The organism is Tessaracoccus sp. OH4464_COT-324, from assembly GCF_003932855.1.
Classification (GTDB): Bacteria; Actinomycetota; Actinomycetes; order Propionibacteriales; family Propionibacteriaceae; genus Arachnia.
This window is the reverse complement of sequence record NZ_RQYZ01000001.1, coordinates 229,675-344,562: the sequence shown is the minus strand read 5'-3', so window position 1 is coordinate 344,562 and position 114,888 is coordinate 229,675. Positions and strand designations below refer to the sequence as shown.

Below are 114,888 nucleotides of genomic sequence, written 5' to 3'. Positions count from 1 at the left end.
CGGCCGTGCGCTTCGCGCCCGGCAACGGTACACGCAGTCGGGTACCGTGACAGCGTCGGCATTCCCAGCGCACCGGGCGGTGGCCGCAAAAGGTGCACTCCGGCTCATCTCGCCTAAAGCTGCGCAGTCGGCCGTCGCATTTGGGGCAGGTGGCGTATTCGTAGCATCGGGTGCAGGCCAGGGAGGCCGCGTCTCCTCGCATCGGCACCTGCACCAGCACAGGCCCCAGCGGCAGCACTCGTTCGAGGAAACGAAACGCGACGGAGGGTAGCCGAAGTTTGGCGGCAGTCGGGTCGCGTTCCCTGTCGTGCTCGCTGACGGTGCGCACTGGGGCGGCTAGGCGGCGCAGCTGTGTGGGCGGCAGCCGCATCTCGTGTAACCAGCCGCGTTGCACCAGGTCCTGCGCGGCCACGCTTCGGGCGTGGCTGGCCAGCAGGACGGCTGCGTTGTCCTGGGATGCGCGAAGCACCGCCACGGTTCGGGCATGCCAATAGGGGGCGCGCTGCTCCACATAGTGGTCGCTGCCCTCATCGAGCACTGCGATGAGCCCGACCTCGGCCAGTGGGGCGAAGACCGCGGAGCGGGTTCCGACGACGATGCGCGCCTGTCCCCGGGCCATGGCCAGGAAGTTGCGGTAGCGCGACGATCTCCCCTGCTCGGCTGCGTATTCGGCCACGGCATCCGCGCCGAACGCAGCCTGGAACCGGGGCAGCACCCGCTCCAGCTCACGATAAGTGGGCACCAGGACCACCACAGAGCGGCCGCTGGCCAGCGTGGCGGATGCCGCGTCGACAACGCCGGCGGCCATGTCCAGCGGTGTGTGGGCGGGGGCAGCCTGCCAAGCCGCGCGAGGGCTGGCCCCTCGCTGCAGCGCGGCGAGGTAGGTTGGTCCGTCCGGATAGTTGATCAGAGTACTGGGTTCGGGCAGTGAGGGCTGTGGCCACTGCCGCTGCGCGGCTTCTTCGACGGCGGCCGCCCTGGGCGGGATGGCCAGCCGGGCGACATCCCACCACACGCCCGCGTAGTGATCTGCCACGCGTCGGATCAGGCGCTGCACGGTCGACGTTAGGACCCGCTCCGGGGAGACGACGTGGCGCACCGTGTCGAGTTCACCGGGGAAGTCCGTGTGATCTTTGAGTTCCAGCACCAGGCCGTCAAGCAGCTGCCCGGCGAAGCGCACCTGCACTCGACAGCCAACCGCTATTTTATCGACTAGCTCGTCGGGCACCAGGTAGTCAAAGTGCCGGTCGAGGTGCGCGAGGGGCGTGTCGACGACGACTTCCGCCACCAGCCTCCCGGGCACCTCGACCAGCGGAGAGGTCACTTGTCCTTACCCCTCGACGGCGGCCAGAAGCTGATCGACCCTGTTCGTGGCCTCCCACGTTGCTGCGGGTATCTCTCGGCCGAAGTGACCGTAGCAGGTCACCTCCGAGTAGATCGGACGCAACAGGTTGAGCTGTTCGACGATCGCCGCGGGACGCAGGTCGAACACGGTCAGTACCGCACGCTCGATCTGTCCCTCCGGCACTTTGGCGGTTCCGAAGGTGTCGATGTAGAAGCCGACGGGCTCCGCCTTGCCGATCGCGTAGGCCAGCTGGGCCTCCACTCGGTCCGCGAGCCCCGACGCGACCACATTCTTCGCCACCCAGCGAAGCGCATAGGCCGCGGAACGGTCGACCTTCGACGGGTCTTTTCCGGAGAATGCGCCCCCACCGTGGCGAGCCATACCGCCGTAGGTGTCGACGATGATCTTCCGGCCAGTGACGCCGGCGTCGCCCATGGGACCACCGATGACGAACCTGCCGGTCGGGTTCACCAGGATCCGGGGGTGCTCGTCGTCGAACCCGTAGCGTTCCAACACCGGACGGATCACCAACTGCTCAACGTCCGGGCGAATCTGCCTTTCGAGATCGGCTTGCGGATCGTGCTGCGTGGACAACACCACGGTGTCCACCCCAACCGGCTTGCCCAGGTCGTCGTATCTAACAGTCACCTGGGTCTTTCCGTCAGGTCGCAGGTAGTCGAGTTCGCCCGACTTGCGGACGCGCGCGAGCTGCTCGGACAACCGGTGGGCTAGGTCGATGGGCAGCGGCATAAGGGAGGGCGTCTCATTGCAGGCGAAACCGAACATGAGGCCCTGATCCCCCGCGCCCTGCCGGGCGAATCGATCATGATCGCCTTCGCGAGCCTCACATGCCAAATCGACGCCTTGAGCGATGTCAGGCGATTGGGCGTCGATGGCCAGCGTCACGCCACAGGAGCCGCCGTCGAATCCCACATCCGAGGATTGATAGCCGATGGTTTGGATCCGATCGCGGACGATGTCGGCGATGTTGGCGTAGCTGCTGGTGGTTACTTCTCCGGCCACCACAACCAGCCCGGTGGTGACCATGGTCTCGACCGCCACGCGAGCAGCGGGATCATCGGCGATGATCGCGTCTAGAATCGAGTCGGAGATCGCGTCCGCAATTTTATCGGGATGTCCCTCGGTGACCGATTCGGAGGTGAAAAGACGGTTCATTCGAGCTCCTTCTGCGGCGACAAGCCGCGGTGAGTTTTGCCGGTGGCAACAAGCCACCCAACCCGGCAGTCCCGGGATGATTTGGTCGTCAGGAGTCGGTTCCGAGGTCAATCTCGCCGAACGGGTCAACGAAATCGAAGCTCACGTCCTCGGCGGTGGACTGCGCCTGCTCGGCCTCGGGGTCGAACTCGGTGTAACGCAGCTTGTTGTCGTTCACTTCGCGCAGGGCGATGCTGAGGGGCTTGTCCTCGGGGGTGGCCGCCACCATCGGGCCAACGTTTTCCAGCAGCCCCTCGCCGAGTTGCGAGTAGTAGGCGTTGATCTGTCGTGCGCGCTTGGCAGCGAACAGCACCAGACGGTACTTGGAGTCGACATGCTCCAGGAGCTCGTCGACGGGCGGGTTGGTGATGCCTTCAGCGATGTTCAAGGGAAGCCTTTACTTAAGTGGTGAATCACAATCCCATCAAGCTTACCAAAGCTTGCACTGTTTCTTCGAGCACAGCGTTCACGACGATGTGGTCGGCCTCGTGCTGACACTCCAGTTCGTCTCGGGCAGTTTGCAGCCGCCGCTCGCGCGTGGCCTCGTCCTCCGTTGCGCGTCCCACTAGGCGGCTGACCAGCTCTTCCCAGCTCGGCGGGGCGAGGAAGACCAGCTGTGCCTCCGGCATATGCCGCTTCACCTGCCTGGCGCCCTGCAAGTCGATCTCCAGGATGACCGGGCGGCCTTGAGCGAGGGCCTCATCGACCGGGCCGCGGGGCGTACCGTAGCGATGCTGACCGTGCACCTCCGCCCACTCCAGGAGCGCGTCCTCGGCAACCAGCCGATCAAACTCCTCGTCGCTGACGAAGTAGTACGACTTTCCATGTTCCTCGCCTGCGCGAGGAGGACGCGTCGTCGCGGAAACCGAGTGGAGGGGCCGATCGGACAAAGCTCGAAGCCGAGCGCAGACGGTGCCCTTACCGACCGCGCTCGGCCCAGAGATTATCCAGAGCTTGGCTGGCGACATGCCCTACACCCTATGCGAAGAACTTGGCCAGCCGCTCGATCTGGTGGCGACCAAGGCCGCGCACGCGGCGGTTCGGCGCGATCTCTGCCGCCTCAAGAATCTCGGCCGCGCGGGTGACCCCAACGCGCGGAACTGCACGAAGAAGATCGACCACCTTGATCCGCGACAAAGTGTCGTCATCGCCGGCCTTTTCCAGCGCTGCCATGAAAGTGATTTGCTGATTCTTAATCTGTTCCTTTAGCTCGGCGCGGATGCGTCGAGCCTCGGTGGCAGAAGCGCGTGCGGCAGCAAGCTGCTCGCTGCTCAGCTTAGGAATCGCCATGGGATGCTCCTTATACGATGGAGTGTGAAGTGCTCGCTGGAACCCCAGCAAGCCTCGACTATAAACTAGTTTAACGCTAACGTCTAGCCCCGCTAGCGCGAACGCAGCTCGTCGAACCTCGCCTGGAGCTGCTGCCTGCCGCCCCCGATGATCTGTCGACTGACCGTAGGAAGTACCTGCTTGAGTGCGCAGCCAAAAATGTTACCAAGCTCGTCAAGCCGCCCGCCTTGCGCTCCAATTCCTGGCGCGAGAATTGATCCATTGAATTGGCTCGGGTCACAGCCCAGGTCTGCCCTAGTAGCCCCAAGCACCGCCCCGATAAGAAACTCATGGTCGCAATTGAGCCGAGAGATCTCGTCCAACACAAACTGAGCCGTCGCTTTTTCGCTGGTTCTGGCCGTTTGGATCGGTTCTCCTTCTGGATTCGATGTACGGGCCAAGACATAGACGCCACGCCCGTGAGCGAGGGCAAGATCGAAAGCCGGCTGCAACGCACCAATACCCAAGTAGGGGTTAACGGTGATCGCGTCCGCGCTGAGCGGCGCCTCTGGGCTGAGAAAGGCCTCGGCGTACCCCATCATCGACGAACCGATGTCACCGCGCTTCACGTCCAGGATGCTGAGCGCCCCACACTGGCGAATGTCTGCCAATACGCGCTCCAACACCGTCATACCCGCCGCCCCAAGCGGCTCGAAGAAGGCCGACTGCGGTTTGAACGCCGCCACCTGCTGGCCCAACACCTCGACGATACCGCGCGCCACCCGCTCCAGGCCGGCCACGTCACGGGAGACTCCCCAAGCTTCCAGCACGCTGGGCATCGGATCTATCCCGACGCACAGGTTGCCACGTTCAGCAGCGGCAGTAGCCAACCTCTCTCGGTAGTTCATCGCTTGCTCCAATCGTGGATGCCGCGCACGAGCGCGGGTCCTTCGTAGATGAAACCGGTGTAGAGCTGGAGCAGTCTGGCCCCGGCGTCGAACATTCGGTGGGCGTCGCGGGGAGTCATTATTCCCCCGACCCCGATTACCGGAAGTTCAACCTGGCCGACCACCCGCTCGACGAAATCCAGCGCCCGATAGGTGAGCGGGTGTCCGCTGAGTCCGCCGGCCTCGCTCGCCAACCACATATCCTCGGGCTGCAGGCCCTCGCGGCTCAACGTCGTGTTGGTCGCGATGATGCCGCTGACCGGCAGGTCCCGGATCACGGCGAGCGTCTCGCTTAGCTGATCCGCAGTCAGATCGGGAGCCAGCTTTACGAAGAGGGGAAGGCTGTCGTGCCCTCTCGCGGCTTCGGTCAAGGGAAGCAACAGATTGCTCACCTCGCGGGCAGCCTGGAGGCTCCGCAGCCCGGGAGTGTTGGGGCTGGAGATGTTCACCGCGACATAGTCCGCGTACGGCGCCACATGGTTGAGCGAAGTCAGGTAGTCGCTGGTGGCGTCGGCAAGATCGACCCGTTTCGTCTTTCCGATGGACACTCCGATCGGGATTCCTGCGGCCAGGTTGCCGCGGCGGACGCCGGCATCACGCAGCCGCTCGGCCAGACGGGCAGCACCCGCGTTGTTGAAGCCCATCCGGTTGATGATCGCCTTCGAGGCAGGCGCCCTGAAGATCCGCGGTTTCGGGTTTCCCGGCTGGGACAGCGCGGTAACCGTGCCCAGTTCAGCGAAGCCAAAGCCGAAATGCGCCCAAGCGAGCGCTGCAATGCCGTCCTTGTCGAGGCCTGCAGCGAGACCCACCCGGTTCGGGAAATCGATTCCCGCGATGGTCACCGGATCACAGACTGTGGCTCTCGCCGGCTTCTGCATCCGGCCGAGTACATCAATCATCCGCTCATGAATCACCTCCGGGTCGATGCGGAACAACCCGGAACGCACAGCACGGTAGCCGGTGCGCAGCGCTGCGGTGCCGATCCTCACGACCGCCGCCAATCCTGCAACGAACGCACCCCGATCTCACCCAGTTGTTCAGCTTCGATGCCCTGCGCCGCAGCGGCCAATCCGGGCACGGTCGTGATGACCGGTACGTCGGCCATCACCGCGGCTGTTCTGATCTGGTAGCCGTCCTCACGGGTGCTCTCCCCCGCCTCGCCGCCGTTGGGCGTGTTGAAGATGAGGTCAATCTGGCCGGAGGTGATGAGCTCGACGATGTTGGGGTCAGTGGCATCCGCCGACCGCTCCGAGAGCTTCGCCACCTCCTGAACCTGGACGCCATTTCGGCGAAGGACTGAGGCGGTGCCGCGGGTTGCGAGCAATTTGAATCCCAGATCGACGAAACGACGCAGCGGCCAGATGGCGTGCCGCTTGTCCCGGTCAGCGATGGAGACGAATAGGGTTCCACCGCTAGGCAGCGCGCCGCCTCCCGCCGCTTGACTCTTCGCGTAAGCGGTGCCGAAGTTGTCCGACAGCCCCATCACCTCACCCGTCGAGCGCATCTCTGGACCCAGCAGGGTGTCGACGAAAGCACCGCTCGAAGTGCGGAACCGGTTGAATGGCATGACCGCTTCCTTCACCGCAACCGGCGCGCCCTCCTCGGGTGTAGTGCCGTCTCCTGCCGGGCGCAACCAGCCGTCGGCGCGGAGCTGCGCGATGGATTTACCCATCATGATCAGCGCAGCGGCCTTGGCCAGCGACGTGTTCGTCGCCTTCGACACGAAAGGCACGGTCCGGGACGCGCGCGGGTTGGCCTCCAGCACGTAGAGGGTGTCGGAGTGCAGCGCGAACTGAATGTTGATCAGACCGCGCACGCCCACACCTTCCGCGATCGCAAAGGTCGCGGAGCGGATCTGGTTGAGCACGGCGTCACCGAGCGTGATCGGCGGCAAGGCGCACGCGGAATCGCCCGAGTGAATGCCCGCCTCCTCGATGTGTTCCATGATGCCGCCGATGTACAGCTCCCGGCCGTCGAACAGCGCGTCCACATCGATTTCGACAGCATCGCCCAGGAAGCGGTCCACCAGCACCGGTTGATCGTCCGAGACGCGGGCGGCCTCGGCAATGTAGGTGTCGAGGGCGGCGTCGCTGTAGACGATCTTCATGCCACGACCGCCGAGCACGTAGCTGGGGCGCACGAGAACGGGATAACCGATCTCCCCGGCGATGGCCTTGGCCTCCTCGGCCGAGTGCGCCATGCCATGCTTCGGCGCGGTCAAACCGGCCCGGGCGAGGACACGCCCGAACGCGCCGCGTTCTTCCGCCAGGTCGATGGCTTCGGGGCTGGTGCCGACGATGGGCACCCCGGCATCCTTCAGCGTCTGCGCGAGCTTCAGCGGGGTCTGGCCGCCCAGCTGGCAGATCACCCCGGCAACCGGACCCGCCTGGGCCTCCGCGTGGTAGACCTCGAGCACGTCTTCGGCAGTGAGCGGCTCGAAGTAGAGCCGATCCGCGGTGTCATAGTCGGTGGACACGGTCTCCGGGTTGCAGTTCACCATCACCGTCTCGAAACCGGCCTCGCGCAGCGCCATGGTGGCGTGCACGCAGGAGTAATCAAACTCGATGCCTTGGCCGATGCGGTTCGGGCCGGAGCCGAGGATCAGGACGGCGGGTTTGGTGCGCTCGGGCACCTCCGTCTCCTCGTCGTAGCTGGAATACAGGTACGGCGTCAGGGCGGCGAACTCCGCAGCACACGTATCCACCGCCTTGTACACCGGGCGAATGCCGAGCGCGGTGCGCACCCCACGCACCACGTCGGTGTTCAGGTCGCGTAGTCCGGCGATCTGCGCGTCGGATAGCCCAAATCGTTTGGCTTTGCGCAGCAACTGGGGTGTGAGTTCGCTAAGGCGCACCTCGTCCGCCACCGCGATGATCAGCTTCAACTGGTCCAGGAACCAGGGATCGATCCGGGTGGCCTCGAACACCTGCTCGACGGTGGCGCCGGCTCGCAGCGCATTGAGTACCTTGCGCAGGCGGCCGTCGTGCGGTCGCCGGATCTCCATCAGCAGGTGGGCCGGGTCTCCAGGAGGGGTGACGAAGTCGAAGGCGGCTGACGGGTCCTCCAGCGAGCGCATGGCCTTGCCCAGGGCCTCGGCGAAGTTCCGCCCGATGCTCATCACCTCGCCGACGGACTTCATGTGCGTGGTGAGGGTGGGATCTGCGGCCGGGAACTTCTCGAACGCGAAGCGCGGCATCTTGACGATCACGTAGTCGATCGTCGGTTCGAGCACTGCTGGTGTCACCCCGGTGATGTCGTTGGGGATTTCGTCGAGGGTGTAGCCCACCGCCACCTTTGCCGCCACCTTGGCGATGGGGAAACCGGTGGCTTTGGAGGCCAGCGCCGAGCTGCGCGACACCCGTGGGTTCATCTCGATGACGATCATCCGGCCGTTGGTGGGATGCACGGCAAACTGAATATTGCAGCCCCCCGTCTCGACGCCCACCTCGCGGATGATGGCCAGCCCAATGTCGCAAATGCGCTGGTACTCCTCCTGCGTCAACGTCATCGCGGGCGCCACAGTGATCGAGTCACCGGTGTGCACGCCCATGGGATCCAGGTTCTCGATGGAGCAGATGACGATGGCGTTGTCCGCCTTGTCCCGCATCACCTCCAGCTCGATCTCCTTCCAACCGAGGATCGATTCCTCGATCAACACCTCGGTGGTGGGGCTGGCGGCTAGCCCCGCTCCGGCAATCGAGCGCAACTCCGCCTCGTCGTGGGCAAACCCGGAGCCCACTCCGCCCATGGTGAAGCTTGGACGGACCACAAGTGGGTAGCCGAGCTGATCCGCGGCCGCGAGGACCTCAGCCATCGAATGGCAAATCGTCGAGCGCGCCACCTCCGGCGCTCCGCCGGCGATGTAGTCCATGCCGACGACGATCTCTTTGAACTTCTCGCGGTCTTCCCCGCGCTGGATCGCTTCGACGGAGGCGCCGATGAGTTCCACCCCGTAGCGCGCCAATACCCCGGACTCGTGGAGCTTGACGGCGATGTTCAGGGCTGTCTGCCCGCCCAGCGTCGCGAGGAGGGCGTCGGGCCGTTCCTTCGCGATGACCTTTTCCACGAACTCCGGCGTGATGGGCTCCACGTAGGTGGCGTCCGCGAAGTCGGGGTCGGTCATGATCGTCGCGGGGTTGGAGTTGACGAGGATGACGCGGTAGCCCTCCTCCTTGAGCACCCGGCAGGCCTGCGTTCCGGAGTAGTCGAACTCACAAGCCTGTCCGATGACGATGGGGCCGGAGCCGATCACCAGGATCGAGGAGATATCGGTACGGCGAGTCATCAGACGTCCTTTCGCATCGTGGCGAGGAATCGGGCGAACACCCGCCGCGAATCCAACGGATCGGCCGAGGCGGCAGGGTCGAACTGAACGGCCAGGGCGACGAGCCGGCCATCGCGGGTCAGTTCCAGGCCCTCCACCACAGAGTCGTGGGTCGCGACGTGGCTCACGCTGACCAGGCCGTACTCGGTCTGTGCGGGTTCGAAGCTGCGCACGGCGTAGCCATGGTTGTGCGTGGCCTGGCCACTGACGCCGCTGGCCAACTCAACCACCGGCTGGGCTATTGCCTGGTGCCCAAAGGGCAGCTCGTATGTTTCCAAGCCGAGTGCGAGCGCCAGCAGCTGCATACCCCGGCCCACCGCGAGCACCGGGAGCTTGGCCGCGAGGACATCCCGCAACGCGCCAATTCGCGAGTCGGACGCCCGCTGGCCCGGGCCGTCGGAGATGAACACCCCGTCTGGTCGGGATGCGCTGATGTCCGCGAAACTGGCGCTTGCAGGCAGGACATGCACTTCGATGCCGAAGGCGGTGAGCTCGTCCACGCTCTGGCCCTTATCGCCCAGGTCTAGGGCAACCATCGTCGCGACCCGCGGCCCTCCGCTCGCCATGACGAAGCCTGCGGCGCCCTCCGTTACTGCGTTTAGCGGCTGATCGCGCAACCTGCTCAGCAGCGCGGCTGCGTCGCTCTGGGTGGAGATGCCCACGCGAACTGCGCCGTGTGTCCGTACGTGCCGGGTGAGTGCGCGGGTGTCGACTCCGGATATGCCCACGATTCCCTGGGCGCGCAGCGCATCGTCCAGGCTTCGGGTGGCCTGCCAGTGGGATGGTCTGGGGGCTGGGTCTCGCACAATAAATCCGGACACCGAAATGTGCCCGGATTCTTCACTATCGCACCAACCAGTGTTGCCGATGTGGGGTACGGTCATCATGACCACTTCTCCCCGATGGCGCGGGTCCGTGAGCGTTCGTTGATATCCCGTAATGCTAGTATCGAATACCAGCTGACCGAAAGTCTCACCCGTCGCCCCGAAGCTCTCGCCGTGGAAACAGCGGCCGTCTTCGAGCACGAGGATCGCCTCACTCATGCGTGTGCCCTCCGTCAGTTAGCGGTTTTGCTCCTGGCCGCCTGCCCGAGCAGCCCATTGAGGAATGCTGGCGACTCGTTGGTCGACAGCCACGTGGCGAGTTCGATGGCCTGTGCGATGGCTACCGCATCAGGCGTCTCGCTGTGGTCAATTTCGTACATGGCAATGCGCGCCAAGTTTCGATCGACGCGCGGCATGCGGGCAACCGTCCAGTTGCCCGCCGCGCAGTCGTTGATCCGCCGATCTATCTGCTGCAGGTGCTGGGCCACGCCCTGCACGAGTTCGATCGTGAACGGTCGGATGGGTGTTTCCGCCAAGGCACGCTGCTCATCCAGGACCTTGATGATGCTCAAACCGCGCATGTCGGCCTGAAAGAGCAGGTCCAGAGCCGCCTTGCGTGCCTTGGTTTGGGTTGAAAACTTTGGGTCAACGTCCACGATCAGACGCGACCAAGGTAGGAGCCGTCGCGGGTGTCTACCTTCACTCGTTCGCCCGTCGTGATGAAGAGCGGCACCTGGATCTCCTTGCCGGTTTCCAACGTGGCGGGCTTGGTTCCGCCGGTGGAGCGGTCCCCTTGCAGGCCAGGCTCGGTGTAGGTGATCTCAAGCTCCACGGACGCGGGGAGTTCGATAAACAGCGGAGTTCCCTCGTGCAATGCGACGATAGCCACCTGGTTCTCCAGCATGTAGTCCTTGGCTTCACCGACGACGTCGGCAGGAACGTAGATCTGGTCATACGTGTCGTTGTCCATGAACACGTAGTCGTTGCCGTCCAGGTACAGGTACTGCATCTCGCGGCGATCGACGGTGGCTGATTCGACCTTCGTGTCGGCCGGGAAGGTTTTGTCGATGATCTTGCCGGAGAGCACGTGCTTGAGCTTGGAGCGCACCACGGTGTTGCCCTTGCCAGGCTTGTGGTGCTGGAACCACTGCACCTGCCAAAGCTGACCGTCGAGGTTGAGAACCATGCCGTTCTTGAGATCGTTGGTGGAAACCACTGGTTGCCTTTCGTCGTCAGGGCCGAGAGTCGGCCTTGAAGCAGTTTAGACCGTCTCGCGTCTGTTGCCCTAACGCTGCAGAGCCGACGATCGAGGTTTGATTCGCCTGACTAGGCTGGCGAAGACAAGAGCAGATCCCCATGCGAAGGAGAGGGACAATCGAGATGGCTGATCAGGACAAGATCGCGAATAAGGCCGAGGAAATCATCGGGCAGGCGAAGGAAGGCATCGGCAAAACCACAGGAAACGAGCAACTCGAGGCAGAAGGCAAGCTGGACCAAGCGAAAGCTGCCGTCAAGCAGGGTGTTGAGGACATCAAAGACAAAGTCGCTGAGACTTTCAACAAGCTCACCGACGGAAAGTAAGCGAAAACGGCAAGCCAGAGGGGGCGCACCCCGGAGTGTCAGGTGCGCCCCCTCTGGACTCACTTAACCAGGATCACGTAGAGCGTGCGCGGGCCGTGCACGCCCTCCACCCGGCTAAGCTCGATGTCGCTGGTGGCCGAACCACCAGAGATCCAGGTGATCGGCTGATGCGCACGAATCGCTTCGCCCAGCCTGGAGATGCCCTCGGGCACATCACTCACCACCTGATCCGCCCGAACCACACAGATGTGGCGGTCAGGCAGCAGGGACAGCGCACGGCGTCCCTGGCCGGCGCCATGGTCCAGCGCGATCGTTCCCGAGTCGGCCATCGCCACTGCGGAAGTGGTTACCACGGTGTCGATCGCGTTCAACTCGAAGTGTGTGAGCTGGGGTTCGTCGTAGTGGATGGGCAGGCCCGTCCGCTCGACGGCTGCCACCCACTCCTTATCGAGGCCAGCGGGCAGAACCACGGCATGGCTGCCCAACCGCTTCAGGCCATCGACGATGGCTTCAGCAACCTCAGTCGGCCCAACCGTAACGACGGTGGCTTTGTAGTCCTCGACCTTTTCGATGAGGTCCGCCAGCACATCCACGGTCGCCAGCGGCTGGACGTATCGCCACTCAATGGGCACGTCCTGCTCTGGCGCGGACTTCGGCACGTCGCTCAGGGCCGAGCGAATCCGCCCGAGGATCTCCTCCTTCGCACTCACTGATCTCCCCTTTCCTTCTTCCACCAGTCGCGGAACGTTTGCTTTGGCGGCGGCTCGACGTCACGGGAACCGGTCCACTTGTTCACCAGCGGCAGAGGCATCTTGCCGATCCACCGCTTCCCGAAGACACGGCCAGCGAGCTTGGAGCCGTTTTGCACGAAGCCCAGGTGCGAGCCTTTCTTCATCACCCAGTTCGCGCCCTTCATGAGTCCCTGCTCGATGCGCGGACGCTGGCTGGTCTTGTACTCGACCACGCGCCTGCGCTGGTCCAGCAGGATGTCTGTGAAGGGGATTTTCACCGGGCAAACCTCGACACATGCCCCACACAGCGTCGACGCGAAAGGCAATGCTTGGTCGTTCTTGCTTTCGATGCCTCTGAGCTGCGGGTTCAGGATCGCGCCGATCGGGCCCGGGTAGGGCGAACCGTAGGCGTGACCGCCCGCACGTTCGTACACCGGGCAGATGTTCAGGCAAGCTGAACACCGGATGCAGCGCAGCGCAGCCCGGCCCAACGGATCGGAGAGCACATCGGTGCGGCCGTTGTCGAGGAGCACGACGTGCAGGTCCTGGGGGCCGTCCCCGGGGCGGACGCCGGTCCACATGGAGGTGTAGGGGTTCATTCGCTCGCCCGTGGACGAGCGCGGAAGGAGCTTGAGGAACACCTCAAGATCTTGCAGGGTCGGAACGATCTTCTCGATGCCGACGACGCTGACAAGCGTCTCGGGCAGCGTGAGGCACATGCGGCCGTTGCCCTCAGACTCGACGATGACGAGGGTGCCCGTCTCGGCGACGATGAAGTTGCCACCGGAAACGGCCATCTTCGCCCGCAGGAACTTCTCCCGCAGATGGGCCCGCGCGGCTGCGGTCAGTTCGGGCGGATCGTCGGAGATGCCCTCCGGCGCGGCCTTTCCGTACCTGCCCATCTCCCGGGCGAAGATATCGCGCACCTCTGAGCGGTTGCGGTGAATGGCTGGCACCAGGATGTGCGACGGCAGGTCGTGTCCCAGCTGAACGATCAGTTCCGCGAGATCGGTTTCCCAGGCCGCGATGCCCTGGCGTTCCAGGTGCTCGTTGAGATCGATCTCCTGGGTGACCATCGATTTGATCTTGACGACCTCCTCGACGCCCTTTTCTTTCGCGATCGCGGTGACGATCTCGTTGGCCTCTGCGGCGTCGCGCGCCCAGTGCACCTTGATGCCGGCGGCGGTCATGGCCTGCTCGGCCTGAAGCAGGTAGTGATCCAGGTGACGGCCAACCCGGTTCTTGATCTGCTCACCCGCGGTGCGGAGCTCTTCCCAGTTAGGCACCTCGGAGGCCCGGATCACGCGCTTCGCACGGATGGTGCTGGTGGCGTGCCGCAGGTTCTTGCGCTGGGTCTCGTTCTTCAGCTCCTCCTTGACCGCCTTGGGAAATGGCGGGATGCCCAGCCAAGCCCCTTCAGGCGGCGCGGGAGTGAGTCGTTCGACAGTCATCGCGGGTCCTCCTTCGTGCTTGCGAGAATCTCCACAAGGTGGATGGTCTGGACGTTGGACTTGTTCCGGTGCAGGATGCCCTGCACATTCATCAGGCAGGCGTGGTCGCCTCCGGTCAGGTACTCCGCCCCACTGTCGATCGCGCAGTTGGCCTTGTCTTCGGCCATCGCCACGGACATGTCGGAGTTCTTGATGGAGAAGGTTCCACCAAACCCGCAGCACTGATCCGCGTTGGGCAGCTCAAGCAGTTCCAGACCCTCGACCGCGCGCAGCAGCTGGTAAGGGCGATCGCCCAGCTTCGTGATGCGCTTACCGTGGCAGGACGGATGGTACGTGACTTTGTGCGGGAAGTAGGCTCCCACGTCAACGACTCCCAGGACATCGACGAGGAACTCCGCGATGTCGTAGGTGCGGCTCGCCGCGTTCGCGGCCTCGTCGGCAAGCACTGAGTCGCCCATCTTGCGGGCGATCATCTCATGCTGGTGCCGCACCGAGCCAACACAGGAGCCCGAGGGGGCGACCACGTAGTCATAGTTCTCGAACGACTTGACGTAGTTCTTGATCGTTGGGACGGTCTCTTTGTAGTAGCCGGTGTTTGCCATGATCTGGCCGCAGCAGGTCTGCCGCTTGGGGAAAACCACCTTGCAGCCGAGACGCTCCAGCAGTTTGACTGTCGCGATGGGCACGGAAGGTTTCATGGTGTCGGCGATACAGGTAGCGAAGAGCGCAACCTGCACGCCCACTCCGGGCTGTGCAACGCTAGTCACGGTTCTTCCTTTCAGATCAGCCAGCTGAGGGCTGGGGTGGACATCAGGCCGGTAATCACGCACATCAGCAGGAGCAGAACGATGCTCCACTTGAAGACCTTCCGCAGGATCACGGATTCGGCGCCGGCGAGGCCGATGGAGGTCGCGGCGATCGTGAGGGACTGCGGCGAGATCATCTTGCCGACGACGCCGCCAGAGGCGTTGGAGCCGACGAGCAGCTCACGCATGGCCTGGACGCCGAGGTGGCTGCCCTCACCAATCTGGGTGCCGACGGTGGATTGCAGGCCGGAGAACAGGATGTTGGCCGAGGTGTCCGATCCTGTCACGTAGGTGCCGATCCAGCCGAGGATCGGAGACAGCGCGGCGTAGAATGCGCCGGCGCCCGCGATGAACAGGCCGAGAGCGAGCGTCTGGCCCGAATCGCCCATGACATAGGCGAGAGCCACGACGAAGCCAATCGTGAGGGCCGAGAAACGCATCTTCATCACGTTCTTGCCGAGCACGGTGAAGATCTCGCTGATGCTCATCCGGTACACGATGCCGGTGGCCAGCGCCACAAAGGCCAGCAGAATGCCCGGCGACGACGCCCACAGCAGGGTGTATGCCTGGTGCGCAGCCTTCTTCCCGTCATAGGTCATCAGACCATCGAGCAAGGGCCAGGCCCAGCTCACGTCCAGGCTCTTCAGGAAGCTCTTGATCGCCGGGATGGCGGCGATTCCGAACACCACGATGACCATGATGTACGGCACGAGGGCCATGAAGATCCGGCTGCCGGTCAGCTCCGGGGCGTCGCCGTCGGAGGCCTTCTTCGGCACCCACTTCTGCTCTACCTCGGGGGCAAGCAGGACGCTGATCCTCGGAGCCACTTCCGCGCTTCCGGAGGGCTTCCAGAAGCGGAGGAACACCAGGGTTATCGCGACGCTGACCACGGCAGCGAACATCTCGGTGAGGTTGAACAGCGGCGTGGAGCTGACCACCCACTTGGTTGCGCCGAAGGACAATCCGATCACCAGGCCGATCGGCCAACACTGCTTGAGGCCCTTGCGCCCATCCATCACGAGCAGGATGAGGAAGGGAACGACGAGGCTCAGCATGGCCGTAATCCGGCCGGTAATTGGGGAGATGGCCATCACGTCCAGCTGCGCGACGTCGGCAGCGACGACGACAGGCAGGCCGACCGCGCCGAAGGCGACGGGAACGGTGTTGGCCAGCAGCGCAACCATCGCCGCCCTGACCGGGGAGAAGCCGACCGCGATCAGCATCGCCGCGGTGATGGCCACGGGGGCGCCGTAGCCGGCCAGCGCTTCCAGCAGGCCGCCGAAGCAGAAGGCGATGATCAGGCCGACGACGCGCGGGTCGTCGGAGATCAGGAAGAAGGTCCGGCGAAGATCTTCGAACCGGCCCGATGCGACGGTCACCTCGTACATCCAGATCGCCGTCAACAGGATCCAGACGATCGGGAAGAGACCGTAGAGGAAGCCTTGGGCGCTGGCGGACAGGGAGGTGATGACGGGCATCTTGAAGGCGAAGATCGCCACCAGAAGCGCCACGCCCCACGAGAAGATGGCGGCGTTGTGGGCCTTCCAGCGAAGCACGCCGAGCGTCACGAGCATCGCGACAATCGGCAACACCGCCACCAGGGCGGACAGCCACTGAGACCCCAGTGGATTTACGTCAGGCGTAAATTGCTCTAATATGATCATGAGAACTCCATCGTTCCAATTGGTACTACCAATTGTAGACAGTCTATCCTGCCTCAGCGCAACTTGGGGCGGTTATCGCGCAAAAAGTGTGTTCGCGGCGTTCCTGATGTGTGCTTCCACCAAGTCGGCAGCCCTTTGGCCGTCGCGGCTCTTAATCGCGTCAAGTATCCCCCGGTGCTCCACACACAGCCTTTCACGCAGCTCTCCCCAGCCACGCAGTTCGAGGGACGCGAAGAGAATAGGATTGCGCAACGCCGACCGGATGGCCGCGGTCAGGTCTCCCAGGAGCGGGTTGCCCGCCACGCGGGCGATCTCCTTGTGGAAGCTGGTGTCCAGGTCGTTGAACATCGTCAGCTCCTGAGTTGCATCCATCGAATCGACGATGTGCGTCAGCCGCTCCAGGTCCTCGTCGGAGCAGGTCTCGGCCGCTAGCTTGCAGGTGGCCCGCTCCAGCGCGATCCGAGTTTCGGACAGATCCTCCCTGGACTGTGACGCGGTGGCCACGTGCAGCCGAAACAGCTTGCCGAGCGCCCTGGACTGCATCGCGATGACCCTGGTGCCCCGTCCAGGACCGGGTTGGGATTCCAAAATCCCGTAGGCCTGCAGAACTCGGATGGCCTCCCGGACAGCGCCGCGGCTCACCCCGAGTTCTCCCGCCAGTTCGCGTTCACTCGGGAGTTTGTCGCCCACCCGCAAATCCCCGGAGAGAATAGCCTCCTGGATGTGCGTCAAGGCAAGCAGATATCCCCTAGGCTCCTCGTCCGAGCTCGTCATAGCAAGCCTCCATCAAACACTCCGGGGGATCGACGATCATCACTGGCTCTGCCAACTCCCCCAACCCGACCAAACGCAGCTTGGCTCCGCGTGCCTTCTTATCCAAACTCATTATCCGACGCAGATCAACAAAAGAACCATCGTATTGAGCGGGCAAGCCGATACCGGCCAGCAGCTCGGTATGCAGGGTGACCACGTCGTCGTCCAGGCCCAGCGCGGCGCGCGAAACCCGACCTATCCAGGCCATGCCCACGGAGATGGCCTCACCGTGGCGCCACGTGAACCCCGAGTGCGCCTCGATGGCGTGGCCAAGGGTGTGCCCGTAGTTAAGCGCCTCTCGACCGACTCGGTTGCCGATCGAAGTGGCTTCCCGAAAGTCTCCAGCGACCACATCAGCCTTCACCCGCACCGCCCTGCCGACCAGTTCGGCGAAAGTGCTGCTGCCCGGATCCAGCCGATCCGGGCGCGTGACCAGGTCAAGAATCCTCGGGTCGGCGATGAAGCCGCACTTCACCACCTCAGCCATACCCGAGCGGATCTCCGCATCACTCAGCGTTGCGAGCACAGCAAAATCGCAGATCACCGCAGCTGGCTCGTAGAAGGCCCCAACCAGGTTCTTGCCCGCAGGCAGGTTGATCCCGGTCTTGCCGCCCACCGCCGCGTCCACCATCGCCAGCACGGTCGTTGGCACCGCGACGTAGGCGACCCCCCTGAGCCACGTCGCCGCAACGAATCCCGCCAGATCCGTCGTCGTGCCGCCGCCCACGCCCACGATGCAGTCGTCGCGGGTAAAACCGTGTTCAGCAAGCGCGCCCCAGCAGGCAGCCAGCACCTCGGACGTCTTGGCCGCTTCTCCGCTCGGCACCGGAATGAGCACCGGATCCGTCAGCTCGGCGCTCACCCAGTCCGCCAGGATCGGCAGCTCTCCCGGATAGACCACAGCCACACGCCCGAAGGGCGCGACCACGTCGGCGAGACGCCTGATGGCCTCATGCCCCAGGTGAACTTCGTACGGCAACGCTGCGCTCACATCCGCTCCTTCGCGAGTTGATCAGCCACCTCACTCGAACCGCGCCCGTCTGTCTCGACGACCTGGGTGGCCACCGAAGCGTACAGTGGGTCACGTTCGCGCAGCAGCTTCACCAGCGTGCCCCGGACGTTGCCCAGCATCAGGGGGCGCGCCCTGTTCATGCCGATGCGTCGGGCAGCCTGTCCCACGCTCACCTTCAACCAGATGACGTCGTGGCCGGTGAGCGCTTCTCGGATTCTTGGGTTCTGGACCGCCCCGCCGCCGAGCGAAAGCACCTCCGCGCTCATCAACAATTCCAGCGTGGCCTCCTCCTCAGCCGCGCGAAAGTAGGCCTCTCCTTCGTCCGCGAAGATCTCGCGTATCGGCTTGCCCAGAACCTCTTCGATCCGCTGGTCAACGTCCGTGAACGTCTTGCCCAGCTTCCGCGCCAGCCGCTTACCGACGGTTGTCTTGCCCGCTCCAGGGGCGCCGATGAGCACGATCGTCATGCGAGCCCCAGCCCGCGCGCCGATAGATCAGCGAGATACGCCTCCGCGTTGCGTCTCGTCTCCGCAACCGAATCACCGCCGAACTTTTCCAGCGCGCACTCAGCGAGCACCAAGGCCATCATCGCCTCAGCCACGACGCCCGCGGCGGGCACCGCGCAAACGTCGGAACGCTGGTGGTGTGCCTTGGCCACTTCGCCGGTTGTGATGTCGACGGTAGCCAGCGCCCTCGGGACCGTAGCGATGGGCTTCATCGCAGCCCGCACGCGCAACACCTCGCCGGTGGACATTCCGCCCTCGGTTCCCCCCGAGCGGCCACTGGCACGACGCAGACCCGGCAGGATCTCGTCGTGTGCCCGGGACCCGCGTGAACGAGCCAGCTCGAAGCCATCGCCCATCTCGACGCCCTTAATCGCCTGAATGCCCATCAGCGCGCCGGCCAACCGTGAGTCCAGACGGCGGTCACCCTGGATGTGTGACCCAAGGCCCGGCGGCACATTGTAAGCAAGCACCTCGACGACACCACCGAGGGTATCGCCGGACTTGTGGCAATCCGCGACCTCCGCCTGCATGAGCAGGGAGGCCTCAGCGTCAAAGCAGCGCACCGGGTCGGCGTCGATAGCCGCCAGGTCGGCGTACTCCGGTAGCCCGCCCGAAACCTTGACCGGGCCAAGCTCCACGACGTGGCTCAGGATCTGGACGCCGAGGGCCTGTTCGAGGAAGGCTTGCGCCACGGTACCAAGCGCCACACGCGCCGCTGTTTCCCTCGCTGAGGCCCGTTCCAGGATGGGACGGGCCTCAGCGAAATCATACTTCTGCATACCGACGAGGTCGGCGTGCCCCGGCCGGGGGCGGGTCAGCGCAGCATTACGCGCGGAGGCGTCCACCTCGTCGGCAGATATCTCCCCCGGAGCCATGACCTGCTGCCATTTGGACCACTCGCTGTTGCCGATCTCGATGGCTATCGGAGAGCCCAGAGTCTCGCCATGCCGGAAACCACCGAGCAGGCGCAGGTCGTCCGCCTCGAACTTCATCCGGGCCCCCCGCCCCACGCCCAGTCGACGCCGGGCCAGGTTGCGCGCGATCTCGCACTCGCCGACGCGCACGTGGGCGGGGATGCCCTCCAAAGTCGCGATCAGGGACTGGCCGTGTGACTCTCCAGCGGTCAGGTATCGAAGCATGGCGGTAATTCTCTCAGACCTGCAACCGCCGTCGCAGTTCCCGCTCGGCTGCTGAACGGCAGAACTCAAAGGTCACGTCAAGGCCGGTCATCAGACGGAACTGGTCAACGGCCTGGCCCGCGAGCAAATCCAGCCCGTTCAGCGCTGGTATCGCCCGGGCAGAGGCTGCAGCCCCGAGAGGGGTGGGCCACGGGTCGTAGACCACGTCGAAGACGCGCTCGGCTGATTCCGCCCATGCTTCGGCACACTCGACGGTGGCGGCGGCTGGGATGGTGCTGACCAGCAACTCGACGCTGGGTAGGCGCTCGTCCAGCGCCACCACCTGATGGGCGATGCCCAAGACGTCAGCGAGTGCGATCAGGTCTGCGGCCCGGCTCGGGTTGCGCACCGCGACCGTCACCTCGTCGACGCCCAGGCGCGACGCAGCGAGCAGCACCGATCTTGCGGTCGCCCCGGCACCGACAATGGTGAGAGTCCGCACGCGACCGGATCCCTTCGCCCGCCAGGCACGGATGAAGCCGGTCACATCTGTGTTCGCCAGGCTAGGCGACTCCCCGAGGATCAGGGTGTTGGCCGCTCCCAGCAGGAGCACGTCTTCGTTTCCCTGCCCGTAGCCGACGATGGCCTCCTTGTGCGGCGCGGTCACGCTGAGCCCGGCCCAAGTGGAGTCACGTAGTCTCGCGGTGACGAAACCTTCAAGTTCCTCGGGACGGAGCGTGACGGCCGAGTAGAGCCAGTCGAGGCCGTGCAGCCGGTAGCCCGCGGAGTGGATGGCGGGCGACAGCGAATGCTCGGCCGGGTAGCCGATGACCGCAACTCGCGTTCGGCCTAGCATCGTCCTGGGTTTGCGCTGCAGAACGCTTGGAACTGAAGGACGTTTTTGTCGTGTTCCTCCCGAGTGGGGGCGAACTTCGTCTCACCGGTATCGAGGTCCACCGTCACGAAGAAGAGGTCCTCGGTCTCCGGTGGGCTGAGGGCCGCTCGGATCGCGGATTCGCCGGGGTTCGAGATCGGACCGGGAGGAAGGCCCTCGGTGTAGTAGGTGTTGTAGGGCGATTCGACATTTCGGTCCTCCCGCGTGGTCGTCACCTTCCCCTTCTTGCCCACCACGTAGTGCACCGTGGAGTCCATCTCTAGTTTCATGCCTTTTTCGAGCCGGTTGTAGATCACGGCTGCGACGAGCGGCTGATACTCGGGGATGTGTACCTCGGCTTCGATGATGGAGGCGACGGTCAGGACCTCCAACGGTGTGCGCCCGATCTCCGCCGCACGCTTTTCCAAGCCCACACGCGAGACCACGGTCTTGAACTGGTTCACCTGGCTTTTCATCACATTGAACGGATTGACGGGCTCTTCGACGTCGTAGCTGGCTGGGAACAGGAATCCCTCCAAAGAGTTGTTGGCCCAATCGGGCAGACCGAGTTCCCCGCGTGCATTGACCGCAGCGGTGACGGCGTCCTCCGAGACCCCGAGCTTGTTGCGAATGCGGTCGTGCTGTTGCGTCACCGTCCAGCCTTCGGGGAAGACCACCTTGAGACGTTCGATGTTTTTCGGGTCGAGCAACATCTCGAACGCGGTCTTGGCCGGCAGTTCCTTGCGCAGCTTGAAACGGCCGAAGTGCAGTTCGTTGGAGCGCCCGGAGCGGGAGGCGACCGAGCGGAACTTGCGCACCGATTTGACCACGCCCGCCTCGTAGAGGATGTCACCGATCTGCGTGATCCCCGCGCCTCGCGGGATGACCACCTCCACGTCGTCCTTCCCCTCCCCCACGTAGTCATCGTCCGGGGTAGTGAGCTGCACATAGGTGTCGCGTACCCAGTCGAACGTGTACCAGCCACCGCCGAGCAGTACCGCGAAGGCGATGACCACCGCGATCGCTCCCTTTGCTCGGTAGCTCACGTAGGACCAGTTGATGGTTCTCTCTTCGTCCATCGCTATCTCCTCACAGCCTCGCCGACGATGGTGCCGGTGCGTTCCTCGCCGTCTAGTGCGCTACGCAGAATCTCGACTGCCGCCGCCTGGTCGATGATGCCGCGCTGAGCCTTGGTGTTCTTTCCCGCCCCGCCCAGACTACGCGACGCCGCCGCCGTGCTCATCCGCTCATCGACGAGCCGAATCGGGATGTCGGGCAGCTTGATTTGCAGGGCACGGGCCTTCCCGACAACGAACTTGGCCGCCGGGCCGTGCTCACCCCGCAGGTTGATGGGCAGGCCGACGTAGATCACCTCCGGACGGTGTTCCTCGATCAGCGCAAGCAACTCGCGGAACTCGTCCTCGCCAGCGGCTACCGTGGCCACGGGGTAGGCGAAGCTGGTGTGGGCCGCGGATGCGGCCACGCCGATTCTAGCCTTGCCCCAGTCGATTGCGAGGCGCGCGCGGTCAGGCATTCGCTACCGCTTGCCGTAGCGTGGCGAGCGCCTCGGTGGCCTTGGCCACATCAGACCCGCCGCCTTGGGCAAGATCATCCTTTCCGCCGCCCTTTCCACCCAGCGTGGCACACACATCCCGAATCAGCACGCCAGCTTTCAAGCCCAGTGCGCGCGCCTCGTCGCTGGTGGCCACGATCGCGGCAGGCTTATCGGTTCCGCCGACGAGGGCGACGACCACGGCGCCCGTCAGGCGGGCCCGCAGATCGGTCGCCAGGGTGCGCAGGTCGCCCCCGGACACCCCCGGAACCTCGGCCGCGAGCAGCTGCACATCGCCCACCGTTTCCACCCGCTCCAGCAGCTTGTCGGCCCCCGCCAACAGCTGGGCAGCCTGCAGCTGCGCGATCTGCTTCTCCGCGGACTTGAGCTGCGTGATGAGCTTACTCACCCGCTCGGACAGCTGGTCGGGCGAGACTCGCAGCGTGTCGGTCAACTCGCGCACGAGCGCCCGCTCGGCGGCGAACTGTCTGAAGGCTTCGGTCGATACGAGTGCCTCGACTCGGCGGACACCCGAGCCGATGGACTGCTCGCTGAGCAGATTCAGCACGCCGATCTGGGCGGTGGTGGCGACGTGCGTTCCCCCGCACAGCTCTCGTGACCAGGGCCCGGCCAGCTCCACCATCCGCACGACCGGCGGGTATTTCTCGCCGAACATGGCCATCGCGCCGAGCGCCTTGGCATCTTCGAGCCGCATTTCCTGAGCGGTCACTTCGAAGTTGTCGAGGATGGCCCGGTTGGCACGTTCCTCCACCTCGCGGCGCAGTGCGTCGCTCATTCCCGTGGCCGCCGAATAATCGAATCGCAGATAGCCCGGCTTGTTGTACGAGCCGGCCTGGGTGGCGCTGGACCCCACAAGTTCCCGGAGCGCGGCGTGCACGATGTGCGTCGCGGTGTGCGCCTGGCAGGCGGCGTGCCTGAGCGCCGCGTCAACGGTGGCTTCCACCTGCACGCCGCCCGACACCTCGCCGGATACGGCTACCCGGTGAACGACGAGCCCGGGGACGGGCCGCTGCACGTCGAGTACCTCAAGCGAGAACCCATCGCCCAGGATCAGGCCATGGTCAGCGTCCTGGCCACCAGCCTCGGCGTAGAATGGCGTCTCCTCCAGCACAATTTCGACGGTGCTACCGTCGAGCGCGCGGTCGACGATCTGCCCGTCGGCAATGATGCCGCGCACCTTCGTGGCGAGCCCAAGTTCCGTGTACCCGGTGAACGGGGTCTCCCCCGCCTCCCGTAGCTTCCGGTAGGCCTCCGGGTTGGACTGCCCTCCCTTCTTGGCCTTGGCATCGGCGCGAGCGCGATCCTTCTGCTCGCGCATCAGCGAGTCAAACGCCTTTCGATCGACCGCCAGGCCTTGCTCAGCCGCCATCTCAAGGGTGAGGTCGATCGGGAAGCCGTAGGTGTCATGCAACTTGAACGCGGCGTCCCCGGGCAGGGTCACGCTGGCTTCCCGCTTGGCTGCCTTAACCGCCCCCTCGAACATCACGGTGCCCGCTTGCAGCGTACGGCGGAACGTCTCTTCCTCGGCAGCGGCGGCGGTCGAGACGCGGCCCCACTGATCGGTGATTTCCGGGTAGGAGTTCTCCATACAGGCCTTGGAAACCGGCAGGAGCTCGCCGAGCACCGGGTCGTGCACGCCCAGCAGGCGCATCGCACGAATCACGCGGCGCAACAAGCGACGAAGAACGTAGCCGCGTGCCTCGTTGCCGGGGGCCACACCGTCGGTCATCAGCATGAGGGCACTACGCACGTGATCCGCGACGACGCGCAACCTGATGTCGTCTTGCTGATCGGCGCCGTAGCGCTTGCCACTCATCTCCGACGCTTTGAGGATCACCGGGTAGACCTGGTCGGTTTCGAACAGGTTCGCGACTTCCTGCTTCAAGTATGCGATTCGCTCAAGGCCCGCGCCGGTGTCGATGTTCTTGCTGGGCAGGGGGCGCAACACGTCGAAGTCGTCCTTGGCCCGCACCGCAGAGAGTTCCTCCTGCTGGAAAACGAGGTTCCAGATCTCCAGGAAACGGTCTTCATCGGCCTCCGGGCCGCCGTCAGGGCCGAAAGCGGGACCTCGATCCACATAGATCTCGGAGCACGGTCCTCCCGGCCCTGGGACGCCCATGTGCCAGTAGTTGTCTTTCAGCCCCCGCTCCTGAATGTGCTCGCGTGGCACCCCGACCTGCTGCCAGAAGTTGATGGTCTCCTGATCGCCGTGCAGGGCGGTGACCCAGATCTTGTCTCCGTCGAAGCCGAGGCCACCGTCGGCCTCGCTTCCGGTGACAAGTTCCCAGGCGAACTTGATGGCTTCCTCCTTGAAGTAGTCGGCGAACGCGAAGTTGCCAAGCATCTGGAAGAAAGTGCCATGTCGGGTGGTCTTACCCACTTCGTCGATGTCCAGGGTGCGCACACACTTTTGGACGGACACCGCGCGCTGGAAGGGCGCCGGCTCGTCGCCCATGAAATATGGCTTGAACGGCACCATGCCCGCGTTTACGAAGAGGAGCGTCGGATCGTTGTATAGCAGGGAGGCGCTGGGTACAACGGCGTGCTCACGTCGAGCGAAATGCTCGATAAAACGGCGCAGGATGTCGTCAGTTTTCATTCTCGTTCTCCGGGGTAATCAGTTCGTTACGAAGCTCGGCTTCACGTTCAGCCATGGCGGTGCGAAATGTGGCGCTGAACCGGCCCAGATCGACCATTGCGGTGTCGAGGCGTCGCTCCAGCTGACGCTGCAACCATTCGGGAACGTGCTCCTTGTAGAGTTTGTGGCCCTTGACGAGGACGTATACGGTACTCGCTACACCTGCCAGGAACCAGAAAGGGCCCTTCACCGCTTGCCTCCGATCGCCTTGCGTACTCCATAGGTGAATGCCGCGGTCTTGATGAGGGGCTTCTGGAACACCGCACCCACGAGGTGCGAGAACTGGGCGGCATCAGCAGAGACATCCGCCGCCCGCGAGGCGACGAGACCCGCATCCCTACGCACGTCAGACACGTTTCTGAGTTCCTCATTGGCATCGTCGACCAGCTGGTCCAGCTTGTCGAGGATGGGCAGCGCACGTTCGTTCAGCTCCCCAAGGGTCCGCTCGGCCTGGGCCAGCGTGCGCCGCAGCCGCAGCAGCGGCGGCGCCGCCAACGCCACCAGAACGCACAGCGCAACGGCCGCGAGAATCGCGGCCAGCTCAACAACGCCCATCTGACCCTCCTGACAACTTTTCCGGCGTAACTCTATCCGAGAGCACCGAACGGATCGAGCGGAGACGCTGCGCGATCGTCGCTTCCGCCCCGTTGGCGGTCGGCTCGTAATAGTGTGTGCCGACGAGGTCGTCGGGCAGGTACTGCTGAGCGACGATGTTGTGCGGGTAGTCGTGTGCGTACTTGTAGCCCTGCCCGTGTCCCGCCTCGCGACTCGCCCGGGCCGAGCCGTCGCGCAGGTGCAACGGCACGCTACTGCCCCTCCCGGCCGCCACATCTTCGAGAGCTCGGCCAATCGCCACGTAGGCCGCGTTAGATTTTGGCGCGGTTGCTGCCACGACGGTGGCGTGCGCCAGCGTGATCCGGGCCTCCGGCATCCCGATGAGTTGCACGGCCTGTGCCGCAGCTACGCAGGTGGGCAGCACGTTCGTAGCCGCGAGTCCAACATCCTCCGAAGCAGAGATCACAAGACGGCGGGCGATGAAGCGCGGGTCCTCCCCCGCCTCAAGCATCCGCGCCAGGTAGTGCAGGGCCGCGTCCACGTCTGAGCCGCGCACCGATTTGATGAAGGCTGAGATCACGTCGTAGTGCTGGTCGCCGTCGCGGTCGTAGCGCAGGGTGGCCCGATCAACTGCGCTGGCCAGTATCGGCAGCGTGATTTCCTTCTCCTGCAAGGCTTCCGCGCTGGCTGCCGCCTCCTCCAGGTAGGTGAGCGCACGTCGCGCGTCTCCCCCGGCCATGCGGACCAGCTCGTTCCTAACTTCGTCGGGAAGCAGGATCGACCCGCCCAGCCCACGCTCGTCGCGGACCGCCCGCTCAACCAGCTGCGCGATGTCGGCATCCTCCAGAGGCTTCAGCCTAAGCAGCAGCGAACGGGAGAGCAGCGGGGAGATCACCGAGAACGACGGGTTCTCGGTGGTGGCAGCGATCAAGGTGACGATGCGGTTCTCGACGGCGGGCAGCAGCGCGTCCTGCTGAGTCTTGGAGAAGCGGTGCACCTCGTCGATGAACAACACCGTGGGCCGCCCGTGCTGCAGAGCCCGCCGGGCGGCTTCGAGCTCGGCGCGAATTTCCTTGACCCCGGCGTTCACCGCGGAAACCTCGACGAAACGCGCACCAGACCCGCGAGACACGATGCTGGCCAGCGTGGTCTTGCCGACCCCCGGCGGCCCCCAGAGGAAAACGCTCATCGGCTGGCCTTCGACCAGGCGCCGCAGCGGCGAGCCGGGGGCAAGCAAATGTTGCTGGCCTACGATCTCGTCCAGGCTGCGCGGGCGCATCCGAACGGCCAGCGGTGCCCCCTCGTCGCGCGCGTCGCCCAGGGAACCCACCGGCCGTTCGTCAATCGGGTTGCCGAACAAATCTGTGGACACGCCCCCAACTCTACGCAAACGGGTGGAACGTTCCCCTGTTCCTTGTCCCCAGCGGGCGCCGTGCGTCATCACCGGGGTGGTTCTGTTGGCTCGGTTCTCGACTCCTTGCGCGGGCGCGCCCGGGCGCGGAAGCGCAAGCACGCTGTGGCCAAGGGCTTGAAGCGCATGAAAACGGCTGGGCCCCCACACGTGGCGGGGACCCAGCCGAAGCGTTTGCCCTACGAGCAGCGGCTGTTCAGCGGCAGGAAGTCCCAGTGCCACGCCTCGACGGCGTACTGCTTCATGCCGAACCGGCTCGCGTTGCCGCGCAGCCACTTGTATTGGGCGTTGCCCCACTGCGTCGCCCGCGTGGCACAGGTGGCGTTCCTATTCTTCGCGGTGATGCCGGAGAAGTCGATGGCGTAGCCGCCCTGATGCGCGGAGGTTCCCGGTCGTGCGACCATCCGCGGATCAGGATTGTTGTTCCACAGCGCCGTCTGGTGCGCGTTCGAGCGGAACGTAGACCCGGCGCGCATCGTGACGCCGGAGCGCTTGGCGGCGGCAAACAGGTCACGGACGGGGCCCGAAACCCGGGCGTTCACAATGGCTTCCCGGTTTGCGCCCTTAATGTAGTACCTGCTGCCCGGGGTGCTCTCCGCGCCGGTGCTGGCAAAGCCAGGGATGGCACACAGCCGAACCTTCATCCCCTTGCCTTGGTAGAAGCCCTGATGAACGCCGAGGTCGCGCGTGCCCGCGGCACACGCCACTCTGTCAGACGCAGCGCTCAGCGGGTGGATGACCTGCGAGGAGCCTCCCCCGGAGGGCGGCGTGCAGGTGCGGGTCAACCCCATCTTCGCGAACGTGGCTGGCCCGGCATAGCCGTCGGCCGTGAGGCCGTTGCGCGCCTGATACGCCTTGATCGCGTCCCGGGTCGCCGGACCCGCAGCGCCGTCCTGCGTCACGCCCACCTTCGCCTGGATCTGCCGCATCACCGACTGGAGCCGAGCGTCCGTAGCCGGGCCGACGACGCCGTCGGCCGCCAGGCACTGGTCCGCCTGGAACTGCTTCACCGCAGCGGTGGTTTTGGGGCCGCTAACGCCGTCGGCGTCTGAGTACTTGAGGTAGGACATGGCCGCCAGGTTCCACTGCACGCGCTGCGTGCTGAGCGGTGCGGCCGAGGCTGCGGATGGCGCCACCAAGCCGCCGGTCACGCCGAGCAGCAGAGCAACGAGCAGCAGCTTGATGCTGCGGAGCCGGGTGCCGGTTCGGTTGTTGTTGGACATCGTTGTTCCTTCCCCCTGGGGTGAGCTTCACCCCTGGAATGCTCGCCCCCCGGCGAGCACATGCGGCCAGGCTAACAGGCGGAAGGGCCACTTGAAAACAACCAAACCGCAGGTAAATGCCACTTTGGACGTGAGGCGATGGCCTGACACAACAGAACTGGGCCCTCGCGTACGCGAAGACCCAGCCCCTAAATCAGACGACTAGCAGCGGTTGCTCAGCGGCAAGTAGTCCCAGTGCCACGCTTCGGCGGCGTACTGCTTGATGCTGAACCGGTGCGCGTTGCTGCGCAGCCACCGATACTGCGGATTCTTGGGGTCCTGTGCCCTGTTAGCGCAGGACGCTCCCGGCCTCTTCCCCTTGATTCCGAAGATGTCGATGGCGAGGCCTGCCTGGTGGGCGGAGTACCCGGGGCGAGCCACCAGCCTGGAATCAGGATTGGCCGCCCACAACGCGGACTGGTGGGCGTGACTCCTGAAGCTGGAGTTGGCCCGCAGCAGGTGGCCCTCCCTGCGCGCCGCGTCGAACATCGACAGCACGGGCCCGGACACCCGCGAGTTCACGATCACCTCGCGGTTCGCGTTCTTGATGTAGTAAGGGCTGCCCGGAGTGCTCTCGGAGCTCGTGCTGCGGAAACCAGGAATCGCGCACAGCCGCACCCTGATTTTCTTTCCCCTCGAGTAGCCGTCGTGCACGCCGAGGTCTCGGGTATTCGGCGCGCACGCCACCCCCGACGACGGGCTGAGCACGGGCTGGACGACCCCGGACGACCCGCCACCGGGCGGAGGCGCCGGCGGGGCCGAACACGTTCGTGGGATGCCCATCTTCGCGAACGTTGCCGGGCCGGCATACCCGTCAGCGGTGAGGCCGTTCTGGGCTTGGAAACGCTTGATCGCCTCCTTGGTCGCCGGTCCGGCCAGACCGTCTTGGGCCACCCCGACCTTGGCCTGGACCTGTCGCATCACCGACTTGAGCTTGGCCTCGGTGTTGGGGCCGACGACCCCGTCAGCCGCGAGGCACTGGTCCGCTTGGAAACGCCGGACGGCGTCCTTCGTCTGCGGGCCGTTCGCGCCGTCGATCTGCTCGTAGCGGAGATAGGACATCGCGGCGAGATTCCACTGCGCCGCCTTGGTGCTGATTGCCGCTTGGGCCGTCGGTCCGACGAGCCCCGAAGCGAGTCCGAGCAGCACAGCGACCAGCATGAGCTGGACCTTGCGCCACCTCGGCAGAACCGAAACATTGGTGGACATGGCTATTCCTTCCTCCAGGGCGTCGGTCGCACCCTGGAGCGCCCCGAAGGTGGAGCGCTTGTCCTGATGCTAACCCAGGAGGGGGTCACCCGATCAGCGCTAGATCCTGCGATACACCTGATCAAACGGCAATCGGTAGCGTTCCCCCCACAATCCACGGCCAGGTTTGCGCATGCCACAAGACACGATCAGCGACACCTCGGCACCGCGCGGAAGCCGCAAGATTCGCTTCACTCGACGCTCGTCGAAACCCTCCAGCGGGCAGGTATCTATACCTTCCTCGGCCATCGCCAGCAGGAAGGTCTGAGCCGCGAGTGCGCAACTCTTGTGCACGACGACCCTCATGTCCGCCTCGGAGACGCGGGTGAGCATCGGCCTGCGCAGACTCGCCAACACCGCGACGGCCTTCCGGACCAGGCCCAGCAGTCCCCACGCGCGGGCATAGATGAAAGGCATCAAGCGACCGTAGTAGATCTCCCGATGCCGGGTATGTCTGGCCACCTTTTCGGCGGGCGAGTTTCGCCTGATGTTTCCCCGCTCGAAGTCGAGCACTTGCGCCGCATGCACCCGATACAAGTCCTGTCGAGTGACGAATACCACGAGTTGATTGGCCGTTGTGGCCCCGCGCTGCCCGAGGCAGGCCTCAGCAAGACGGGCCACCAAATGAGGATCCACGACATGGATGAACTCGTACAACTGCATGTTGGAACTGCTGGGCGCCAGCTGCGCCAATCGTAGGCACTGCTCTACTCTGCCCGGGTCGACTGGCACCTCATCATAATGGCGGATGGATCGTCGGAAGCTCAACGCATCTTTCAGGGCCATGCGGTCTCCTCTCGATATGGCCACCACAATAGTGGTGCCGGCGGGAACGAAGTTGAGGGGCCGCACTCAGTGCAGCCCCTCAACGAAAGCGGTACTCAGCGCTCCTTCGGCTCCGGTTTGAAATCGACGCCAGCTTCCTTGCGCTGGGCGGCGGTGATGGGGGCTGGCGCGGCGGTCAGCGGGTCGAAGCCGCCTCCCGACTTCGGGAAGGCGATGACGTCGCGGATCGACTCCGCGCCGCTCAGCAGGCTCACAATTCGGTCCCAGCCGAATGCGATGCCGCCGTGCGGGGGCGCTCCGTATTGGAAGGCCTCCAGCAGGAAGCCGAACTTCTCCTGCGCTTCTTCCTGCCCGATGCCCATCACGCGGAACACGCGCTCCTGGATGTCCCTGCGGTGGATGCGGATGGAGCCGCCGCCGATTTCGTTGCCGTTGCACACGATGTCGTAGGCGTAGGCGAGGGCGGCACCGGGATCGGTGTCGAACGTGTCCAGACATTCCGGTTTCGGCGAGGTGAACGCGTGGTGCACCGCGGTCCACTGGCCGTCGCCCAGCGCGACGTCGCCCTCCGCCGCGGCTTCGGCGGTGGGCTTGAACAGCGGCGCGTCCACCACCCAGACGAAGCTCCACGCGTTGCTGTCGATGAGCCCAGTGCGCACGGCGATCTCGTTGCGGGCGGCGCCCAGGAGGGCCTGCGAGGCCGCGCGGGCGCCGGCGGCGAAGAAGATGCAGTCCCCGGGCTGCGCGCCGGTGGCCTCCATCAGGCCCGCCAGTTCCTTCTCAGAAAGGTTCTTCGCCACGGGGCCACCCAGCTCGCCCTCGTTGCTGACGGTGATGTAGGCCAAGCCCTTCGCTCCGCGCTGTCGGGCCCATTCCTGCCAGGCATCGAAGGTGCGTCTAGGCTGGCTTCCTCCGCCCGGCATCACGATGCTTCCCACGTAGGGGGCCTGGAACACTCGGAAGTTGGTATCGGCGAAGTACTGCGTGAGCTCGGTGATCTCCAGGTCGAACCGCAGATCCGGCTTGTCCGAGCCGTAGCGGTCCATGGCTTCGAGGTAGGTGATCCGACGGAAGGGAGTGCTCAGCTCCACACCGATCAGCGCCCAGATCTCGGCCAGGATCTGCTCGGCCAGCGCCATCACGTCTTCCTGATCCACGAAGCTCATTTCGATGTCGAGCTGGGTGAACTCGGGCTGGCGGTCAGCGCGGAAATCCTCATCCCGGTAGCAGCGCGCGATCTGGTAGTAGCGTTCCATCCCAGCCACCATGAGCAGCTGCTTGAACAGCTGCGGAGACTGCGGCAGCGCGTACCAGGAGCCGGGGGCGAGCCTGGCGGGCACCAGGAAGTCGCGCGCGCCCTCGGGGGTGGACCGGGTCAGCGTGGGGGTCTCTATCTCGACGAAGTCGTGCTTCTCCAGGACTCGACGGGCCGCTTGGTTCACCTTGGAGCGCAACCGGATGTTGGCGCCCGGCTTTGGCCGCCGCAGATCCAGGTACCGGTACTTGAGGCGGGCCTCTTCTCCGACGGACACCCGCTCGTCGATCTGGAACGGTAGCGGCGCCGACGGGTTCAGCACCTCCAGTTCCTCGATCGCCACCTCGATCTCACCGGTGGCCAGGTCGGGGTTTTCGTTACCTTCCGGCCGCTGCTCGACGCGACCACGCACCTTGATGCAGTACTCGTTTCGGAGGTCGTGTGCGCCGGTTGCCTCCAGCAGTTCGTCGCGCACCACCACCTGGGCTCGGCCCGAGGCGTCGCGCAGATCAACGAAAGCGACCCCGCCGTGGTCTCGACGCTTGGCCACCCAGCCAGCGAGAACGACTTCCTGGCCGACGTGCTCCATACGGAGCGTTCCGGCGTCATGCGTGCGGATCACGTGATATTCCTTTCGATACCGGCTGCATAGACGGTGCAGCACGGACGCAAATTGTATCCACGGAGCCGCGCCGTGGCCACATCGCGGCGGGAGCCGCTCTCCCCCCTAGGGACGGCGGCGCGCTGGAACTGTCCAAGCTAGAGCCACGGCATCCCGACCGGTGTTTCCAGAACTGCTTCAGCCCCGGCGCTGATTGGCCGCCCCCGAAGTCGAGGAATCGTGCCGAGACCGGGCCTGCCTCGTCGCGGCCTGACCGGTCTGGTCCCGCCCGTGGCGGCCGCGAGCCACCCGCTGGTCACTCGCGGCCGCCACGGGCTTCAACCCTTGATGCAGAGCAGGGTCTGCAACCGAGCTACCACCTCGACGAGGTTCGCTTGAGCCTTGATGACGTCGTCGATGTCTTTGTAGGCTCCGGGAATCTCATCAACGACGCCCGCATCCTTCCGGCACTCGATGCCTGCGGTCTGGGCGGCAAGGTCGTCGGCGGTGAACCGACGCTTCGCCTCACCTCTGGACATCCTCCGGCCTGCCCCATGGGATGCGGATTGGTACGACGCCTCGTTGCCCAGCCCTCGCACGATGTATGAGCCGGTGCCCATCGAGCCTGGGATCACCCCCATGTCACCCTTCCCGGCCCGGATGGCGCCCTTCCGGGTGACGATGAGCTCCAGGTTGTCGTAGGTCTCCACAGCCACGTAGTTGTGGTGGCAGCGGATGGGCTCGTCGAAGGTGATGCCGGGGATCCGGTGGGCCAGCTCGTCGCAGATGCTGGCGAGCATGACGTCCCGGTTGAGCAGCGCGTACGACTGCGCCCACCACAGGTCGTGCAGGTAGGCCTCCATCTGCGGGGTGTAGCTGAGGAACACGGCCAGGTCACGATCGACCAGCCCCTGGTTGTGGCTCAGCGACTGAGCCACAACCATGTGTTCCATCGCCAACCTGTTGCCGATCCCCCGCGACCCGGAGTGCAGCGTCACCCACACCCGAGAGTCATCGCCGGAGCACAGCTCGATGAAGTGGTTGCCGCCGCCAAGGGTCCCGACCTGCGCGATGGCCTTCCCATCCAGGCTCCCGAAGCGCCGCGAGATGTCGTGCACCTTGAGGTCGTCGAAGGCCTTCGACATCTCCTTGAACCGGCGCCCGAGTGCTTGGTGCAGGTCGATGGTCCGCGAGTGGGTGCGGTGCTGCCCGTTGCCGACGGGGACGCCGCGTTCGAGTCCGTGTCTGAGCCCCGCCAGGTCGTCGGGCAGTTGGTCGGGGGTGAGGCTGGTCCGCACGGCGGTCATGCCGCAGCCGATGTCGACGCCGACGGCTGCCGGGGCCACCGCCTGGTGCATCGCGATGACCGAGCCGACGGTCGCCCCCTTGCCGTAGTGGACGTCCGGCATAACCCTGAGCCCGTGGGTCCAGGGAAGGTGGGCGACGTTGCGCAGCTGCCGAATCGCGGGCTCTTCGATGCCCGCCTCTTCGGCCCACATGAGGGTGTTGTCGGTGCCGCTCAGAGGCACCGGGAAAGTATGCATGGGTCTACTCCTGATTCTCGTGAATGGATTACAGGGGTGCCCGAACACCTCTCGCCGTAGGGCGGGTGAGTTGTGGGGATGACGAGAGGGCGGGGACCCCGGGATTCAGCGGTTCGCCGAATCGAGGCGGCGGATGGCAGCGCGCAGGAACGACTGCTGTGCCACACGCTGGCTCTGCATCCGTTCCATCATCCGACCTCTCGTTGGCCCGGTTCTCCGGGCTGGTGCCGTCCGGGCACCGCCGACCATGATTGCAGACCAGCGCTCGTCCTGGCAACCGCGCCATATCCGTCCCACAGCTCCTCTGCCCCGGGTGGGAGCCCGAGGTGGGATGCTCGGCTGGCAAAGGGATCACCCGATAGGCTGTCGGCCGGAGGTGAGTCGGATGTGTGCAGCTGAGACGGCCTTGGCCCCTGGGACTGTGGTGGTGGTCCGCGACGAGGAGTGGTTGGTCACCCAGGTCGAGGCCATCAGCAGCGGGGCATGCATCGAGGCGTTGGGGCTGTCCGACCTGGTTCGTGGCCAGGAGGCGACCTTCCACACGACCCTTGACGACGTGGTCCCGCTCGACCCGCGGAAGGCCCGCATCACCCCCGACGGCTCCCCCAGGTACCGCCGCGCCCGGTTGTGGGTGGAGGCGACGCTCATGAAGACGAGCGTCCCGATCAGCGACCCACGGCTCGCCGTCGTCGGCGAGATGCTAGCGACGCCACTCAGCTACCAGCACCGGGCGGTCGCGAAGGCCCTCGATCCGAATCTGTTGCGGCCCCGCATCCTGCTCGCCGACGCCGTGGGGCTCGGCAAGACCCTGGAGATCGGGCTGATCCTGGCGGAGTTGATCCGACGAGGCCGCGGCGAGCGCATCCTCATCGTCACCCCTCGTCACGTGCTGGAGCAGATGCAGCACGAGATGTGGACCCGCTTCGCCATCCCGCTCGTCCGCCTCGATTCGCAGGGTGTGGAGCGGGTGAAGCAGAAGCTGCCCGCCAACCGCAACCCGTTCACGTTCTTCAAGCGGGTCATCATCTCCATCGACACTCTCAAGCAGGAGCGCTTCGTCCATGATCTGCGCCGCCACCAGTGGGACGCGGTCGTCGTCGACGAGTCCCATAACGTCACAAACTCGGCGACGGAGAACAACCGGCTGACCCGGATCCTCTCCCCGAACACCGACGCGCTGATCCTGGCCTCACGCTGGCCGGAGGGCCGCTACCTGACGATGGATCTGCACACCGTCGCGGAACGGAACGACGCCAGGCGGAGTGGCGAGGTCGAGCGGGCGCTGACCTGCGTAGCGGCTGAGCCGTTGACCCCAGAAGTCGACTGAGTTACACCTGCTCGTTAGCTGATGTCGACCTGTGCGAGGTGGCGCCCAATGGGAACCTGACGAAGGAGTCCTGGGTGGTGCCGGTGGAGCGTGTCGATCATCTGGCGAAGAAGGATTTCGTGACCGACACCGACCCGGTGACGGGGCAGCGTCGCCGTCGTCGCTATTCACGGGGTCAGTTCGTGTTCCGGTCGTCGGAGCGGCAGCGGTCGGCGTCGTACTACACGCCGGAGGTGCTGACGCGGTTCACGGTGTCTGAGGCGTTGGCGGAGCTGCTCGACGACGACGCCACGGCCGATGAAGTGCTGCGGTTGAGCATCCGTGAAACTTTCACGTCACGAAGGATACAAACGCGCGCGAACCACGTTTTAACCGCTTGATTGGCTCAGTTCAGGAGAGATCGCTACTGGCCGACCTGCTCCGAGATGAAAAGGCTTCTGTAGTGGGGCCAACCTTCTCCGCTTTTGTGTGGATAGTAGCGCCATCCGATACCTGACCAGAATTCGTCAGCGTCTTCCGAAAACGCGATTAGCGGGGTCCCTTGGTAGTGCTCAAGCAGGTGTTGCGCAAATGCCGCTCCGCACCCGTGACGCCGAGCGTCTTGGCGAATCTCGAAGAGCCAGATCTCCTTAGTTGCAACTGGCGTGTCGATCCCGTCATAGCTGTCAGAGAGCGAACAATCAGTGATTTCAGCGCGTCCGATCTCGTTCCCGTCTGCGAGGAACTGCAGGTATTCTTTGCCTCCGAGGTCATCGTCTCCGACTCGTCCAGCTCGATCGTGCCACCAACGGTCGTCGAACCCTTCCACGAGCTCATATGGTGTCCGGTAGTCCTCCTCTTGCGGCAGGACTCTTAATTCGAAACGACTCATCCTTCAATGGTACGAGCCGCACTCGCAGCAAGGCGCGAAGCAGATACCGCTTGTTCGCTTCCGTCGCGGAAGGTGAAGGACTGTAGAGGCATAGCGATTCCGATGCGATCCGACAGCGTCAGTTCACGGCGACGAGCCCGCCCCAGTCCATGGGGCCCGCTTCGGGATGCTGGTTGCGCACGGCGATCTGCGCGAACCTCAGCGCCGACACAGGGTCGTGACCGTTGGCGAGGTGCGTCAGCAGCAACGCGCCGACACTCGCGGAGGCCTCGCTTCCGATGGGGCCCGTACCTGCGATGACGCACTTGGCTCCCCCGATAAGGGCTCCGACGGCCAAGCTGAAGGGATCGCGGGCGTCCTCAGGACGCGCTACCCCCGTCCAGCAACCGTTGAGCACCACGAGCTCGGGTAGATCAGATGCTGCGAGGGCATCGAAGTCGAGGCCCGTAATGCCTACCTTGGTCTCGGGCGACGTAGCGTGCCCAGCCACGTACAGCAAACCTGATTGGCCGCCCGTTCGGCGTGCCCAATGCTCCAAGGCGTCGCGCTCGAGGTTAGATCCGCGCAGGTTGTCGTCGATGTCCACCATCACGGTGCATGATTTTGGGAAGCGGAGCCGAAGGATCTGGTGAGTCCGAAGGCTCGGGGTCAGGGCGAGCGGGCCAAGATCCACGAGGTGGTGACCTTCAATGGGCAGAGCGGGCCAAGGGATGCACCACAGTCGCGGGTCGGGCGAGATGACGAGCGGGCCAGCGCCCAGATTCTTCGGGAGAAGAGTGTGGGCCAGTTCACGCCAGGTACGGCGGCTCACCCCTCGGGTCAGAGGACGAGTGCGGTTCAGCAGCGCGCATACTCGCGATGGGGCCTCAACGGAATCGGTTGACCACCCGTGCTCGGTAGAGGCGACGGCGCGGATCACTGTCCAGGAGTCGCCATGGCCGATGAGCTTGACCGAGAGGAATCGCTCACCTGGTCGCGGGGTTGGCAGCTTGGTCAGGAAGGGTCGGTCTTCCAGTGGCGCATCGTCGAGCATGTGGCTACTTAGTTCCACAAGCCTCGCAGACAGCTCCTCCGGCCGGAAAGATGTCGGCGAGGTGATGGTTCGGGGGAGTCGACGACCTCCCACAGCTTCCTCAATCAAGTCGGCTCGCCCCAGTTCAAGCACGGTGGCGGCGTCCGCATGGCGCCCGTGACCGTCCAACAGTCGGGCGGCTACAGCGTAGACAGCTTCCCTCGCCTTTCTCAAGCGCCAGCGATCCTCGGAAGCGGTCAAGGAGCTTCGCTGGAGTTCGGCGGCGACGACGGCGGCACGCGTCGCCTCGATCGCTAAGGGAACGTCAGCGTCGGTGCATAGCAGTGCCAAGGTGTGGCAAGCTCCAAGGGCACGGGTGATGTCCCTGCGTCCGGAGCTGGCCGCGATATTGATGACCTGCGCAAGATTCGCACGTGCAATACCTTCGGCGTGGGTATCGTCACGCCGAAACAGGACCACCGAGCGCGCCACGAGCATCCGCCAGCGGAGAGCTTCCAGGCTGTTGCCGTCGGTCAGCAGCGGATCAGCTTGGCGCAGAATATCCTCTAGCCGGACGGGATTGGCGCGTTCGATCTCGACCTCCGCCAGTTCGAGGAGCACCTGGGCTGTCCGGTAGGGGTCATCATGCACCTCAGCCAGCAATCTGGTGCCCAGCGCGGTAGCCTCGTCGAGATCGCCCGCCTCACGCAAGCAAGTCACCTGTCGGACAAGGGCGTAGCGGCGGTTGCTGGGGCTGGTTGCCTCGAACAGCTGTGCAGCTTCAGCATATGCCCGGGCGGCTTGCTCTAGATGACCGATGACGAGATCGAGTCCCGCGGTTCGGAGGGCAATGAGACCTGCGATGTGCGGAGACGGCACAGAGCCTGCGGCGGCACGGGCGTCCGAGATAGCCGTGCGCGCCTCCTCGTATCGCCCGCTGAGCCGCAAGAGGGTCGATCGCTGAAGGTGGGTCTGGCAGGCGGCCGTTCGCATCGCCGGATCGTCTGCGGCTGCATCGGTGATCGACAGGGACGATGCGATGCAGGCGAGCCCGTCGTCGTAAGCGCCGGCCACTTCGTGCAAGGCCGCCAACTCGCGCCACAGCCGGGCTCTGAACAGCGGCTCGATGTCCCATCGACTCAACAGAGCAGTCACCCAGGAGCGTGCCGCATCGAAGTTCCCGGACAGTCGTAGTTGCATGCCGAGGTGGAACAGTTGTTCGGCTGGCGTGCGGCCCGTGACGTCGAACTCCTGCGCCGCCTCCGCCAGCAGGGCCCGCATGCGCAGCAGCGTCGCCTCACGTTGCCGGCAGCGGCCCTCCGCCCGGCGGTATAGGGTGGGCAGCGTCCCAGGGGCGGGCGGGGAGGCGACGAGGTCCTCGAGCCAGGCAGGAACCTCCCCCGTGCGCTGGTCGGTAAGGACAGCACGTGGGTGCTGAGACCAGCCCAGAAGGTTGCGTAGCACTTCCACACCACCATGATGCTCTGGCAGACTTGCTACGTGCCAACACAGCCGAATGACTTGATCATCCTGTCCTACGGGGCCGATGTCGCTGAGCACGAGCGCAAGGCCCTTGAGGCCAGCCTGAGCGGCTGGGACTGGTCGTTGAGGCGGGGGTTCGCAGAGCAGTCCCGCTCAGGAACCGCTGTCATCATCCTTGCCTGCTTGACGTTGGTTGGCACCGGGTTCTTCCAACGCTTCGGGGAGATGGCGGCCGATCGCGTGATCGCTATCGTCGGGGCGGTGCGGCGGTGGATGAGGGATCGAGCCGGGAGTCACCCTGTTTCCGGGTCGTTTAGAGGGAAGCCCCCTGAGGTGGTTGACATTGTCGACCGGGAGTCCGGGCTTACGATCCGCCTGACCGGGGCCGAGCCCGGCCTGGCCTTCGACATGCTCCGCGCTCTCCTCAAGCACCGGGACGAGGCCTTCGACATGCCGTTGATGTGGGGTGACGGAGAGTGGAGTCAAGAGGAGGACCGTGACTGAGATTCCGGCTCTCGGGTGTTGTTTGTTCCTGCGGACAAAGGAATAGCGTCGTCGGGGCGGTGTCCTCTCAACTCAACGCTTATCGCCTCAAGCTGTAAGGTGACGACCTCGCTGAGCACCCCCTGACGTCACCTGCACGAGGTTCATCACAAGGTCCTCAACGGCGACACGGCTTGGGGAGCGTTCATTCATATCGCCGCGCGCCACCCCGGCTGGAGTGCCGATCTGCTTCCCCGTCTGATTAAGGCCTGTCGTACCGTTCAGAGCATCTTTGCTATCTTCGGCGGGCACCCGGCACGAGGACGCGCAGCTTGTTTTGCGACGCTCCCCAGCGTGCGAGCCCTTTGCGGAGCAAGCCTCCAAGCTGCGGCGATGGCGTTCCGGCAATCCATCGACTGTGATGTGGAGGATCTCAGCCTCGCTGAGAATGGCGTGACGCTTGGTGATGTCCGGGATGTCTGGAAGGACACGTTCGTTGTAGCCTGATAGAAACAGCCCCAGGATGGCTGCTTTGCTGGCGCTGCCGCGCGATGGTCACCTCGAGGCGTCGGCCACCCTGACGCGGGCCGCGCCCCTGACCCGAGTCAGCGTCGAGCTGCCTCACGAGGATCGGTCGGTCCTGAGCGACGTGGAATCGGCGCAGAGAGTGCTGACCTCAGTCGTTCTTGTGTTGCGCGATACTCCTCAAGTTAGTTACTGCCCTCGTGGCTCTAGGCCAGGAAGCCCCAACCTCCGAGATCCTCGCTCTGTGTAGCGGCTCACTACCCGCCCCCCATCGCTTTCCAGGGGCACAGAGCTGCCGACCTGGCACAATCCCTTCTGTTCGGCGACAACGAACGAATCCTCCTGGCCTAGCCTGCAAACCGCCCTGCCGCGTGGCGGCCCCTAACCCGTCACCGGTTAAACCATACGATCGCGAGACACGCCCTAGTCGACGATCACCCCAGGCGTGAGATCCTCCTCCGCAGGCTGCCAGCTATCTGCATCGGCGACGATCTGCTCACCCGAGCGGATGTCTTTCACGGAATCCGCCCCGAACCACACGTATGGGATGCCCCGGCGCTGCGCGAATTTGATCTGTTTGCCGAATTTGTCCGCCCTGGGTGCCACCTCGCAGGCAATGCCCCGGGCGCGCAACCGGCTGGCCACACGGATCGATTCGGCCCGCGTGACCTCGCTGTCCACAGCAACCAGCACCGCCGAAGGAACGTCGCGGGTGGCCCGCAGTTTGCCCTTGGTGACCAGGGGGGCCAGGATGCGTGTGACGCCGAAGCTATATCCGACGCCGGGGAAACTCGTCTTGCCATCCGAGGCGAGCGAATCGTAGCGTCCCCCCGAGGCGACCGAGCCCAGTTTCTCCGCCCCGTCGAGGAAAGTCTCGTAGACCGTGCCCGTGTAGTAGTCCAGGCCGCGGGCGATCTTCAGGTCAGCCACGAGCTGTGGTGACGCGGCCACTCGCACCAGCTGCGCGAGTTCGGCCAGCCCTTCATCCAGCAGTTCGTGGCTGACGCCCAGCGCCTGCACGTCGTCAACGAAGGATTCGTCCGACGACGCGATCCCCGCCAGCGCGACGCAGGCCTCCGCCTGCCCGCTCGATAGGCCAAGGTCCGCGACGAGAAGCTCTGCGACGGCAGCACGCCCGATCTTGTCGTACTTGTCCACGCACTGCAGGACCGCCCCGGTGTCCTCGATGCCAAGGCCCCGGTAGAATCCTTCGGAAAGTTTGCGGTTGTTGACGTGGATCGTCGCGGTTGGCAGCCCGAGTTCTGCGTGCAACTGGCGAAACACGTCGAGGGCCACGAGCGGAATCTCCACCTCGTGGTGCGCAGCCAACGTCGACTGCCCGACGATGTCAATGTCCGCCTGAAGGAACTCCCGATAGCGGCCCTCCTGAGGGCGCTCACCGCGCCAAACCTTCTGCATCTGGTAGCGCCGGAACGGGAAACTGAGGTGGCCCGCGTTCTCCAGCACGTAGCGCGCAAAAGGAACGGTCAGGTCGAAGTGCAGGCCGAGTTCCGCGGCGTCATCTTCCGCCGCGTGCAGCCGCTTCACGACGTACACTTCCTTGTCGATCTCGCCCTTGCGCGCCAGCTGATCCAGCGGCTCGACGGAGCGGGTTTCCACCGGCGCGAAGCCGTGCAATTCGAAAGTCCTTCGGATGATGTCGAGAACCTTGAGTTCTACGATCCGCCCGGCGGGCAGAAACTCGGGAAAACCGGAGATCGGTTTGGGACGGGCCATCAAATCACCTTCAGGAAGTCGTCTTGCAGGTACGGATTCGTTTCCTTCTCGACGCCGAGCGACGTCTCCGGGCCGTGGCCCGGCAGGCAGAGCAGCGCGTCGTCGAATCCGGCGCGGATGCGGCGAAGGCTATCGCGCATCTCGGCAATGCTACCGCCCGGGAAGTCGGTTCGCCCGATGCTGCCCGCGAAAAGCACGTCGCCCGTGAACAGCACCCGCTCGTCGCCCGACGATACGCTCAAGATCGCGGAGCCCTTCGTGTGACCGGGCGCCGGCATACACTCCACGGTCAGCCCGCCGATGTCCTGTACCGCACGCAGGTCCACCACCTCCCGAACGGCCGGCAACCTGTCCGTGCCCCCGAGCAACTGCGGCAGGAACTGCGCGGATTCCGGGCTGAGCGCGAGCCCCGGCCGAGTCAGCAGCGGCTGGTCCTCGCGGGTGAGGTAGAGCGGAACCTCGAATTCTTCGGCCAGCAGGTGGGCATCACCAACATGATCGATGTGCCCGTGGCTGCCGATCAGCGCCACCGGCGCGAGCTCAAGGGACCTGATCTGGTCGCTGATGTCGCGAGCCCCTAGAATACCGGGGTCGACGATCACGACGTCGGGGCGAGCCCGGTCTGGCTGTACCAAGTAGCAGTTGGCCTGCCACGGAGAAACTGTGAGTCGATGAATGAGCACAACATCACCTTATCGGGATAGATTAAGACCATGAGCGAACAGCAAGCGCCCGCGAACTTCGGCCGAGTCGATGAGGACGGCACGGTTTACGTCCGCGTAGGTGACACCGAACGAAGCGTCGGGCAGATTCCCGACTCCACCCCCGAAGAAGCACTCGCGTTCTATGTGCGGCGCTACGAAAACCTGGCTGCCGAGGTTCAACTCCTTGTCAGCCGCGTTGAGGCGCAGGCGATGAGCCCCGAGGAAGCCAAGAACGCCATCAAATCCGCCAAGACTCATGTCGCTGACGCCAACGCCGTCGGCGACTTGGCCGGGCTCACCAAGCGGTTGGAGGCCCTTGAGGAGCTGCTTCCTGGTCAGATCGAAGCCCGCAAGGCTGCACGTGCCGAGGCAAACGCGCAGACCATCGCCGCGAAGCAGGAGATGGTTGCCGAGGCTGAACATCTGTCGCGGAGCAACGACTGGCGCGGTGGCGTTGACCGTTTCCGCACGCTGCTCGAACAGTGGAAGGCGCTCCCCCGGGTGGATAAGGCGACGGACAACGAGCTGTGGCATCGCTTCAGCTCCGCCCGCACGCACTACACCCGGCGGCGCAAGGCGCACTTCTCCGAGCTGAATGCGTCCCGGGAGGCTGCCAAGGCGGCGAAGGAAGCCATCATCGCCGAAGCAGAGCCACTCGCCACCTCCACCGACTGGGGAGCAACGGCCGGCCTCTTCCGCGACCTGATGCAGCGCTGGAAAGCCGCCGGCACCGCCCGCCGCTCCGAGGACGAGGCGCTGTGGCAACGATTCCGGGCCATCCAGGATCAGTTCTTCGACGCCCGCACCGCGGCCCAGAACGCCGTCGAGGGTGAGCAGGGCGCCAATCTCGAACAGAAGATCGCGCTGCTGACCCAGGTCGAGTCCGATCTGGCCGAGGTGACCGAGGTGGAAACCGCAAAGCAGATTCACCGCGAGTTTCTCACCAAGTACAACGAGATCGGCCACGTTCCCCGCGGCGCGATGCGCGACCTGGACAACCGGCTGCGGCGAATCGGAGACAAGGTCGCGGAGCTGGAGGCCGAGGAGTGGCGTCGCACGGATCCCGAGGCCCGCAAGCGGGCTGAGGACACCGTCGCGCTGTTCGAGGCGCAGGTCACGAAGCTGCGCGCGCAGCTCGCCGACGCCGAGGCCAAGGGCGACGCTCGCAAGGTGAAGGATCACACCAAGTCGCTGGAGACCTACGAGTCCTGGCTGGCGGCGGCGCGCGACACCCTCGCGGAGTTCCACACCGACTAGTCGCACGAGGAGCGTGAAGATCGGGCACCGGCTCAAGGCTGGTGCCCGATCTTCACCCCTGCACCCGGTACACGTCGAAGACCCCGGGCACTCGGCGCACCTGGTTGATGATGTGCTGCAGGTGCGTCGGATCCGCCGCCTCGAAGGTGACCCTGCCGGTGAACTGACGCTGCTTGTTGGAGTTGATGTTCACGCTCACGATGTCCACGTGCTGCTGCGCCAACACCGCTGTGACGTCGGAGAGCAGGCCGGAACGGTCCATACCGAGCAACTCCAGGGTGACGAGGAAGGCCTCCCCGGTGTTCGCATTCCACCGCACGTCGACGATCCGCTCGGGCTGCTCCAGGAGCGCGGGCACGTTGCTGCAGGATCGCAGGTGCACGCTGACGCCGTCGCCCTTGGTGACGAAACCGATGATCTCGTCGCCGGGCAGCGGCGAGCAGCACTTCGCGAACTTGGCCACGACCGCGTCGTCGCCGTCAACCAGCACGACGGCCGTGGCAGCCTGCCGCGTCTTCTTTCGCCCCTCGACGCTGGGTTGGTCCTCGCTCACCGTATCGAGGGCTTCGTCCTCTCCCCCATGCAGTGCGATCAGCTTGCCGATGACATGCTGTGGGCCGAGATGACCTTCACCAACCGCGCTGTACAGGCAGGAGACATTCTTCTGCCCCAACTCGTTGGCGACTGCAGTCAGGTTTTCCAGGTTCAGCAGCCGCTGCAGTGGTACCCCCGCCCGGCGCAGTTCCTTGGCCAGTAGTTCCTTGCCTTGCTCGATGGCCTCGTCACGACGTTCGCGCGAAAAGTGCTGCCGAATCTTCTGCTTAGCCCGGGAACTGACTACGAAGCTGAGCCAGTCGCGGCTGGGCCCGGCATCCTCAGTCTTGGCGGTCAAGATCTCGACCTTGTCGCCCTGCTGCAGCGGTGTGCTGAGTGACACCAGCCGACCGTTAACTCGGGCGCCGATACACCGGTAGCCCACCTCTGTGTGCACCGAGAACGCAAAGTCGACGGGAGTGGCTCCCGCCGGCAGCGCAGTGACCTCTCCCTTGGGGGTGAACACGAAGATCTCATCCGAGTTGATCTCGAAAAGCACCGAGTCCAAGAACTCGGAAGGATCCTCGGTTTCCTTACTCATCACAGCGAGCTGATGCATTGCGCGCAGCCCGGCTTCCTCGGGTGTGATGCCGTTACGCAGATTCTGTTTGTACTTCCAGTGGGCCGCAACACCGTACTCGGCCCGACGATGCATCTCGTGGGTACGGATCTGCAACTCCACCGGCTCCTGGTTCGCGCCCAACACCGTCGTGTGCAAAGACTGGTACAGGTTAAACTTCGGATTGGCGATGTAGTCCTTGAACCGTCCCGGGATAGGCTTCCATGCCGCGTGCGCCACCCCGAGCACTGTGTAGCAGTCCTTCGGCTCGTCCACGAGCACCCTGAGCCCGATCAGGTCGTAAATGTCGCGGAAGTCCCGGCCTCGCACCATCATCTTCTGGTAGATGGAGTAGTAGTGTTTCGGCCGGCCGTATACTGTGGCGGTAATCTTGGCTTCGCTCAGCATCTTCTGGAATTGTGAGATCAGGGCGCGAAGAGTGGCCTCCCGCTCCGGGGCGGCCTGCTGCACCATGTCAACGATCTCGTTGTAGAACTGGGGCTCGATTACCTGAAAGCTGAGATCCTCCAACTCCCACTTGATGGTGTTCATCCCGAGTCGGTGGGCCAAAGGCGCGAAGATATTGAGCGTCTCCGTCGCAATCCTGATTCGTTTGTCGGGACGCAAGGTGCCGAGGGTGCGCATGTTGTGCAACCGGTCGGCGAGTTTGATGACCAGTACGCGCACTTCCTCCGAGGTCGCTACGATCATCTTGCGAATTGTCTCGGCCTTCGCCGTATCCCCGTAGGTGAGTTTGTCGAGTTTCGTGACGCCGTCAACCATCTTGGCCACTTCCTCCGAGAAGTCGGCCTGGCATTGTTCGAGGGTGTAGTCGGTGTCCTCGACCGTGTCGTGCAGCAGGGCGGCAACGATAACCGGCTCCGTCATGCCCAGTTCCGCGAGGATGGTAGCCACCGCGAGCGGATGCGTGATGTAGGGTTCGCCCCGTTGCCTAAACTGCCCAGCGTGATGCTGCTCCGCAGTCCGATAGGCCCGGGAAATCACTTCCAAGTCTGCCTTGGGGTGATTGGCGCGAACTATGGAGAAAAGCGGGTCCAAAACCGCAGACCGCGGACGCGGCGCACCAATGCGGGCCAGCCGGTGCCGAACCCTCTGCCACGGCAATTGCGAATCAGCGTTTTCGCGACTCTCCATCGTCTCTCCTATCACCCAGGTGATTGGAGATTTTACGCCTAATCGTCGAGCGGCTGGATCACGTTCGGGTCAGCGGGCGCGGCACGACGAATCACGATCAGTTGGTCCCCGGTCTCGAGCCTAGCCACCGTGGAATCGTAGAATCTGCGCAGCGTCCCGTTGCGCACGATCCCGATCACCTTCTCACCCGCAACCGTGGATGGTGACTGCCCAACCTCATTCGATTGCGCCATGCGCTGATGAACCTCAAGGCCTTCCCCACCGGTGAGCATGTCCTGGATGATGGCCCCCAGGTCCGGCCCTATCGCGGACAGACCGAGCAACCTTCCGACCGTTTCAGAACTGGTCACCACACTCGTTGCACCCGACTGCTTCACCAACGGAACGTTCTGGTGTTCCCGCACCGCAACCACCACGTTGGCGGTTGGGTTGAGCTGACGCACGGTCAGCGTGGCCAGGATCGCTGCGTCGTCACGGTCCAGGCAGATGACCACCTCGCGTGCCTTTGGCACTTCCGCGCGCCGGAGTAGATCCCTCCGGGTGGCGTCGCCCAGGAACGCGGCCAGGCCATCAAAGTTGGCATCAGCGATGGCGGGCTCCTTCCCGTCAATCACCACGATCTTGTCCGCGGACTCCCCCTGCCTGCGCAGCGTGTTCACCGCCGAGCGGCCCTTCGTCCCGTAGCCGATGACTACGATGTGGTTTCGCATTTTCTTCCTCCAATGGGAGTCGCGGATTGCCCGGCTTCCTTCGTTGGCCAGCACCTCAATCGTTGTCCCAACCAGCAGGATCAGGAAGGCGACCCTCAGCGGTGTGATCAGCGTTGCGTTCAGAAGTCGTGCATGTGGAGCCACCGGGGTGATGTCGCCGTAGCCTGTGGTGGTGAGAGTGACGGTCGAGTAGTAGAGCGCATCGATGAAATCGACACCGTCACCAGCCACGTTGTCGATGTATGCCGACGAGTCCAGCCAGACCACCAGTGTGCTGACCATCAATAACACGACAGCGACGACGGCCCTGCGGGTCAGCTCCTTGAACGGAGAAGTGGCCACCCGCGGTAGGTTGACCAGCGCGAGAGGGCCACTTCTCAGTCGATACGCCATATCAGCAGTAAACCAAGGAAGTCAGCCGGGTAATGCCATTCGCCGCGAGATTCTTCCTTCCGCCCAGGAAGCCGAGTTCGAGAAGGACCCCCACATGCACCAGTTCGGCCCCCAGTTGCTTCAACAGGCCTGCAGTGGCCACGACTGTGCCACCCGTGGCGAGGACATCATCAATCACCAGGACTCGGGCTCCGGCCCGAATCGCGTTACGGTGCACGGTCAGCGTCTCAGAGCCGTATTCCAAGTCGAAGGACTGCGAGTAAACATCCCCCGGCAGCTTGCCGGGTTTGCGAACCGGGACGAACGCTGCCCCCAATTGAAGGGCAACAGGGGCCGCCAAGATGAAGCCTCGTGCCTCCATCCCGACGACCGCGTCCACACCTTCCGGGGCCGCCGCAGTCAGCTGATCCACTGCAAGCTGGAAGTGCTTCGGCGACCCAAGCAGAGGCGTAATATCCTTGAAGACAACGCCCGGCTTGGGGAAGTCGACGACGTCGCGGATCAGCCCACCAAGGTCCTCGTTCACTTCTTGCCCTTGCGCTGTGCCCTGGTGGTGTGCGTGCGACGCTGCTGCCGTTCGAAACGAACCGGTTCCTCCGCCGCGGTGGACGCGGCCACAGTGACCGGTTCAGAAGAACCACGGGCACTGTCCGCCGTCGCACGCTTCATCCGACGCTCGATGTGCTTGCGATGCTCTACCATGGCCGATGTCCGCTCCTTGAGCCAGGCCAGCAGCGGCGTCGCGATGAAGATCGACGAGAATGCGCCCGCGACCATTCCGACCAGCAGCGCCAGGCCGAGGTCCTTCAGCGGGTTGGACTGACCGATGACTCCGGCGAGGAACATGGCCAATACCGGCAGCACGCCGATCACGGTCGTGTTGATCGAACGCACGAGCACCTGGTTGATCGCCAGGTTCGCCTGCTGGGAATAGGTCTTCTTCGTGTCGGTCAGCCCGCGCGTGTTCTCCTTGGTTTTGTCGAAGACCACCACGGTGTCGTAGAGAGAGTATGCGAGGATGGTGAGCAAACCGATGAGCGTTGATGGCGTCACGGTGAAACCGACTAGCGCATAAACGCCGAGGGTGATCAGCATGTCATGACCCAGCGCGACGATGGCCGCCACGGCCATGCGCCAGTCGCGGAAGTAGAGGGCGATCATGGCCATCACCAGCACCAGGAAGACACCAACGGCCAGCGCCGCGTCCCGGGAGATCTTCTGTCCCCAGGATCCACCGATAGTGTTGTAAGTGACATCGTCTGGCTTCGCGCCCACCGCCTCAGCGATGTCGGCACGGGTCTGCGCAACCTCGGCGGAATTCAGGGAGCGGGTTTGCACCCGAATCGCGTTGTCGCCGATCGAAAAGACCTGGGCGTCGAGTTCTTTCACCTCGAAGCTCTGCTCTGCCGCCCTACGCACCTGCTCGACGGTGCTCGCCTGAACCGCAGTCGGCACCTGGAAATCAGTACCTCCCCGGAACTCGATGCCCAGCGTGAGTTGCTTAAAGGCCAGGACCAACGCCGCCAGGACCATGACAGCGCCGGTGATGAGGAACCACTTCTTGCGGTTGCCCATGAAGTCATAGCTGAGCTGTCCGGTGTAAAGCCGGTGGGCGATGCTGCCTTTGGCTTCCGCCATTTCAGGCCTCCTTCTGCTGGACACGGCGGCCGAGCAGCCGCTGGCGGCTGACACCCATGTGATCGGCGCTCAAGCCAGACAACGGGTGCCCTTCACCGAAGAACTTGGTACGGCCAAGCACGCTGACCAACGGCTTGGTGAAGAAGAAAACGACCGCGAGGTCGATCAAGGTCGTCAGGCCCAGCGCGAAAGCGAAGCCCTGAACACCACCGACCGCGAGAATGTAAAGCACCGCGGCGGACAACAACGAGACACAGTCCGCGATGAGGATGGTGCCCCGGGCCTTCTTCCACCCGGTCTCCATCGCCCGACGAAGGCTACTGCCCTCGCGCACCTCGTCGCGGATTCGCTCAAAGTAGATGATGAAGGAGTCTGCGGTGACTGCGATACCGACGATGGCGCCCGCGATCGCGGCTAGGCTCAGCGTGAAGCCCACCGCGGATCCCAACAGCACCATGGATGCGTAGGTGGTTCCGGCCGCGACGAGCAGCGACCCGATCACGACAAGGCCCAGTCCGCGGTAGTAGGCCAGGGCGTAGATGGCGACCACGAGCAGACCCAGCAGACCCGCAATCAAGCCAACCCGCAACTGCTCGCCACCAAGAGTCGGCGAGACGCTCTCCACCTGAGAGGGCTCAAAGTCGAGCGGCAACGAACCGAAGCGCAGCACGTTGGCCAGCTGGTTCGCTTCCTCCGGGGTAAACGAGCCGGTGATCTGCGCGGTGCCATTGGTGATGGCGCTCTGCACCCGAGGGAAAGAACGAACCTTGCCATCGAGCACGATCGCAAACATGTTGGTGGGCTCCGGGTTGCTCACCAAGCGGGTGGTGGTTTCAGCGAACCGGCTCGCGCCCTCCGAGTTGAAGGTGAGATCCACCGCCCAGCTGAGCGTGCCGCTGGGAATGTCCGCGCGGGCATTTGTCACCGACTTGCCCTGGACAGCGACTGGGCCGAGCAACAGCTTCTGGGTGCCCGAAACGTCGCAGACGATCTGGGCCTGATCAAGCGCACGCTCGTAGGGATCGCCGCAGACGAAGTCGTTGAACTTCTGCTGCGCGTCAGCCGTGGGCTGGTAGGCCAACACGTCGGAGACCGCCAGCAGAGTCCCTTGCCCGCCCTCAGGCCGGGGCAGCGGGTCCAGCTCTTCCTTCTTCTCATCGCTCGGCACCGCCGGAGCGACGCTGAGGACGGGCCTGAACTCAAGCTGAGCGGTGGCACCAACCAACTCGACCAGATCATCGCGGGTCACGTTGGGCGCAGACACGACGATGTTGCGGTCACCCATCGTGGTGACGGAAGCCTCACCCACACCCATGCCGTCGACACGTTGCTGGATGATCGCCACCGCCAATTCCATTGACTCCGGGGTGACAGTGGCGTTCGTTGCGGTCAAAGTGATGGTCATGCCGCCCTGAAGATCCAGGCCCAGCTTGGGTGCCCACGTTCTCGTTCCAGCCATGATGGCGAACAACAGGGCGATGAATACGCAGAGGCTGATCAGGACAGCGCCCGGCCTCCCGTGGTTAGCAGATCTCGTAGCCATACTTAACTCTTATATTGACGTGGTCTCAGCGCTCTTCGGATTCCTGCGCCGTGCTGGCAGCCTGATCGGAATCAGCTTCCTCCACGGCCTCGGCCTCGTCAGCGAACTCGAACTCTTCCTCATCCGGCGCGATCACGCGCGCGATCGCGCCCTTAACCAGGGTCACCTCGCAGCCAGGGGCCAGCTCGACGATCAGCTGCTTCTCTCCGACGTGCGAGACGGTGGCAAACAGACCGCTGTGCAGCATGACGCGCACCCCGGGCTCAAGCTGCGAATGCAGCTCCGCAGCGGCCTTGGCCTGCTTCTTCTGAGCGCGCATTCCGAAGAACAGCAAAAGGGCAAGGAACAGACCCATGAGGACCAGCAAGTCGATAGGCGGCATTCGCGGTACTTTCTGACGTGTGCGGAGGCCTGAAGCACAGGCCACCGCTCAGGATAGCCCAAGCTGACTGGAATCCCCCAGCCGTCAGCGCTCGAACAGGGTTTCGCTCAATCCTTGCGGAACTTTCAGCCCAAGGTGCTGGTATCCGGCCGGCAACGCCACGCGCCCACGCGGGGTGCGCATCATGAATCCCTCGCGGATCAGGAAGGGCTCCGCAACCTCAGCGACGGTGTCCACCTCCTCACCGACCGCGAGGGCCAGCGTCGAAAGCCCGACGGGCCCGCCGCCGAACTTATTCACCAGCGCTTCCAGCACCCCTCGATCCAGCCGGTCCAGGCCCCGCTCATCCACCTCGTACAGTTCAAGTGCTGCCCGTGCGACGGGACGCGCCAACACGTCGTGCCCCTTCACCTGCCCGTAGTCGCGGACCCTGCGCAACAACCGGTTCGCAATCCGGGGTGTGCCTCGACTGCGCGACGCAATTTCCATCGCCGCGTCCCCAGGCAGTCGCACGCCCAGCTTCGCCGCCGAAACACCGACGATGCCGGCCAAAGCCTCGTCCGGGTAGAAATCCAGCTGCGCAGTGAACCCAAAACGGTCGCGCAACGGCCCAGGCAGCAACCCCGCGCGCGTCGTGGCGCCCACCAGGGTGAACGGGGGAAGCTCAATCGGGATGGCTGTCGCCCCCGGTCCCTTGCCGACGATCACGTCAACGCGGAAGTCTTCCATCGCCAGGTAGAGCATCTCCTCCGCAGGCTTCGACAGCCGATGGATCTCATCGATGAACAGCACCTCGTGCTCCTCCAGCCCGGACAGGATGGCTGCCAGATCCCCTGCGTGCTGAATAGCCGGGCCGGAAGTGATTCTGAGGCTCACGCCGAGCTCGTTGGCGATGATCATCGCCAACGTGGTCTTACCCAGGCCCGGAGGGCCCGACAGCAGCACGTGGTCGGGGGCCGACCCGCGGTGCCGCGCGGCATCCAACACCAACGCCAGCTGGTCCCGCACCCGGGGCTGCCCCTCGAACTCGCCCAGCAGCTTCGGACGGAGTGCGGCCTCGAACGCCCGTTCCTCGTTCTTGGCATCCGGATCCACCGGAGAATCCGCTCTCATTTCTTCGCCAATACGCTGAGAGCCGCACGCATCAACGCAGCAATCGACATGCTCGGGTCGTCCGCCACCAGCGGCGACACAGCGTCACACGCACGATCTGCTTCCTTCATGCTCCAGCCGAGCCCCTGCAGCCCGTCGGCAACCTGGGCGCGCCACGCGTCGTCGGCCGCTACTACGGGCAGCCCGGGCCCGCCGTCGCTCAACGTCAGCACCCGGTCCTTGAGCTCGATGATGATCCGCTGCGCGCCCTTCGGGCCGATCCCCGGCACCGAAGTCAGCCTACGCGCATCCTCACGCAGAATCACGTCGCGCAACTCCCCTGGAGAAAATACACTGAGCATCGCCGCCGCAACCTTGGGACCGACGCCGGACGCGGACTGCACCAGCTCGAACGCGTCGCGCTCCCCCGCCGTGCTGAAACCCCACAGGGACAGCGAGTCCTCGCGCACGATCAGCGTCGTGAAAATGGTCTGCCGCTCGCCTACCCGCACCCCGGAAGCCGTAGGCGCCGTGGTCCTGACGTGGTAGCCGACACCCTGAACGTCGACGAGCAGCGAGGTGGCCTCTGCAGAAAGCACGGTGCCAGTGAGTTGGGCGATCATCTGCTTCCTTTCGCTTTCGCTATCGCGGCCGCATACCGATTCGTTCGAGTGCCCCGCCACGCGTGGGTCACGGCAACCGCCAACGCGTCCGCCGCGTCCGCCGGCTTCGGGGGCTCCACCAACCTCAAGATACGCTGCACCATCGCCGCCACCTGGGCCTTGTCCGCGCTGCCCGAGCCCGTGACCGCAGCCTTCACCTCGCTCGGGGTGTGATACACCACGTCCAGGCCGGATCGTGCACCAACTAAAGAAGCGACGCCGGCCGCCTGCATTGTGTCCATGACGGACAGCAGGTTTTGCTGGGCAAAGACCCGCTCAATCGCCATGGCCTCCGGGCGGTACTCGGCCAGCCACTCCATCAGCCCGACCTCGATCTGCACCAGCCGCTCAGGCGTGCCCAGATCCGACGACGTGCGCAGCACGCCGACGGCGACCAGCTCGGCCCGGCCCACGGAAGCGTCGACGACCCCGATCCCACAACGAGTGAGACCGGGGTCGATGCCGATGACTCGAACCAACCGGATCAGTCTTCTTCCGCGAACTGCGCCTCGACCTCGGCGCTCAGCTCCGAGTTCGTGTAGACGTTTTGCACCTCGTCCGAATCCTCAAGCGCATCGATCAGGTTGAACACCTTGCGCGCAACCTCTGCGTCGTCGATCAACGAGTTGAAGGAAGCGACGAACTGCACCTCGGCCGAGTCGTACTCGTAACCGGCGGCCTGGACGGCCTTGCGCACCTCAACGACGTCGTTGGGATCGCTCAACACCTCCCACTTGTCGAAGGAATCCTCCACCTCCTCGACCCCGGCTTCGAGCACCGCCTCCATCACGTCGTCCTCAGTCAGCTCTGTGCCGTTGTGCATCTTCGGCAGCGTGACGACGCCCTTGCGGGAGAACAGGCGGGCCACCGACCCGACATCCGCCATCGTGCCCCCGTTGCGGGTAACGGCGACCCGCACCTCGGACGCCGAACGATTGCGATTGTCGGTCAGGCACTCGATGAGCACGGCGACCCCGCCCGGCCCGTAGGCCTCGTACATGATGGTCTCGTAGTCGGCCCCACCGGATTCGGCGCCGGAACCGCGCTTCACCGCACGGTCGATGTTGTCATTGGGTACAGACGACTTCTTGGCCTTCTGAATGGCGTCGTACAGCGTCGGGTTGCCGGCTGGATCGCCGCCGCCCGAGCGAGCCGCCACCTCGATGTTCTTGATCAGCTTCGCGAACAGTTTGCCGCGCTTGGCATCGATGACAGCCTTCTTGTGCTTGGTGGTTGCCCATTTGGAGTGACCCGCCATAGTCATCCTTTTCAGCTAGATGGCAAAGAAACGACCCAAGCCTACCGGAAACGGGCACCCCGCCCCTAGCTCAGCCCCAGATCCTGTTCTGCCCGTCGCCGTCCCTGCGCTGGCCCTGCTCCCACAATCGCCGCCACCTGGGCACCTCGGCCATCGGCTGAACACCTGTGCGGACGCGGCGCTGCTCGACCTCCCACCAGGACAGCTCGCCCTCGCCCACTAGCGCTTCGACCCGAGCCTGCACCTGGTCGGTTGCTTCTTCGATGCTCTTGCCCAGCACGCTGACCGGCGCGCCGAACCGCACCGAGACCTTCGGGCGACGCTTCAGCGGCAGCTGAAGCTTGTCGGCCAACCCATATGATCCGACGATGCCCACCGGGACGATCGACACCGAATGCTGTTTCGCCAGCTCGGCCGCAACGGTGGAGAACTCGCCCACGAGCCGACCGTCCTTCGGCTCATTCGAGGTCACTGCCACGTTGCGGCGCTTCGCCAACGCCCGAGTCAGCTGGTGCTCTCGGGGGCGAAGGCTGCGCGGCAACGCCATGCGTAGAATCTGCATGTCGTAAGCGCCGATCTCGTTTACGGCGAACACCATGGGGGTTTCCAATCCGAGCAGCGACTCTGCCCCCACCACCTCAACCTCCACCCGAGGCCAAAACAGCGCGGACAGGAAGGAGGTGCGCACGTCGCTCAGCCTGGTGCCCCTGCGGGACTTGCGCCGCTCCCCGGCACCCGCCGGAACCGCGCTCGGAAGGAACACCTGCGCCACGTCGGCGGCCAGGGTGAAGCGTTTGCGACGCCGGCCCCCACCACACGACCATTTCTTGAGCTCGCGGGTCACGACAGCTGCCCCAGCGCCAGACCAATGCCGTGCAGGAAGGTCAGCTGCGGATCGCGGCCCACCTTGTCGGACGCGATTTCGAGTGCGTCGGGCAGCGCCGTCGCAGCGCGGTGCCCGAACAGATCCGCAGTCCGTCGATCGGCTCCCACCCAGATCACGTCGCCCAACCGGCCGGCGGCCCGGGCCACCTTGTACCAGGACTGGAAGGTGGCGAGCGGATGGTCCGCGAACTGCCTGCGGTAAAGATCCAGATACCAGGGATCCACCGATGCCGCCTGCTCCGCCTCCAGCATCTCGGCCGGGTCGATGGAGCGCGGCAAGACCCGCGCGAAGAAATCACCGGCGGCGGCCTGCCTTCGGTTGGAGAAAACCGGCCTCAGCGGGTGGAATGCGACGACGACTCCACCGTCACGAACGTAGGGGCGTCCGGAGCAATGGCCCAGCCGGTCCACCAACGCGTGCTCGGCGGCGTTGATGGGTGAACCGGACAGGTCCTCGTCGAAGCTGCCTCCCCATACCGTGATCAGCGCGACATCCGCCTGCCTGGCCACCGGCACCGAGTTGGCGGCTGCCCAGACTTGGCGTGCCTCAGCGAACACAGCGTCCGGGGTTCCGCCCAGCACATCCAACACGGCGTAGTCCGCCAACGGCGCCGCCAGCCGTCGGCGCACCAGTTTGGGTGCCAACGCCTCAATCTGCCTGAGCCCGACGTAGCGCAGCTTGTCTGCGAGATTCCACTCCCACTCGCGCTTGGCCGCGAATTCGAGTCCGTGAAGCAGGCTCGGCTGACCCAGCACCGCCTGAATCGCAAAGAAATCCGTCGCGCCGTGCACAGTGGCCGCAACCCCCGCCCTGAAATCGTCCGAAGAGCCCGGGCCGATGCGCCGGAGAGTCTCGACATCAACGAGGCTGCGCACGATCGGGGAACCGTTAGAGTTGTCGCTCTGCACGCCAACCACGATCACCAGGTCGCTCTCCGCGACCCGCGCATTCAGCTGCACCTCGTGGCCCTGCACTGTGCCCACCGGGACGAGCAGAGCGCTCGTGATGTCGTGGGAGATGATCATCCCGTCCGGTTGGAAGCTGCTGGCAACCCGATCGCCCAAGGTGCGGGTCACGTCGTAAGCGCTCCATCTCTTCTTCAGCCCGGAGCCGACCACAATCATGACGTCATCGACACAGCGCCTAGCGGCCAGCTCCAGCAGCCGCTCGACGATCGCGCGACGAACGTCGAACCGCGCACGCGGATAGGGACGGCCATCGTCGAGGACCGCGATGGTGAGCTTGGTCTCCGGCCGCAGCCGTTCGACGAGGGCCTCGCCGGAGATCGGTGCGCTGATCGCGGACTCGATCAGGCGCGAGGGATCACTCGACGCTGTCGCCTCCGCCGGGTAGACCACTTGAGTGCCCTCCGGCATCCTCTGGAGCCAGAACCGCTGGCCGGATGCTCCCAGCAGCGCCGGGGTGCGGGTGTCAACGTCTATCACAAAACCGGGCCTGGTCATCAGGATCCTTTCTAGGCCTTTGGCTTCTTCCAGCGGGGAATTGGGCTCATCGCTGGCCAGTCGACGATTGACCAGCCACGCTGCTTGGCAGCACGCATGAGACCGATGTCGGGGCTGACCGCGACCGGGTAGCCCACCGTGAGCAGCATCGGCAGATCAACATGCGAGTCCGCGTAGGCGTAGGACTGGCTGAGATCTATGCCGTGCAGCGAAGCGAAATGTCTGAGCCACGCAGACCTCGACTCGCCCACCATCGGCGGCCCTGACAGGAATCCGGTGCAGCGGCCGCGCTCATCAACCGCGAGGTCGGCGGCGATGATGGTGTCGAATAGGCCCTCGAACGGCCGCGTCAAAGGACGGATCACCCCGGTGATGAGCACCGTCGTGTGCCCAGCACTACGGTGCTCGCGCACCCGACGGATGGCCTCCGGCGACATCCGATCCAGGATCAGGGGCGCCAGACGCTCGTCGACGTACTGTTCGAGTCGCGCCAGATCCGCGCCTGCGTACCTGCGGTAGATGGAGCGCAGAAAAACGCCACGATCTCGTCGCTCCGCCCCCAAATAGGTAGGTAGCGAAGCAACGATCCTCGCCAACTCACCCACCCGGGCCATCGGGTGCAGCTCCGGCATCTTGGCCCACAGGTAGGTCTCGACGACGTTCGTCGCCATCACCGTACCGTCCAAATCAAAGGCGGCGAGCACTGGCTCGGCCGTCGGCTTGAGCTCTCGGAATGTCGTCACTCGGTTGGCGCGGCGTTTCCGCCTCGCCTCCAGCCGGCGCACCGGGTCTGTGATCGCTGGCACGTGAACCTCTTGCAGGTAGTGCGTCCAGTCGTAGCCCGCGGAATCGAATCCGAAGCGCTGCTTGTCATCGGGGTGCAGTGAATTGTGCAATGCCAGGGTGCGGTCGTCCACGAAATGCACCTCAGACTGCAGGTACTCCCCGTAGATGCGCAGGTAACGCTCCAGGAAGCTGAGCTGACCACGGGCCTTGTCGATGGCGCTGGCCCAGCGACGCACCCGCTTGCTGCGTGGTGCGAAACTCAGTGCCCGGTCGGCCAACCTCGTCGCGAGGTTGCCGGCCCACAGCATCCGCTCCACCGGTTCCAGCCCCGGGAAACGCCAGGTGGCCAGCGGGGTGGACGAGGTGCCCTCGTTGTAGGGGTGGGAGGCGAAGTACGTTCGCACGTGGTGGTAGACGTCGCGGAAGGTCAGCGGGTTGCGCGCCCCCGACGAGCAGTGGTAGAACTCCGCACGCCCCACCTCCGGCTGCGTGGCGCACACGGCCACGATCGCGTTCACCACGTAGTCACACGGAATGATGTCCAGCACCGCGTCCGGGGACGCGGGAAACTCCGGCAGCTGCCCGCGACCGTAGGCCAGGATGATGGGGTCGGCCATCTTGAAGCCCTCGACCCAACCCGGGTGCGGATAGGTGAGCGAGGACTCCACGATGGCTGGGCGCACGATCGAGACGCGGATGTCGCGACACAAATCAGTGACCACCCGCTCCCCCATCGCCTTCGCGAAGGTGTACACGTCCGTCCACCCCAGAGAACGGGCCCGCTCGGTGCCCGCCTGGATGAGCTCCTCCTTGACCCACTCCTGGCGCCGGCGTTCCGTGTCCTGGGAGGTTGTGAGGTAGCCCGCCTGCCGGTGCTCCGCCTCGGCCTGCTTGCGCAGGATCGCGAGCTGCTCGGAGGATCGGGAGCGCGCCTCGACGTGCTCGGCCATCTGCAGCGCGGCCCTGGTCTCCTCTCGGTAGTCGACGTCGTGCGGGTGGCTGGCCTCCGGGATGGCGCCCCGTCGGCGCCCGGCCGTGTACGCCGTCGAGATGTGCACGTAGTGGCCGATCCGCTCCAGCTCGCCGCCGGGGCCCCGCATCGATTCGAGATACCGCTCGATCAGCGCCGTGGTGCCGATCACGTTGGTCTTGAAGGCTTGGTCGATCGGGGGATCGAAGGAGACGTCACCGGCGCAATGAACCAGCACGTCAATGTCCCGCGGCAGCTCGGGCACGTTGGGCAGATCCCCCGCGATGACCTCGACGCGCTCCGCCATCAGATCGGCCACCGAACCGGCACCAGTCACGATGCTACGGAAGATGGGCTTCTTCAGCAGCTGGGCCACCCGATCCTCCGCGGTCAGCGACCCCTTGGGACGCACCAGCACGGCCGTCTTCGTCTCGGGGCAGTCGTTGAGGAATGCCCACAGCATCTGCTCGCCGATGAAACCGGTGACGCCGGTCATGGCGATTTTCTTGCCCGCCAGAAGGTCGCGCAACTTGCCGTCAAGCAGCTGCGGCGCGTGCACCTGCGCAACACCGAACGCGTCGGCTGGTCTAGCCATCAGTCACCCCACAAATCTCCAAGGCTTCGCGAATATCAATCTCCCCCACGTACAGCGCAGTCCCGACGATGGCCCCCTCGATCCCCGAATCGACCCGATCGCGCAGCGCCCGCAGGTGATCCAGGGAAGCGATCCCGCCGGACGCCACAACCTTCTTACCGCTCAGCCTCGCTACCTCGGCCAACAACTCGTAATTGGGTCCGGACAGGGTGCCGTCCTGGGTTACGTCGGTGACGACGAAGCGCTCGCAACCCTCGGATACCAGTCGCTCCACCACAGGCTCCCAGCTTCCTGCCTCAGCGGTCCAACCTCGGGTGGCCAACCGGTCGCCCCGCACGTCCAGGGCAATCGCGATCCGCTCGCCGTGCTTCGCCAGCACCTCGGCACACCACTCCGGGCGTTCCAGCGCCGCCGTGCCGATGTTGACCCGGTCACACCCCGTGGCCAGAGCGCGATCCAGACTGGTGTCGTCGCGGATACCGCCCGTCAACTCCACGCGCAGGCCACACTCCTGCACGATGCGCGCAATCGTCTCCGCATTGTTTCCCCTCCCGAAGGCAGCATCGAGGTCCACCAGATGCAGCCAGCGCGCGCCTGCCTCGGCCCATCTGAGAGCTGCGGCGAGCGGATCGCCGAATGTCTTTTCGGATCCAGCAATCCCCTGGACCAATTGAACCGCCCGGCCGTCGACCACATCGACGGCTGGCAGCAACTCAAGAGTTTTCACAAACGCAAAGCCTATCCGAGTCGTCGCCAATAGAAAGCCCCAAACAAGGACAGCATCAGATCAGCCGCAACCAGTTCTCCAGCAGTTGGAGCCCCGCCTGGCCACTCTTCTCCGGGTGGAACTGGGTTGAAGCCACCCCAGCGTGTTCAACGGCCGCAACGAAGCGCACTCCATCGTGGGTTGCATACGCGGCTCCCATCACCCCTTGCTGCACGGCATATGAGTGCACGAAGTAGAAACGCTCCCCGCCCAACCCATCGAACAGCTGGGAAGATTGGTTGGCGTCCACAATATTCCAACCCATGTGGGGGACCCGGCGGGCGACCAGCTTACTGACGACGCCGTCGAACAGGCCGACTCCCGGCGTCGGGGTGCCGTTTTCCAGGCCGCTCGTGAACAGGACCTGATGCCCGACACAGATACCGAACAGAGGCCGCTGCTTGGCGACCCACCCGCGGATGTAGTCGACACCTCCGACCTGATTCAGGTTGCGCATGCACTCGGAAAAGGCGCCCACCCCGGGCACCACCAGCGCCTCGCAGGTGCCCAGTTCCTCCAGCCGGCTCGAAACCAAAACCTGCGCACCAACGTGCTCGAATGCCTTGGCGGCGGAGTGCAAGTTTCCGGAGCCGTAGTCGAGAATGCCGATCCTCTTCACAGCGAGCCCTTCGTGCTGGGGACGCCCGCCGCTCTGTCATCGAGCTCTACGGCCGCGCGCAGCGCACGCGCCAAGGCCTTGAACTGGGCCTCAACGATGTGGTGCGGATCCCGGCCGGAACGAAGCGTCACATGTAGGCACAGGCCCGCGTTCAGGGCCAGCGATTCGAAGACGTGCTGCGTCATCGACCCGGCATACGCGACGCCAGAGCCGCCGATCAGCGCGTAGGCCTGGCCTTCAGGCTCCCCCGAACAGCGCACGTAGGGCCGGCCAGCGACATCGACCACGACCTCGGCGACGGCCTCATCAAGGGGCACCACGGCGTGTCCGTAGCGTCGAATGCCCGATTTGTCGCCCAAAGCCTCAGCAATCGCCTGGCCCAAAACGATCGCGGTGTCCTCTATGGTGTGATGCCCGTCGACGTGCAGGTCGCCTTCTGCGGCGACCGTGATGTCGATCGCGGAGTGCTTGGCCAGAGCGACCAGCATGTGGTCGTAGAACCCGACTCCGGTGAAGACGTTCGCTTCACCGGTGCCGTCGAGGTTCACCTTCACTTTGATAGTTGACTCGCCGGTACTGCGGGACTTCGTAGCGATACGCGCCATGCTCATTCCTTTACTGGGTCGATGTCGTCGAGTGCGCCGCGCAGGGCAGCCATCTCATCGGGTGTTCCTGCCGAGGCGCGCAGAAAGCCGTCGGGTCCGGTCTCCCGGATGAGCACCCCCCGGTCCAGCAGGCCCTGCCAGACCCGATGCCGATCCGGGAATCTGCCGAACAGCGTGAAGTTGGCTTCGGATGGAAGTACCCGGTATCCGCGTTCCAGGAGCCACCCCTCGAAAGCGCGCGCCTCGGCCGCGAGCTGCGCCACCCGGGCGAGCATCTCGTCGGCATGCTTGAGCGCGACAAGGGCTATGGTCTGCGTCTGGGCGCTGAGGTGATATGGCAGGCGGATGATGCGGCAGGCGTCCACTATCTCCCGGCTGGCCGCCAAGTAGCCGACCCGTCCACCGGCCAACGCGAATGCCTTGCTCAGTGTGCGGCTCACGACAAGGTTCGGATGCTTGCTCAGCAGTTGCACCGCGCTTGGTTTCGATGAGAACTCTTGATAGGCCTCGTCCACCACGATCAGGGAATCGGTGCCTGCGAGGATCTCCTCGAGCACGTCAAGCTCGATACCGGTGCCGGTCGGGTTGTTCGGTCTGGCGAGGATGGTCAGCGTCGGCTCGTGCTCGGCAATCCCCGCCAACACCAACTCGGCATCGACGGTGTGGTCCCCCCGGCGCGGCACGCTCACGTACTCCGTCAACGTGTTTCGCGCATACTCGGGATACATGGAGTAGGTGGGCTGGAAGGTGAGCAGCCGTCGGCCCGGGCCGCCGAAGGCCTGGCAGAGTTGCTGCATGATCTCGTTCGATCCGTTGGCCGCCCACACCTGCTCCGCAGACAGTCCGCAACCCAGATACTCGGCGAGCGCGGCCCGCAATTCCAGCGCCTCGCGGTCGGGGTAGCGGTTCAGCCTGCTCGCGAGCTGCTCGATCGCCGCACCCATCTCCCGCGCAACCGTCGCGCTGGGCGGGTACGGATTCTCGTTCACGTTAAGCACAACCGGCACATCCAGCTGCGGCGCCCCGTAGGGCCGCTGCCCAACTAGATCGGCGCGCAGGCCAATCATGCTCGCCTCCGCACGGTGATCGCTGCGGCGTGGCCGGGCAGGTGCTCGGCCAGGGCAAAACGCTCCACGTCGTCGGCGATCTCCGCCAGCGCTTCCCGGGTGTAGTCGATCACATGGATGCTGCGCATGAAGCTGCGCACCGTCAGCCCGGAGGAATGACAGCTGCACCCGGCCGTGGGCAGGACGTGCGTGGAACCGGCCGAGTAGTCCCCCAACGAAACCGGAGCATAATTGCCGACGAAGATCGCTCCCGCGTTGGTGATGCGTTGCGCCACTTGGGCGGCATCGGCGGTCTGGATCTCCAGGTGCTCGGCCGCATAAGCATCCGCCACCTCCACAGCCTGGTCGAGGTCGCGCACGAGCACAATCGCAGACTGCACTCCGGAGAGCGCCGTGGTGATCCGCTCGGCGTGCTGCTGGCCGGGCACCTGACGGGACAGTTCCGCCTGCACGGCCGCGGCTAGGGGCTCCGAGTCCGTGATGAGCACCGACGCCGCCAGCGGGTCGTGCTCCGCCTGTGAGATCAGATCTGCAGCCACATAGGCCGGGTTGGCGGTTTCGTCGGCGATGATTGCGATTTCAGTCGGTCCGGCCTCCGAATCGATCCCGACGAGTCCGCGCACCAGACGCTTGGCCGCCACGACGTAGATGTTGCCCGGCCCGGTAACCAGATCCACCTTCCGGCAAAGCCCGGGGACGCCGTGGGCGAACATACCGATCGCCTGGGCTCCGCCGACCGCGTAAACCTCCGAGACCCCCAGCAGGCGCGCGAGCGCCAGAACATTCGGATGCGGCAACCCGCCGAACTCTTTCTGCGGCGGCGAGGCGAGCGCGATCGAGCGCACCCCCGCCACCTGAGCCGGAACCACGTTCATGATCACAGAAGACGCCAGCGGCGCGAGCCCACCCGGAACGTACAGCCCGACACGGTTCACCGGGACAGTGCGCAAACCCACGCGGGCGCCGGGCGCCAATTCTGTCGCGGTCGTGGCTGTGTCCAGTTCAAGAGCTTGGGCCACCTGCCTGCGCCGCGCGATCGCCACCTCGAAACTGCGCCTCAGCTGTGGTTCGAGCCTCACCAATGATTCGGCGAGCGTCGGCGCTGGAACGCGCAGGTGTTCGGGGCGCACCCCGTCGAACCTTTCAGCCAGGTCAATCAGCGCTTCCGCGCCTCGCGCCATGACGTCTTCAATGATGGGGCGCACCACGCCCAGTGCGCTGTCCACATCAACCTGGGCTCGGGGCAGGCGATATTCGCCCGACACCGATCGGAGATTCTCTATTCGAAGCACAACCCGGAAGTCTACCCGCCCGGCTCTTCGTCCCCCTCCACGTCCACGTAGCGCTCCGGTAGAAAAGCAGCCAGCAGCATGACCGGCGTGATCGCGCCGAAGGGCCCAGCCGCAAGCGCACTCATCGCCCGCAGTTCAAGGTCCATCTGGATCAGGTCTCCGGCGCTGGCCGTGGCGATGCGTTCGGTGAGACCGGCACCGCCAATCAGCTCCCCGAGTTGCCAGGCCACGATTGTGAGGCAGCTTGCCCCGAGAACCGCCAACGCCACCAGCAGGCGTCCGCTCTTGGAAAACCACGCCCAGGCGAGAAGACCCAGCAGCAGACCGAAGCTGGCGGTGATGATCGTGAATGCCGCGTCCCCGCCGATGATCTCGGCGTAACTGCGTTCGCTGAGCGTGGCCAGCAGGTTGCCACTCAGCGAATAGTAGGCCCGGGGAGCGAGCGCCGCCCACAACACACCAGCGAGAGAGCCGGAGGCCAGGCAAACCACGGCGAAAGTCACGACCCGCCACCGAATCCGGGCAAGCCCGTCCACGACAACCGGAGTGCTCATCGCATCACCCGAACCGACGTCGGGCCAAGCAGCGCCTTGAGATCCGCGAACAGCGGAGACGCCAGCTGGACGCTGTAGCGATCGTTCACGCGGTAGGTCGTCAGCCGCCGGTTCCCTCGGACCTCGACGTGTACCTCAGCGCTTCCGGGGTACGATTCGAGCACTGCCTTCAGCCGCTTGACCAGCGCCGGGGTGCACCTGGACTCGGCCAGGTTGATGATCACCGGCCCCACGGAGCCGTCAAGGTTGTAGTGGGGGGTGGAGACGTGTTTGGCCCGCATGCGCCCGCGGTCCTCGCCGCGCTCGACGGTGCCGTCAACAGCGACCAGGGCGTCGGGTTCCAACAGCGCAGACACTTGCTCGTACAGCTTCGGAAACACCGTGACCTCGATCCCGGTCGTCAGGTCTTCGAGGGTAACCGTCGCGTACACCTGGCCGTTCTTATTGACCCGGCGGTTGACGCTAGTGATCAGGCCGCACAGCGTGGCGGGACCCTCGTAAGAATCTTCCCCGACCGTTGAGGCTATCGCACGGTCGCTGTGCTCCGCGATAATGTGCTCCAGCCCGTTGAGTGGATGATCCGAGACATAAAGACCCAGCATCTCGCGCTCGAAACCGAGCTTGGTCTTTCGATCCCATTCCTCAATGGCTGGCACGACAACATGCTCCGGCTGGTCTCCGGGCTCAGCCGCAAAGCCGAACAGGTCATCCTGACCGTTGGCAGAGTTGCGTTTGATGTCGATGATGGAGTCCACCGCCGCCTCAAAAATAGAGATCAGCGCCCGTCGAGTGTGACCGAGTTCGTCGAAAGCGCCCGCCCGGATCAGCGACTCCACGACCCGCTTCGAGCACATCAGCAGCGGTGCCTTGTCGAGAAAGTCATTGAAATCCTTGGCCGGGCCGAGCTTGTCTCGCTCCTCGATCCAGGCGGACACCACCTTGTCGCCCACGTTTCGAATGGCTCCCAAACCAAATCGAATGTCCTTCCCGACAGGAGTGAACGCGATCTCCGACGAGTTGATATCGGGAAGGAGCACATGGATTCCCATGTGTCGGCATTCGGCCAAGTAGATCGAGAGCTTGTCCTTGTCGTCGCGCACGGACTGCAGGAGCGCGGCCATGTACTCCGTTGGATAGTGCGCCTTGAGATAGGCGGTCCAGTAGGACACCAACCCGTAAGCCGCGGAATGTGACTTGTTGAAGGCGTAGTCGGAAAACGGCACGAGGATCTCCCACAGGGTACGCACCGCGTCGGCGCTGTAACCGCGCTCCGTCATGCCTGAGCTGAAGGTGGCGAACTGCTTGTCTAGTTCTTCCTTCTTCTTCTTGCCCATAGCCCGGCGAAGCATGTCGGCTCCACCCAAGGTGTAGCCCGCGACGCGTTGGGCGATCGCCATCACCTGCTCCTGGTAGACGATCAGGCCGTAGGTCTCGTCGAGAATGTCCGCCAGCGGTTCTGCCAACTCCGGGTGGATGGGCTCGACCTCCTCCTTGCCCGTCTTCCTGCGCGCGTATTTGTTGTGGGAGTCCGCGCCCATCGGGCCTGGTCGATAGAGGGCCACCACTGCGGAGATATCCGAGAAGGAGTCGGGCTGCATCGAGCGCAGCAGGGCACGCATCGGGCCACCGTCGAGCTGAAACACCCCGAGTGTTTCCCCTGTGGCCAACAGCTCATACGTCTGTTTGTCGTCCAGCGCCAAGTTCTCCAGATCGACGTCTATCCCTTGGTTTCGCTTGATGTTGTCCACAGCGTCGCCGAGGATGGTCAGGTTCCGCAGGCCCAGGAAATCCATCTTTATCAGGCCAAGAGATTCGCACCCCGGGTAGTCGAACTGCGTGATGATCGCCCCGTCGCTCTCCCGCTTCATGAGTGGAATGATGTCGATCAACGGCGACCGTGACATGATCACCCCGGCCGCGTGCACACCCCACTGGCGCTTCAACCCTTCGAGCCCCATCGCGGTGTCCACGACGGTTTTCACGTCGGCGTTCGAGTTGTACAGCTCGCGGAACTCGTTTCCCTCCGCGAATCGCTTGTGATCCGGGTCGAACAGCTGAGGCAGCGGAACGCCTTTGCCCATGACATCCGGGGGCATCGCCTTCGTGATCTGCTCCCCCACAGAGAAGGGCATGTCGAGCACGCGAGCGGCGTCCTTGACCGCTGCTTTGGCTTTGATGGAACCGTAGGTCACGATCTGCGCCACGTTCTCCTGGCCATACTTGCGCGTCACGTACTCAATTACTTCCCCGCGACGTCGATCGTCGAAGTCGATATCGAAGTCGGGCATTGAGACCCGCTCCGGGTTCAGAAAGCGCTCGAAGAACAGTCCGTGCTCAATCGGATCCAGATCCGTGATCCGCAACGCGTACGCGCACATTGAGCCTGCACCAGATCCGCGGCCTGGCCCAACCCAGATTCCGTTGTCTTTAGCCCAGTTGATGAAGTCGGCAACCACAAGGAAGTATCCGTTGAAGCCCATCTGCGAGATGATGCTCGACTCGAAGTCGGCGCGCTCCTGCACTTCCGCTGGGATGCCCCCTGGGTAGCGGTACTCGAGGCCGCGCTGCACCTCCCGATGGAACCAGGTTTCCTCAGTCTCCCCATCGGGTACAGGGAACTTGGGCATGTACACGCCCATGCCCTCTTCGAAGCTCGTCTCGATGCGCTCCGCAATGGCCAGTGTGTTATCACAGGCCTCGGGCAACTCGCTAAACAGGGAGTGCATCTCCTCGGGAGACTTCAGGTAGTAACCAGATCCGTCGAACTTGAATCGATCGTTTTGGGCCTTTCGGGCTCCGGCGGAAACGCACAGCAGCGTGTCGTGGGCGTCTGCATCGTGGGCATGCACATAGTGCAGATCGTTCGTCGCCACCAGAGGTAGGTCCAGATCGCGCGCTATCCGCAGCAGATCCTTGCGTACCCGGTTTTCGATGCTCAGACCATGGTCCATCAACTCGACGTAAAAGTTTCCGACGCCGAAGATGTCGCGGAACTCGGCCGCCGATGCCAGCGCGTTGTCATACTGGCCCAAGCGCAGGAAGGTCTGTACCTCGCCCGACGGGCAGCCAGTGGTACCGATCAGGCCTTTGCCGTATTCGTTGAGCAGCTCGCGATCCGCCCGAGGCTTGTAGAAGAAGCCTTCCAGAGAACTGCGCGTCGAAAGCCGGAACAGGTTGTGCATCCCTTCACGGTTCAGTGCCCACATGGTCATGTGGGTGTAGGCCCCTTTGGAGGCCACGTCGTCGCCTGTACCATCGCCAAACTGCACCCGCTTGCGCTCGCTGCGGTGCGTGCGCGGTGTCAGGTAGGCTTCCAGGCCAATGATCGGTTTGACGTTGTAGTTCTTGCTGGTCTTGTAGAACTCGTAGGCGCCGAACAGGTTGCCGTGGTCGGTCACCGCTAGCGCGGGCATCCCCATCCGCTCTGCGTTCTCGAACAGATCCTTGACCCTGGCCGCCCCGTCGAGCATTGAGAACTCGGTGTGGCAGTGCAGGTGCACAAACTGTTTACCCACGACTTCCTCCCTATCGGTCGTCGCCTCACTCTAGCGTTTCCTGGACACGGCTCAGCCGATGAGCCGGGCGTAGTCCTCCCGCAGCGCCCCAATCTGCAGGCCGGGTGTGCTCCACACGACGTGCACTGCCCGATCCGGGCCGATACCGAGGATCTGGGTCGAGTGGTCTACCTCGTACCCACCGCTGGGGAGTTGTTTGCCCTGCTCAATCGACACTTTGAGTTCCGCACCGACCCGCTTAATCACTTCCAGGTCTCCCGTCAGACCCACGAAAGCTTCGTCGACCCGCTCCAGATATACCTTCAACGCGTCGGGGGTGTCCCGGGCCGGATCGGTGGTGATCAGGACGGGCGTGATCTCTCTCATCTGCTCCGGGCTCAACCTCCGCCGCGCAACAGCCATGTCCGCCATTATCCCGGGGCAGACGTCTGGGCAGTTCAGGTAGCCGAAGAAGAGGGCGACAACCTTCGTATCCCAGCCGGTACGAAGGTTGTGTGCCCGACCAAACTGGTCAGTCAACTCGACGTCGGGCAGCTGCCAACCGTCCGCGAGATATGTGCCGTGGAAGCCATCGTCGCTGGCGCGAACAACCACGTCCTCCCGACGGGAGCACGCGGCAAGAAACGCGAGCGAACCAGCGGCGAGTAACTGCCGCCGACCTATCACGGCTGGCCCAGGCCCATCGCCTTCATCACCAGTGTGACAACGGCAGACAGCGCGATGATGGCCGCGCCTACCCACACCACCAGCCAGGAGGGACCCATAAAAATTCCTACGGTGACCGCGAGGAAACCGACAACGGCGATGACCGTTCCCGTCCAAGCAGCGGGGCTCTGGCCGTGATGGTAGTAACGAGCTTGACGCGCCATCGTGAACCTTTCGTCGAGTACCAGCCGCAAGAATACCCGAGGAATGGCCGGGTTGGCACAATCTCTGGGGCCACTCAGCGAAACGAACTGGGGTGGTCAACGCTTCAGAACACCGATGCGGAATCGATCCAGTGCGGATCGCGGAATCTGCTGGCCACCATGTTTGCTCTGGAAGTCCGCAGTGGCGTCAGTGCCGCACAAGTTGGAGATGGCGCGCCGCCCGCCAGGATGCTCACCTCCCCAGGCGCTGAGATCGTAAACCTGGTCACCGACGATGGCCCAACAGTCCTCCGGGCTGGCGTGTTGGGCGACCTGATCCAACGTGAAACCACCCTGCTGACCGGTTTCGGGCGCACCCGAGGAGGATGATGAGGCAGGCTCTGTGCTCCCGGTCGGCGTTGGAACCTGGCTCTTGCCCAGCACAGAACCCCACGTGGCCTCGGCCCCGCTGTGTCCCACGTAGGCTGCCATGACGACGGTTCCCAGTGCCAGCACCGAAGACAGCGCTGCGCCGACATGCCTGCCGAAACTCTCGCCGCGTCGGGCCCACAGCAGCCAGCCGCCCGCCACCGAGGCGAACCCGGTGACTACCCAGGCGAGAGCGGAACCCCATGCCGCGTGAGCTTCTGGGCCACCGCCTGTGAGCGCGACCAGCCTTTGGCCGGAGATCCTAGCCAACCAAGTCGATGCGGTAGCCGCAACGAGGAGGCCGATGACAAGCACGCCAAAGGAACGGCGCCATCTTGGGACCACCGAGAGCGCAATGATGCCCAGGGCCGCCAACGGCAGCAGAACCACGGGAAGATGCACGAAGAACGGGTGGGCGGGAAGCCCTGCGAAAGTCTCCATCTCGCCAGTTTAGGGAAGCGTTCAATTGTCGGCCACAACCAGGCTGTCGTCCTTCAGTGAAACCTCCCGGAAAAAGCAGCTACGCGCACCCGTGTGACAGGCCGCTCCCGTCTGCCTGACCAGCAACAGCAGAGCATCGCCATCGCAGTCGAGTCGAACGGCAACCACCTCCTGCGTGTTTTTCGAAGTGGCACCCTTCACCCAATATTCCTGTCGGCTGCGCGACCAGTAAGTTGCCCGACGCGTCGCCAGAGTCCGGCGCAGGCTCTCCTCGTTCATCCAAGCCAGCATGAGGACTTCGCCGGTGTCCACGTCCTGTGCGATCGCGGGGGCCAGACCTGCCGCATCGTATTTCACTCGCATGCGCATATTCTGCCGCCGTTACCGGATCGGGGCCGACCCGTTTCTGCCGTGCCCAGCCCGCCAGGCTCAAGGCACCCGACCAACGATCGGTAAGCTGAGCGTATGACATTGTCCCGCGAGCTGCGTACACAGCTGATAGCCGCCATGCGCGAAGCCGGCCCCCTAGCCCAGACCGCCTGCAGCGGTTGGCGAGTACAGGATCTAGCCGCTCACCTCTGGGTGCGGGAGCACCGGCTGCGCGCGTTGCCTGGCATCGGCTGCCCGCGGTTTGCAGGGCTGACCGCGCGCCTCCAGCAGGAGGCGCTGCATGGCCTGGGGTTCGAAGCCCTGTTGGAGGACCTACGCCGTCCGGCCGGTGTGTTGCGCGTCCTCGACAAAGTGGTGAACCCTGCCGAGTACTACATCCACCTGGAGGATGTGCTGCGCCCGCAGGGGCGTCGTGCGGCTTTGACGCCGCAGCAGGCGCAAGTCCTTCGGATTCCGATGCTGCTGTTGGCCAAGCGAACGCAGCGGTCAACGGGCGTGCGTCTGGTCGTTACCCCAGCTGGAGGACACAGCCGCAACCTGGGATCGGGACAGCAGGTGGTCTACGTCGAGGGGCCAACCCAGGAGCTGCTGCTGCACTTCTCCGGCCGAGAATCCGACGTGCTCGTCACCGCAGAAGACCCGGAGAAGTACCTGGCCAACGTCAAAGGGCTCTAGGGACTGCGGTGGGGACCGCCCCAACTGCTGCACCCCGGAACGGACACAACGAACCCTCGCTACCCTCCCGGCACATCCACCGCAGGGCCGGACGGTGAAAGCCCAATCCCGGTCCCGTTACCGCGACTGCGCTCCGACAGGCAACTTCGAAACCAGCCCCGACCCGGGCGGGCGGGAACAAGCACCCGCCCCGCCCGCACCAGCCGAGCTACGTGAGCTTATCGAGAATGAGTTCGCGCACCTTGGCGGCGTCGGCCTGGCCACGCATGGCTTTCATGACCTGTCCGATGAGCGCGCCAGCAGCCGCAACCTTGCCAGCGCGTATCTTCTCTGCCACATCCGGATTGGCCGCGATCACGTCGTCCACGGCGGCCGAAAGGGCCCCGGTATCGCTGACCACAACCAGCCCACGTCGTTCGACGACCTCGGCGGGCTCGCCTTCACCGGCTAGGACACCGTCGATCACCTGTCGCGCGAGTTTGTCGGTGACTTTGCCTTCGTCGACGAGCCGCTGCACATCCGCCACCTGTTCGGGAGTGATGGCCAGCAAGTCGAGCTCAACACCCGCCTCATTCGCGCGCCGCGCGAGCTCCGAGACCCACCACTTGCGTGCGCTCGCGGGGGAAGCTCCAGCCGCGACGGTGGCCTCCACCAAATCCAGGGCTCCGGCGGAAACGATCCCAGTGAAGTCGATGTCGCTGAACCCCCAGGTCTTCTGCAGTCTGGCCCGGCGCTTCGCGGGCGGCTCGGGGAGAGTCGCACGCAGCTGCTCAACCCACTCGGTGCTCGGCGCCACCGGCATCAAATCGGGCTCCGCGAAGTAGCGGTAGTCGTCGGCGTCAGACTTCGGTCTGCCGGAACTGGTGGTTCCGGTGGACTCATCGAAGTGCCGCGTTTCCTGCACGACGCTCCTCCCCTCGGCCAGCAAATCTGCCTGGCGCACGATCTCGTGCCGCACCGCGCGTTCGATCGAGCGCAACGAGTTCACGTTCTTCGTCTCGGTACGCGTGCCGAGCCTGCCGGATCCCTTAGGGGAGACAGAAACGTTGGCATCACAACGCAGCGACCCCTGCTCCATACGGGCGTCCGAAATGCCTAGCACTTTAACCAGTTCGCGGAGGTGGGCGACGTAGGATCGAGCAACGCCGGGTGCCTTCGCCCCCGCGCCTACGATGGGGCGCGTAACGATTTCGATCAACGGCACGCCTGCACGGTTGTAGTCGAGCAACGAATAATCCGAGCCGTGGATTCGTCCGCTGCTGCCCGCATGCGTCGACTTGCCTGCGTCCTCCTCCATGTGGGCACGCTCGATCTCCACTCGGAAGGTCTCGCCGTCCACTTCGACGTCGACATGCCCGTTGGCGCAGATCGGTTCGTCGTACTGGCTGGTTTGGAAGTTCTTCGTCATATCCGGGTAGAAGTAGTTCTTCCTGGACATCCGGGAGTAGGGGGCTATCTCACAGTTGAGTGCCAGCCCCAACCGAATGGCGGACTCCACAGCCTTTCCGTTGATGCTGGGCAGCGCCCCGGGAAGCCCAAGGCACACCGGGCACGTGTTGGTGTTTGGCTCAGCGCCAAAAACGTTGGCGCAACCGCAGAACATCTTGGTTGCGGTGTTCAACTCGACATGCACTTCGAGACCGATCGCGGGGTCGAAGCTCTCTAGCGCTTCCGCGAAATTCATCTCAGATCTCCCTCTCGAAACGCTCGGTGGATGCCGCAAGCTCCCGCGTGAACCCCAGCTCGCGCTCCAGACAACCACCCACTCGGTAAAGCAGGGCGTCGCCCATGACGGGCGCCACCACCTGAATGCCCACCGGCAGGCCCTCGCTCAGTCCGATGGGAAAGGATGCGGAGGCGTTGCCGGCCAGGTTGGACGGGATCGTGCACAGGTCCGCCAAGTACATGGACAACGGATCCGCTGTGCGCTCGCCCAGCTTGAAGGCGACGTTCGGCGTTGTCGGGGATACGAGCACATCACACCGGGCGAAGGCTTCCTTGAAGTCCTCGACGATCAACGTGCGTACCTTTTGAGCGGCTCCGTAGTACTGGTCAGCATACCCGGCGGACAGCGCATAGGTGCCGATGATGATGCGACGCTTCGCTTCACGTCCAAATCCGGCCGCACGGCTCAGGCTCATCACTTCCTCCGCGGAGCGCCTACCGTCGTCACCTTCACGCAGGCCGTAGCGCATTCCATCGAAGCGGGCGAGATTGCTGCTCAACTCCGCGGGCTGAATCAGGTAGTAGGCCGCCATCGCGTAGCGAAAACGCGGGCAGGAAACGTTGACGATCTCTGCACCCAGACGTTGCATCGCGGCCACCGCTTCGTCGAAGCGGTCGAGCACGCCGGGGTCGTATCCCTCACCCCGGAACTCCTCAACGATGCCGATCCGTATGCCCGTCAGCGACGTGGATTGAGCAGCCTCAGCAAGATCGCTGATGTCGAATTCGAGGCTGGTGGCGTCCATGGCGTCGTAGCCGCCGATGACCTGTTGCAGAAGCGCGGCGTCGTGTGCGTTTCGAGCACACGGACCGGGCTGGTCCAGCGAGGAGGCCATCGCAACGCAGCCGTAACGGGACACTCCCCCGTAGGTTGGCTTGACGCCCACCGTACCTGTGACCGCAGCCGGCTGCCGGATAGAGCCACCGGTGTCCGACCCAATTGCCAGCGGAACCAAACCCGCCGCCACGGCTGCCGAGGAACCGCCGCCAGAGCCGCCCGGCACGCGCTCGATGTCCCAAGGGTTGCGCGTCGGCCCGAAGTGGGAGGTCTCCGTCGAGGACCCCATGGCGAACTCGTCCATGTTGGTCTTGCCCACGACGATCAGCCCGGCTTCACGAAGTCGGGAGACGACCGTCGCATCGTATGCGGGCAGCCACCCCTGCAACATGCGAGAACCACATGTGGTTGGCATGTCCGTGGTGCAGAAGTTGTCCTTGACGCCGACGGGTACCCCAGCGAGCGGCCCGAGCCGTTCCCCTGCCGCCAGCCTGGCGTCCACGCGCGCGGCCTGCGACAGCGCACCCGCCCTGTCGACGTGGATGAAGGCGTTCAGCCTGGGGTTGAACCGAGCTATTCGGTCCAAAAAGTACGTGGTCACGGCGACGCTGGTGGTTTCGCCGGAGGCGATCATCTGCCCAAGCTGGGCGGCGGTTGCAGTGTGCATCAGTCCTCGCTCAAGATGGCTGGTACGCGGAAGCGGCCGTCCTCAACCGCAGGCGCGGCGCTCAGGGCCTGGGCCTGGGTCAGGCTGGGCCGCACAACGTCGTCACGGAAGACGTTGGTTCGCTCCACCGCATGCGTCGTGAGCACCACCTCAGAGCGAGCAACCTCACCCACCGCCGCCATCGATTCCAGGATCACGTCGATCTCCGGGGCAAGCTCGGCACACTCGTCGGGGCTCAACTGAATCCGCGCGAGCCCGGCGAGCCGCGCGACGTCCTCAGGCGTAACAGCCATCGCACTCCTTTGCTAGCAAACTGCACCACATCTTAGAGGCATTCGCCGGAGTACCAATTGACAAGTCCTTGGTTACCTATTTTAATCGAGCGTTAGGTAAGCATTGCCTAACTACCACTGAAAGGATCTTCGATGAGCAAGCCCTTCGGCGGGCGGTTGCTCGGCAGACTGACTGCCACACTGAGCGCAGCCGCCCTCGCGCTTGGCGTCGGTCTGATACCCGGCACCGCACACGCGGACCCCACCGACCAGAGCATCACAGACGGCACCCTCACCTGGGGATTCCGGGCGTCGTTCCGAAACTATCTCACCGGCCCAGCCAAGGGAACTGTCACCCTCGACGGTGTCCAGGAAAACGGGGGCAACTACCTCTTCTCCCCAACCACTGGCTCCTACGACCCTGGGGCAAAGACCGGCCAAGTGGAAGTTCCTGGCAAAGTCACCTTCACCGGACACGAAGGAAAGCTGGAAATCCATCTCTCCGACCTGAAAGTGAAGCTTCGTGGCGACGGCGCCGACCTCGTGGCCGACGTCAAGTCACGCAAGTTCGTCAGCCTCACCGAGCAGGGTGAGCTGGTTAGCCATGACGATGTGGTTCTGGTGAACCTGACCGGCGCGCCAAAGGTCGCTGATGGCAAGCTTCAGTTCAATTCGACCAAGTCCACCCTCGCCCCCAAGGGCGCTGAGGTCCTCGCCCCCTTCCTGCAGCAGGGCGCCGAAATGGACCCGGTGTCAATCGATGCCAAGCTGACGCCGAAGACCCAGCCGGCTCCCCCGCCACCACCGTCGCCGTCTCCGTCACCGGACAAGCCGCGGCCGCCGCACGACCCCCAGCCGGGCGTTCCCGGGCACCACGACATCGTCGATGGCTACCTTGACTGGGGTGTCCACACCCAACTGCGCCAGCATCTCGCAGGCGATATCGCGAAGGGCAAGGTGGATCTCGACGGGATCGTCGCCCACGGTGACACCCTGCGTTGGTCTCCTGTCAAGGGCAAGATCAACAGCTCCGAGGAGAGCCCGCTCGCCGTGGGTGGCTCGATCCACATGACGGGTTACTCGGGCCGCTTCGACATGCGCATCGCGAACGTCCGAGTGGTTTTCGCCAAGCCTGAAGGAGCAAACCTGAAGGCCCGTCTGCTGGCGGACATCACCAGCGTTCCCCCGGCTCAGGCCCGGGCAAAGGCCGACGCGGTTACCCACAAGGACCTGCACCTGGCCGACCTTGAGGGTACGCTCAAGGTGGACAAGGGCTGGTTCAGCTTTTCCGCAACTCCCAAGCTCACTGTGCCCGGCCAACAGATTTTCGGTTCTCGGATGAAGCCGGGTGATGCGCTCGACCCGCTGACCCTCGTCGGTGGCGCTCAGGGAGCCAAGCCTGAAGACATGCCCGGCAAACTGCCCTCCCCCGCACCCGAGCCAAGCAAGCCCGCTCCTGCGCCGAATCCCGGCAAGCCCACACCAGACAAGCCGGCCCCCGGCAAGCCCGCTCCTGCACCAAAGCCGAGCAAGCCCGCGCCCGGCAGGCCGGCGACCGACTGCACGGTTGAGACGACGACGGGTGACCTCAGCTGGGGCATCAAGAGTTCTTTCACCAGCTACATTCGCGGCGGGATCGCCAAGGGCGACTGGAAGCTCAGCGGCGTAAAGTGGGACGGGAAGCAGTTCGTGTGGCCGTTGACAACCGCAAAGTTCGGTGATGGGACCCAACTCTCCTACAGCGGCACCATCACCTTCTCCGGCCACAACGGGGTACTCAATATGAAGCTGAGCGATCCTCGGATCGTCGTGAAGAGCGCGACCATGGCCGAGCTCTACTTCGGCCATGTGCGCAGCAGCGACATGAACGGCAAGGTTTCCGAGTTCTCCAACGTCCACTTCGCCACGCTCTCGGGCAACATCAAGGTGGATGCCAAGAACGCCAGCGCTCAGGGGCTGAGCGCCACCCTGAGCGCCGATGGGGCCAAGGCCTTCGCCGGTTTCTACGAGGCCGGTGCCCAGCTCGATCCGGTGTCCTTCACGGCCAAGACCGGCACGAAGACCACCAAGTGCGACGACAAGGGCAAGCCTCTCGGCAAGACCAAGCTCCCCCGCACCGGCGTGGACGATGAGAGCTCCGCAGCTGCGGCGTTCCTCGGTCTCGTCGTGCTGGGCGGTGCCGCCGCCCGAAAGGGTGCAAAGCGCTGATGCTTGACAAACGTCCCCGGCCGGTCACTCGTGTGGCCGGCCGCGGGCCGTTGGGGCTGTTTGCTGCGTTGCTCGCCGTGTTCGCCCTGGCTGCCTGCTCTTCCGGTTCCTTCCCATCCATTTCCCCGACGGTCGCTGCCTCCACCCCGCAAACCACGCCCGCCGAAACCTCACAGGCAGCCGCCAGCGCCGCACCCAGCAGCGCGGCACCCGAGCTGCCGGATCCCAGAACGATCACCGGGCCCAGCCATGTCTCCGTGGCCCAGACCATCAAACCAGTTGCAAAGCGTCCCACGCAGTCCTTCCCAGTCAGCTTCACCGACAGCGCTGGTCAGGCTCATGAGATAACGGATGCATCGAGGGTTCTGCTACTCGACATATCCGGCACCTACTCGCAGATCGCGGTCGGGCTGGGGCTGGAACACGTCCTGGTCGGGCGCACCGCCAGCGACCTGTCGCCCGAACTGGCCCAGCTGCCACTCGTGACCGTGAACGGTCACGAGTTGAGTGGCGAAGCAATCCTGGCGTTGGCACCTACCCTTGTCGTCACTGACACAACCCTTGGCCCCCCCGAGGTAGTCGAGCAGCTTCGCGGCTCCGGGATCCCGGTAGTCACCCTCGACTCCGGGCGCAGGATGGACACTGTCGAGCGCGACATCGTGGCCATCTCCTCCCTGCTGGGGGTGCCGGCCGAGGGCCGAAAGCTCGCCGACGCGGCGCTCGCCGACATCGAAGCAGCTCGCCAGGAGATCGCCCAGTACGCTCCTAGCCAACCGATGCGCACCATCGTGCTGTATATCCGTGGTACTTCCGGCGTCTTCTTCATCTTCGGTAAGGGCTACGGAACCGCGGCGTTGCTCGAAGCTGTTGGAGCCGAGGATTCGGCCTCCACGGCGGGCATTGAAGACGTCAAACCAGCCAACGCGGAAGCCCTCGCGGCCCTGGACCCGGAGATGATCCTCGTGATGTCCGGTGGACTCACCTCCACCGGCGGGTTGGAAGGGCTCCTGGCCCGTCCCGGGGTTGCGCAAACCACCGCAGGAACCAGGCAACGGATCATTGACGTAGAGGATGGACTCCTGCTGAGCTTTGGACCCAACACAGGAAACGTGATCCGTGCGCTGGCCAAGGCCATGTACCAACCATGATCCAGGCCGAGATCCCGCTCTTCACCAGCAGCGGGGAAATTAGCATCCCGCCGCGGCCAGCACTGCGAGGCCGCCGAGCCCTCGTGCTGCTCATCGTGCTGACCGTGGCGGCCGCGCTGCTCGGCCTCATTTCCGCAGGTATCGGCCAGTTCTCGATCCCCGTGGACGAGGTATGGGCGTCGGTTCTGCGAAAACTCAACCTCAGCGAGATTCCCCTGACACCAGACGAACAACGCCGCATCATGCAGGTAGACGGCGCATTGTGGGAAATCCGGTTTCCCCGGGTGGCTCTCGGGTTGATCGTGGGCGCCTGCCTAGGCATCGCCGGCTGCCTCACCCAGGGGCTTTTCGGCAATCCGCTCGCGGAGCCCAGCATCATCGGCACCAGTGCTGGAGCCGCGCTGGGAGCGTGCCTGGTTATCGTCAGCGGGGTTGGCGCCAGCACTCTTGGCCCCGTGGCGCTACCCCTCGGCGCGTTTATTGGTGCTGTTCTCTCCACGGTTGCCGTCTATTCCTTGGCCCGCTCGGGCTCCCAAGCCCGCACGATCACGCTGATCCTCACCGGAATAGCCGTGAACGCGGTAGCCAGCGCGGTGATTGCGCTACTGATGTTCCTCGGCAACCAAGTCTCAAGAGATGCCATCGTCTTCTGGCAGCTCGGGTCACTCAACGGTGCCCTATGGCGAGCAGTTTTTACTACCCTTCCGTTCCTGATTGGCGGATTCCTAGTGGCCCAGTCACTGGCCGCTCGGCTCGACCTGCTGGCTCTCGGGGAGCACACGGCCAGGCACCTAGGAGTTCGCGTCGAGCGACTACGCGTTGTTTGTGTGACCGTGTTGGCTCTCCTCACGGCCGCGGGTGTGGCTTTCTCCGGGGTGATTGCCTTCGTCGGGTTGATTGTCCCGCACTTGTTTCGGCTGATTCTCGGCCCATCCCACCGGACGCTCATCCCGGCAAGCGCCTTGGGCGGCGCGCTCCTCGTCGCAGGCGCGGATGTCGCCGCTCGTACGTTGGTTCCCTTCGCTGACCTCCCGATTGGTATGTTGACCGCTTTCATTGGCGGGCCGGTGTTTTATTTGCTGCTGCGAAAGGGAACGAGATGAACTGCCTGGAGGTGCGTGATGTCAGTTATTCGGTTGGAGAAAAGTCGATTCTCAGCCACGTCAGCTTTGGTGTATCGGCCGGGGAATTCGTAGCGCTCATCGGGCCGAACGGGGCCGGGAAATCGACGCTGTTCTCGGTGATCGCGGGTGATGCGGCTCCCTGCGCCGGGGACGTGCAACTGATGGGGGACAGCGTCTCGACCCTAAGCGAGCTTGGGCAGTCACGCAGGCGTGCAGTTCAGCTTCAGCACCAGAGCGTGGCCTACTCCTACCTAGTTCGGGAGGTCGTGGAGATGGGACGACGTCCCTGGACCGGCACCCCATACGCAGCCGACGATGAGGCAGCCGTGCTGGAGGCCATCGGCTTGGCGGATATGTCGGGCTTTGAAGCCCGCGACGTTACTACACTCTCCGGCGGCGAGCAGGCCCGAGTTTCCTACGCCCGCACGTGTGCCCAGCGAACGCGCGTCGTGTTGGCCGATGAGCCGACGGCGGCGCTTGACCTGGGCCATCAGGAGGCGCTGCTGACCAGCTTACGCAGCCGCGCAGGCAGGGGCGCCGCCGTCGTGACGGTACTGCATGATCTGACTCTTGCCGCCTCGTACGCTGATCGAGTTGTTCTCCTCAACGCGGGCAAGATCGAGGCAATAGGCACGCCAGTAGAGGTACTCACCGGTGAACGGCTCAGCCGCGTCTACTCCACACCCATCGAGGTGTTCCCCCATCCAGTAACCGGCGCGTTGCTGGTGCTACCAGACCGAAACTACGCAAGGAAGAAAGCCCATGAGCACGCCGCTGTCTGAACTCGTTCGTTCGCAAACCCGAGTACAGCACGACGCCGCCGAGCGTTCCCCTCTCATGACTGAGCTGGTCGAGGGCGCTGCCCTCAAAACTCACCTCGAACTGCAGGTGCAACTGTGGTTTATCTACGAGGCTTTGGAGAGCCGGCTCGATGCCTGGCGGAATTACCCCGAGATCGCGGCCTTCCACGACCCGCGGTTGAACCGGCTACCCGCCATTGCAACGAGCTTCTCAGCAGTCTGGGGCACAGGATGGCGCGATCAGTTGCGGGCGAATCCGGAAACCCTCGACTACGCTGCTGACATCCGCCTATGCGCTGATCAACTCGACGGCCCGAGGTTCCTGGCGCACCACTACACTCGCTATCTCGGAGACCTCAGCGGAGGGCGGATCATTGGGCGGAACCTTCAGCGCGCGACAGGAGCGGCCGACGAGGTTGTTGGCTTCTACTCGTTTCCGGATCTGAAGCCCAAGCCATTCAAGGACGAATACCGGGCACGACTGGACTCGCTGCCCTGGGACGAAGCAGGGCGCGAAACCTTCCTGGCAGCGGTGAGAGATTCTTACGTGCTCAACGAGCGGATGTTCCGGGGCATCCTGAACGCTCGTTAACCCCCGGTGAGCGCCAGGTAGAACACCCGACCCAACAGGAAAAGTCCAACGCCGAGAGCCACGGCCACCACCGGGGTCAACGCGCGCACAATTACCTTCAGCCTGGTTGAGTGCACCTGTTTCGGCCCCATCCCGACGATCGGGTGGGCCCGAAGTGGTGTCGAGTCGTTCAGGTTCAGGTTAGAGAACAGGGCCATGCCGACAGTCTACCCAGCTCAAGTGAGAAGATCTCGATCAGCTGCCGCCCGCAGGATGCTCAGCTGGCGGGTCACGTCGGCGGGGCGCCAGCTTGCCATCCCGCATGCCGGCGCCAGGGTCAGCCAGTCGTCCGCGCCGAGCTCGCGGGTGACTGTCCTGGCCTGGCGGAGCACGTCGTCTCGGCTTATGACGCGGCAAGCCGAGGTTTCGATGACCCCTAGGATCACCCGCCCACCCGATTCGACCCATTCGCCTAGCTGGTCCAACTGAACGTAGCGGATGTCCGGATAGATCTCCGGTACCCTGGCACGCGCAACGATATCCAGCCAGGCCCCGTCTGCGCAGCAGTGCACGATGTCCCCGCCGGCCAAGCCCAGCGCTGCGGCCAGCTCTTCATCCCCGACGGTTCGGTGCCGGGAGAACCCGGACGACGTCGCGATCCGCCCGAGGCGCACCCCGACCAGAGCGGGCTCGTCCAACTGCACCTCCACCCTGGCCAGCGGGACCCTGCGGGACAGCTCTCGGCGGAGTTCGACGACGGCCTCCCTGAGCGCACCCGTCACCTCCCGGCGCGCCCCGTGGTCGGCCAGCAGTTTGTCACCTGCTGGCCGCTCGACGGTGGCCGACAGCGTCCAGGGACCGGCAACCCCAACCTTCAGCACACCGCTGAACTCCTGTAGCAATTCCTCCAGGTCGTCCAGGTCGCGCCGCCAGACGGACTTGGCGCGGCGATGGCTGGCGTCCGAGTGCTGAGTGAGGCGCCAGCCTGCTGGCTGCAGGTCGAAGCAGAGGCCATCAACCAGACCCAGCGCCCGACCAATAATTTGTGACTCCGGGCCACGCGCCGGCAACTCGGGCAGGGGCAGCCGCTCTGGCAGGGCCTCAAGCATCGTCGACAGCGCCCCACGGAAGTCGGTTCCGGGCACGGATCCCGCCGCCGTGATGAGCATCAGTGCGCCTCCGCGATGATTGCGCTGCCCAGCACCTCGTCGCCTTGGTAGTGCACCACGCTCTGGCCCGGTGCGACGCCGAGGGTCGGCTCGTCGAAGCGCACCTGCAGCTCTTCGCCGTCCGTTTCGAAGGTGGCGGCTAGGTCCGCGCCGTGGGCCCGATACTGGGCGCTCCCCCGCCAGGTACCCAGGCGGGGCTCCTGGGTCCAGGTCGGCCGGATGCACCGCACTTCCTTCACAGCAAGAGCGCTCTTGTTCCCCACCACCACGGTGTTGTGTTTGGGCTCGATCCGCAGCACGTAGCGAGGGCTGCCGTCCTCGGCGGGCACGCGCAGATCGAGCCCCTTGCGCTGTCCGATCGTGAAGTTGTGGTGGCCCGCGTGGGTTCCGAGCACGTTCCCGTCGCGGTCCGCAATCGGTCCGGGCTCGCGGCCCAGGTGCTTGGCGAGGAAGCCTTGCGTGTCACCGTCCGGGATGAAGCAGATGTCATGACTGTCGGGTTTCTTCGCCACGCCGAGGCCGAGCGCGCGGGCCTCCTCCCTTACCTGGGCCTTGGCCACGTCGTACAGCGGAAACAGGCAGCGACTCAACTGTGCCTGGTTGAGCATACCGAGCACGTAGCTCTGGTCCTTGTCCCGGTCGGCTGCTCGGTAGAGCCGTACGCGTCCAGTGGAGTGCTCCAGCCGCGCGTAATGGCCGGTGGCCACCGCGTCGAAGCCTAGTTTCACGGCACGGTCCAGGACCGCGGCAAACTTTATCTTCTCGTTGCAGCGCAGGCACGGGTTTGGGGTGCGTCCTGCCCGATACTCCTCGATGAAATCTTGCACCACGGACCTGTCGAAGTCGTCCGCGAAGTCCCAAATGTAGAAGGGGATATCCAGCCTGTCCGCGACGCGGCGTGCGTCGTGTGAGTCCTCCAGAGAGCAGCAGCCACGGGAACCGCTGCGGTACGCCTGAGGGTTTTTGCTAAGCGCAAGGTGCACCCCGGTGACCTCGTGCCCCGCCGCCACCATTCGCGCGGCAGCGACTGCGGAGTCCACTCCCCCGCTCATCGCTACTAATACTCGCATATCGCCTCCCTCGGGCGACAACTCTACGTCAGAATGCGCTGCGTGCCAGTTCCAGAGCGGGGCCGATCTGCGAACAGAGCCTCTCCACTTCCTCCTCGGTGGTGTTCCAACCGAAGGAGAAACGCAGGCAGGAGGCTGCTTCGGCGGCGGTCGCACCCATCGCCAACAGCACCTCCGATGGCTGATGCACACCCGCGCGGCAGGCGCTGCCCACCGAAGCGAAGACGCCTCGCTGATCCAGCAGCACGAGTAGGTCGTTGGCTCGCGTACCCGGGAAAGAGGCGTGCACTATGTGTGGCGTCGTTTTCTGCGCTTCGCTGGTCAATCGTGCGCCCAATCCCGCCAGGCGCTCGCGAACTCTCAGATTCAACTGGCTCAACCGCGCACGTTCTGCGGCTCGTTGTTCAACCATGGCCGTCGCGGCTGCCGCAAACCCTGCTGCCAGCGCCACAGACTGAGTGCCGGAACGAACTCCGCGCTCTTGTCCTCCCCCCAGCCCAACGGGGGTGAGTTCCACGCCGGTTTTAGCGATCAGCGCCCCCACTCCGATGGGGCCGCCGATCTTGTGCGCGGACAGACTCATGAGATCGACGCCGAGCTGGGCGAAGCTCAGCGGCAGATGGCCAAAGGCTTGTACTGCGTCGGTGTGCAACCAGCAGCCGTGTCGACCGCTCAGGTCAAGCAGCTGTGGCACCGGCTGAATGATCCCTGTCTCGTTGTTGACTACCTGCACGCTCACTAGGCCAACCCGTTCGTCCAGCAGTTCTTCTGCGATCCCCAGGTCCACGGTTCCCTCCTGGGTGACGGGTAGCAGCTCGGCCCCATGCCGGACGGATTCTTTGACCGCAGGGTGTTCAATCGCCGAGATCAATGCTCGTGGTCTGGCGCTGGCCCGCCAACCGCCGAGGACCGCGATTGAGTCCGCCTCTGATCCTCCGGAGGTGAAGATGACCTCCGGAGGTCGGCAGTCGATTGCGGCGGCCAACTCCTCGCGTGCTTCTTCAAGGCGGGCGCGCGCCCGCTGCCCAGCGCGGTGCAGAGCGGCCGGGTTACCAACAAGCTGAGCGCCTTCGTGGAGGGCCGCCAGTGCTTCCGGACGGATCGGGGAGGTTGCAGCGTGGTCTACATAGCTGGACATCAGTAGCCAAGACTACGCCCGACAGGAGTGCATGAACATTAAATCTCTGGCAAAATCGGCTGGTTGCTTGTCCTAACTACGGAAGAACAATGTCGAACGCCATCACTGACGCGCCGCTCGGCGCACACCTAACCGACGACGGTGTCCGCTTTTCACTGTGGGCACCCTCTGCTGAGTCTGTTGAGCTCATCCTAGTAGGTCACAGGTCCACTCCGGACACCATCCCGATGGAGAGAAAATCAGATGGCTGCTGGCACCGTTTCGTACCCGGCATCGGAGCAGGCCAGCAGTACGGCTATCGCGTGCACGGCGAGTGGTCGCCCGAAAACGGCTCCCGGTTCAATTCGCAGAAGTTGTTGCTCGATCCCTACGCAAGGGCGATCAGCGGTGGAGTGGATTTTCGAGCCGACATCCGGGCATATCGAAGCGACGCCCCGCACCAGCTCGACCTGAATGATTCCTTGGGGCATGTTCCGCTCAGCGTGGTTGTGGCTAACACGCCTGCGCCTACGCCGATCCGGCGTAGGCGACCGATGAGTGAGACCGTAATCTATGAGTTGCACCTGCGCGGCTTCACCAGGCTCCATCCCTACGTGCCCGATCACCTGCGCGGCTCCTATCTCGGCCTGGCCTATCCAGACGTGATCGCCTACTTGAAGGATCTCGGTGTGACGGCCGTCGAGTTGCTGCCGGTGCATCACTTCGTCTCTGAGCCCTTCGTCGCGCTCAAAGGATTGCGCAACTATTGGGGGTACAACACGCTCAGCTTCTTCGCGCCCCACGCCATGTACAAGGCTCCCGGGATGCTCGCAGACCAGGTTACGCAGTTCAAAGAGATGGTTTCTGCGCTGCACGAAAACGACATCGAAGTGCTGCTCGACGTGGTCTACAACCACACGGCGGAGGGCGGCATTGACGGCCCCAGCCTTAACTTTCGGGGAATCGCCCAGAGCGACTACTACAGGATGGGCCAGGGGAACCAGAGCGATTACGACGTCACCGGCTGTGGTAACTCGCTGAACACGGCCAAGCCGATGGTCCGCCGCCTGATTCAGGACTCGTTGCGATACTGGGTCAAGGAGATGGGGGTAGATGGGTTCCGTTTTGACTTGGCCACGACTCTGTATCGGGACGAGAACCACCACGTGGCGCACAATCACCCGATGCGCGAGTTGATCGACAATGACCCGGAACTGGCGGACATCAAGCTGATCGCAGAGCCGTGGGACATCGGACCGTTCGGCTACCAGGTGGGCGCGTTCGGCCCACGCTGGAGCGAATGGAACGACAAGTTCCGCGACTCGATGCGCGACTTCTGGCGGGGTCAGGCCACGGGTGTCCGAGAACTGGCCACCCGGCTCGCGGGATCCGCTGACATCTACGACCGTCCGGGACGCGGCCCCCACTCAACTATCAACTTCATCACAGCGCACGACGGTTTCACGATGCGAGACCTGGTTAGCTACGACGTGAAACACAACCAAGCGAACGGGGAGTCCAACCGCGACGGCACCGACAACAACCGTTCCTGGAACCACGGCTGGGAGGGCGAAACCGAGGACGAGTCGATCAATCGGCTGCGACGTCGACAGGTAAAGAATCTGATGGCCAGCCAAATCCTCGCCGTGGGCACGCCCATGCTCGTTGCTGGCGACGAGTTCGGCCGCACGCAGGGCGGCAATAACAACTCCTACTGCCAGGATTCTCCGGTGTCCTGGGTGGACTGGCGCATCAGCCCCGAGTGGGCCTCCGTACGCAGCGCGGTGAAGAGTTTGCTGCAACTGCGCTCAGACCACCCCGCTCTTCGCCGAACCGATTACCGCTACCACAGCGAGTTGACCGATGCCGATGGTGAGCCGTTGCACCGAATTGACCTAACTTGGGTGGATGTTGATGGCAACCTCATGTCTCCCGATGCCTGGGCCGATGACACCCGCAAGACGTTGGGCATGTACTGCTCCGAGGTGGATGAAGCTTTCCTGATCTACTTCAACGCCGCCGCGGTCGACATCCCATTGACACTGCCCGGGACACAGATGGGGCGGAGTTACGCAGTCGCTTGGAGCAGTTGCGCCGAAGACGAACTACCACCGGGACCGTATCTCTCGCGGCAGGCGCTTGACCTTCCCGCGCGCAGTGTTCTCGTGCTCCGCGCCGACGTGGCCTCCTCCGCAGCGGAATTGGCGGAATGGCTAGCAGTTGAACAAACGGCCCGACCCGACACACAATAGCGGGTAGGCTGTCAAGCGTGATTCCCAACAAGCGCTTGACTCGCACACCCGGCGGCTTTGGCCGAATCCCTATCAGCGGGGTCAGCCCCGTCATCGAAGAGGGAACCTATCCCGTGAAGGCGGTCGTGCATGAACGGCTGCGGATAACCGCCCACGTCTTCCGTGAAGGGCACGACGCCGTGGCCGCTTCCGTGATCCTCACATCGCCCAGCGGCCAACAGCGTCGGGTCGACATGGCCCACATCGAGCCGAAGGGCCTCGACATCTGGGAGACCTATGTCCGGATGGCTGAGGAGGGCGACTGGACCTTCCGCGTCGAGGGCTGGTCCGACGTCTGGTCGACCTGGGTGCACCATGCGGAGAAGAAACTGCCGGTCAGGATGGACGTGGATCTGGTGTTGTCGGAGGGCCGGCTGTTGCTGGATCAGGCCGCGCAGAACGCCACCCAGCTGGGAGTGGATGCTGCAGCGAAGCTGTTGGAAGCGGCCGCCGACATCCTGCGGGATCCGGAGTCCTCCTTGGAAGACATGCTGGATATCACCACCTCGCGCCCGGTCGCCCGGGCCATGCAGCGCTTCGCCACCCGAGAGCTGATCTCTCCCACCCAGGAATACCCGATCCGGGTCGAGCGCCGTCGCGCGCTCTACTCCTCTTGGTACGAGTTCTTTCCCCGCAGCCAGGGCGCCTGGCAGGATCACGACGGCTGGCATTCCGGTACTTTTGACTCCTCACACGAGCGGTTGGAAGCTGCGGCCGCCATGGGCTTTCACGTCGTTTATCTCCCACCGATCCACCCGATCGGAAACGCCTTCAAGAAGGGCAAGAACAACACGCTTGATGCCAGCGACGCCGACCCGGGGTCCCCTTGGGCAATAGGTTCGGCTGCGGGCGGTCACGATGCCATCCATCCCGATCTCGGTGATTTCGCGGCTTTCGATCGTTTCGTCGCCAAGGCCCGGAGCCTGGGGCTGGAAGTGGCGCTCGATTTCGCCCTGCAGGCCTCCCCCGACCACCCCTGGGTCCGGGAGCATCCCGAGTGGTTCACCACCCGGCTGGATGGCACCATTGCGTACGCGGAGAATCCGCCCAAGAAGTACCAGGACATCTATCCGATCAACTTCGACAACGACCCAGTCGGCATCTACCACGAGGCTCGTCGGCTGCTCGAGTTCTGGATAGAGAAGGGGGTGACGATCTTCCGGGTGGATAATCCCCACACGAAGCCGGTGGACTTCTGGGACTGGCTGCTCAAGGAGATCAACCAGACTCATCCGGAGATCATCTTCCTGGCGGAGGCGTTCACACGCCCACAGATGATGGCGGCTCTCGGCAAGGTGGGGTACCAGCAGTCGTACACCTACTTCACCTGGCGCAACTCGAAGTGGGAGCTGACCGAGTATCTGACGGATCTGTCCACGAAGATGGCCGACTACTACAGACCAAATTTCTTCGTCAACACCCCGGATATCAACCCCTTCTTCCTGCAGCCGGGAAATCCTGCTGCGTTTGCGATTCGGGCCATCTTGGCCGCGACGATGTCACCGTCGTGGGGCGTGTATTCGGGCTTCGAGTTGTTCGAGCACGAGCCGCTGGCCCCTGGGCGGGAGGAGTACCTGGATTCCGAGAAGTACGAGTATCGTCCGCGCGACTACGGCTCGGAGCCCAACCTGAACATGCTGATTGGCAGGCTGAACGCGATCCGTGAGGCCCATCCGGCACTGCAGCAGTTGCGCGATGTCCGGTTCCATCATGTGCCGCACGACGAAATCATCGCCTATTCGAAGGTCGACATGGAAGACGTGGTGCTGACTGTGTGCAGCCTCTCACCCGAGCACGACGTGATCTCCGAGGTTTACCTGGATTTCGAGGCGCTTGGTTTCGACCGCAGCCGCCCCGTGTTCGCCCACGATGAGCTGACGGGCCAGGATTTCGTCTGGGAGGAACGCAATTTCGTCAAACTCTACCCTGCGCAGCCTGCCCACATCCTGAGGTTGAGCCAGTGACCATCGATGAGGAACTATGGCGACTGGTCCGCGACGCCCGTTGGTTTGGCGGGCGCGGCCGCGGTGGTCGGCTGTCTGAAGTGGCCTCCTTTCCGCAAGGCAAGGTGACGAGTCTTCTGGCGCACGTCGAGTACGCGGATAACACCACCGAGATCTACCACGTTCCCGTGCTGACCGATTCCCTGCCCGGAATCCGGGAGGCCGTCGATCACCCACTCGCCCTTTGGCCGTTGGCCGCGCCATCGCTGCCTCCGCCCAAGAGCGGTCGCCGGTTCGCGGGCGAACAGTCGAACACGAGCCTCTTCTACGACAACTCAACGCTCATGAAAGTGCTGCGTAGAGTCGAGCCCGGCCGTGGGATCGAGGCTGAACTCTTGGAAGCCCTCCGCGGATCCGGGGCGGCTCCCGAGTTGTTAGGCGTTTGGGAGCATGGAGGCTTCGCCCTCGGGTTGCTCGTCGAGGCCTTGCCCAGGGCCGTCGACGGCTACGACGTGTGCGTCGCAGCCGCCCGTTCAGGAGAATGCTTCCAAACCTCGGCTGCGGATCTGGGACACCAACTGGCGAAGGTCCATTCGCTGCTCGCCGAGCGCCTGCCGACCGCCGAACAGTCGGGAGAGGCTCTCCGCCGAGTCTTCACCCAACGGTTCGAATCCGCGGTGGCTGAGCTGCCGCAGTTGGCGCAGTTCGTGGAAGCCGCGGCCAGCGTTTTCGCGAATCTTCCTGAGCAGGTGGTGACCCAACGCGTTCACGGGGATTGCCACTTGGGGCAGGTGCTGCAAAGTGACGGGCGCTGGTGCTACGTCGACTTCGAAGGCGAGCCAATGAAGACGCTCGCCGAACGCCGCCAGCCGGACTCTTCGCTGCGCGATATCGCAGGCATGCTGCGGTCGTTCCATTACGCGGCCTGCGCCGGGCAGGCCCCCAAGGGATGGCTCGCCGACGCGGAGTCCGCTTTTCTCGACGGCTACGGTGCCACCGCCGATGGCCTGCTCAGCGCCTACATCATCGACAAGGCCTGTTACGAGGCGGTCTACGAGGCCAGGTTCAGGCCGCACATGCTGAGGGTTCCGCTATCCGCGCTCGGCTCCTTGCTGGGCATCTCCGGCTGAGCAGTTCTCCCCACCTCCTGACCGCGGCGGTGCTACCCGGTAGATTGGGTGCAACACCACGTGAAGGAGATGAAATGGCGCACGACAAGTTCGGCGGACTCGCTGGATGGGATTTCGAGGGATTCCACAATGGTGGCGACACAGAGATCTGGAAGCGGCTCGGTTCGAAGGTCGTTACCGTCGAGGACGACGAGCGTGGCCAGATAACCGGGGTGCGGTTTGCAGTCTGGGCCCCCAACGCCAAGCGTGTGCTGGTCACCGGGCCCTTCAACTACTGGATGGGCGACGATATGCAGCTCATCCCAGCCACCGGCGTCTGGGCGCTCTTCATCGAGGGCCTAGGCGAGGAAACGCTCTACAAGTTCAAGATCGAGGACCAGTGGGGCAACTGGCATGAGAAATCCGACCCGGTTGCCCAGTTCTCCGAGCAGGCGCCGAACAACGCGTCGATCGTCTACGAATCCAAATACGTGTGGAGTGACGACGAGTGGATGTCCCGCAGAGAATCTTCCCAGCCCCACGCCGAGCCGATGAGCATCTACGAGGTGCACCTGGGGGGGTGGCGACGCGGAAAGTCCTACCTTGAGCTCGCCGACGAGTTGGTGGAGTACGTCACCTGGCAGGGCTACACCCACGTCGAGTTCATGCCGCTTGCCGAGCACCCGTTCGAGCCCAGTTGGGGTTACCAGGTAACCGGGTATTTCTCCCCCACCTCTCGCTTCGGCAAACCCGACGATCTGCGCTACCTGATCGACCGACTGCACCAAGCCGGCGTCGGGGTCATCATGGACTGGGTTCCCGGCCACTTCCCGAAGGACGCCTTCGGCCTGGGTCGATTCGACGGCACCGCGCTGTACGAGCACGAAGATCCGCGCCAAGGCGAGCACCGGGATTGGGGAACCTACATCTTCAACTACGGCCGCAACGAGGTCAAGAGCTTCCTCGTGTCGAACGCGCTCTACTGGATCAAGGAGTTCCACGTTGACGGTCTGCGCGTCGACGCGGTTGCTTCGATGCTCTACTTGGACTACTCCCGCAACGATGGCGAGTGGGTGCCCAACGTGTATGGCGGACGGGAGAACCTTGAGGCTATCGATTTCCTGCGCTATGTCAACCGACACCTCCATGAGAGGGAGCCGGGCATCATCATGGTGGCTGAAGAGTCGACCAGCTTCGCTGGGGTGACGAAACCCGTCGACGAGAGCGGCTTGGGCTTCGGCTTCAAATGGAACATGGGCTGGATGAACGACTCGCTGCGCTACCTGGAGTTGGATCCGGTCTACCGTCAGTATGAGCACAACCTGCTCACTTTCGCGATGGTGTACAACTACTCGGAGAACTTCGTTTTGCCCATCAGCCATGACGAGGTGGTGCACGGCAAGGGTTCGATGCTCAACAAGGTGCCTCAGGACGACTGGCGGAAGTTCGCAACTCTCCGAGCCTTCTACTCGTTCATGTGGAGCTTCCCCGGCAAGCAGCTGCTGTTCATGGGCTGCGAGTTCGGGCAGCGCCCTGAGTTCAACGAGTCGGCCAGTTTGGAGTGGTGGGTCTCGGACCTGTGGGGCCACGGTGGCCTGCAACGGTTGCTCCGCGACCTGAACATGATCTACCGCCAGCATCCTGCGCTGTGGCAGCTCGATCATGCCCCGGAGGGTTTCACCTGGATCAACGCCGACGACGCCGGCCACAACACACTCAGCTGGGTGCGCCACGACCTGGACGGCAACCATGTCGCCTGTGTGACAAACTTCTCCCCCGAACCGCTCGTGGACTACGAGATCGGTCTGCCGGAGGCAGGAGTGTGGCAAGAGGTACTCAACACGGATGCCCCGGCGTACGACGGTTCGGGCCAGTTCGGAAACCTTGGCCAGATCACGGCGGTGGACGAGCCTTGGAGCCACTTCCCTGCGCGCGCCTGTGTCACCGTGCCGCCGCTCGGCTCCATCTGGCTGAAATTCTCGGCTTGATGGGCAAGGAGTTCAGCGTCCAAGTGACGGTTGGCTCCGACGGCACCGCGCGGCTCAGCTGGGCGCAGCAGGAGGTGAGTGTGGATCTGCTGGCTCAGGGCATCAGCCTGGCGGCCGACGACGCTCTGGTCGGTCGCAAACTGCGCCGCCTGAGCGTGCGCATCCCCGCCAACGATGTCCCTGCCCGGCGGGCCCTGCACCAGGCAGGTTTTCGGCTGGAGGGCAGGCTCCGGGAGGAGATCAGCACACCAGTCGGCGACCACCTGGATCTCCTGATCTATGCCAGGCTGGCCTCAGATGTCGTGCAAGGAGCGCAAGGCTTCTCCGCGGTGATGGATTCGGTGTTGCCCAAGAAGAGGCTGATCGCGCATGTTTTATTTCGTGATGAAACCGGCCGCGTTCTATTGCTGGAGACCAGCTACAAGGACGACTGGGAACTGCCAGGGGGCGTCGTCGAACCCGGAGAGTCGCCCCGGATCGGTGCGGCTCGGGAGGTGCACGAGGAGATAGGTCTGCTGATCAAACTCGATCAGCCGGGCCTCATCGATTGGATGCCGCCCAGCCTCGGCTGGTCCGACGCCGTGGAGTTCATCTTCGATGGCGGCGTGTTGCCAAGTTCGGTTGTGGGTGGGCTGACGCCCGGAGATCAGGAGGTGAAGGCCCTTCACTGGGTGGCTCCGGCCGAGGTGGCGGAGCATGTCAGCGAACTGTCGGCGCGACGAATATCCCGGTTGCTCGCGGGCGATCGAGGGTACTCGGAAGCGGGCTTTTAGGCGCGAAACAAGACCGTGGTCAGCCTACGGCGGGCCTTCAGCACGACCGGATTGGTGCGGCCGAGGATCTCGAACAGGTCGAGCAAACGCACACGTACCGCTTCTCGCTCCTCGTCGCTGGCCTTCGAGGCGTAGTGCAGCAGCCGATCGAGCGCCGCATCGCCATGGCCCTGGATCACTTCCAGGTCGGCCGCATCCAGCTGGGCGGACAGGGACTCCTCGTCGGAGCACTCCACAATGCGTGCCGGATCGAAGGAAAGCGAGCGAACCAGCAGCGCCGCCTGCGCCCGCCCGGCCACAACCTCCAGGTCGTTCGGAGTTTCCACGAGCATCCTGTCGAACTCGGCCAACGCTGACCGGTAATCGCCCTCGGCGAGCGCCCGATCTGCCGCCGCAAACCGTGGATTCGCAGCACCGTTCTCGGTAGCTGCGGAAACTGGTTCCGCGCGGCCAGTGATTCCATTGGCGACGGCCGCGGCGGCCACCTGGTCGAGGACCGCGCCGATCTCCTCGTCCGACTTCGTCCCCTGGAACAGGGGCGCCAGCTGACCACCTAGCAGCGCCACCACCGTGGGTACGGCAGTGATCCCCATCGCCGCGGCGATCCGCTTCTGCTCATCGACGTCGACTCTCGCCAGCAGGAATCGGCCGCCGGCTGCGTTGATCCGCCGGGCGAGGCTCTCACTCATCACCGCGCCCTGGGGGTCGCGTGGCGAGTGGAACTCCATGATCACCGGGTACTGGATGCTCTGGGCGGCAACCTTCTCGAAATCTGCCTCAGAAACATTCAGGACGTAGCTGGCCGACAGAGAACCCTGCACGGGCTGCTCCTGCCCGACGAGCCCAGACAAGTCAACGGCACCGGGACGCGAGAAATCGTTCATGACCATATTCTTCCCGGCCGGGCTGCCCCGATTCAACTGCACCGAGCGTGCCCGCACACCAAACGGCCTAGGATTGGCTGCATGCCACACGAACGCGCGGGCCAGCTGGCCCAGGAATCAGATCTGGTCGATGTCGACGCGATGATATCGGCCTACTACGACCGCACCCCGGATCCGACCGACCCAGACCAGCAGGTGGTCTTCGGCACGTCAGGGCATCGGGGATCGAGCCTGGACACCAAGTTCAACGAGCTCCACATCGCAGCCACGACGCAGGCCATCGTCGAGTACCGCAAGGCGGCCGGGGTCACCGGACCGCTGTTCATCGGCAAGGACACGCACGGCCTTTCGTTGCCTGCTTGGAAGACGGCAATCGAGGTTCTGGTTGCCAACGATGTGCAGGTCCTCGCGGAACGCGCCGACGAGTACACGCCGACGCCCGCCGTGTCCCGCGCCATCATTCGCTACAACCGCGAGCACACGGCGAAATGCGACGGCATCGTCGTGACCCCGTCGCATAATCCCCCACGCGACGGCGGCTTCAAGTACAACCCACCCCACGGTGGGCCTGCGGACAGCGACGCGACGCGGGCGATCGCGGACCGGGCAAACGAACTGATGGCCAACCCGAGCGGTATCCGGCGAGTTGCTTACGAGTCGGCGGAGGTCGAGCGCTACGACTACCGATCCCCCTATTGCTCCGAGCTCGCGTCGGCCATCAACTTCGACGCCATCAAAGCCTCGGGTCTCACCCACGGCGCGGATCCGATGGGTGGGGCCTCCGTGCAGTACTGGGAATACCTGGCCGAGCACGGCCTGCCTATCCAGGTGGTCAACCCTCGTGTTGACCCAAGGTGGCCGTTCATGACGCTGGACACCGACGGCAAGATCCGCATGGATTGCTCTTCCCCCGACGCCATGGCCTCGCTCGTCAATCAACGCGGCAGCTACTCCGTAGCGACGGGCAACGACGCCGACTCCGACCGGCACGGCATCGTCACCCCGGATTACGGTCTGATGAATCCCAACGCTTACCTGGCGGTGGCGATCGACTACCTCTTCCAGCATCGTCCGGGTTGGGACCCAAACTCCGGCGTCGGCAAGACCCTGGTCAGTTCCTCCCTGATCGACAAAGTCGCACGCCGACTCGGGCGTCGACTCGTCGAAGTTCCGGTCGGATTCAAGTGGTTTGTTCCGGGGCTGATGTCGGGCGAGCTCGGTTTCGGCGGCGAGGAGTCCGCGGGCGCTTCCTTCCTGGATCTCGTGGGTCAAACCTGGACCACCGACAAGGATGGCATCCTGCTGGCTCTGCTGGCCTCCGAAATCATCGCGGTCACCGGCAAGACTCCGAGCCAGCACTACGCAGAGTTGGAAAACGCCTTCGGTAAGTCGTTCTACGCCCGCGTGGACGCCGACGCAAACCGCGAGCAGAAGGCGCGGCTGGGCAAGCTGAGTTCTGCCGACGTGACGGTCAAGGAACTGGCCGGGGAAGACATCACCGCGATCCTGTCGAGTGCTCCCGGCAACAATGCGCCGATCGGCGGCATCAAGGTGACCACAGAAAATGCTTGGTTCGCGGCGCGGCCCTCCGGCACCGAGGACAAGTACAAGATCTATGCCGAGTCCCTGCTCGGAGCCGAGCACCTGGCTGAGGTACAGCAAGCAGCAAAACAGATCGTTGACGCCGCTTTGAGTTGAACCCGCCTGGTTGGCTGGGCGGCTGGGCGGCTGGGCGGCTGGGGAAACCTAGCCGCCCAGCTTGGCGCTCGCGCGGAGACCGGCCAGCTGGATCACCCGCTGGATGGTCAGGTCGCGTTCTGCAGGATCGCCGACGAAACGGATCTCCCTCAGCCCCTGGTCCTGCGCCGCAGACTCGAAGATGAAGTGACCGTATCCGCACAACTGTCCGGAGAAGGACTGGTTCATCGAGATGTCTAGGATTCGCGTCATCGGCATCGTCGCCAACAGTTGGTTGAAAACGCCGTGAATCCGGAAGACGCGCATGTTGGTGATCACGAAACGATCCATGTAGAGCACATGTATCTTCCACATCGACACGAAGAAGGCACCCAGCCCCAGCAGCATCGGCAGCCAGAACAGCTTCCCCGCAGGGATCATGAGCAGGAAGAGCACGGGAGCGCAACACAGCAGGCAGTACCACGGGAAGCTCGCGGCCCAATGCTTGCGCACCTCGTCGACGATCACCTCGCCCTCGCTAACCAAGAGATGGCGTTCCACCTGCGGATCCAGGAGCCGCCAGATCATGGGTCACCGGGCCAGCGTCGCAAAGAACGTGATGATCGATTCGAAAGCGCCAAAGAATGTACGAACCGCCTCGGCCGCGGCCTCGGGCCGGGTGAACAGGTAGTACACAACAAAAGATACGGCCAGCACGATGACGATCTTCTTGATCCAACTGACCACGTTTCCTCCTTCAAACGGCCCCCACGTATTGTGCCTCTCCGTGAAGCCCAGTGGGGCAGCGCCACGCCGAGCATAGCGGAGCTCGCTGCAACGGGAGCCCCCGCGGGCCACACAGAACGGGCTGTGTAGAGTCTTGGTTCATGGAGAATACTGATCTGTTCATCTGCATCGACCACGTTGGCATCGCCGTCCCCGACCTTGACGAGGCCATCAGGTACCACGCCGAGAAATTCGGTTGGCGTGAACTGCACCGAGAGGTCAACGAGGAGCAGGGAGTCGCCGAAGCGATGATCGGCACCGGAGCCCAGGGGGAGGAGAACGCCAAGATTCAGCTGCTTGCTCCCCTGAACGAGGCGTCGACCATCGCCAAGTTCATCGACAAGAAAGGCCCGGGCCTGCAGCAGCTCGCGTACCGCGTCGCCGACATCGACCACGTCTGCGCAGTGTTGCGCGAGCGCGGAGTACGCCTGCTGTACCCGGAGCCGAAGCGCGGCACGGCCAACTCGCGCATCAACTTCGTCCACCCCAAGGACGCCGGCGGGGTGCTGCTGGAGATCGTCGAGCTGGCGAAGTAGATTTCAGCAGTTTTGGGGCGGGCGCTTTCGGCGCCCGCCCCTGCTTTGCACGCAAAGCCGACTAGGCTGAACTTCAACCGATCGTTAGGAGCAATCGTGGATCCCTCGCGCGACCTCGAAACCGAAGAAACAGGACTGAACCTTTTCGACGAGAAGGCCACCGCCGCCGGCAGTTTTCCCACCTCCATGCTGGGCTACGAACGGCATTCCGTTGATTCCTACGTCCGGGAGGTGGAGAGCCAAGTAAGCGAGCTCCGACATCGTCTCCGCACGGTTCAGCAGGAGGTCACGTTCGTCCGCGCTCAGGTTGGCGAGACGGAGTTCGAGCGGCTGGGCGCGCACGCAAGCGGATTGCTGAGGGCGGCCGAGTCTCAGGCCAGGAACATTGTGGAGCGAGCGGAGTCGGAGTCCGCCAGGATCTTGGCCGAAGCCCGACGCTCCGCCAGCGCACTGCGCAGTTCAGCAGCGGAAGAAGCTGAGGACATCCGAATCACCGGATTGGCGACGTTGAAACAACTGCGTGAGGAGCAGCAGGCATCCGCGAAACAGGACATGGCACGGGCCCGGGACGAGGCCGAGCGGATTCGGGCAGACGCACTGAAGCAGCGCGCATCGATCATCGCAGCCGGAAACACCGAACGCGATGCGGCGCTCGAGGAGGCCCGGCTCGCAGCCAGCCAACTCCTCGAAGAAGCCACGCGTGATGCCGTCGCCATCCGTGAGGCGGCCCACAAGGAGGCCGAGCGCTCGCTTCGCGAGCTGAAACGGGTCAGCGCGGAAGCTCGCGAGAGCGTCGAGGCGCGGTTGCAGGCCAGCGCCGCCGATGCGGACACCGCTGCCCGATCGGTGGCAGAAGCACGCGAGCAGGCGTTGCAGATTCGACAGGTCGCGGCGCAGGAGGCCGATGAATCCCGGGTCGCTGCCCGGCGGGAAGCTGAGGCGATCATCGCCGAAGCCCGGACCAAGGCGGGTGCGCTGTACACGGCGTTCCATGAAGAGATCGAGTTGCGCAAGGAACAGATTCTGCGCGAGATCGGCGTACTGGAGGGGCGCAAGGCTTCCGCGCTGGCGCAGCTGTCCAACCTGCGGGCCCTCGCCGACGAGTCGAACGCCGAGTTCGGCGATTCGTCCACAGGATTCGCCGCCGAGTACGAACATCTCAAGAAACTGGTTGAGTCCGGGGCGGCCCAGCACAACCAAGAAGCTGAGTGATGGGTAGGGAGAAGCTGAAACGCGACTGGGCGCGCAGGATGAAGGGGGCCATCGCCCCTAAGCCCGTACAGCAGGAGGAGCCGGTGGCTCCTCCCCCACCCGTCATCGAGCCCGTTTCCGGCCAGTCTCCCTTCAAGATGGGGTTCTACGGCGCCCTAGGGGTCATGTTTGCCTTGGCGTTGAGCCAGGCTCTCGTCACTGTTCAGTCCATCCTGCTCCTTGTCCTATTGGCTTTCATGCTTGCGCTCGGAGCCAGCCCCCTGGTCGATTTCCTCTCTCGCCGAGTGCATCACAAGATCGCGGTTGCGCTCGTCGGGCTCATGGCAGTTGGGGTGGTGGCCATTGGCGTGATCACCGTCGTTCCGCTCCTCACCGAGCAGGCCACGCTGCTGATTCGGAATTTGCCGTATCTGCTGGAGAACCTCACGAGCAACGAACAGATCAGCAAACTGAACGAACGCTACGGCCTGATTGATCGTGCTCAGACTTTTCTGCGCAGCCCCAGGCTGGGAGACCAGGTATTCAATGGTGTTCTGGGCGCCGGCGCCGTGGTCGTGAACATCGTGTTCTCGGCGATCATGACCCTGGTGCTCACTCTCTACTTCCTCGCCTCGTTGGACGCGATCAAGCAACTGGTATACAACCTGGCTCCGGCCAGCCGCAGGCCCCGGGCCCGCTACATCGCCAACGAGATCTTCAAGGGCGTTTCGGGCTACATCCAGGGCATGGGGATCTCAGTCACGATCGCAACGGTCGTAACGTTCACCTACCTCTACATCATCGGACTCCGCGACTACGCCGTAGCGCTCAGCTTCATGCATGGCCTACTTTGTTTCATCCCGGTCGCGGGCGCTCCCACCGGCGCGGTGATCATTTCGGTCGTTGCGTTCACCATCAGCCCCAGCGCGGGCATCGCCGCCGTGGTCTTCTTTGTGATCTACCAACAGTTGGATGCTTATTTCTTCTACCCGACGATCATGCGGCGAACCGTGAAGGTGCCCGGTGCGCTGGTGGTGTTGTCCGCCATCATCGGCGGCATCCTGCTTGGTGTGATCGGTGCCGTGCTGGCCATCCCAACCGCTGCCGCGCTCATCCTGCTGTGGAAGGAATTGCTCCAGCCTGTGTTGGATGCGAGGTAGGCGGTTTCCGCCTCCAAAATGGTAGTTTGATCCGGTGAGGTTGGTCATTGCTCAGTGCCAGGTTGATTACGCGGGTCGGCTAAGTGCGCACCTGCCCATGGCGAAGAGGCTGCTTCTCATCAAGGCCGACGGCTCGGTCTCTGTCCATGCCGATGACAGGGCCTACAAGCCGCTCAACTGGATGAGTTCGCCTTGCACCTTGACGGTGCAGGAGCCCTCCGCCGAGGTGGCGCAGGAGTTGGGGGTGACCCAGGAGTGGATTGTCCGAGCCAAGGAGGACACGCTCACGATAAAGATCGGGGAGGTTTTTCTGGACACCGATCACGAGCTGGGACTGGACCCGGGTCTGCAGAAGGACGGCGTCGAGGCACACCTGCAGGCCCTGCTAGCGGAACACCCACAGACCTTCGGCGCTGGCTGGCAGCTGGTACAGCGCGAATACATGACGGCGATCGGCCCAGTGGATCTGCTTCTGCGCGATAACACCAAGGGCTATGTCGCGGTCGAGGTCAAACGCCGGGGAGAGATTGATGGCGTCGAACAGCTCACGAGATACCTGGAGTTGCTGAACCGCGACCCGGCGCTGGCCCCGGTTCGCGGGGTGTTCGCCGCCCAGCAGATCAAACCTCAAGCGAAGACCCTCGCGCATGACCGGGGAATCGATACGCTACTCGTTGATTACGACGCGCTACGCGGGCTCGACAACGCCGAGGATCGGCTGTTTTGATGGCACGCCCGTCGAAGCATACCCGCGCTCCCCGCCCGCTGCTGATCGGGCAGGATACCCGCCGCGTCCTCGTCGCCGGGCGCTCCTACCTTGCCCGCACTATTCGCCCCGGACAATCGACGAAGGACTACCGGTGCCCGGGCTGCAACCAGATCGTCCGAGCGGGTGTAGGGCACGTCGTGGCCTGGCCGGAATCCGCACCCATCGGCTATGACTCCGGCGTCGAGCTGCGTCGGCATTGGCACACCTCGTGCTGGAGCCGAGCATGAGCATCCATTACACAGAACTGGGCTCAGGGCCGCTGCCCGTGGTCTTCCTGCACGGCTTGTTTGGCCAGGGCAAGAACTGGCACAACGTCGCAAAGTCCGTCGCTGACTTAGCCACCAGCCGGCTGCTCGACATGCCCGACCACGGGAGAACCAGCTGGACCGTGGCCTTCGACTACGACGAATACGCAGAGTTCATTACCGACTGGCTCAAGGACAACTTCGATCTCCCCGTGGTGCTGGTCGGGCACTCGATGGGCGGCAAGGTCGCGATGCGGATCGCTGTCCAGGAGCCTGAGCTGGTGCGGGGATTGATGGTCGTGGACATCTCCCCCGCCCGCAACGACTCCGCGCTGGGGTTCACCAGCCTCGTCGCCGGGTTGAAGAGCCTTGACCTTGAGCGCCTCGCCAGCCGCTCCGACGCCGACCGCAAGCTGGCGGATCGAATCCCCAATTCGACGGTGCGCTCTTTCCTGCTGCAGAACCTGCAACGCAGTGGCGATGCCTGGCATTGGCTGGCCAACCTGGACATGCTCGGCGACAATCTACACGCAATCTCAGGCTGGGCACCTTTAGGGGGCCAGTATCCTGGCCCGGCGATCTGGGTCGTCGGCGGCCTTTCCGACTACGTGCGCCCCGAACACCATCAGGCAATGCGTGAACTCTTCCCCAGCGTGTTTGTTGTCACGCTGAAGCGGGCTGGACACTGGGTGCACTCGGACGACCCGGAGGCCTTTGTTAAGACACTCCGGGTCTTCCTAACCGGGCTCTAACCCACTGTCACGTTCTTGATCCTTGCTTCCGCGATAGGGGTCTTGCCGTCATCCGCCGCGACGCCCTGCGCCGCGATTTCACGCACGACGGCCAGTCCTTCGTCGCTGGCCTTGCCGAAGGGGACGTAGTGCAGCGGAAGCGGCGTCTCATCCCAGACGATGAAGAACTGGGAACCGTTCGTATCCGGTCCGCGGTTCGCCATTGCGACGGTTCCGCTCGCGTAGTTGACCGGATCCTTCGACGACGAGACGCCCTCGTCCGCGAATGTGTACCCGGGCCCGCCCAGCCCAGTGGCGCTCGGATCCCCGCATTGTAGGACGAATATGCCGGAATCCACGAGGCGGTGGCATCGGGTGTCGTCGAAGTAGCCCTGCTCGGCGAGGCTCAGGAATGAATTCACCGCACACGGTGCCTTGCTCCGATCCAAGGTGAGCTCGACGTCGCCCGCGGTCATCGAGATCGTCACCTTTGCTTCGCCCTTGTTCGGCACGTCGGTCGTCTTCGGCGGATCAACCGGCTTCGCGGGCTCCCCATCACTCGGGTACTCGCAGCTGACCGTCGCTGACGCTTCCTTCTGCGCAGACTGGTTCGCGTCCGCGCATCCCGATACGGAAACAAGACCCGCGAGGGCCAATATGCACACTCTCATCCTGATCACGCGAAAAGTCTACCGGTGGACTAGATTGAGCCGCATGGTCATACTTTCGAGAATCTATACCCGCACAGGAGACGCTGGTTCGACCCGGCTTACCGACAACTCCATCGTCCATAAGACTGACCTGCGTGTCGAGGCCTACGGCCAAGTCGACGAGGCAAACTCAGCCGTTGGCCTGGCGGTCGCGCTCGGTCTGCCCCAACGACTGGTTGACATGCTCGACGTCATCCGGAACGAACTGTTTGATGTGGGAGCGGATCTATCCAATCCCCTGCACCCAGAGCCGAGGTGGGAGCCACTGCGCATCATCCAGCCTTCGATAGATCGGCTTGAGTTGTTCTGCGACGAACTCCAAGAGGACTTGCCGAAACTAAAATCGTTCATTCTGCCAGGCGGCACGCCCGGAGGAGCTCAACTCCACGTGGCGCGCACCGCGGTGCGCCGGGCCGAGCGCACCGCATGGGCCTGCGCGCAACAGTTCGGCACCGAGCCAAGCCCAGAGGATGGCGCTGGAGGCATCAACCTTCTGGCCATCACCTACCTCAACAGGCTATCCGATCTGCTCTTCGTGATGAGCCGCGTGGCAAATGGTCCGGAGCACGAGGTCCTCTGGAGACCCGGAACGGATCGGGAGCCCCCCAGAGGATGACGACTCTAGTGTCGCTCGCCCAGAATGTAACTCGCGGGCGGCGCGGACTCGAGCCAGCTGATAAGGGCCATCGCTGGACCGCCGTCCAGCGCCAGCCGGTACTCCCTGTCGTTCACAACGTCGTGGATCGTGACGATCATCGAGTTCTCGAAGAGCATCGCGATATCCATGCCCTCCGGGGCACTCCGACGGATGTACAGGGTTTGGCCTCGACGGAACCTCAGCCTGGGGCGAAAGGCCAATGAAAACGTGCGAAACCACTGCAGTTCCTCACCGCGGTAGCGGATCGCACCGAGCGACCAGCCCATCCCCTCTTCTCTGCCAAACAGTTGAACCGCGCAGTCGAATGCTCCCCCCGAAAGCGACAGCCACCGTCGACGAAAATAGAGCCCCCCGGGCACAGCAACGAAGAGTAGGACCACCAGAGCAATTACTACCGCCAGTTCCCACCACATCGTTCCTCCTAAGATCGGTTTCAGGGCAGCCCCCCGATTTTGGGGACCGCCCTGAACTCCGATGAAATGCTAGCTCTCCGAGGCCTTCGTCGCGGCTGCCAGCTGTGCCTTCAGCATGTGGATGCGGTGCCGCTCCGCATCCGTGGTCTCGCCCGACTGATACTTGAGCATCAGACCGTCCAACTCGCGCTGGGCGTCGTCGACAGAGATCTCCTTGCCGAGGTAGGCCTCCTCGGCCAGAATCGAAACCCGACCATCGGCGACAGAGATGTAACCCCCGTCGACGTAGAGAGCTTCCTGGCGGCCCTGTGCCGTCACGATCTCGACCTTACTCGGCACCAGCAGCGCGAAGACCGGCTCGTGGCCGGGCAGGACTCCCATATCGCCCTCGACTGTTCGGGCGATCACCTGCACTGCTTCCCCAGCCCAGACTTCACGGTCTGCGGAAACAACTTCCACCTTGAGCGCAGGACGGGCCACGATCAGGATTCCTTCTGCATCTTGGCGTAGTTCTCCATCACCATATCCATGCCGCCCACGTTAAAGAAGGCCTGCTCCGGGATGTGGTCCACGTCACCGCGGCAGATCATCTGGAAACCCTCAATGGTGTCGGCGAGCGGTACCGTCGAGCCCGGGATGTTAGTGAACTTCTCCGCCATGTAGGTATTCTGCGAAAGGAACTGCTGGATGCGACGAGCGCGCTTGACCGTGATCTTGTCCTCCTCGCTCAACTCGTCGATACCGAGGATCGCGATGATATCCTGCAGCTCCTTGTTGCGCTGCAGAATCTGCTTGACCTGCACTGCGGTCTGGTAGTGTTCCTGGCCGACGTACTGCGGATCGAGGATGCGCGACGATGAGGTCAGCGGATCCACGGCCGGGTAAAGACCGCGCGAGGCGATCTCACGAGAAAGCTCCGTGGTGGCGTCCAGGTGAGCGAACGTGGTAGCCGGAGCTGGATCCGTGTAGTCATCCGCCGGGACATAGATGGCCTGCATCGACGTGATCGAGTGTCCTCGGGTGGACGTGATCCGCTCCTGCAGCTGGCCCATTTCGTCGGCCAGGTTGGGCTGGTAGCCCACTGCGGAGGGCATGCGTCCGAGCAGCGTCGACACCTCAGAACCAGCCTGGGTGAAGCGGAAGATGTTGTCAATGAACAGCAACACGTCCTGGTTCTGCACGTCGCGGAAGTACTCCGCCATGGTGAGCGCAGACAGTGCGATGCGCAGGCGCGTGCCCGGAGGCTCATCCATCTGCCCGAAGCAGAGCGCGGTGTCCTTGAGAACCCCGGCCTCGGCCATCTCGTTGATCAGGTCGTTGCCCTCGCGAGTACGCTCACCCACGCCAGCGAACACGGAGGTGCCGCCAAAATTGTGCGCGATACGGTAGATCATCTCCTGAATCAGAACTGTCTTTCCCACACCCGCGCCTCCGAAGAGACCGATCTTTCCGCCCTTGACGTACGGGGTGAGCAGGTCGAGAACTTTGATGCCGGTCTCCAGCATCTCTGTGCGCGACTCCAGGGAGTCGAATGGCGGGGGATCCCGATGGATCGGCCAGCGTTCGGTGACCTCGACCGTGGCCGGATCCGCGTTCAGCACGTCACCGGTCACGTTCCAGACGTGCCCTTTCGTCACGTCTCCCACGGGAACGCTGATCGGGGCCCCCGTGTCGCGCACCTCCGCACCGCGGCGCATGCCGTCGGTGGGTTTCAGCGAGATGGCGCGAACGATGTTCTCGCCAACGTGGAGGGCGACTTCCAGCGTGATCGTCTGCTTCACACCCATCACGTCGGTCTCGACGCGCAGCGCGTTGCCGATCTCCGGGAGCTGATCAGCCGCGAACTCGACGTCCACCACGGGGCCGATAACCCGAGCGACGCGCCCGACGGCCGAGGACGGTGCAGTAGTTGCAGTCATTTCCTACCTCATTGATTTCAGGCTGATTCGGACAGCGCCGCCGCGCCGCCCACGATTTCTGTAATTTCCTGGGTGATCTCCGCCTGACGAGCCTGGTTGGCCGCACGCGTCAGCTGCTCGATCAGCGTCTGCGCGTTGTCCGTGGCGGACTTCATTGCCTGCTGGCGCGAGGCCAGCTCCGATGCGGCTGCGTCCAGCAGCGCTATCTGGATACGGTTCGTGATGTAGAGCGGGAGCAGGGCGTCCAGCACCGTCTTCGCATTCGGCTCGAACTTGTAGAAGTGGTTATCGCTCTCGTCGGGGAACTCATCCGGAGATTGATCCACCACCTCAAGCGGCACCAAACGCTTCGCGTGTGGCTTCTGCGAAATCATCGAGCGGAAGCGGGTGGTCACGACGTGGATCTCGTCGACGCCGCCCTCTTCGGTCGGCGTCAGGAACGCTTCCAGCAGATCCCGCGCAATCTCGCGAGCGTCCCGGGCTGTCGGGCGCTCGGAGAAACCCGTCCAACTCTTCTTGATCTGCCTGCCGCGGAACTCATGGTAGGCAACACCTTTCTTGCCGGAGATGTAGAGGTCAACCTCCTGACCGTACTCCTTGAGGTACTCCTCCACCTGTTCGCCAAGCTTGATCGCGTTGGTCGAGTAGGCGCCCGAGAGGCCCCGGTCGCCCGTAATCACGAGCAACGCGGAGCGCTTCGAGTAGTTCACGGGCTGCAGCAGCGGGTGATCGATCTCACGGTTGGCGCTGGCCAACATCGAGACAGCCTTGGTCAGCTCCACAGTGTAAGGCAGTGCCGCACGTTGGGCATTCTGCGCCTTGACGATGCGCGAGGAAGCGATCAGCTCCATCGCTCTCGTAATCTTCTTGGTCTCTGTGACGGACTTGCGTCTCTGTCGCAGTTCCCTGAGACTGCTACCCATAGTTGGCTAACCCCGCTTCTTGCGGACGATCTTCTCCTGATCGATCTCGGATTCGTCGATTGCTTCCACAACTTCGTTGCCCAGAATGGACCTACCCTCGCTGGTCTTGAAGACCTGCTTGAAGTCGGCCAGGGCCTTGAGCGTCGCGGCCTGCTCCTCGTCCTCGAACAGGTGGGTCTCGCCAACGGTCTGCAAAACGTTGGCGTTGTGGCGCAGGTAGTCCAGGAAGTCGGCTTCGAAGCGTTGGATCTCCTCAAGCGGGACATCATCGAGGTGACCCTCGTTGCCCAGCCACACAGAAACTACCTGGTCTTCCACCGCGTACGGCGCATACTGGCCCTGCTTCAGCAGCTCGGTGAGGCGGGCGCCCCTCTCCAGCTGGCGCCGCGAGGCCTCATCGAGGTCGGAGGCGAACATGGCGAACGCCTGCATGTCCCGATACTGAGCAAGTCCGATCTTCAACGACCCGGAGACCTTCTTCATCGCCTTGACCTGTGCCGCGCCACCCACACGAGAAACGGAGATGCCGACATCGATTGCCGGACGTTGGTTGGCGTTGAACAGATCAGATTGGAGGAAGATCTGCCCGTCGGTGATCGAGATCACGTTGGTAGGGATGTAGGCGGAAACGTCATTGGCTTTGGTCTCGATGATCGGGAGACCAGTCATCGACCCGCCGCCCAGTTCGTCCGAGAGCTTCGCGCAGCGCTCCAACAGCCGAGAGTGCAGGTAGAAGACGTCGCCCGGGTAGGCTTCACGGCCGGGAGGACGCCGCAGCAGGAGGGACATTGCTCGGTAGGCCTCGGCCTGTTTGGTCAAGTCATCGAAAACGATGAGAACGTGCTTGCCCTGGTACATCCAGTGCTGGCCAATCGCCGAACCTGCGTAGGGCGCGATGTACTTGAAACCTGCCGGATCGGAGGCCGGTGCATGCACGATGGTGGTGTACTCCATGGCCCCGGCGCGCTCAAGCGTGCCCTTCACCTCGGCGATGGTGGAACCCTTCTGCCCGACCGCGACGTAGATGCAGCGCACCTGCTTCTTCGGGTCGCCAGACTCCCAGTTCGCCTTCTGGTTGATGATCGCATCGATCGCGATCGCGGTCTTACCGGTCTTGCGGTCACCGATGATGAGCTGGCGCTGGCCGCGGCCAATCGGGGTCATGGCGTCGATGGCCTTCAAGCCGGTTTGCAGCGGCTCACGCACCTCCTGACGATCCATGACGCCGGCGGCCTGCAGTTCGAGAGCACGACGACCCTCGATACCAGCGATGTCTCCGAGGCCGTCGATCGGGTTGCCCATCGCGTCGACAACGCGCCCGAGATACCCCTCGCCGACGGGAACGGACAGCACATCTCCCGTGCCATGCACGAGCGAGCCCTCGTCAATACCCTCCGAGTCGCCGAGAACAACGACGCCGATCTCCCGCTCGTCGAGGTTCTGTGCGATACCCAGGGTGCCGTTCTCGAAGCGCAGCAGTTCGTTGGCCATCGCCGACGGCAGGCCCTCCACACGTGCAATGCCGTCACCCGACGTGATGACACGGCCAACTTCGCTCTTGCTGGCTCCTTCCGGCTTGTACGCCGCAACGAAGTCGTTCAGCGCACTGCGGATCTCGTCCGGGCTGATGGTCAATTCAGCCATTAGGTCCTACTTTCGCTTTAGGAATGGATGAGCTGTCGGCGTACTTCTTCGAGCCGTCCAGCAACAGTTGATTCGTAGACATCGTGGCCGATGGCAACGCTTACCCCGCCAAGAACCTCGGGGTCGACGCTCACCTGCAAGGTGACCGGCTTACCCACACGAGCGCTCAGCGCGTCGCGCAGCCTAGCCAGGCGTCCCTCGTCGAGTGGCCGAGCGACGGTCACCTTGGCTACCACCTGATGCGAAATCTCGGCGGCAAGGTTGAGGTAGTCCGCGATTGTCTTGGAGAAGGTGCGCTTGTGGCCCTTCACGGCCCGAGCCGCGAGCAGGCCTGTCACCGGGTGGACCGCTGAGCCCAGCAGACGGGCGATAAGGCCCCGCTTGGCCTCCAGGTCGTAAGAAGCGCTGCGCAGAGTCGTCGTGAGCTCAGCGGAGCCGCCCACCGCTTCACCGATGGTGTGCAGTTCTGCCGACACCAGGTGGAGCGTGCCTTCCTCGCTAGCCGAGCGCAGGGCCAGGCGGACGCCATCTAGCTCAAGCCCGCGCACGAGCTCGGCGGCGCTTCGCCAAGAAGTCCCGACGACGGACTCCAGCGCAGCCAGAGCACCGGAGCCGACACGACTAGCAAACAGCTTACGCGCCAGACCGAGGCGCTGCTCTGGCTGGGCAGATGGGTCGGACAGTGCGCGACGCAGCATCGGCTGGCCGTCGAGTACGTCGACCAGCTGAAACACCTCGGTTGCCGCGTCGAAGCCGCTCATCGGGTGGCGCCTGCCTGCTCGAGGTCGGCCAGGAAACGATCCACGGTACGCAGCGCGCGCGCGTCATCGTCGAGGGACTCGCCAACGATCTTGCCCGCCAGGGCAGTCGCCATGCCGCCGATTTCGCCTTTCAACTCCGTGACGAGTTGAGCGCGCTCCGCAGACAGCTGAGTTCGGCCTGCCTCCAGGATGCGATCCGATTCCTTGGCCGCTTTGTCTCTGGCCTCGGCGAGAATCTGGGCGCTCTGGTTCTTGGCGTCCTCCCGGATCTTTGCCGCTTCCTCCCGGGCGTTCGCCAGCTGATCCTGGTACTGCGCCAGCGCCGCCTCGGCCTTCGCCTCGGCCGCGGCCGCACGCTGCATGCCACCTTCGATCTTCGACGAACGCTCTTCGTACATCTTCTCGAATGAAGGAACGACGAACTTCGCCAAGATGACGGTGAGGATCAAGATGAGCAGAACGCCCGCGATGACCTCGGTGATGTGGTGCGGCGCCAGCGGGCCCAGGACCGAGCCCTCGAGCGTAACCCACAGGGTGGAACCCATAGCGTGGCTCACTTGAGGACGAAGGCGAGCGCGATGGCGATAATCGCGAGGGCCTCAACCACGGCGAAGCCGATGAACGCGGTGCTCATCATGGCGCCACGAGCCTCGGGCTGGCGAGCGGTTCCGTTGATGACAGAGGCGAAGATCCAGGCAACGCCCAGAGCCGGGGCGATGGTAGCGATCGCGTAGCCGATCATGTTGATGCTGCCGGTGATCTCAAGGAGCTCCATTTACTTACCTTTCGGGTGAGTTCTTCACTTTCGGAGAAGAAGTTTGGGGTTTGATTAGTGCGCCTCAGCGATAGAGGTAGAGACGTACTGGGCGGTTAGGACGGTGAAAATGTAGGCCTGCAGGGCACCGATGAAGAGCTCCAGCAGGAGAATGATCAGGCTGAACACAATGCTGACTGCACCGGAGACGTTGTAGAAGAGGTTGCCTTGGTACAGCAGCAGGAACTCGCCGCCCACCACGAACACGAGCACCACGAGGTGCCCCGCGAAGAGGTTGGCGAAGAGACGCAAGGCCAGCGTGATTGGGCGAGTGATGAAGGTAGCCAGGAACTCCAGCGGAACAACAAGCGGCAGCAGGTAGGCAGGGACGCCTTCAGGAACCAGCGCCTTCTTCAGGAAACCTCCGAACCCCCACTTCGCGAAACCAGCGCCCACGTACACGCACCACGACACGATGGCGAGTCCATAGGTGAAGCCGACGTTCGAGAACGTCGGGTACATGAAGTAGAAGAACTCGCCAAACCAGTTGTTGACCAGGATCAGCGAGAACAGGGCAAGCAGGTAGGGAAGGAACTTGCGGTAGTCGGCGTGCAGGATCTCCCGTGCGATGCCGTTGCGAACGAACTCGTAGACGCGCTCGAAGAAGAACTGCCCCTTCGTGGGCTGCACCTTCAACCGACGAGCGGCGACGAGCCAGAACGCGATGACAAGCAGCAGCGAGATGATCGCCTGCGCCATCGGTTTGTTGAACCATTCGGGTGCGCCTTCCCAAAGCGCACCGAAAATGAAGTCCTTGGTGCCCGGTGGTGTGAATTCGGCTCCTTCGAGCGGAACGAGTCCAATCGTCACTTGACACTCCCGTAGCGTTTATAGATCAGGTAGATGCTAGCCACAAGACCCACGATGAGGCCAACCGGCAGCAACCAAGAAGTCTCGAAGTAGGCGTCTCCCGCCCAGCCCAAGAATCCGTACAGCATCAGACCTGCAAGCACGTAGCTGAGAGCGACCATGCCGTCCTCGTGCCCGTCTGGAGATTGCCGTGGAGCCTTCTGCGCTGGAGGTTCGATACCCATTTCGGTGAGCAGCCTAGCAGCAAACGGGTCTACTATTCACCTTCGCCTCGCGCTTGATACTCGACATCGTAGATCGGCACACGCTGACGGCTCGCGACGACGACCACCCCGGTCACCCAAGCCAGCACGGTGGCGACGACGCTGGCCACCAACCAGCCATCCACCACGTGTGGCGCAACTTGCTCCAGTGACAGGAGCGCCCACAGCGCGGCCGCGATGCCGACCACCCGCACCGCGTAGCTGACCAGCACCAGGCCGAGGCCCTGCATCGGTTCCAGTTCGGTGGCGATGACTTCCAACCATTGCCCGACCGAGTAGAAAACGACGACGCTGGCGAAACCCAACAGCGCGGTGAGCAGGCCATCCGCTCCTCCGAACAGGTACGCCCCAAGAGAAACGATCGCTCCGACGACATGCCCGGCTATGAGCCCGCCGAGCATCATCTGCCGCGCCCTGAGCGTGGCTGCGGTCACCACCGAGCGGCTCATGCCATAGCCTTCCTCCGGGGGTAGAGCGTCCAGATCACTATTCCCACAATCACGACGAGCAACGCGACGTACACGATCCTGGAAGGCAGCAACCCGACCAGGACCATCCCGCCGCTGAGGACGAGCGTCCAGGAGTACATCAGCAGCACCGCGGAGCGCGTGGAGTGCCCACGCGCCAGCAGCCGATGGTGCAGGTGCAGGCGGTCTGCCTCAAACCAGAACTTGCCGCTCAGGGTGCGCCGAATGTAGGCGAACACGAGGTCGATGAGCGGCAGCAGCATCGCGGCGAACGGCACCAGGATCGGCAGCAGCGCGGGCAGCAGTCCCTGCTCCTGCGTCTTGAAGAGCGATGCGTCCAACTGGCCCGTAAAAGAGATGGTGCTCATGGCCACCAGCAGCCCGAGCAGCATGGCCCCCGAATCCCCCATGAACATGCGGGCAGGGTGCCAATTGTGCAGCAGGAACCCCACACAGATACCGGCCGTCGCCACTGTGAGCAGCGAAGCGGTGGTGGCCCTGACCAGTTCCTGTTCGTAGGCGAGGATGTAGGCGTAGGAGAAGAAGGAAAGCGACCCAATCGCAACTACCCCAGCGGCGAGCCCGTCCAACCCGTCAACGAAATTTACGGCGTTGGTGCACACGACGATGAACAGCAGCGTCAGCAGAATGCTGGTCAGGTCGTCGAGCAGGATCACGGTGTTCGGCAGCGGCAACCAAAACACCCGAACGCCCTGCATCACCGCGATCCCCGCTGCCAGCACCTGCCCGCTGAGCTTGACGAACGCGTTCAGGTCATATTTGTCGTCCAGCACGCCCAGAGCGCAAATCACTAGGCTGGCCAGCATCACGCCGAACGCGTCGTGCTCGACAATCGGGTGTCTACCCAGAAACGGCATCTTCACCGCGAAGAATAGCGCCACCACGAGTCCGAAGAACATCGCCACCCCGCCTAAGTAAGGAGTAGGGAGTTGATGCATGTCCCGGACCCGAGGCACTGCAAACATCTTCAGCTTGATCGCCAGCCTTCGGAACAGGCTGGCGAACAGAAAAGTGACCGAGACCGCCACCAGGAAGACCAGCAGGTACTCACGCATTGTCTGCGGAGTGCCCCTCCACCACTCCGGCGAGGCTCGCGGGCGGCTCGACGTCGACTCCGTCATCCGCCGATTCGGGCTCGACGTCCACGGTAACCCCGTGCACTTCGACGCCGGGCACCACGGCGCGCAACTCCTCCAGGCTCAGCGCTCCCACCCGCAGCACCACGCCTGTCCGACCGCCCGAAAAGTCGACGATTGTAGACGGCACGTTTCCCGGCGTTGGTCCTGCGGACAGGTAGACACTCACCGCGTCGCCCAACTGGTCGAGTGCAGTCTCGCAATCGGTGGCCGGCGGTTCCCCTGTCAGGTTTGCGGAACTGACTGCCAGTGGTCCCGTCGCACGAAGCAGGGCGCGTGCCCCATCGTGATCCGGGACCCGCAACGCAACCGTACCTCGCGTATCCCCTAGCCGCAGACCGGCCGAGCCCTGCACGTCCAGGATCAAGGTGAGCGGGCCCGGCCAGAAGGCTTCCGCGAGGAGCTTCGCTTCTTGCGGAACCTCAGCCGTCAACGCTCGCATCATCGAAGGTTCCGCGAGCAACACCGGCGGAGGCATGTCGTGACCGCGCCGCTTGGCGGCCAACAGGTTGCTCACCGCAGCTGCGGAGAAGGGGTTCGCCCCGACGCCGTAAACCGTGTCCGTAGGGAGCACGACGACGCCACCATCGCGCACGGCAGCAACCGCCAGGTCAATGCTGTGCGGCGTCAACTCCTGAATCTCGGTCACAGGCTCCATCATGCCACCAATCAGTCAACGCCCCGAAGCGCAGTTACGAACCGATCCGCGCCGGGAAGGTCCTGATGCCCCTGCACCTCGACGAAGCCTGAGGAACGGACCAGCTCCAAGACCTCGCTCTGGTGAGAGTCATCGTGTTCGCAGGCGAGCGCACCCCCCTGTTTAAGCAGTCGCCCGGCCGCCTGAACCACCCGACGGATCGTCGTCAGCCCGTCCACTCCGCCAAACACCGCCTGCTGCGGGTCCCGCGCGACATCCGAATGCAGTCGCCCTGCCCTCGTCTCTGGGACGTAGGGCGGGTTGACCACCACCAGGTCCACCGTCCCCGCCAGCTGCGCAAAGGCCTCCGAAAGGTCGCCCACGTGGATCGAAACGCCCAGCCCGGCCAGGTTGCGTCGCAGGTAGCGGGCCGCTGAATCGCTCAACTCATTGGCATGGGCTACGACGCCCCCCAACTCCTTGACAACCGAGCGGGTGATGGCCCCGCTGCCGGCGCAAAGCTCCACGCAGACCCTGCTGTCAGCGGCCCGACGGGAGAGAAAGTCGATGGCCCAACCAGCAAGGAGCTCCGTCTCCGGACGCGGGATGAACACCCCTGGCCCAACCTCGACGGTCTCGAACCGGAAGTGCGCCTGCCCGGTGATGTGCTGCACCGGCTCACCGGACAGCCGGCGCGCCACGAAGTGGCGGGCCCGGGCAACCACGTCGTCAGAGAGTTCCCATCGCGTGAACAGCTCGATCAAATCACATCCTGCCGCGTGCGCGATCAACGTCCGAGCCTCGGCCCCCGGGCTGAGCGAAAAACCGCTCAACGAATCGGCGAGCTCGTGGGTCAGGTCCGTCGGCCGAGTCACTGTCCGACGCCAGCCAGCCGCTCGGCCAGATCCTGCTCGGCCAGCGCGTCCAGGACGGCAGTGAGCGAACCGTCGAGCACAGCATCCAGGTTGTGGGCCTTGAAACCTATCCGGTGGTCCGTGATGCGGTTCTCCGGGAAGTTGTAGGTGCGGATCCGCTCAGAGCGGTCGACGGTGCGGACCTGGGATTTCCTGCTCTCCGCCGCCTCCGCCGCGGCCTGCTCCTCCGCAATCGCGGTCAGCCTGGCGCGCAGCATCCGCATCGCCGACTCCCGGTTCTGGATCTGGGAGCGCTCGTTCTGGCAGCTGACCACCACCCCGCTCGGCAGGTGGGTGATCCGCACGGCCGAGTCGGTGGTGTTGACGCCCTGGCCGCCCGGGCCCGAGCTACGAAACACGTCAATGCGCAGATCGTCCGGGTTGATCTCGATCTCATCGGCCTCCACGTCCGGCGACACTAGGACGCCGGCCGCCGACGTATGGATCCTGCCCTGGGTCTCCGTGACGGGCACTCGTTGCACCCGGTGCACGCCTCCTTCGAACTTCAGTCGGCCATAGGGAGAAAACTCGGCCCCCGAGCCCTTCACTGCGAGCGTGATCGACTTGTAACCACCCAAGTCGGTGGCTTGGGAGTCCAGCACTTCGACTTTCCAACCGATGGATTCCGCGTAGCGGGAGTACATCTTGAACAAATCACCGGCGAACAGCGCCGACTCCTCACCGCCCTCGCCCGATTTGATCTCAAGGATCGCGTCCGCATCGTCGTTGGGATCCCGCGGAGCGAGGAGCCGGGTCAGTTTGTCCGCCGCCGCCTGGAGTTCATCGTCGAGCGCTGCCAACTCGCCTGCGAAGGATCGGTCCTCAGCCGCCAGCTCGGCTGCTGCTTCCCGATCCGCCAAAAGTCGTTCGTACTCGGCGATTCCCTCGACGATCGGGCGTAGCTGGGCGTACCGCCGCCCAACCTTGCGAGACTTCACCAGGTCGGCCAGCACAGTCGGGTCGGCCAGCTGACTTTCCAACTGGTGGAATTCCTCCACCAAAGGCGCTGCGTTCTCAAACACGATGACTCCCTCTACACGCCTGCCGCCAACATCACTTTAGACGGAAAAACGCTGGGGCTTACCCCAGCGTTTCCCACGACTGACGCCTCAGCTCTTCTTGGCGTAGCGACGCTCGAAGCGGGCGACGCGGCCACCGGTGTCCAGGATCTTCTGCTTGCCGGTGTAGAACGGATGGCACTCGGCGCAAACGTCGGCGCTCATCGAGCCCTTGGTGAAGGTGCTCTTGGTGCTGAAGGTGTTACCGCACGTGCAGGTGACGGTGACGTCCTGATACTCGGGGTGGATGCCCTGCTTCATCAATTCTCCTCAACGATGTGTTTCGCCCGGGTCGCATTCGGCGCGTGAACCGGCACGGCCTCTCATTATGCCAAGGCGACCGGGTATGTCCAAACCTGGTTCCCGACAATCAGCCCTCGGCGGCCGGGGTGGTTTTGAGCACCGACACCAAGAACTCGTGGTTATTCTGGGTCTTGCGCATCCGGCTGAGCAGTGTCTCCAGCGCGCCGGAGTCGTCCAGCCCCGACAGCGCACGGCGCAGCTTCCAGATGATGGTCAACTCGTCCCGACCCAGGAGCAGGTCCTCCCTACGCGTGCCGGAGGCATCGACGTCGATGGCCGGGAAGATGCGCTTATCTGCCAGCTCCCGACGCAGCCTGAGCTCCATGTTGCCGGTGCCCTTGAACTCCTCGAAGATCACTTCATCCATCTTTGATCCGGTCTCGATGAGTGCCGTGGCGAGGATGGTCAACGAGCCGCCGTTTTCAATGTTTCGCGCGGCACCAAAGAACTTCTTGGGCGGATAGAGCGCAGCCGAGTCGACGCCGCCGGAGAGAATGCGCCCCGACGCCGGTGCGGCCAGGTTGTAGGCCCGGCCCAGGCGGGTGATGCCGTCGAGCAGGACGACGACGTCGTGGCCCAACTCCACCAGACGCTTTGCTCGCTCGATGGCCAACTCCGAGATGCTGGTGTGATCTTCGGCGGGGCGGTCGAACGTCGAGGCGATCACCTCGCCCGAGACGGTTCGCTGGAAGTCAGTGACCTCCTCGGGACGCTCGTCCACGAGGATCACCATCAGGTGAACCTCCGGGTTGTTGGCCGTGATGGCGTTGGAGATGGCCTGCATGACCATGGTCTTGCCTGCCTTCGGCGGCGACACGATCAAGCCGCGCTGCCCCTTACCGATTGGCGCAACCAGGTCGATGATTCGCCCGGTGAAGCCATTCGGCGCGGTCTCCATTCGCAGCCGCTCCTGCGGATACAGGGGCGTGAGCTTGGCAAACTCGGGCCGGTTCTTGGCCCGCTCTGGATCGTCCCCGTTCACAGTATCGATCCGGACCAGCGGATTGAACTTCTCCCGGCGCTCCCCCTCACGTGGGGTGCGGATAGCGCCAGTGATCACATCGCCGCGGCGCAGGCCGTACTTGCGCACGGTTCCCATCGAAAGGTAGGCGTCGTGAGGTCCCGGCAGATAGCCGGTGGTCCGGACGAAGGCGTAATTGTCCAGGATGTCGACGATGCCACTCACGTTCACCAGCACGTCGCCTTCGCTGATCTGTGGTTCCGCCTCGATCGCGCCCACACGCCCTCTGCGGTTCTGTCGATCCCGATTGCGCCGTCGGCGGCTGCGACGCGAACCACCGCCGCCCAGGTCAGCATCGTCGAAGCTGATCGGCGCCGGCTCGGCCGCTGGCTCCGCAGGTTTGGGTGACTCCCCCATCGCCGCGGCCAGCAATTCGCCCACCTCTTCGTTGGTTTCCTCCTGCGAAGCTCGATCGCGCTCGCGCTGGCGACGGCGACGCCCCCGGCCCTCCTTAGGCCGCTGCTCCTTGGCGTCGTCACCGCCTTCATCAACCTTTGCGGGACCCGGCAGTTCTTCCTGTGCCGCAGTTTTTTCGCTGGGTTTCTCCGCGGCCTTGGCCTGCGGTTTTGTGGGCCTGTCGCCCTCGATCGCTGCGATAAGCTCTGCCTTGCGCAGACCCGAAACTCCCTTGATGCCCATTCCGGTTGCGATGCTCTTGAGTTCGGTGAGCTTCAGCGACGCCAAAGATTCGGTCACGAATTATTCCTTCCGCACGCCCACTTATCGGGCGCTCACGGGTAGTGATGAGTTGATGCCCGGGTGCGCGGTCCAAGCGCGGTGGCTCTGTGCACTTCCTGCGGGCCTCCAAGCATGCTAGCACCGCCCACCGCCGCCGAACAAGCGCAGTCAGTCGAGCCTGACCCCGCAGCCGAAGGAAAGACGCACTTCCCGGAAGCCCCCCGCGGAGACAGAGTTGGCGGGCGCCAGCTGCTGCTCGGTGCCGATTGCGATGGTGGTGGGCCCGGCCCCCGATATCGTTGCAGGCACTCCAACCTCGCGCAGCCGGGTCATCAAATCAAAGCTCTCCGCCATCAAGTGACGCCGGTATCGCTGGTGCAGCTGATCCTCCGTGGCTGCCAGGAGTCGTTCCGGGTTGGCAAGAGCTACCATCAGCCGCGCGGCACAGGCCGCCTGGCGCACCGCGTCCGCTCGGGGCACCACCTCAGGCAGGGTGGCTCGCGCGCCCTTCGTCGGAACTTCGGTCTCCGGCACCCAAACCCGCGCCGTGAGTTCGTCCGCCACGGGTATCCGGTCGATCAGCACCGTCCCGTCCTGCACCCACCCGAGGGTCGCGCCGCCGTACACGGCGGCCGCCGCGTTGTCTGCATGGCCCTCAAGCGCACTGGACAACCTCGCCAGCTCCGCAAGGTCGAGCCTTGGGCCGCGAGCGATGCCCCACGCAAATGCCAGACCCGCGACGATGGCCGCCGCCGAACTGCCCAGACCGCGCGAATGCGGAATCGTGTTGTGACTGCGAAGCCGCAAACCGGGCAGCCGTCCATCGCCCCACTCCTCCAGCCCACGTCGGATCGAAGCGATCACCAAGTGTCTCTCGTCGAGCGGCACCTGCTCCGCTCCCTCGCCGGTCACCTCGACTCGCACGCCGGTGCCTCCGACCTCGAGGTGGAGTTCGTCATACCAGCCGAGAGCGATTCCGACGCAGTCGAATCCCGAGCCAACATTCGCCGTGGTGGCGGGCACGAATACCCTCATCGCGACCCTTCGATGCGCATGAAGCGCACCTCGTCGCCGACGAAGTCAGCGGAGCGCAGATCCGCGACAACCGCCGCGAGATCATCCTCCACCGCCTCGTGAGTCATGAACCCGAGACGCGCCGAGAAACCATCGCTCCGCTCAAGGCCCTCCAGGTAGGACTGCTGCACGGTCTGCACCGAGACGTTGTGCTGCGCAAACAGCGCCGCGCACTTGGCGAGCACACCTGGGCGGTCCTCCACCGCGAAGGAGATGAAGTAGCGGGTGCGGGACTCGCCGATAGGAGAGATCTTGCGATCGCGGTAACTGGACGACGACGGCGCGGTGCCTCCGCGCACGATGTGCCTGGCCACTGTCACCACGTCGCCCATCACCGCAGACGCAGTCGGTGCACCACCCGCGCCCGGGCCGAGGAACATGAGCTCTCCCGCCTCACGGGTGTTCACGAAAACCGCATTGTAGGCACCGGAGACGGAGGCCAAGGGGTGAGTGAGCGGAACCATCGCCGGGTGCACCTTCACCGTGACCGCATCCTCGGTTCCCTTGGCGACGGCCAGCAGCTTCACGGTGCAGTTCATGGACTTTGCCGCTTCTATGTCCTGCGCGGTGATCCCGGAGATGCCCTCGCAGTAAACCTCGCTACCCTTCACGTTCGTGTGAAAGGCCAGCCCGGCAAGCAGTGCGGCCTTCGCCGCCGCATCATGGCCCTCCACATCAGCCGTCGGATCAGCCTCCGCGTAGCCAAGCTCCTGCGCCTGCCGCAGGGCATCGTCGAAGCTGAGCCCAGCGGTGACCATCTTGTCGAGGATGTAGTTAGTGGTGCCATTCACGATGCCCATGACCGTGGTGACCTCGTCGCCCACCAGGGATTCCCGTAGCGGTCGGATGATGGGGATGGCGCCAGCTACCGCCGCCTCGTAGTACAGGTCGGCACGCTTCGCCTCCGCCAGCGCAGACAGTTCAGCAAGCTCCTCAGCAAGCAGTGCCTTGTTGGCTGTCACGACGGAGGCGCCGCGATCGAGAGCTCGCCGGATCAGTCGGGAAGCGGGTTCCAATCCGCCCATTACCTCGATCAGCACGTCGCAGCCGTCCACCACCCGTTCAAGATCCGTGGTCAGCAGCGCTGGATCGATGCCAGGACGCTCCTTGTCGAGGTCTCGCACCCCGATGCCCACCAACTCCAGCGGGCGCCCGATGCGGGCCTCCAGGTCCTCCGCCTCCTCAAGCACGATCCGGGCCACCTGGGTGCCGACGATGCCCGCGCCCAGCAAGCCAACCTTCAGAGCTTCCATTTCATTCACCTACGTCCAGCAGCATGAGATCGTCAAGGGTT

114 protein-coding genes (2 of these 114 cut by a window edge) are annotated in these 114,888 nt (G+C 64.0%); 24 read left to right on the top strand and 90 right to left on the bottom strand.

What is annotated here, in order from left to right; genetic code table 11:
• The 11 genes from EII42_RS01660 to efp form a co-directional block, all read right to left on the bottom strand.
• A protein-coding gene (locus EII42_RS01660) for a hypothetical protein (RefSeq protein ID WP_125170357.1) crosses the window boundary here: on the bottom strand, positions 1–1,324 show its 5' portion. Its footprint begins 623 nt before the window's first position; only the first 1,324 of its 1,947 coding nucleotides appear in the window; its start codon is at positions 1,322–1,324; its stop codon lies beyond the left edge, outside the window.
• Positions 1,325–1,330: 6 nt separating this feature from the next.
• Entirely contained in the window at positions 1,331–2,521 is a 1,191-nt protein-coding gene (gene metK, locus EII42_RS01655; RefSeq protein ID WP_125170356.1) for a methionine adenosyltransferase, read from the bottom strand.
• Positions 2,522–2,609: 88 nt separating this feature from the next.
• Positions 2,610–2,948, bottom strand: coding sequence for a DNA-directed RNA polymerase subunit omega (rpoZ, locus tag EII42_RS01650; protein ID WP_125170355.1), 339 nt, complete (start codon positions 2,946–2,948; stop codon positions 2,610–2,612).
• A 25-nt stretch (positions 2,949–2,973) separates the two neighbouring features.
• On the bottom strand, positions 2,974–3,528 hold the full coding sequence (gene gmk / locus EII42_RS01645; protein WP_125170354.1) for a guanylate kinase: 555 nt from the start codon (positions 3,526–3,528) through the stop codon (positions 2,974–2,976).
• A 10-nt stretch (positions 3,529–3,538) separates the two neighbouring features.
• A complete protein-coding gene (gene mihF / locus EII42_RS01640; protein ID WP_125170353.1) occupies positions 3,539–3,850 on the bottom strand; it encodes an integration host factor, actinobacterial type in 312 nt (103 codons plus the stop codon).
• Positions 3,851–3,942: 92 nt separating this feature from the next.
• Positions 3,943–4,737, bottom strand: a complete 795-nt coding sequence (pyrF, locus tag EII42_RS01635; RefSeq protein ID WP_125170352.1) for an orotidine-5'-phosphate decarboxylase — start codon at positions 4,735–4,737, stop codon at positions 3,943–3,945.
• Positions 4,734–5,765: a quinone-dependent dihydroorotate dehydrogenase gene (locus EII42_RS01630; protein WP_233558220.1), complete on the bottom strand. Its 1,032-nt coding sequence runs from the start codon at positions 5,763–5,765 to the stop codon at positions 4,734–4,736. The genes pyrF and EII42_RS01630 overlap by 4 nt, the downstream gene beginning before the upstream one ends.
• Positions 5,762–9,061 carry a carbamoyl-phosphate synthase large subunit gene (gene carB, locus EII42_RS01625; RefSeq protein ID WP_125170350.1) on the bottom strand — a complete coding sequence of 1,100 codons (3,300 nt, stop codon included), beginning with the start codon at positions 9,059–9,061 and terminating at the stop codon, positions 5,762–5,764. The genes EII42_RS01630 and carB overlap by 4 nt, the downstream gene beginning before the upstream one ends.
• Positions 9,061–10,143 (bottom strand): carbamoyl phosphate synthase small subunit, encoded by a 1,083-nt coding sequence (locus EII42_RS01620; protein WP_125170349.1) that lies wholly within the window; start codon positions 10,141–10,143, stop codon positions 9,061–9,063. The genes carB and EII42_RS01620 overlap by 1 nt, the downstream gene beginning before the upstream one ends.
• Positions 10,144–10,157: 14 nt before the next feature.
• Positions 10,158–10,580 carry a transcription antitermination factor NusB gene (gene nusB, locus EII42_RS01615; RefSeq protein WP_199729760.1) on the bottom strand — a complete coding sequence of 141 codons (423 nt, stop codon included), beginning with the start codon at positions 10,578–10,580 and terminating at the stop codon, positions 10,158–10,160.
• Positions 10,581–10,582: 2 nt separating this feature from the next.
• Positions 10,583–11,140 carry an elongation factor P gene (gene efp, locus EII42_RS01610; protein ID WP_125170347.1) on the bottom strand — a complete coding sequence of 186 codons (558 nt, stop codon included), beginning with the start codon at positions 11,138–11,140 and terminating at the stop codon, positions 10,583–10,585.
• 164 nt (positions 11,141–11,304) lie between these two features.
• Between efp and EII42_RS01605 the strand changes: the two genes are divergently transcribed.
• The gene (locus EII42_RS01605; protein WP_125170346.1) at positions 11,305–11,505 is read left to right on the top strand and encodes a CsbD family protein; all 201 of its coding nucleotides are present in this window, start codon (positions 11,305–11,307) and stop codon (positions 11,503–11,505) included.
• Positions 11,506–11,564: 59 nt separating this feature from the next.
• Here EII42_RS01605 and EII42_RS01600 read toward each other — a convergent pair whose 3' ends face one another.
• The 20 genes from EII42_RS01600 to EII42_RS01505 all read right to left on the bottom strand — a co-directional run bounded on the left by EII42_RS01600 (position 11,565) and on the right by EII42_RS01505 (position 33,353).
• Positions 11,565–12,215 (bottom strand): LUD domain-containing protein, encoded by a 651-nt coding sequence (locus EII42_RS01600; protein WP_125170345.1) that lies wholly within the window; start codon positions 12,213–12,215, stop codon positions 11,565–11,567.
• A complete protein-coding gene (locus EII42_RS01595) occupies positions 12,212–13,687 on the bottom strand; it encodes a LutB/LldF family L-lactate oxidation iron-sulfur protein (protein ID WP_125170344.1) in 1,476 nt (491 codons plus the stop codon). Before EII42_RS01595 ends, EII42_RS01600 begins: the two co-directional genes overlap by 4 nt.
• Positions 13,684–14,478, bottom strand: coding sequence for a (Fe-S)-binding protein (locus EII42_RS01590; protein ID WP_370318082.1), 795 nt, complete (start codon positions 14,476–14,478; stop codon positions 13,684–13,686). Before EII42_RS01590 ends, EII42_RS01595 begins: the two co-directional genes overlap by 4 nt.
• Complete coding sequence (locus EII42_RS01585) at positions 14,466–16,157, bottom strand: L-lactate permease (protein ID WP_125170343.1); 1,692 nt, start codon at positions 16,155–16,157, stop codon at positions 14,466–14,468. Before EII42_RS01585 ends, EII42_RS01590 begins: the two co-directional genes overlap by 13 nt.
• Before the next feature lie 72 nt (positions 16,158–16,229).
• The gene (locus EII42_RS01580) at positions 16,230–16,931 is read right to left on the bottom strand and encodes a FadR/GntR family transcriptional regulator (protein WP_125170342.1); all 702 of its coding nucleotides are present in this window, start codon (positions 16,929–16,931) and stop codon (positions 16,230–16,232) included.
• Complete coding sequence (gene aroB, locus EII42_RS01575; protein WP_233558219.1) at positions 16,906–17,961, bottom strand: 3-dehydroquinate synthase; 1,056 nt, start codon at positions 17,959–17,961, stop codon at positions 16,906–16,908. Before aroB ends, EII42_RS01580 begins: the two co-directional genes overlap by 26 nt.
• A complete protein-coding gene (locus tag EII42_RS01570) occupies positions 17,958–18,449 on the bottom strand; it encodes a shikimate kinase (protein WP_125170341.1) in 492 nt (163 codons plus the stop codon). Before EII42_RS01570 ends, aroB begins: the two co-directional genes overlap by 4 nt.
• Positions 18,446–19,627 (bottom strand): chorismate synthase, encoded by a 1,182-nt coding sequence (gene aroC / locus EII42_RS01565; protein WP_125170340.1) that lies wholly within the window; start codon positions 19,625–19,627, stop codon positions 18,446–18,448. The genes EII42_RS01570 and aroC overlap by 4 nt, the downstream gene beginning before the upstream one ends.
• Before the next feature lie 13 nt (positions 19,628–19,640).
• Positions 19,641–20,462 carry a shikimate dehydrogenase gene (locus EII42_RS01560; RefSeq protein WP_125170339.1) on the bottom strand — a complete coding sequence of 274 codons (822 nt, stop codon included), beginning with the start codon at positions 20,460–20,462 and terminating at the stop codon, positions 19,641–19,643.
• Positions 20,456–21,559 carry an endolytic transglycosylase MltG gene (mltG, locus tag EII42_RS01555; protein WP_125170338.1) on the bottom strand — a complete coding sequence of 368 codons (1,104 nt, stop codon included), beginning with the start codon at positions 21,557–21,559 and terminating at the stop codon, positions 20,456–20,458. Before mltG ends, EII42_RS01560 begins: the two co-directional genes overlap by 7 nt.
• Positions 21,560–21,561: 2 nt before the next feature.
• Complete coding sequence (gene ruvX, locus EII42_RS01550; protein ID WP_125170337.1) at positions 21,562–22,014, bottom strand: Holliday junction resolvase RuvX; 453 nt, start codon at positions 22,012–22,014, stop codon at positions 21,562–21,564.
• Positions 22,007–24,652 carry an alanine--tRNA ligase gene (gene alaS, locus EII42_RS01545; RefSeq protein WP_125170336.1) on the bottom strand — a complete coding sequence of 882 codons (2,646 nt, stop codon included), beginning with the start codon at positions 24,650–24,652 and terminating at the stop codon, positions 22,007–22,009. Before alaS ends, ruvX begins: the two co-directional genes overlap by 8 nt.
• A complete protein-coding gene (locus EII42_RS01540; RefSeq protein WP_125170335.1) occupies positions 24,642–24,881 on the bottom strand; it encodes a hypothetical protein in 240 nt (79 codons plus the stop codon). Before EII42_RS01540 ends, alaS begins: the two co-directional genes overlap by 11 nt.
• Entirely contained in the window at positions 24,878–25,246 is a 369-nt protein-coding gene (locus EII42_RS01535; protein WP_125170334.1) for a DUF948 domain-containing protein, read from the bottom strand. Before EII42_RS01535 ends, EII42_RS01540 begins: the two co-directional genes overlap by 4 nt.
• Positions 25,233–26,618, bottom strand: coding sequence for a replication-associated recombination protein A (locus EII42_RS01530; protein ID WP_370318079.1), 1,386 nt, complete (start codon positions 26,616–26,618; stop codon positions 25,233–25,235). The genes EII42_RS01535 and EII42_RS01530 overlap by 14 nt, the downstream gene beginning before the upstream one ends.
• A gap of 218 nt (positions 26,619–26,836) precedes the next feature.
• Positions 26,837–27,880 carry a peptidoglycan-binding protein gene (locus EII42_RS01525; RefSeq protein WP_125170333.1) on the bottom strand — a complete coding sequence of 348 codons (1,044 nt, stop codon included), beginning with the start codon at positions 27,878–27,880 and terminating at the stop codon, positions 26,837–26,839.
• Between the two features lie 201 nt (positions 27,881–28,081).
• Entirely contained in the window at positions 28,082–29,128 is a 1,047-nt protein-coding gene (locus EII42_RS13740; RefSeq protein ID WP_125170332.1) for a peptidoglycan-binding protein, read from the bottom strand.
• 99 nt (positions 29,129–29,227) lie between these two features.
• Positions 29,228–29,953, bottom strand: coding sequence for a nitroreductase family protein (locus tag EII42_RS01515; RefSeq protein WP_125170331.1), 726 nt, complete (start codon positions 29,951–29,953; stop codon positions 29,228–29,230).
• A 95-nt stretch (positions 29,954–30,048) separates the two neighbouring features.
• The gene (gene aspS / locus EII42_RS01510) at positions 30,049–31,830 is read right to left on the bottom strand and encodes an aspartate--tRNA ligase (RefSeq protein WP_125170330.1); all 1,782 of its coding nucleotides are present in this window, start codon (positions 31,828–31,830) and stop codon (positions 30,049–30,051) included.
• Between the two features lie 317 nt (positions 31,831–32,147).
• Complete coding sequence (locus EII42_RS01505; protein ID WP_125170329.1) at positions 32,148–33,353, bottom strand: RtcB family protein; 1,206 nt, start codon at positions 33,351–33,353, stop codon at positions 32,148–32,150.
• A 385-nt stretch (positions 33,354–33,738) separates the two neighbouring features.
• Here EII42_RS01505 and EII42_RS01500 point away from each other — a divergent pair, with 385 nt between their 5' ends.
• Both EII42_RS01500 and EII42_RS01495 read left to right on the top strand, forming a co-directional pair.
• Positions 33,739–34,680 carry an SNF2-related protein gene (locus tag EII42_RS01500; protein ID WP_125170328.1) on the top strand — a complete coding sequence of 314 codons (942 nt, stop codon included), beginning with the start codon at positions 33,739–33,741 and terminating at the stop codon, positions 34,678–34,680.
• A gap of 38 nt (positions 34,681–34,718) precedes the next feature.
• Positions 34,719–35,060 carry a hypothetical protein gene (locus EII42_RS01495; RefSeq protein ID WP_125170327.1) on the top strand — a complete coding sequence of 114 codons (342 nt, stop codon included), beginning with the start codon at positions 34,719–34,721 and terminating at the stop codon, positions 35,058–35,060.
• 23 nt (positions 35,061–35,083) lie between these two features.
• Here the strand turns inward: EII42_RS01495 and EII42_RS01490 are convergent, their stop codons facing one another.
• Positions 35,084–35,551, bottom strand: coding sequence for a GCN5 family acetyltransferase (locus EII42_RS01490; RefSeq protein ID WP_125170326.1), 468 nt, complete (start codon positions 35,549–35,551; stop codon positions 35,084–35,086).
• A gap of 118 nt (positions 35,552–35,669) precedes the next feature.
• Positions 35,670–38,033 (bottom strand): CHAT domain-containing protein, encoded by a 2,364-nt coding sequence (locus EII42_RS01485; RefSeq protein WP_125170325.1) that lies wholly within the window; start codon positions 38,031–38,033, stop codon positions 35,670–35,672.
• Positions 38,034–38,063: 30 nt separating this feature from the next.
• Between EII42_RS01485 and EII42_RS01480 the strand changes: the two genes are divergently transcribed.
• Positions 38,064–38,549: a hypothetical protein gene (locus EII42_RS01480; RefSeq protein WP_125170324.1), complete on the top strand. Its 486-nt coding sequence runs from the start codon at positions 38,064–38,066 to the stop codon at positions 38,547–38,549.
• A gap of 927 nt (positions 38,550–39,476) precedes the next feature.
• On the opposite strand, the gene hisS is transcribed toward EII42_RS01480, so the two are convergent.
• Complete coding sequence (hisS, locus tag EII42_RS01475; protein ID WP_125170323.1) at positions 39,477–40,790, bottom strand: histidine--tRNA ligase; 1,314 nt, start codon at positions 40,788–40,790, stop codon at positions 39,477–39,479.
• Positions 40,790–41,473, bottom strand: a complete 684-nt coding sequence (locus tag EII42_RS01470) for an MBL fold metallo-hydrolase (RefSeq protein WP_125170322.1) — start codon at positions 41,471–41,473, stop codon at positions 40,790–40,792. Before EII42_RS01470 ends, hisS begins: the two co-directional genes overlap by 1 nt.
• A gap of 30 nt (positions 41,474–41,503) precedes the next feature.
• Between EII42_RS01470 and EII42_RS01465 the strand changes: the two genes are divergently transcribed.
• On the top strand, positions 41,504–42,751 hold the full coding sequence (locus EII42_RS01465) for a DUF349 domain-containing protein (protein WP_125170321.1): 1,248 nt from the start codon (positions 41,504–41,506) through the stop codon (positions 42,749–42,751).
• 52 nt (positions 42,752–42,803) lie between these two features.
• Here EII42_RS01465 and EII42_RS01460 read toward each other — a convergent pair whose 3' ends face one another.
• From EII42_RS01460 to hisI, 24 genes are all read right to left on the bottom strand, one after another.
• A complete protein-coding gene (locus tag EII42_RS01460; protein ID WP_125170320.1) occupies positions 42,804–45,059 on the bottom strand; it encodes a bifunctional (p)ppGpp synthetase/guanosine-3',5'-bis(diphosphate) 3'-pyrophosphohydrolase in 2,256 nt (751 codons plus the stop codon).
• Positions 45,060–45,097: 38 nt separating this feature from the next.
• On the bottom strand, positions 45,098–46,162 hold the full coding sequence (locus EII42_RS01455; RefSeq protein ID WP_125170319.1) for a TrkA family potassium uptake protein: 1,065 nt from the start codon (positions 46,160–46,162) through the stop codon (positions 45,098–45,100).
• Position 46,163: 1 nt separating this feature from the next.
• Complete coding sequence (locus EII42_RS01450) at positions 46,164–46,688, bottom strand: adenine phosphoribosyltransferase (RefSeq protein WP_125170318.1); 525 nt, start codon at positions 46,686–46,688, stop codon at positions 46,164–46,166.
• A complete protein-coding gene (secF, locus tag EII42_RS01445; protein ID WP_125170317.1) occupies positions 46,685–47,800 on the bottom strand; it encodes a protein translocase subunit SecF in 1,116 nt (371 codons plus the stop codon). The genes EII42_RS01450 and secF overlap by 4 nt, the downstream gene beginning before the upstream one ends.
• A 1-nt stretch (position 47,801) precedes the next feature.
• A complete protein-coding gene (secD, locus tag EII42_RS01440) occupies positions 47,802–49,343 on the bottom strand; it encodes a protein translocase subunit SecD (protein WP_199729759.1) in 1,542 nt (513 codons plus the stop codon).
• 25 nt (positions 49,344–49,368) lie between these two features.
• Positions 49,369–49,725: a preprotein translocase subunit YajC gene (gene yajC, locus EII42_RS01435; RefSeq protein WP_125170316.1), complete on the bottom strand. Its 357-nt coding sequence runs from the start codon at positions 49,723–49,725 to the stop codon at positions 49,369–49,371.
• Positions 49,726–49,809: 84 nt separating this feature from the next.
• Positions 49,810–50,838, bottom strand: coding sequence for a Holliday junction branch migration DNA helicase RuvB (ruvB, locus tag EII42_RS01430; RefSeq protein WP_125170315.1), 1,029 nt, complete (start codon positions 50,836–50,838; stop codon positions 49,810–49,812).
• On the bottom strand, positions 50,835–51,440 hold the full coding sequence (gene ruvA, locus EII42_RS01425; protein WP_125170314.1) for a Holliday junction branch migration protein RuvA: 606 nt from the start codon (positions 51,438–51,440) through the stop codon (positions 50,835–50,837). The genes ruvB and ruvA overlap by 4 nt, the downstream gene beginning before the upstream one ends.
• Positions 51,437–51,967, bottom strand: coding sequence for a crossover junction endodeoxyribonuclease RuvC (gene ruvC / locus EII42_RS01420; RefSeq protein ID WP_370318081.1), 531 nt, complete (start codon positions 51,965–51,967; stop codon positions 51,437–51,439). The genes ruvA and ruvC overlap by 4 nt, the downstream gene beginning before the upstream one ends.
• Positions 51,964–52,737: a YebC/PmpR family DNA-binding transcriptional regulator gene (locus tag EII42_RS01415; RefSeq protein ID WP_125170312.1), complete on the bottom strand. Its 774-nt coding sequence runs from the start codon at positions 52,735–52,737 to the stop codon at positions 51,964–51,966. The genes ruvC and EII42_RS01415 overlap by 4 nt, the downstream gene beginning before the upstream one ends.
• 70 nt (positions 52,738–52,807) lie before the next feature.
• Entirely contained in the window at positions 52,808–53,581 is a 774-nt protein-coding gene (locus EII42_RS01410; protein WP_125170311.1) for a hypothetical protein, read from the bottom strand.
• Positions 53,578–55,086: a lactate racemase domain-containing protein gene (locus tag EII42_RS01405; protein ID WP_125170310.1), complete on the bottom strand. Its 1,509-nt coding sequence runs from the start codon at positions 55,084–55,086 to the stop codon at positions 53,578–53,580. The genes EII42_RS01410 and EII42_RS01405 overlap by 4 nt, the downstream gene beginning before the upstream one ends.
• A gap of 11 nt (positions 55,087–55,097) precedes the next feature.
• Entirely contained in the window at positions 55,098–57,437 is a 2,340-nt protein-coding gene (locus tag EII42_RS01400) for an HAD-IB family hydrolase (protein WP_125170309.1), read from the bottom strand.
• A complete protein-coding gene (gene priA / locus EII42_RS01395; RefSeq protein WP_125170308.1) occupies positions 57,430–58,164 on the bottom strand; it encodes a bifunctional 1-(5-phosphoribosyl)-5-((5-phosphoribosylamino)methylideneamino)imidazole-4-carboxamide isomerase/phosphoribosylanthranilate isomerase PriA in 735 nt (244 codons plus the stop codon). Before priA ends, EII42_RS01400 begins: the two co-directional genes overlap by 8 nt.
• A gap of 55 nt (positions 58,165–58,219) precedes the next feature.
• Positions 58,220–58,822 carry an imidazole glycerol phosphate synthase subunit HisH gene (gene hisH / locus EII42_RS01390; protein ID WP_233558218.1) on the bottom strand — a complete coding sequence of 201 codons (603 nt, stop codon included), beginning with the start codon at positions 58,820–58,822 and terminating at the stop codon, positions 58,220–58,222.
• Positions 58,819–59,427 (bottom strand): imidazoleglycerol-phosphate dehydratase HisB, encoded by a 609-nt coding sequence (hisB, locus tag EII42_RS01385; protein ID WP_125170307.1) that lies wholly within the window; start codon positions 59,425–59,427, stop codon positions 58,819–58,821. The genes hisH and hisB overlap by 4 nt, the downstream gene beginning before the upstream one ends.
• Before the next feature lie 2 nt (positions 59,428–59,429).
• A complete protein-coding gene (locus EII42_RS01380; protein WP_125170306.1) occupies positions 59,430–60,494 on the bottom strand; it encodes a histidinol-phosphate transaminase in 1,065 nt (354 codons plus the stop codon).
• On the bottom strand, positions 60,491–61,786 hold the full coding sequence (gene hisD, locus EII42_RS01375; RefSeq protein WP_125170305.1) for a histidinol dehydrogenase: 1,296 nt from the start codon (positions 61,784–61,786) through the stop codon (positions 60,491–60,493). The genes EII42_RS01380 and hisD overlap by 4 nt, the downstream gene beginning before the upstream one ends.
• 11 nt (positions 61,787–61,797) lie before the next feature.
• Entirely contained in the window at positions 61,798–62,340 is a 543-nt protein-coding gene (locus EII42_RS01370; RefSeq protein ID WP_125170304.1) for a hypothetical protein, read from the bottom strand.
• Positions 62,337–65,855 (bottom strand): DNA polymerase III subunit alpha, encoded by a 3,519-nt coding sequence (gene dnaE / locus EII42_RS01365; RefSeq protein ID WP_125170303.1) that lies wholly within the window; start codon positions 65,853–65,855, stop codon positions 62,337–62,339. The genes EII42_RS01370 and dnaE overlap by 4 nt, the downstream gene beginning before the upstream one ends.
• A gap of 51 nt (positions 65,856–65,906) precedes the next feature.
• The gene (locus EII42_RS01360) at positions 65,907–66,449 is read right to left on the bottom strand and encodes an SCO family protein (protein ID WP_158676355.1); all 543 of its coding nucleotides are present in this window, start codon (positions 66,447–66,449) and stop codon (positions 65,907–65,909) included.
• A gap of 68 nt (positions 66,450–66,517) precedes the next feature.
• Positions 66,518–66,724, bottom strand: coding sequence for an HGxxPAAW family protein (locus EII42_RS12850; RefSeq protein ID WP_158676354.1), 207 nt, complete (start codon positions 66,722–66,724; stop codon positions 66,518–66,520).
• Positions 66,725–66,820: 96 nt separating this feature from the next.
• The gene (locus tag EII42_RS01355; RefSeq protein WP_125170301.1) at positions 66,821–67,573 is read right to left on the bottom strand and encodes a cytochrome b5 domain-containing protein; all 753 of its coding nucleotides are present in this window, start codon (positions 67,571–67,573) and stop codon (positions 66,821–66,823) included.
• 21 nt (positions 67,574–67,594) lie between these two features.
• A complete protein-coding gene (hisI, locus tag EII42_RS01350; protein ID WP_125170300.1) occupies positions 67,595–67,942 on the bottom strand; it encodes a phosphoribosyl-AMP cyclohydrolase in 348 nt (115 codons plus the stop codon).
• Between the two features lie 96 nt (positions 67,943–68,038).
• Between hisI and EII42_RS01345 the strand changes: the two genes are divergently transcribed.
• On the top strand, positions 68,039–68,638 hold the full coding sequence (locus EII42_RS01345) for a maleylpyruvate isomerase family mycothiol-dependent enzyme (RefSeq protein ID WP_125170299.1): 600 nt from the start codon (positions 68,039–68,041) through the stop codon (positions 68,636–68,638).
• A gap of 208 nt (positions 68,639–68,846) precedes the next feature.
• Here the strand turns inward: EII42_RS01345 and gatB are convergent, their stop codons facing one another.
• Genes gatB through gatC form a run of 3 tightly spaced genes read right to left on the bottom strand, consistent with a single transcriptional unit; the run spans position 68,847 to position 72,101 of the window.
• Complete coding sequence (gene gatB, locus EII42_RS01340; protein ID WP_125170298.1) at positions 68,847–70,322, bottom strand: Asp-tRNA(Asn)/Glu-tRNA(Gln) amidotransferase subunit GatB; 1,476 nt, start codon at positions 70,320–70,322, stop codon at positions 68,847–68,849.
• A 1-nt stretch (position 70,323) separates the two neighbouring features.
• Complete coding sequence (gene gatA, locus EII42_RS01335; RefSeq protein ID WP_125170297.1) at positions 70,324–71,808, bottom strand: Asp-tRNA(Asn)/Glu-tRNA(Gln) amidotransferase subunit GatA; 1,485 nt, start codon at positions 71,806–71,808, stop codon at positions 70,324–70,326.
• Complete coding sequence (gene gatC, locus EII42_RS01330) at positions 71,808–72,101, bottom strand: Asp-tRNA(Asn)/Glu-tRNA(Gln) amidotransferase subunit GatC (protein WP_125170296.1); 294 nt, start codon at positions 72,099–72,101, stop codon at positions 71,808–71,810. Before gatC ends, gatA begins: the two co-directional genes overlap by 1 nt.
• Positions 72,102–72,233: 132 nt before the next feature.
• Between gatC and EII42_RS13735 the strand changes: the two genes are divergently transcribed.
• Genes EII42_RS13735 through EII42_RS01305 form a run of 5 tightly spaced genes read left to right on the top strand, consistent with a single transcriptional unit; the run spans position 72,234 to position 77,952 of the window.
• Positions 72,234–74,288 carry an HtaA domain-containing protein gene (locus EII42_RS13735; protein WP_125170295.1) on the top strand — a complete coding sequence of 685 codons (2,055 nt, stop codon included), beginning with the start codon at positions 72,234–72,236 and terminating at the stop codon, positions 74,286–74,288.
• Positions 74,288–75,436, top strand: a complete 1,149-nt coding sequence (locus tag EII42_RS01320) for a hemin ABC transporter substrate-binding protein (protein WP_125170294.1) — start codon at positions 74,288–74,290, stop codon at positions 75,434–75,436. Before EII42_RS13735 ends, EII42_RS01320 begins: the two co-directional genes overlap by 1 nt.
• A complete protein-coding gene (locus EII42_RS01315; protein ID WP_125170293.1) occupies positions 75,433–76,539 on the top strand; it encodes an iron ABC transporter permease in 1,107 nt (368 codons plus the stop codon). The genes EII42_RS01320 and EII42_RS01315 overlap by 4 nt, the downstream gene beginning before the upstream one ends.
• Positions 76,536–77,342: a heme ABC transporter ATP-binding protein gene (locus tag EII42_RS01310; protein WP_125170292.1), complete on the top strand. Its 807-nt coding sequence runs from the start codon at positions 76,536–76,538 to the stop codon at positions 77,340–77,342. The genes EII42_RS01315 and EII42_RS01310 overlap by 4 nt, the downstream gene beginning before the upstream one ends.
• Complete coding sequence (locus tag EII42_RS01305) at positions 77,323–77,952, top strand: heme oxygenase (biliverdin-producing) (RefSeq protein ID WP_125170291.1); 630 nt, start codon at positions 77,323–77,325, stop codon at positions 77,950–77,952. Before EII42_RS01310 ends, EII42_RS01305 begins: the two co-directional genes overlap by 20 nt.
• Here the strand turns inward: EII42_RS01305 and EII42_RS01300 are convergent.
• The 4 genes from EII42_RS01300 to EII42_RS01285 are packed head-to-tail and all read right to left on the bottom strand — an operon-like array spanning position 77,949 to position 81,308.
• The gene (locus tag EII42_RS01300; protein ID WP_125170290.1) at positions 77,949–78,149 is read right to left on the bottom strand and encodes a hypothetical protein; all 201 of its coding nucleotides are present in this window, start codon (positions 78,147–78,149) and stop codon (positions 77,949–77,951) included. The two genes, EII42_RS01305 and EII42_RS01300, sit on opposite strands and share 4 nt — an antisense overlap.
• Before the next feature lie 18 nt (positions 78,150–78,167).
• Complete coding sequence (locus tag EII42_RS01295; protein WP_125170289.1) at positions 78,168–79,100, bottom strand: hypothetical protein; 933 nt, start codon at positions 79,098–79,100, stop codon at positions 78,168–78,170.
• Positions 79,100–80,170 (bottom strand): tRNA 2-thiouridine(34) synthase MnmA, encoded by a 1,071-nt coding sequence (gene mnmA / locus EII42_RS01290; RefSeq protein ID WP_125170288.1) that lies wholly within the window; start codon positions 80,168–80,170, stop codon positions 79,100–79,102. The genes EII42_RS01295 and mnmA overlap by 1 nt, the downstream gene beginning before the upstream one ends.
• 28 nt (positions 80,171–80,198) lie before the next feature.
• Positions 80,199–81,308: a cysteine desulfurase family protein gene (locus tag EII42_RS01285; protein WP_125170287.1), complete on the bottom strand. Its 1,110-nt coding sequence runs from the start codon at positions 81,306–81,308 to the stop codon at positions 80,199–80,201.
• Positions 81,309–81,397: 89 nt separating this feature from the next.
• Between EII42_RS01285 and glgX the strand changes: the two genes are divergently transcribed.
• The 5 genes from glgX (at position 81,398) to EII42_RS01260 (ending at position 89,391) form a co-directional block, all read left to right on the top strand.
• Positions 81,398–83,539, top strand: coding sequence for a glycogen debranching protein GlgX (gene glgX, locus EII42_RS01280; RefSeq protein ID WP_125170286.1), 2,142 nt, complete (start codon positions 81,398–81,400; stop codon positions 83,537–83,539).
• Between the two features lie 17 nt (positions 83,540–83,556).
• A complete protein-coding gene (locus EII42_RS01275; RefSeq protein ID WP_233558217.1) occupies positions 83,557–85,542 on the top strand; it encodes an alpha-1,4-glucan--maltose-1-phosphate maltosyltransferase in 1,986 nt (661 codons plus the stop codon).
• Positions 85,539–86,651, top strand: coding sequence for a phosphotransferase (locus EII42_RS01270; RefSeq protein WP_158676353.1), 1,113 nt, complete (start codon positions 85,539–85,541; stop codon positions 86,649–86,651). The genes EII42_RS01275 and EII42_RS01270 overlap by 4 nt, the downstream gene beginning before the upstream one ends.
• A gap of 74 nt (positions 86,652–86,725) precedes the next feature.
• Complete coding sequence (gene glgB, locus EII42_RS01265) at positions 86,726–88,618, top strand: 1,4-alpha-glucan branching protein GlgB (RefSeq protein WP_125170283.1); 1,893 nt, start codon at positions 86,726–86,728, stop codon at positions 88,616–88,618.
• Positions 88,618–89,391, top strand: coding sequence for an NUDIX hydrolase (locus tag EII42_RS01260; RefSeq protein ID WP_125170282.1), 774 nt, complete (start codon positions 88,618–88,620; stop codon positions 89,389–89,391). The genes glgB and EII42_RS01260 overlap by 1 nt, the downstream gene beginning before the upstream one ends.
• Here the strand turns inward: EII42_RS01260 and EII42_RS01255 are convergent.
• Positions 89,388–90,275 carry a tetratricopeptide repeat protein gene (locus EII42_RS01255; protein ID WP_158676352.1) on the bottom strand — a complete coding sequence of 296 codons (888 nt, stop codon included), beginning with the start codon at positions 90,273–90,275 and terminating at the stop codon, positions 89,388–89,390. The two genes, EII42_RS01260 and EII42_RS01255, sit on opposite strands and share 4 nt — an antisense overlap.
• A gap of 81 nt (positions 90,276–90,356) precedes the next feature.
• On the opposite strand from EII42_RS01255, the gene pgm reads away from it, so the two are divergent.
• A complete protein-coding gene (pgm, locus tag EII42_RS01250) occupies positions 90,357–91,973 on the top strand; it encodes a phosphoglucomutase (alpha-D-glucose-1,6-bisphosphate-dependent) (protein ID WP_125170280.1) in 1,617 nt (538 codons plus the stop codon).
• A 48-nt stretch (positions 91,974–92,021) separates the two neighbouring features.
• Here the strand turns inward: pgm and EII42_RS01245 are convergent, their stop codons facing one another.
• A complete protein-coding gene (locus EII42_RS01245; RefSeq protein WP_370318078.1) occupies positions 92,022–92,513 on the bottom strand; it encodes a PH domain-containing protein in 492 nt (163 codons plus the stop codon).
• A 30-nt stretch (positions 92,514–92,543) separates the two neighbouring features.
• Positions 92,544–92,699 carry a hypothetical protein gene (locus EII42_RS13240; protein WP_199729758.1) on the bottom strand — a complete coding sequence of 52 codons (156 nt, stop codon included), beginning with the start codon at positions 92,697–92,699 and terminating at the stop codon, positions 92,544–92,546.
• Between the two features lie 140 nt (positions 92,700–92,839).
• Here EII42_RS13240 and mce point away from each other — a divergent pair, with 140 nt between their 5' ends.
• The 6 genes from mce (at position 92,840) to EII42_RS01215 (ending at position 97,391) form a co-directional block, all read left to right on the top strand.
• Positions 92,840–93,274, top strand: coding sequence for a methylmalonyl-CoA epimerase (mce, locus tag EII42_RS01240; RefSeq protein ID WP_125170278.1), 435 nt, complete (start codon positions 92,840–92,842; stop codon positions 93,272–93,274).
• Positions 93,275–93,370: 96 nt separating this feature from the next.
• The gene (locus EII42_RS01235) at positions 93,371–94,486 is read left to right on the top strand and encodes a DivIVA domain-containing protein (RefSeq protein ID WP_125170277.1); all 1,116 of its coding nucleotides are present in this window, start codon (positions 93,371–93,373) and stop codon (positions 94,484–94,486) included.
• On the top strand, positions 94,486–95,625 hold the full coding sequence (locus EII42_RS01230) for an AI-2E family transporter (protein ID WP_125170276.1): 1,140 nt from the start codon (positions 94,486–94,488) through the stop codon (positions 95,623–95,625). Before EII42_RS01235 ends, EII42_RS01230 begins: the two co-directional genes overlap by 1 nt.
• A 34-nt stretch (positions 95,626–95,659) precedes the next feature.
• A complete protein-coding gene (gene nucS / locus EII42_RS01225; RefSeq protein WP_125170275.1) occupies positions 95,660–96,352 on the top strand; it encodes an endonuclease NucS in 693 nt (230 codons plus the stop codon).
• Positions 96,352–96,621, top strand: coding sequence for a hypothetical protein (locus EII42_RS01220; RefSeq protein WP_233558216.1), 270 nt, complete (start codon positions 96,352–96,354; stop codon positions 96,619–96,621). Before nucS ends, EII42_RS01220 begins: the two co-directional genes overlap by 1 nt.
• Positions 96,618–97,391, top strand: a complete 774-nt coding sequence (locus EII42_RS01215) for an alpha/beta fold hydrolase (RefSeq protein ID WP_125170274.1) — start codon at positions 96,618–96,620, stop codon at positions 97,389–97,391. The genes EII42_RS01220 and EII42_RS01215 overlap by 4 nt, the downstream gene beginning before the upstream one ends.
• Here the strand turns inward: EII42_RS01215 and EII42_RS01210 are convergent.
• A complete protein-coding gene (locus EII42_RS01210; protein WP_125170438.1) occupies positions 97,388–98,041 on the bottom strand; it encodes a peptidylprolyl isomerase in 654 nt (217 codons plus the stop codon). The two genes, EII42_RS01215 and EII42_RS01210, sit on opposite strands and share 4 nt — an antisense overlap.
• A gap of 43 nt (positions 98,042–98,084) precedes the next feature.
• Between EII42_RS01210 and EII42_RS01205 the strand changes: the two genes are divergently transcribed.
• Positions 98,085–98,696, top strand: coding sequence for a cob(I)yrinic acid a,c-diamide adenosyltransferase (locus EII42_RS01205; RefSeq protein WP_125170273.1), 612 nt, complete (start codon positions 98,085–98,087; stop codon positions 98,694–98,696).
• A 5-nt stretch (positions 98,697–98,701) separates the two neighbouring features.
• Here EII42_RS01205 and EII42_RS01200 read toward each other — a convergent pair whose 3' ends face one another.
• The 20 genes from EII42_RS01200 to lysA all read right to left on the bottom strand — a co-directional run.
• Complete coding sequence (locus EII42_RS01200; RefSeq protein ID WP_125170272.1) at positions 98,702–99,151, bottom strand: DUF2550 domain-containing protein; 450 nt, start codon at positions 99,149–99,151, stop codon at positions 98,702–98,704.
• Between the two features lie 69 nt (positions 99,152–99,220).
• Entirely contained in the window at positions 99,221–99,631 is a 411-nt protein-coding gene (locus tag EII42_RS01195; RefSeq protein WP_125170271.1) for a F0F1 ATP synthase subunit epsilon, read from the bottom strand.
• A gap of 2 nt (positions 99,632–99,633) precedes the next feature.
• Positions 99,634–101,070, bottom strand: a complete 1,437-nt coding sequence (gene atpD / locus EII42_RS01190; protein WP_125170270.1) for a F0F1 ATP synthase subunit beta — start codon at positions 101,068–101,070, stop codon at positions 99,634–99,636.
• Positions 101,071–101,087: 17 nt separating this feature from the next.
• Entirely contained in the window at positions 101,088–101,993 is a 906-nt protein-coding gene (locus EII42_RS01185) for a F0F1 ATP synthase subunit gamma (protein ID WP_125170269.1), read from the bottom strand.
• 6 nt (positions 101,994–101,999) lie between these two features.
• Positions 102,000–103,637, bottom strand: coding sequence for a F0F1 ATP synthase subunit alpha (gene atpA / locus EII42_RS01180; RefSeq protein ID WP_125170268.1), 1,638 nt, complete (start codon positions 103,635–103,637; stop codon positions 102,000–102,002).
• Positions 103,638–103,654: 17 nt separating this feature from the next.
• Positions 103,655–104,398, bottom strand: coding sequence for a F0F1 ATP synthase subunit delta (locus tag EII42_RS01175; protein ID WP_125170267.1), 744 nt, complete (start codon positions 104,396–104,398; stop codon positions 103,655–103,657).
• Positions 104,395–104,943: a F0F1 ATP synthase subunit B gene (locus tag EII42_RS01170; RefSeq protein ID WP_125170266.1), complete on the bottom strand. Its 549-nt coding sequence runs from the start codon at positions 104,941–104,943 to the stop codon at positions 104,395–104,397. The genes EII42_RS01175 and EII42_RS01170 overlap by 4 nt, the downstream gene beginning before the upstream one ends.
• Before the next feature lie 8 nt (positions 104,944–104,951).
• Positions 104,952–105,173 (bottom strand): ATP synthase F0 subunit C, encoded by a 222-nt coding sequence (gene atpE, locus EII42_RS01165; protein ID WP_125170265.1) that lies wholly within the window; start codon positions 105,171–105,173, stop codon positions 104,952–104,954.
• Between the two features lie 54 nt (positions 105,174–105,227).
• A complete protein-coding gene (gene atpB / locus EII42_RS01160; RefSeq protein ID WP_125170264.1) occupies positions 105,228–106,022 on the bottom strand; it encodes a F0F1 ATP synthase subunit A in 795 nt (264 codons plus the stop codon).
• Positions 106,019–106,246, bottom strand: coding sequence for an AtpZ/AtpI family protein (locus tag EII42_RS01155; RefSeq protein ID WP_125170263.1), 228 nt, complete (start codon positions 106,244–106,246; stop codon positions 106,019–106,021). The genes atpB and EII42_RS01155 overlap by 4 nt, the downstream gene beginning before the upstream one ends.
• Before the next feature lie 32 nt (positions 106,247–106,278).
• The gene (locus EII42_RS01150; RefSeq protein ID WP_125170262.1) at positions 106,279–106,734 is read right to left on the bottom strand and encodes a hypothetical protein; all 456 of its coding nucleotides are present in this window, start codon (positions 106,732–106,734) and stop codon (positions 106,279–106,281) included.
• Positions 106,731–107,828: an MraY family glycosyltransferase gene (locus EII42_RS01145; RefSeq protein ID WP_125170261.1), complete on the bottom strand. Its 1,098-nt coding sequence runs from the start codon at positions 107,826–107,828 to the stop codon at positions 106,731–106,733. Before EII42_RS01145 ends, EII42_RS01150 begins: the two co-directional genes overlap by 4 nt.
• A complete protein-coding gene (locus EII42_RS01140; protein WP_233558215.1) occupies positions 107,821–108,570 on the bottom strand; it encodes an L-threonylcarbamoyladenylate synthase in 750 nt (249 codons plus the stop codon). The genes EII42_RS01145 and EII42_RS01140 overlap by 8 nt, the downstream gene beginning before the upstream one ends.
• A gap of 8 nt (positions 108,571–108,578) precedes the next feature.
• Positions 108,579–109,421 (bottom strand): peptide chain release factor N(5)-glutamine methyltransferase, encoded by an 843-nt coding sequence (gene prmC, locus EII42_RS01135; RefSeq protein ID WP_125170260.1) that lies wholly within the window; start codon positions 109,419–109,421, stop codon positions 108,579–108,581.
• Positions 109,418–110,482, bottom strand: a complete 1,065-nt coding sequence (gene prfA / locus EII42_RS01130) for a peptide chain release factor 1 (protein WP_125170259.1) — start codon at positions 110,480–110,482, stop codon at positions 109,418–109,420. The genes prmC and prfA overlap by 4 nt, the downstream gene beginning before the upstream one ends.
• 87 nt (positions 110,483–110,569) lie before the next feature.
• Positions 110,570–110,779 carry a 50S ribosomal protein L31 gene (gene rpmE, locus EII42_RS01125; protein WP_125170258.1) on the bottom strand — a complete coding sequence of 70 codons (210 nt, stop codon included), beginning with the start codon at positions 110,777–110,779 and terminating at the stop codon, positions 110,570–110,572.
• A gap of 109 nt (positions 110,780–110,888) precedes the next feature.
• The gene (rho, locus tag EII42_RS01120; RefSeq protein ID WP_125170257.1) at positions 110,889–112,538 is read right to left on the bottom strand and encodes a transcription termination factor Rho; all 1,650 of its coding nucleotides are present in this window, start codon (positions 112,536–112,538) and stop codon (positions 110,889–110,891) included.
• Between the two features lie 150 nt (positions 112,539–112,688).
• Positions 112,689–113,555 carry a homoserine kinase gene (thrB, locus tag EII42_RS01115; RefSeq protein WP_125170256.1) on the bottom strand — a complete coding sequence of 289 codons (867 nt, stop codon included), beginning with the start codon at positions 113,553–113,555 and terminating at the stop codon, positions 112,689–112,691.
• The gene (locus EII42_RS01110; protein WP_125170255.1) at positions 113,552–114,847 is read right to left on the bottom strand and encodes a homoserine dehydrogenase; all 1,296 of its coding nucleotides are present in this window, start codon (positions 114,845–114,847) and stop codon (positions 113,552–113,554) included. The genes thrB and EII42_RS01110 overlap by 4 nt, the downstream gene beginning before the upstream one ends.
• Before the next feature lies 1 nt (position 114,848).
• Positions 114,849–114,888, bottom strand: the 3' end of a protein-coding gene (gene lysA, locus EII42_RS01105) for a diaminopimelate decarboxylase (protein ID WP_125170254.1). Its footprint extends 1,364 nt past the window's final position; only the last 40 of its 1,404 coding nucleotides appear in the window; its start codon lies off the right edge, out of view; it ends in the stop codon at positions 114,849–114,851.

Coding starts and splice junctions, on each gene's coding strand:
- EII42_RS01570 (WP_125170341.1), bottom strand. CDS start 18,449: ATGACGATCGTGCTCATCGGCGCCCCTGGAGCGGGCAAGACAACCGTC.
- EII42_RS01155 (WP_125170263.1), bottom strand. CDS start 106,246: ATGGGTATCGAACCTCCAGCGCAGAAGGCTCCACGGCAATCTCCAGAC.
- EII42_RS01585 (WP_125170343.1), bottom strand. CDS start 16,157: ATGATCATATTAGAGCAATTTACGCCTGACGTAAATCCACTGGGGTCT.
- EII42_RS13740 (WP_125170332.1), bottom strand. CDS start 29,128: ATGTCCACCAATGTTTCGGTTCTGCCGAGGTGGCGCAAGGTCCAGCTC.
- mnmA (WP_125170288.1), bottom strand. CDS start 80,170: ATGCGAGTATTAGTAGCGATGAGCGGGGGAGTGGACTCCGCAGTCGCT.
- EII42_RS01560 (WP_125170339.1), bottom strand. CDS start 20,462: ATGCTAGGCCGAACGCGAGTTGCGGTCATCGGCTACCCGGCCGAGCAT.
- EII42_RS01345 (WP_125170299.1), top strand. CDS start 68,039: ATGACATTGTCCCGCGAGCTGCGTACACAGCTGATAGCCGCCATGCGC.
- EII42_RS01460 (WP_125170320.1), bottom strand. CDS start 45,059: ATGGAGAGTCGCGAAAACGCTGATTCGCAATTGCCGTGGCAGAGGGTT.
- EII42_RS01140 (WP_233558215.1), bottom strand. CDS start 108,570: ATGATGGAGCCTGTGACCGAGATTCAGGAGTTGACGCCGCACAGCATT.
- EII42_RS01315 (WP_125170293.1), top strand. CDS start 75,433: ATGATCCAGGCCGAGATCCCGCTCTTCACCAGCAGCGGGGAAATTAGC.
- hisS (WP_125170323.1), bottom strand. CDS start 40,790: ATGGCCCGTCCCAAACCGATCTCCGGTTTTCCCGAGTTTCTGCCCGCC.
- EII42_RS01200 (WP_125170272.1), bottom strand. CDS start 99,151: ATGTGGTGGGAACTGGCGGTAGTAATTGCTCTGGTGGTCCTACTCTTC.
- EII42_RS01525 (WP_125170333.1), bottom strand. CDS start 27,880: ATGTCCAACAACAACCGAACCGGCACCCGGCTCCGCAGCATCAAGCTG.
- EII42_RS01620 (WP_125170349.1), bottom strand. CDS start 10,143: ATGAGTGAGGCGATCCTCGTGCTCGAAGACGGCCGCTGTTTCCACGGC.
- EII42_RS01210 (WP_125170438.1), bottom strand. CDS start 98,041: ATGAGAGTGTGCATATTGGCCCTCGCGGGTCTTGTTTCCGTATCGGGA.
- EII42_RS01285 (WP_125170287.1), bottom strand. CDS start 81,308: ATGTCCAGCTATGTAGACCACGCTGCAACCTCCCCGATCCGTCCGGAA.
- glgB (WP_125170283.1), top strand. CDS start 86,726: ATGGCGCACGACAAGTTCGGCGGACTCGCTGGATGGGATTTCGAGGGA.
- EII42_RS01400 (WP_125170309.1), bottom strand. CDS start 57,437: ATGGCTAGACCAGCCGACGCGTTCGGTGTTGCGCAGGTGCACGCGCCG.
- mltG (WP_125170338.1), bottom strand. CDS start 21,559: ATGGACGAAGAGAGAACCATCAACTGGTCCTACGTGAGCTACCGAGCA.
- gatA (WP_125170297.1), bottom strand. CDS start 71,808: ATGCACACTGCAACCGCCGCCCAGCTTGGGCAGATGATCGCCTCCGGC.
- EII42_RS01205 (WP_125170273.1), top strand. CDS start 98,085: ATGGTCATACTTTCGAGAATCTATACCCGCACAGGAGACGCTGGTTCG.
- atpD (WP_125170270.1), bottom strand. CDS start 101,070: ATGACTGCAACTACTGCACCGTCCTCGGCCGTCGGGCGCGTCGCTCGG.
- EII42_RS01260 (WP_125170282.1), top strand. CDS start 88,618: ATGGGCAAGGAGTTCAGCGTCCAAGTGACGGTTGGCTCCGACGGCACC.
- EII42_RS01170 (WP_125170266.1), bottom strand. CDS start 104,943: ATGGGTTCCACCCTGTGGGTTACGCTCGAGGGCTCGGTCCTGGGCCCG.
- pgm (WP_125170280.1), top strand. CDS start 90,357: ATGCCACACGAACGCGCGGGCCAGCTGGCCCAGGAATCAGATCTGGTC.
- aroC (WP_125170340.1), bottom strand. CDS start 19,627: ATGCTTCGATACCTGACCGCTGGAGAGTCACACGGCCAGTCCCTGATC.
- EII42_RS01355 (WP_125170301.1), bottom strand. CDS start 67,573: ATGGAGACTTTCGCAGGGCTTCCCGCCCACCCGTTCTTCGTGCATCTT.
- EII42_RS01405 (WP_125170310.1), bottom strand. CDS start 55,086: ATGACCAGGCCCGGTTTTGTGATAGACGTTGACACCCGCACCCCGGCG.
- gmk (WP_125170354.1), bottom strand. CDS start 3,528: ATGTCGCCAGCCAAGCTCTGGATAATCTCTGGGCCGAGCGCGGTCGGT.
- EII42_RS01150 (WP_125170262.1), bottom strand. CDS start 106,734: ATGAGCCGCTCGGTGGTGACCGCAGCCACGCTCAGGGCGCGGCAGATG.
- EII42_RS01110 (WP_125170255.1), bottom strand. CDS start 114,847: ATGGAAGCTCTGAAGGTTGGCTTGCTGGGCGCGGGCATCGTCGGCACC.
- yajC (WP_125170316.1), bottom strand. CDS start 49,725: ATGCCGCCTATCGACTTGCTGGTCCTCATGGGTCTGTTCCTTGCCCTT.
- alaS (WP_125170336.1), bottom strand. CDS start 24,652: ATGAAAACTGACGACATCCTGCGCCGTTTTATCGAGCATTTCGCTCGA.
- EII42_RS01185 (WP_125170269.1), bottom strand. CDS start 101,993: ATGGGTAGCAGTCTCAGGGAACTGCGACAGAGACGCAAGTCCGTCACA.
- atpE (WP_125170265.1), bottom strand. CDS start 105,173: ATGGAGCTCCTTGAGATCACCGGCAGCATCAACATGATCGGCTACGCG.
- thrB (WP_125170256.1), bottom strand. CDS start 113,555: ATGAGGGTATTCGTGCCCGCCACCACGGCGAATGTTGGCTCGGGATTC.
- carB (WP_125170350.1), bottom strand. CDS start 9,061: ATGACTCGCCGTACCGATATCTCCTCGATCCTGGTGATCGGCTCCGGC.
- secD (WP_199729759.1), bottom strand. CDS start 49,343: ATGGCTACGAGATCTGCTAACCACGGGAGGCCGGGCGCTGTCCTGATC.
- EII42_RS01320 (WP_125170294.1), top strand. CDS start 74,288: ATGCTTGACAAACGTCCCCGGCCGGTCACTCGTGTGGCCGGCCGCGGG.
- rpmE (WP_125170258.1), bottom strand. CDS start 110,779: ATGAAGCAGGGCATCCACCCCGAGTATCAGGACGTCACCGTCACCTGC.
- EII42_RS01215 (WP_125170274.1), top strand. CDS start 96,618: ATGAGCATCCATTACACAGAACTGGGCTCAGGGCCGCTGCCCGTGGTC.
- glgX (WP_125170286.1), top strand. CDS start 81,398: ATGTCGAACGCCATCACTGACGCGCCGCTCGGCGCACACCTAACCGAC.
- EII42_RS01230 (WP_125170276.1), top strand. CDS start 94,486: ATGGGTAGGGAGAAGCTGAAACGCGACTGGGCGCGCAGGATGAAGGGG.
- gatB (WP_125170298.1), bottom strand. CDS start 70,322: ATGAATTTCGCGGAAGCGCTAGAGAGCTTCGACCCCGCGATCGGTCTC.
- EII42_RS01145 (WP_125170261.1), bottom strand. CDS start 107,828: ATGCGTGAGTACCTGCTGGTCTTCCTGGTGGCGGTCTCGGTCACTTTT.
- mce (WP_125170278.1), top strand. CDS start 92,840: ATGGAGAATACTGATCTGTTCATCTGCATCGACCACGTTGGCATCGCC.
- EII42_RS01380 (WP_125170306.1), bottom strand. CDS start 60,494: ATGATTGGCCTGCGCGCCGATCTAGTTGGGCAGCGGCCCTACGGGGCG.
- metK (WP_125170356.1), bottom strand. CDS start 2,521: ATGAACCGTCTTTTCACCTCCGAATCGGTCACCGAGGGACATCCCGAT.
- EII42_RS01595 (WP_125170344.1), bottom strand. CDS start 13,687: ATGACTGTCGAACGACTCACTCCCGCGCCGCCTGAAGGGGCTTGGCTG.
- ruvB (WP_125170315.1), bottom strand. CDS start 50,838: ATGAGAGCGGATTCTCCGGTGGATCCGGATGCCAAGAACGAGGAACGG.
- EII42_RS01580 (WP_125170342.1), bottom strand. CDS start 16,931: ATGACGAGCTCGGACGAGGAGCCTAGGGGATATCTGCTTGCCTTGACG.
- EII42_RS12850 (WP_158676354.1), bottom strand. CDS start 66,724: ATGGCGCGTCAAGCTCGTTACTACCATCACGGCCAGAGCCCCGCTGCT.
- EII42_RS01300 (WP_125170290.1), bottom strand. CDS start 78,149: ATGGCCCTGTTCTCTAACCTGAACCTGAACGACTCGACACCACTTCGG.
- ruvX (WP_125170337.1), bottom strand. CDS start 22,014: ATGCCTGACCGCGCGCGCCTCGCAATCGACTGGGGCAAGGCTAGAATC.
- EII42_RS01370 (WP_125170304.1), bottom strand. CDS start 62,340: ATGAGCACTCCGGTTGTCGTGGACGGGCTTGCCCGGATTCGGTGGCGG.
- atpA (WP_125170268.1), bottom strand. CDS start 103,637: ATGGCTGAATTGACCATCAGCCCGGACGAGATCCGCAGTGCGCTGAAC.
- mihF (WP_125170353.1), bottom strand. CDS start 3,850: ATGGCGATTCCTAAGCTGAGCAGCGAGCAGCTTGCTGCCGCACGCGCT.
- EII42_RS01295 (WP_125170289.1), bottom strand. CDS start 79,100: ATGCTCATCACGGCGGCGGGATCCGTGCCCGGAACCGACTTCCGTGGG.
- EII42_RS01175 (WP_125170267.1), bottom strand. CDS start 104,398: ATGAGCGGCTTCGACGCGGCAACCGAGGTGTTTCAGCTGGTCGACGTA.
- hisB (WP_125170307.1), bottom strand. CDS start 59,427: ATGGCGCGTATCGCTACGAAGTCCCGCAGTACCGGCGAGTCAACTATC.
- EII42_RS01535 (WP_125170334.1), bottom strand. CDS start 25,246: ATGGGCGTTGTTGAGCTGGCCGCGATTCTCGCGGCCGTTGCGCTGTGC.
- ruvA (WP_125170314.1), bottom strand. CDS start 51,440: ATGATCGCCCAACTCACTGGCACCGTGCTTTCTGCAGAGGCCACCTCG.
- gatC (WP_125170296.1), bottom strand. CDS start 72,101: ATGGCTGTTACGCCTGAGGACGTCGCGCGGCTCGCCGGGCTCGCGCGG.
- EII42_RS01305 (WP_125170291.1), top strand. CDS start 77,323: ATGAGCACGCCGCTGTCTGAACTCGTTCGTTCGCAAACCCGAGTACAG.
- EII42_RS01455 (WP_125170319.1), bottom strand. CDS start 46,162: ATGGCGTATCGACTGAGAAGTGGCCCTCTCGCGCTGGTCAACCTACCG.
- EII42_RS01415 (WP_125170312.1), bottom strand. CDS start 52,737: ATGGCGGGTCACTCCAAATGGGCAACCACCAAGCACAAGAAGGCTGTC.
- EII42_RS13735 (WP_125170295.1), top strand. CDS start 72,234: ATGAGCAAGCCCTTCGGCGGGCGGTTGCTCGGCAGACTGACTGCCACA.
- EII42_RS01605 (WP_125170346.1), top strand. CDS start 11,305: ATGGCTGATCAGGACAAGATCGCGAATAAGGCCGAGGAAATCATCGGG.
- EII42_RS01465 (WP_125170321.1), top strand. CDS start 41,504: ATGAGCGAACAGCAAGCGCCCGCGAACTTCGGCCGAGTCGATGAGGAC.
- EII42_RS01220 (WP_233558216.1), top strand. CDS start 96,352: ATGGCACGCCCGTCGAAGCATACCCGCGCTCCCCGCCCGCTGCTGATC.
- secF (WP_125170317.1), bottom strand. CDS start 47,800: ATGGCGGAAGCCAAAGGCAGCATCGCCCACCGGCTTTACACCGGACAG.
- EII42_RS01515 (WP_125170331.1), bottom strand. CDS start 29,953: ATGGCCCTGAAAGATGCGTTGAGCTTCCGACGATCCATCCGCCATTAT.
- EII42_RS01500 (WP_125170328.1), top strand. CDS start 33,739: ATGTGTGCAGCTGAGACGGCCTTGGCCCCTGGGACTGTGGTGGTGGTC.
- EII42_RS01310 (WP_125170292.1), top strand. CDS start 76,536: ATGAACTGCCTGGAGGTGCGTGATGTCAGTTATTCGGTTGGAGAAAAG.
- hisI (WP_125170300.1), bottom strand. CDS start 67,942: ATGCGCATGCGAGTGAAATACGATGCGGCAGGTCTGGCCCCCGCGATC.
- pyrF (WP_125170352.1), bottom strand. CDS start 4,737: ATGAACTACCGAGAGAGGTTGGCTACTGCCGCTGCTGAACGTGGCAAC.
- EII42_RS01505 (WP_125170329.1), bottom strand. CDS start 33,353: ATGCATACTTTCCCGGTGCCTCTGAGCGGCACCGACAACACCCTCATG.
- EII42_RS01255 (WP_158676352.1), bottom strand. CDS start 90,275: ATGAACGATTTCTCGCGTCCCGGTGCCGTTGACTTGTCTGGGCTCGTC.
- EII42_RS01490 (WP_125170326.1), bottom strand. CDS start 35,551: ATGAGTCGTTTCGAATTAAGAGTCCTGCCGCAAGAGGAGGACTACCGG.